A 112,634-nucleotide genomic window follows, 5' to 3' on the forward strand; every position below is an offset into this window, starting at 1 on the left:
CGCCCTCGCCGCCTGGGACTGCGGCCCGCACGGCTACTGGGTCCGTGAGAAGCCCGAAGAGCCCATCGTGCAGGGCCAGGTGACCCCGGAAAGCCCCTGGCCCTGGCGTGGACGACGCCCGGCGACATCTGGGACAGAGTGACGGAGCTGCTCCCGGGCAAGGAAGACATGATCGACGAGGCATAGGAGGAGTAGAGGCGTAGGCGGACAAGAGGCAAGAAGGCCGGACCCCGCGGTGACGGCACCGCGTGCGGTTGGGAAGCGATCTGGTGGGCGAGATGAAGGAAACGCGGCGGCAGTGAGCGTGAACGAAGCGGCGCCCGTGGCACCGCCGCCCAAGCGGTCACTTCGGTGGCTGGGCACCCTGATGACCATGCTGCTCGTCCCGTTCGCCTTGGCCGGTTGCGGATGGCTCGCGCAGACGCAGGGGACCCTGACCCTGTCGGTATCCGTCGTGCTGCTGCTGGTCGTCCTCATTGGGGCGTGGGTCATGTGCGGCCCGGGGCCGGGTGCTTGCGTGGTGGCCCTCGCGTTTTGTGCGGCGCTCTTCATCGGACCTGCTCTGAACGACCACATGCTGGATCAGCGTGGTGTCCGGTACCCGGCGGTGATCGCGGACGTGCAGAGCTTCTACCGCAAGCACGGCGACGGCCGCACCTGCAAGGTGGTTCGCACGGACGTCGTCGAATCGGCGGTGTACTCCGTGGGCGACATGGGGGACGGCTGTGAGGACAACGTGCGGGAGGGGCAGCACGTCACCCTCGTCGTCGACCCACAGGGCCGGCTCTCCCCTCGGCTGAGCGGCTCCGTCAACGGCGCTTCCGGGGCCCTGCTCTGGACCTGCGGTGGGCTGCTCGCCGCGATGGAGGCATTCATTCTCTATGGCCGGCTGCGAAGGCGACGCGCCTGAGGCGAAGGGGCGTCGGCGGTGGCCGGCGCCGCCTGTGAGAGGAAGTGAAGCAATGGCATTCGGCAGGAAAGCAGAAGCGGAACCGCCGTCCTTGGAACCGGTGCACTGGGACAGCATCAGCAAGTTCACGATCGGCACCGCATCGCGTCCGACGGCCCGTGGCAGCGCGGGGCCGGGGCCACTGGCTGTTCGGGTCGAGAAGCGCAGCGGACGCGACGTCCACCTGGTCCCCAGCGTGTTCGTCGTGCTCCCCGGCCCCGAAGCGTCGCCGACCGAGTCAGGCTTCCGCTTGTACGAGGACGATGCCGCCCAGCGTCTCCTGTGCTCCGTCACCCCGGATGCGGGAACCGGGGACGATGGCTCGCGCCGCTATCGGGTACGTGATGGCAAGGGCCAGGAGGTCGGGTCCGTCTTCAGGGGCCCGGCGGCCAAGCGCCTGGTTCAGCACGGCTGGTGGCTGGAGCAACCGGGCCGGCCCGAGGTGGTGGCGCGCTACCACTGGGCGAAGGGCGGCGCCGGTCAAGTGCTGGGCCGTACCGCCGGCAAGGCGCTCGGCAGCGTCGTGGGCTCCGTCATGGGTCTCGGCGCGGACGACAGCAACACCAGCAGGGGGTCTGCCAAGCCGGTGACCTGGAAGGCCGGGGAGCAGGTGGCCATGACCTCGGCCCTGTCCGACGGCGTCAAATGGTATCTGGCGCAGGCGAGTTGGCTCGATCGTCGGCTGGCCTTCGCCCTCGCCGTACTGCGGGAGTCCTGAGGTATGGAGCGGGCCCGCCACGCTGACACGGAGCGGGCCATGTCACCCGGGCCGAGCTGCGGGCCGGTGGTGACAGGCGTCAGAACCAGTGCATGGGGTTGGCCTTCTTGGCCAGGCTCTTCGCCCCGTTCGCGAGCCCCTTCGCTCTGTCTCCCACCCAACCGGCGGCCTTCTTTGCCCCACCCTTGATGTCGTCCCAGTGCTCGACGATCTTCGCGCCGCCGTAGATGATGCCGGTGCCGACGGCGAGGCCAATGGTGACCGGGTTGGGGGCGACCATCGCCGCCGTAAGGGAGGCGTTGAAGCCGACCTCGGCGACGTCGGCTACGTATCCGGCGCCGTTCTTTTTGAAGGCCTCGACAGGGTTGCCTTGGGAGATGACGTTGGCCGCGCTCACGCCGGTCGAGAAGACGCCGCCCACGATGCCGGCGCCCCGGATGAAGCCGGCCGTCTTCGTCGCGGCTCCCAGGCCCGCGCCGAATGCCGAGGCTCCCTTCACAGCGTTCGGCACGCTGTTCGCGAACCGCTGCATGTTGCCGGCCTTGGTGAAGACCTTCACCAAGCTGGCGTTTCCGGCACGTGCCACGGCCTGCCCGGAGTGGGTGAAGCCGCCGTACGTCTTGGCGATCTCGTCCGAGCCGACGATGAAGTCGACGAGACCGTTCGCGTTGACGTGCTGCATCAAGGCGCTGGACCGGAAGGCGTTCCACGCAGTGCCGAAGAGATCGCCACGGACGCCCGCCGTGCCCGGAGCCGCGGCGATTCGCTGGTACAGAGAGCTGCGCGAGAGCAGGTTGCCGAGCTGGCCGGGCAACCAGCTGCCGGGGGCGGAGAGGGAGCGGATCTTCGGTGACCACTTGATGAGCGCCGTGCCGCCCTTGTGCAGCCACCGGTTGTTCGAGGCACGCATCGCGGCGCCGACCTGTGTCTTCCAACCGCGGAAGACGCCTTGCTTGAGGGAGTTGCCGACAAGGACCTTGGTCAGCGACGTGCCCTGCAGGGTGACCACAGCGGTGGCGCCCGTGACCGAGGTCCAGTCACCGAACAGGCCGAGCAGCGTGTCGACGGTCTGCTCATGCGGCTGGAGGCCGGGGAGCCGGGTGACGGCATGCGCCTCCATCCGCTGGATCCAGTCGTTCAGCGATTCGTCGGGCTGCCGTTTGAACTCGTGCGCCCTCGGATCATCGCTGGCTGCAAGGGAGTTGGCCAACAGGATCGTGTCGGGGGTGATCCCCTCGCCCTCGTACTTCTTCAGTTCGTCGGGGCTGAACCCGGCCCAGCGCAGACCGGCCTCGGGGTCTCCGTCCTCCAGCCGCGCAAAGACGGCCCGCTTCCGCAGGTCGGGGGCGGTGTCCTTGACCCAGGAACGCAGCGGGTTGAGGGAGGACAGCTTGCTGGTGACACCGAGTCGCGAGGCCCGGGTGAACGCCTCGTCCAGCTTGTCCTGCACCCCGCCGCGGCCATCAAGGAGCTTGGCGAGCTGCTCCAGATGCTCAGGATCAGCCGTCCTGACGTCCCCCATGTCCATCCCCTCTGTCCCCTGCCGATCCGGCCCCCGCACGGAGTGTCGCCTCGCCCGGCGCCTGTGACGCGAGGGGATCATGATATGGCGGGGCGCGTATACGTAACTGGACGCCAGGGGTGTGTGCGATGGTGCCGAACCGGAAGACGGCCCAGGACTTGTCCGGCCGATCACGTGACTGCTTCGTGTCCGGAACGTGGATGTGGGCATGGGGCGGGGTGATCCGAGTGATGCCGAGTGGGAACGGCTGGCCCGTGCCGGTCAGGAAGGGGAAGAAGGGCGACCGTCACCGCGAGTGCGGCGGCGACCAGTAGGGTGCGGCGGTTCGCTGGAGCTCCTGGTGGGGCAGGTGTGTTCTGAGGGGCCGATGCCAGCGAGGCGGCGCTAGGTTCACCAGAGCGAACTCCAGCATGAAACTGGGCAACTTGGACGCATCGGTATGGAACTGTGAGGCGATCCCCCCTCTTGGGAGATCTGAGGGATCAGCCTCCTGGGCGGGGTCCCGTCACGAATGAGCACAGGTACTCAAGGTTGCGAAAAGGCGCACGCTGCCGCCCCGTTGGGAAGACCTCGGGCGAGCTTTGAAGCGGGCGGCTGCTCAACCGCGTCTCCCTATTCGCGCGCGGAGTCAAGTCTGGCTGCAGGGCGGGCTCTGCGCCTGATGGTCGGCCTGCGGAGTCCAGCGAAGGGTAGGGCAGCGAGATGGCCGGGCCGGACAGTCGTACCAACTCCTTTGGAAGCGCATCAGGTTGGGCCTTCCCTAGCAGCCTTCCGCTGCTCCGAGCACACTGACAGCAACGGCCATCGCACCCTCCCCTGGGTCTTCATTTACCTGGAGAGTCACGCGATGGCCGTTCCATGTCCCGCGCCTTGCCCAACCAACCGTCTACCGGCAGAGCGCAACGACAAGAGCGAGGCTCACATTCCCCCGTGCATCTTCCTGTTCATCTTCGCCTGATCCTGGCGGGCCTTCTCCACGAGCTGGTTCTCCTCGGTCGGGAACGAGTCGAACAGGGTCTTCAGCCGCTTCATGCGGCCGTCGTGATCGGTGCGCCAGTTGTCGGCGTTCTTGCCTATCCAGGTCTTCGGCATCATGGACTCGACGTTCTTGATGGCCGTGCGGATATCGCTCGCGGCGCTTTCTATCGCGTTCATGTCCTGGCGGCAGAGGTAATCCAGGCGGTCTTCCTGTGGTATCCCCATTCGCTATCTCCTTTACTAGACGTCGGCATGAGTCGTGACGGCCTGAACGGGGAGCGTGATTCGGTTCTCCGATGTCCTGGACGTGGCAGGCGGCCGTTCCCTCACTTGTAGGTGGCGCGCATCGCGAGGGCGGGCGGCGGCGTGTGTACCCGACCGACTACGGACCCCAGAGCAAGAAGCTGGTCGCCGCTTCGCGCGAGGAACCAGGGCAGTTCGCACGGGTTGTCCAGCGCGGGGTACTGCTGTCCGGCTGGGCAGGGCTTGGCCTCTTCGAATCCCCGCGCCATGGCTGTGAGGGCGCCGGAGGGATCGATGTGCACGAGATACACATAGGTGCTGGGCCCCTTCTGAGGGTCCTTCAGGACCCTCGCGTACAGCCCTCCGTCGCCGGCCGGGGTCATACCCTCGAACGCCATGTCGGACAGCGGCATGCCGGCTCCCGGCAGGCTGCCCCGCACCGTCAGGGTCTTCGGCGGGCGGCCGGGAGCGAGCACCTGAAGGTTCGAGAGGCGGCCGTTAGTCGCGTAGACCGTTCCGTCCGCCGCGACGGTTCCGTGGGAAGCTCCCTGGTTCGCCGGAAAGCTGAAGATCTCGTCCGCTTTGCCATCCTTCAGGGACCACACGCTGTAGTTTTCAGTGACGATGATCGTGCCATCCGGCCGTACTCCGATCGGCTCAGGAAGGTCGAATGTGTGCGTGGACGGCAGGGAGGTGACGGCACCCTCGGAGCTCACCCGTGACAGACCGTCGTGTCCGCCCGTCACCAACGAACCGTCCGGAGCGGCGGCGAGACCGGAGTCGGCGCTGCGAGTCTTGACCTTCGCGAATTGACTGACCTTGCCATCCGGTGTCACACGCAGAATGGGCATGACGGGGCTGTCGGAATCGTCGGCTAGAAACACATTCCCCGTCCGGTCCGAGGCGACATGGCCGCTTTCGATGGACGCGGTTTGGTCGAGGTCGTACTCCGTGCTCACCTTGCTCAGCGCGAAAGCTGCCACCTTTTCGGGCTCGGCTACAGGAATTCTGGGGCCGCTCTCTGTCTTTCCATCCGAACAGGAACCCAGGGCCAGCACGAGCGCACCGGCCGTGGCGGCCATGATGGTCCCCCGAGTTCGATTCCTACTTGCCATCGGGCGACACCTCGGCGTTGTCGAAGCCTTCGTAGAAGGCGCTCTGGTAGTGGCTGGCTGCAGGCGGCGTCAATTTGTTCCACCAGCCTTGAAAGTCGACGTCGTTGTCTGCGTTCAAGGCAACGGTCCCCGTCTGAGGGTCGTACCAGGACGCGTCCGTGGGCGGAGGGACTGCGCCCGACCTGATCAGTCCTTGGGCAATCGAATGAGTGAAGGAAACCTTCTGCTTCTTCGCGTCGGCCACATTCTGGGTTTCCTGTTTCGAGGAATTGTCCGTCGAGAAGGGGTCCGTTTGCGGAGCGACGATCGTCCTGCCGATGGCTGCCAGGTTCTGAGGGTACTTGAGGCTCTTCTCGGCGATCTTCTTGCTGAGTTCCGAAGCACCTTCGCCCAGTTTGGGAACAGGCACGAAGCCGAACAGGGTGCCGGCGGTGTCGAGGATGATCTTGTTGGTCTTGTGCTCTTCGTCGATCTGCTGCGCCGCGGTGTACGTGATACCCACTTTGGCTTTCGTGAACATCCCCGCAGTATTGCCCATACCGGTCAGAGCCTTATTCGGGTCCGTACTTCCGGCTGCCGTGGAGACCTTCTCGTGCAGCGCTACGTCGAACATCGCCGCGGCACCCGGGTTGTCCTTGGCGAACAACTGCATGACCTTGACCGTATCCGCGTTGTTGCCGATCAGGCTGTGGTACCTGGAGGAGTAGCCCGCCGTTCCGCTGGACGTCGACATCCCGGTACCACCCAGGTCGTCGGCCCAGGTCGCCGTGATTCCGGCCAGCGCGACCGCGGTGCCGTTGGGGTAGTTCTTGTACTCGTCCTTCTCGTGACCGTTACGGCCGTCGAAGAGGTCCTTCTGCTTCGCGGCTGCGGCAAGGATGTTGGCGGCAGCCATGCCGGACTCGTCGATGTGCCCCGGGGTCTGGTCGGTGGCCGCCAGCGTGAGTACCTGGCGCGGGCCGTCCGAATCGTCAGCCGTCGTCGGCCCGGGCGTCTGCCACCGGAAGTCGACCAGGTCCGCGGCGTAACGCTTCCCGGAGTCGTTGTTTCCCAGCAGATGCCGCGAGGCGTCCGCGTTCTCCCCGAGGCGATTGATGACTGCAAGAGCTGGGTCGTTGTCGCGGATGCCGTCGACGATGCTCTGATTCTTGTCCCATCCCTTGGAGAGGTAATCGGGGTCGAGACCGAGGGAGTGGTACCAGCCGCCGTCGCCCTTGCCCACATAGCCGCCGGCCGAGTACGGAAGTATCGGCCCGGAGTAACTGGGCCGCATCGTCTTCTGCTTGCTGCGCCAGTCCAGCATCGCGCCGCTGACCTTGGTCAGCACGTCCGTGTCCCACTCGTTGCCCTTGGGCCCGTACTTGAAGAGCATGCCGACGGACCACATGTCACCGCCCGGCGGGTCGGTGAGGGCCTTGGCGTAGTCCGGGTTCGGCGGGATCTTGCCCGCCGACTGGAGGGTGAAGATGCGGTTGACGCTCGTGGCGTACTGGCTGACCAACTGCTGCGAGTCCTTGCTGAGAACGTCTCCGCCGTGCGTGCCGTCCTCCTCGTGCAGGGCGCGGGGGACGCGGGCCGCGTCGACGATGCCGCCCGCGGCGGCGAAGGCGGTCTGGTAGGCGGGGTCGTCCTGGTGGTCGGCGAGGGAGCGGGCGATGGCCTCGATGTCCTCGCGGGAGCCTGCGGCCTTGGGGTCGTCGAGTGCCTTCTTGAGGGTGGCGGCCTCCTGCGTGGCCTCCTTGGCGCTCTCCTTGTTGACGTCCGTCATGTCCCACGGGATGTTGATGATGTTCCCGTCCGGGGTGCACATACCGGACGCGCCGCCGGCCTTTTCCAGGTTGCGGGCCAGATCGGCGCGCTTGGACATGCTGCGGGCATCGTCGCCCACCGCCTGCGTCTGCTGGGACAGCAGTGACAGGTCGAGTCCGCTTCCCCAGGACGTGAAGTTCTTGCGGATCAAGGCCCCGTGCTTCGCCAGAGCATCTTCCAAGTCCTTGAGTCGGTCCGCGAGTTTGCGCACCCGCACTGGGTCGACGCCGACGTAATCCCCCATGGAGACGATGCCTCTCACTTCGCTCTTGTCACGACAGCGCGGCGGTCCGGAGACTGGCAGTCAGGACGGTTCCCGAGTCTCGCTGAGCTCCCGGGGAGTGCCGCGCGCGATCTGTCGCCGCCCAGTGGTCCTTCAACCGGTGCCACAACACGCGCTGCGACTCGGCGTCCCCACGGACAGGCAACAGCCTTCCATCGTACGGCGCGAGCAGATTCATTCCGCTTCCTTTGACAAACATGGACTCACCTTTGACCATGCCGGAGCTGGGTCGCCCGTAAGGTCCAGAAACGCTCTGCTGCGGCTTGTTCGCGGCGTCTGTGCCCTTTGCTGGGGATGGACCCGTTCGATTGATTGCCGCTCAGATCGCGACGGCAGCCAAGACGATGAAGGCTTTGCGACGTGGCCCTGTCGACCTGGCCGGTGCCGTTCTTGCTGAACGCCTTGCCCTCGCTCCGGGAGTTCGGTGCCGCTGAGTTCCGTGTACGCAGAGTCCTTGGTCCGGCCAGGCGATAGGTGAGCGATACCGCTCCGTACGGGCCTGGCGTGCCCTGACGCTCCCCGCGGGCACCCGACCACCCGGCGGAGGTCGGGGTGCCACCGGGCGACAGCGCCGCACTGAATGAGTACGGGTACTCAAGACGGGTTGGGGGACGCTGGTGAGGATGGTGGCGTTCGGCTGGGGCGTTGTGGAGGGAGTTGGCCGGTGAGTCATGCGAACCATGCGAGTCCTGCGAACCATGCGAGCCATGTGAGTCACGGGGTTTCGGGTCCGGTGTACGGGCCGACTCCGGGCACCCCGCCCATGTGGGCCCCGCGCCCGCCCCTGCCTCGGCTTCGGCCGCACGGGGCCTGGTACGCGCTCCCGGGTGGGCTGCTCGCCTCGGCGCTGGTGGTGTCGGCGTTCGGTGTCGTCGCCGGGCTCCTTCTCAAAGGTGGGAAGCACGTCGTCTGTGACGTGAGCCCGGACTGTGCCAAGACGCCTTACCAGGACGGCTACCGCAGTCCCGGCTGGCCCTGGGACTACTTCGTTGCCGGCGGGGTGCTCGCCGCCCTCGCGGTGGCCGGATTCGTCCTGTTGCCCGTGCTGCGCGGGCGCAGCCGACGGACGCTGGCGAGCTGACCCGGTGACTGCTCGCACAACTGGGGTACGGAGCTGCTCGCTTGTTCGCGCGGGCTGGGGTGGGGCCCGGTTCGCGAGGATTGCACAGCGATAACAAGGCAGGGTCGCAAGCCCGTCAAACGGGTCGTTCTGTCTGCTTTGCGGTGGTGTTGCTGTGGTGAGTGATGTTCGCGATCTTTAACTCGCCTTGAGGGTGCTGATGGGCTGCTGCTACGGTGCGATCACGTGATCTGACAGTGTGCCGATGGCCTTGTGGAAGGCCTTTGGTGGGCCCGAAGTGACCGGTCGAGTTCAAGTCATTGCGGGTTGAAGCGACTTGAATCAGGTTTGCGCAGGCTTTGGTCCGCCTTTGTTCAACTCGACGCTGTCGCAAAAGAATTACCTCGGGGAGAAGCGACGTGAAGGTCCAGGAGCGCGGCGGGGCGGGGACCCGTGGGGTGTCGGCGTCCGGGCAGCCGGTCGGCGAACGGCTTCCGGCGCCGCCTCGTGAGCGCAAGCCGGCCCTTGCCGCCCTCGCCGTACTGCTCATCCTGATCGGTGCCCTCGGGGCGACCGTTCTGGTGCTGCGGGCGGGTGACCGGGTCGAGGTCTACCAGCTCAAGGGTGACGTGCCCGCCGGTCACGCCGTGCAGGACGGGGACCTCACCACGGTGATGGTGGCCGGCGACAGCAAGGTCCACTACATCACCCCCGAGCAGCGGGCCGCCCTGGCCAAGCTGCGCGCCAAGTCCAACCTCTACAAGGGCTCCCTCCTCGTCGGCGAGATGTTCGCGGAGGACGGCGGCGTCCCGGCCGGCAAGGCCGCGGTCGGCGTCTCGCTCAAGGAGGGCCAGTACCCGACCAACCTCAAGGACGGCGAGACGGTCACCGTCTACCGGGTCGGCAATTCCGCGGGCAAGGGCGGCAGCGGCTCGGGAAGCTCCAGTGGTTCCGGCAACTCCGGTTCCGGCGGCGGCAGTTCGGTGATCGTTCAGCGTGCCGTCGTCAGCGACACGGGTACTCAGGACAAGTCGTTCGGCAGCGGCAACCTCGCCGCCACTCTCACCGTCAACACCGCCGACGCCGCCGCCCTCGCCCAGGCCGCCTCCGCCGGCGAAGCCGCCGTGGTGCGCGTCGCGCCGGGCACCGACTGAGTCGCGCGGCGACACAGCGACGTAAGAAGAGACAGAAGACCCAGAAGACATGGCGCTCATCGCACTCGCCTCCGACAAGGGTTCCCCCGGCGTCACCACGGCGGCCCTGGCCCTGGCCGCCGTATGGCCCCGTCGGGTGCTGCTCGCCGAGACGGACCCGGCCGGCGGGGACCTGGTGTACCGCTGTACGGCCACCAACGGCGGGCCCCTCAACCCCAACACCGGAATGCTCTCGCTGGCCGCGGCCGCCCGCCGCGGACTCGCCGCCGACCAGCTCTGGGACCACGCCCAGCCGATGGCCGGCGGTCTGGAACTGCTCGTCGGGCTCGGCGCGGCCGAGCAGGCCGCCGGTCTCGCCGGCGCCTGGCCGACGCTCGGCCGGGCCTTCGCCTCGCTCGGCGAGTCGCCGTACGCGCCCGCCGACGTGATCGCCGACCTCGGCCGGATCAGCGGCGGCTCGCCCGCGATCGACCTGCTGCCGCACGCCGCGCTCGCCCTGCTCGTATCGCGTACGGAACCCGAGCACATCGCCCGCGTACGGGACCGGGCCGCGGCGCTCTCCGCGCAGTTGCACGGCGGCCCGCGCGGAAATGCCCTCGCCACCCCGCTCATCGGCGTGGTCCTGGTTGCCGAGGCCGGCGTCTCCGCCAAACTCGCGCACCAGGTCAACGACATGCTGGTGGCCGGGCAGACCGGCGCCCGGATCGTCGGCACCCTCGCCCACGACCCTTCGGGCGCGGCCCTGCTCGCCGGGCGCGGCCGCGGGCGGCTCGACAAGTCGCTGCTCATCCGCAGCGCGCGGAAGGTCTCCGGGGACCTCTACCAGCAGTTCGGCGCGGCCTGGGCCGGGGCGGGCCGGTGAGCGCGGTCGACCACTCGCTGGTCAAGCGGTTCCGCCAGGAGGCCGGTGACCGCATCGCCGAACAGCGGCGCCTCGACCAGGTGCGCGGCGTACCGGCGATGTCGAGCGAGGACGAGCGGCAATACGCGCGCGCCGTCATAGCCCAGATACTGGAGGAGTACGCCCGTACGGAGATCAACTCCGGGCGTACGCCGCTCGATGCGGAGACCGAGGAGCAGTACGCGGCCGCCGTGCACGCGGCGCTCTTCGGCGTCGGCCGGCTGCAGCCGCTGCTCGACGACCCCGAGGTCGAGAACATCGACATCAATGGCTGCGATCAGGTTTTCGTCGGGTACGCCGACGGGCGCGAGGTCCGCCGGGACCCGGTGGCCGAGACCGACGAGGAGCTCATCGAGCTCATCCAGGTGCTCGGCGCCTACTCCGGTCTTTCGTCGAGGCCCTTCGACTCCGCCAATCCGCAGCTCGACCTGCGGCTGCCGGACGGTTCGCGACTGTCGGCCGTCATGGAGGTCGCCCGGCGGCCCGCGCTGTCCATCCGCCGGGCCCGCATGGGCAAGGTCTTCATGGCGGACCTGGTGGGAAACGGCACGCTCACACCGGAGTTGGCGCACTTCCTGGCCTGTGCGGTACGGGCCCGTAAGAACATCATGATCGCGGGGGCGACCAACGCCGGAAAGACCACGCTGCTGCGGGCGCTCGCCAATGAGATCCCGATGCAGGAGCGGCTGATCACGGTCGAGCGCGCCCTTGAGCTCGGGCTCGACCAGTTCCCCGAACTCCACCCGAACGTCGTCGCGTTCGAGGAGCGGCTGCCCAACTCCGAGGGCCTGGGCATGATCCCGATGGCGGAACTGGTGCGCCGTTCGCTGCGTATGAACCCTTCGCGGGTCATCGTCGGCGAGGTCCTCGGCGACGAGATCGTGACCATGCTGAACGCCATGTCGCAGGGCAACGACGGCTCGCTCTCGACCATCCACGCCAACAGCTCCGCCGAGGTCTTCAACCGCATTTCGACCTACGCCCTCCAGGCGGCCGAGCGGCTGCCGATCGAGGCCAGTCAGATGCTGGTCGCGGGCGCCGTCAACTTCGTCGTCTTCGTGGAGCGGCGCAACAACTACGAGAGCGGCGGCCGACTGCAGCGCATGGTCACCTCGGTCCGCGAGGTGAACGGCTGCGACGGGCGCGTCCTGTCCAGCGAGGTCTTCGCCGAGACCCCGGACGGGCGGATCGTGCCGCACGCCCCGGTCTCGTGCATCGAGGACCTCGCCGTGCACGGCTATCGGCCTTCAGGGGCCTGGGGGTGAGCGGGGCCGTATGAACAGCATTCCCTCCATGGGAGGTCTTTTCGAGGCCCAGACGTTGTACGCGCTCGCCGCCGGCCTCGCCGTCGGCGGCGGCCTCGCCCTGCTGATCCTCGCGATCCGCGGCTTCGAGACGAAGCCAGGCGGCAGGGGCGGCCGGAGCGAACGGGCCGGTGAACTGCTGCAGTTCGTGGGGAAGCGCGGGTCGATCGCGGCCGGCGTCGGCCTGCTCGTGCTGCTGCTCACCCGGTGGACGGTGGCCGGCGTCGCCACCGGGCTGCTCGTCTTCTTCTGGGACCGGCTCTTCGGCGGCGCCGCACAGGAGAAGGCCGCGATGAAGCGCGTCGAGGCGCTCGCCGCCTGGACGGAGTCGCTGCGGGACACCATCGCCGGCGCGGTCGGACTCGAACAGGCCATCCCCGCATCCGCGCGGGCCGCCGCTCCGGCGCTGCGGCCTCATCTTGACGCGCTGGTCGACCGGTTGCGGGCCCGTACGCCGCTGCCCGACGCGTTGCAGCTGCTCGCCGACGAGATCGACGACGCCTCCGCCGACATCATCGTCGCGGCGCTGATCCTCAACGCGCGGCTGCGCGGCCCGGGTCTGCGCCAGGTGCTCGGCGCGCTCGCCAAGTCGGCCCGCGAGGAGATCGACATGCGCCACCGGGTGATGGCGCAGCGCTCGTCCACCAGGCGCAGCGTGCAGATCGTGGTCGGGGTGTCGATCGCGTTCGTGCTCGGGCTCGCGGTGTTCAACCGCGACTTCGTGGAGCCGTACAACTCGCCGGTCGGCCAGCTCGTGCTTGCGTGTGTGTGCGGTCTGTTCGCGCTCGGTTTCTGGTGGCTGCGCAAGCTGTCGGTGATCGAGACGCCGGACCGCTTCCTGGTCCGTGACGAGCCCGAGACCCGCTTCGTCCGCCCGGACGTGCCCCCGCAAGGGCCGCTCGGGAACCGGGACGCAGCCCAGCAGCGTCCTGTTTCCGCTGGGGAGGGAGTGCAGTGACGGACATCATCACCACGCCGGTACTCATCGGCGCGGTCCTCGGCCTCGGCGTCTACGTCCTGATCAGGGCGCTGTCGCGGACGAAGCGCTCCGCGGTCTCGCAGGTCGCGCGGATCGACGCGATGCGCTCGTCGGGCTCGGTGTACGCCCCGCAGGCCGATGCGCGGGACTCCGGCCGGCTCTCGGGCGTACGGTCCGGCATCGGTGCCAGGGTCGCCGAGTTGTACCTCAAGCAGGGCTGGGAGCAGCGCTCGATCCGCGCCGACCTCGCGGTGCTCGAACGCGGTTGGGAACGGTTCCTGGCGACGAAGGTGCTGCTGGGCGTCGCGGGCCTGGTCTTCGGACCGATGCTCTTCGTGATCGTCTGGACGCTCGGCTTCGGCAGCGGCCCGATCATCCCGGTCTGGCTGGCGCTGATGTGCGGGGCGGTCTTCTTCTTCCTGCCCGACCTCGAAGTGCGCAGGGACGCCGCGGACAAGCGCCGGGACCTGCGCCGCGTCATCGGGGCGTACCTCGACCTGGTGGCGATGAACCTGGCCGGCGGCCGCGGGCTGCCCGAGGCGCTGATGGCCGCGGCCGAGGTCAGCGAGGGCTGGGCCCTGCGCCGGCTGCGCAACACCCTCGCCGACGCCAGGATCACCGGCACCAGCCAGTGGCTGGCGCTGGGCCGGCTCGGCGAGGAGCTGGGCGTGGAGGAGCTGAAGGACCTCTCCTCGTCACTCGCCCTGGTGGCGGACGACGGAGCGAAGGTACGAGAGTCGCTGGCGTCCCGGGCCGAAACGATGCGGCATCGGGAGATGGCCGAGATCGAAGGTGCGGCGGGTGAGAAGTCCCAGTCGATGCTCGTCGCCCAGCTGCTGCTCTGCGCCGGCTTCCTGGTCTTCCTGATCTTCCCGGCCGCGATGCGCGTCTTTCAGGTCTGACGTCAGACCCGAACGCGCCCTCCCCCCAATCCTGTTGAGAGGAAACACACCATGAACCGCCCGCAGTTCCCGAAGATCAGCCACCCGGCCGTCGACTTCCTGGTCACCTTCCTGCAGGGACGCATCCAGCGCGCCCGCTCCGGCGAGCTCGACCGCGGTGCGTCCGCGGTCGAGTGGGTCATCATCTCCGCGGTCGTCGTGGCGATCGTCGGCGTGGTGGCCGCGGTCATCAACCAGGCCCTCAAGGGCGGCGCCACCAAGGTCGGCAAGTGCATCGAGGGCGCGAGCGCCGACAAGACCTGCTGAGGCGCCGGTACCTTGCGCGACAGACTCCGGGCTCTCGTACGCCGCCGGGTGGAGGCAGCCTCCGCCCGCGGCGACTCCGGCATGACCGCGATCGAGTTCGTGCTGCTGACCCCGGTGCTCTTCTTCATGATCTTCGCGACCGTGCAGTTCGGCCTGTACTTCTTCGCGGACCATGTGGCGCAGGCCGCGGCCCAGGCGGGGGCCCGCAAGGCGCGGGCCATGGCCGACGAGCAGCCCGGTGCCTGGCGCGGCGAGGCCCGCGACCAGGCCTCCAGCTACATCCAGCAGCTCGGCCCGCAGCTCGTGCTCGCTCCCGATGTGAAGGCGGTCGAGCCCAAGGCGAACACGGTGGGCGTGGAGATCACGGGCAAGGTGCCGACGGTCTTCCCCGGCCTGCACCTGACGGTGCACGCGCGGTCGCAGGGACCGGTCGAACGATTCGTACGCGAGGGGGCGAACTGATGGGTGCGCAGCCGGTACGCACCGGGCGGCGGCGAGCGTCCGGCCGCGGCGCGGTGACCCGGTTCGCCGACGCGGTACGCCGCCGCGCCGCGGCCGCACCGGTCCGGGGCTCCCTCCGCCACCACGGCGACCGCGGCCTGTCCACCATCGAGGTGGTCATCCTCGCCCCGGTGATCATCCTGTTCATCCTGGTCCTGGTGGCGTTCGGCCAACTCGTTGACGGGCGGGGCGCGGTGGACAGCGCGGCCCGGGACGCGGCACGGGCCGGCTCCATCCAGAAGGACCACGGCACGGCGCTGTCCGAGGCGAAGGCGGCGGCGGAGGCCGATCTGGCGGACGTCTGCTCCGGCCCGGTGAGCGTCCGGCAGACCAGTGCGGGCTGGGCCGACGCCGAGTTCTTCACCGTCGAGGTCAGCTGCCGGATCCGCGGTCTGGCGATGCTCGGACTGGACGTCCCGAAGACCCTGACCGGCACGTCGACCTCGCCGCTCGACCCGTTCAAGAGGAAGACGGCATGAGGGTGCTGCGGAACACGGACGGGCCCGGGGCGGCCCTGCGCTCCTGGATCGCGGCGCGGCGCACGCGGCTCGACGACCGGGGCTCGGGCGCGGCCGCCGTCATCATCTTCGCGATCGTCTTCCTCGGCCTCGCCGCCTTCGTCATCGACGGCGGCCTGTCCATCTCCAAGCGGGAGCGCGCGGCGGACATCGCCGAACAGGCCGCGCGCTATGCGGCCCAGGACATCGACAAGGAAGCCCTGTACGACGGCTCCGGGGCCGGGGCGCCGATCCGGTACGAGAACTGCGGCGCCCGCGTGAAGTCCTTCGCACGGGCCTCCGGGCTCTCCGGGTCGGACATCGCGGCCTCCCGCTGCCTGGCGGGCAACGCCCAACAGGTCGAGGTGGAGATCCAGTTGACGTACAAGCCCGTGTTCACCGGGTTCTTCTACGGCGGCGAGGTCGTCGTGCACGGCCGGTCCGTGGCGAAGAACGAGGTGGGCTGAGGTGACCCCTTTTTCCCTTACGGAGGTAGGACCCCCTGATGCGTAACCACAAGGCCACGACGGCCGCAGCCGCCCTGGCGGCCGCGGGCGCGCTTCTGCTCACCGGGTGCGGTGGGGGCTCGGAGGGGGCCAAGGACCCGAAGAAGATCGCGGGCTCGGACAACGGGTCGGCCTCTGCCACGCCGTCGGCCTCGGCGTCCCCCGCGGGTGCGGACGCCGCGAACCGGCCGAAGGTGACGCTGCCCGCGGGCAACGTGCTGCTCTTCGACCCGGAGCAGACCGGCGATCCGGTGAAGGACGCGATCCTCCGTGACAACGCTGAGTACCTGAAGGCCATCGATGAGGCGATCGACAAGCAGGACCCGAAGAGCAAGAACGTGGCGTACTACTCCGTGGACGCGGCTCTGATTGGCGACGCGCAGTGGATCGGCGGATTCATCCAGGACGGCACCACAGTCACCGGTACGGTCCGCTACTTCAACCGCCAGGTCACCCTCGACAAGGACGGGTCAGCCGGACTCACCTACTGCGGTGACGAGACCAAAGGATTCACGAAAGACCGGAAGACCGGCAAGGTCAACGTCACCCCGCCGGACAAGGATTCGTACATCTCGTACGTGACGCGGTTGCGCAAGAACGACAAGGGCGTCTGGCAGACCACCAGGGAGCGTTCCCAGCGAGGAGACCAGAAGTGCCAGCCGTGACGCGTGTAGCGAAGGCCGTCGCTCTTCCGATGCTCACTGCGGCGCTGATCGTGCTGCAGGCCTCTTCCGCCTGGGCGGGACAGGGTAATTCGAAGACGTCCGGCCGCAACGACGCGACCGCCCAGAACGACAACGGCCAGATCAAGGCCGGTGTGTCCAAGGCGACGACGTCCGGGGACACCAAGCAGTCGGGTACGAAGCCGAGCGGTGACCTGACGTCGAGCGACAGCAACTGGACGCCGCCCGCCTGCTGGTACGAGCCCACGTACTCGCCGAAGGAAATGGAGGGCATGGTCGCGAAGTGGCGTGACATCAAGATCTTCGGCATCGGCGACTTCATCGGTGACATCTACGACTCGCAGTACAAGACCGGCGACCCCGCGAAGGGCGGCTACAAGAACTACAACCTCGACCAAGAGGGCAAGGGGATGTTCTGGGCCGCGGTGGTGAACCCCAACCGCAAGGACGACCCCGAGGCCTCGAAGTGCGACAGGTTCCCGTTCTGGGTGGAGAACGGGAAGACGCCGGACGTCCCCCTCGCCGTCAACGCCAAGATCCTCGGTGAATACGCGTCCGACTCCATAGCGCTGCCCTCGACCGTGGTGTCGATGGCGCCGAGCGGTACCTCCACAGTCAACCTGCCGACCTGGATCTGGGCCTCGGGGAACAAGTTCACCGAGAAGAAGGTGACCGCCTCCCTGGCCGGCATCTCCTCCACCGCCACGGCCAAGCCGGTCGCCCTGCACATCGAACCGGGCACGTCCGACGCCACCGTTTTCCCGGCGTCCGGCGACTGCCCGATCAACGGCGACGGCAGCATCGGTGAGCCGTTCGCGGCAGGCAAGGCCGGGCAGACCCCGGCGTGCGGCGTGACGTACCAGCGCCCCGGGGCGTACTCGTTCAAGGCGAGCATCACCTGGAAGGTCAGCTGGTCCGCCACGAACGGCGAGGGCGGTGCACTGCCCGACAGCATCTTCACCACGCCGCCCCAGGACGTGAAGGTCCAGGAAATCCAGTCCATCAACCGCTAGTGAACGAAGGGGAGCTGTGGGTTTCGCCCCCAGTTCTCCGCACTGCGCCAGCAGGCCCGCTCATTCCCTTACGGAGGTAGGACCCCCTGATGCGTAACCACAAGGCCACGACGGCCGCAGCCGCCCTGGCGGCCGCGGGCGCGCTTCTGCTCACCGGGTGCGGTGGGGATTCGAAGGGGGCCGACTCCAAGAAGATCGCCGGGTCGGACAGCGGCTCCTCCTCCGCGAGCCCTTCGGCGCCGGCTCCGGCCGCCGTGGCGGATCGGCCGAAGATCGCGATGCCCTCGGACGTGAAGCACGTGTACGAGGGCGGCAAGACCGGTGACCCGGTCAAGGACGCGGTCCTCGCGGACAACGCGCAGAACCTGGAGGCGATCGATGCGGCGATCACCGGCGACCAGACGTCCGCCGAGCCGGCCCTGAAGTTCTACAACAAGGACAAGGCGCTGATCGCCGTGTCCGCGTACATCAAGCCCTTCTACGACGAGGGCCGCAGCTTCGTCGGCACCACGCGCTACTACCAGCGTCAGGTCACGGTCAAGGACACGACGGCGACCCTGAGCTACTGCGCCGACGCGACCCAGACGTATCCGAAGGACCGCAAGACCGGAAAGGTGGACCGATCCGTCGCCGGGTCGGCCTCCGACTACACCTTCTTCACCGAGCAACTGCAGAAGAACGACAAGGGTGTCTGGCAGTCCGTCGGCATCACCTCGGGACCTGGAGCGAAGAAGTGCATGTGATGGGGCGGACCGGGTTTCGCAGGTCGTCAGCTGTCGCTCTGGCCCTGGTGGCGGCGGCCGTTCCGTCCACGGCGTACGCAGGTGGCGGCAAGGGCGGCAGCGGCAACCAGGTGGGCGGCGTCAACGCCGGATCCGGCGAGGGCAAAATCTCGATCGAGACCAAGGTCGTCCCGAAGCCCACTGGTGGAGCCAACAAGGCCGATTCCGGTGACAACGGTTCGCTGACCCCGGCAAACAGCAACTGGACGCCGCCGGCCTGCTGGTACGAGCCCGCTTTCACGCCCAAAGAACTGCAGGCCAACGTCGGCAAATGGCGCGACTTCAAATTCCTCGGGATCGGCGACATGATCGGCGACCTGCTCGACCGGAAGTACAAGACGGGCGACCCTGCGGAGAAGGGCTACAAGAACTACAACCTCGACCAAGAGGGCAAGGGGATGTTCTGGGCGGCGGTCGTGAACCCGAACCGCAAGGACGACCCGGCAGCCAACTCCTGCAACGAGATGCCGTTCTGGGTGCCCAATGGCACCACGCCGCCGGACCCCAAGGCGTTGACTCCCAAGACGCTGGCCGAGTACGCCTATGACGAGCTTGAGCTGCCGTCCCCGAACGTCACCACGGCGCCCAACGGCACGTCGACGGTGAATCTCCCCACCTGGGTCTGGTCGACAGACGCCAATTTCACGAAGAAGTCGGTGACCGCCAGCCTCCCCGGCTCCGGTCTGTCCGCCACCACCACCGCCGAACCGGTCTCGGTGCACATCGACCCGGGCACGAGTGACGCACAGGTCTTCCCGGGCTCAGGCAACTGCACGATCAGCCAGGGCCGAGTCGGTGAGCCGTTCGCGGCCGGCAAGGCGGACCAGGATCCGCCGTGCGGCGTGAAGTACCTGCGGCCGGGGGCGTACTCCCTCAAGGCCACGGTTACTTGGAGGATCAGCTGGTCGAGCAACGACGGCCAGGGCGGTGCGCTCCCGGACGGGATCTACGCCGGTAAGCCGCAGCCCGTGACCGTCCAAGAAATTCAGTCCATCAACCGTTAGCAAACGAGCGGGAGTTGGGGCGACCAGCTCCTGACCGCCCGCCAAGCCCACCCCCACAACCCCAGGACACCCGCCATGGCACGCACCCCCTCCCGCGCTACGGGTCCGGCGAATCGGACTCCGCGGCCGTTGCCGCGTCGTCGTACGCCCGGCGACTTCGCCAAGGCGTTCCTCGCGTTCGTCGCGCTGCTCGTGCTGCTGGCGGGGGTGCCGGGGGTGCTCGTGTGGTTCGTCGGGTGGCCGCTGCCGCATCGGATGCCGGCGCTGGACATGGTGCAGCAGCAGATCTCCGTGACCGTGTTCGTCAAGATCCTCACGCTGGTGGTGTGGCTGGCGTGGGCGCAGTTCACGGCCTGCGTGCTGGTGGAGGTCAAGGCGGCCGTGTCCGGGGTCGGGCTGCCTTCGCGGGTTCCCGGCGCAGGCCCCAGCCAGCTGCTCGCGCGCCAGCTCATCGCGGCGGTGCTGCTCATCACCGCCACCGCCGCCGGCTTCGCGCCGAGCTTCGGGCAGCAGGCGGAGGTCACGCACAAGCCGGCCGTCGCCGCGGCCCAGCAACTGCCGGGCCAGCAGCAGGCCGCGACCGTCGCCGAGGCGATGCAGCGGCAGGCGGCGGCGCAGGCGCATGCCGCGGTGGAGGCGCAGGGGCAGGACGGGGCCGAGGCGGGCGCCACCAAGTTCTACCGGATCCACCCGCCCGAGGGCCGTCACCACGACTCGCTGTGGGAGGTCGCCGAGCGGCACCTGGGAGACGGGCGGCGGTACCACGAGATCTACCAGCTCAACAAGGACCGGGTGCAGCCGGACGGCTCCAAGCTGTCCGAGGCCAGCCTGATCCGGCCGGGCTGGATCATGGAGATGCCGGCGGATGCCCACGGCGGCGATCTGGTCGAGGCACCCACCCAGGCACCAGCCCAGACACCCGCCCAGACGCCCAAGGTCTCGTCCGAACTCCAGCAGCAGATCGCCGAGTACAGCAAGTCCGGCGACCACGCCCGGCCGGCCCAGCAGGGCGGCGGGCCGCGGGCCGAGACGCCGGCCGCCCCCAGCTCCGTACCGGAGCGGAAGGCTCCGGCCCCGGCGGGGGAGCAGACCCCCGAGGCCGCCGCCCCCGCCTCCTCCGAGAGCGGGTTCGGGCTCTCCGACGCGCTCATCGGGGCGCCGCTGCTCGCCGCCGGTGTGCTCGGCGCGCTCGGCCGCCGGCGCCGGATGGCGCTGTGGCAGTCCGCGATGACGGCCGTCGCCGGGCGCCGTGGCATGGAGCCGCCGGTGCCCACCGGCGCCGACGCCGACGTCCACGACGCCCTGCTGGTCGGCGCCGACCCGGCGGCCGTACGGTTCCTCGACCGGGCGCTGCGGGGGCTCTCCGCGTCGCTCGAAGACGCGAACCGGTCACTGCCCGTCGTGTACGCCGCCTGGTTCACGGCCACCGAGCTGCACCTCCAGCTGGCCCAGCCGTCCGGCGAGCCGCCCGCTCCGTGGCGGCAGGGCCAGGACGGTGCCCTGTGGAGCCTGGACCGCACGGCCGTGTCCGACGACCACCCGGCGGCGGCGCTCGACGCGGTGGCGGCGCCGTACCCCGGTCTGGTCAGCCTCGGCACGCTCGACGGCGCCCGGCTGCTCCTCAACCTCGAAGCCGCCCCCGGCCCGGTCTCGCTCAGCGGCCACGGCGGCGCGCGCGCCGCCGTGCTCTCCTCGGTCGCCGCCGAGCTCGCCACCAACGGCTGGTCGGACCGGATGACCGTCACCGTCGTCGGTTTCGGCCGCGAACTCGGCGCCCTCGCGCCGACCCGGCTGCGCCACCTCGACTCCGTCGCGGTGCTCCTCGAAGACCTCGGCGCCGAGGTCCAGCAGCGCCGGGCCGCACTCGGAGCGGCCGGTCACGACTCGGTCCTCACCGGGCGTACCGGCCCCGCCCAGCACACCCGTTGGGCCCCGCACCTCGTGCTGATCGCCGACACCCCGAACGAGGCCGAGGCCGCCGCCCTCGCCGAACTGACCGCCGGTGCGAGCCGGTTGGGCATCGGATGCCTGGTCGGAGTCGAGGGCAGTGGCCAACTCCTGGGCGCTTCCTGGGAGTTGGAGGTCACCGAAGAGGGCCGCCTGGCCGCTCCGCTGCTCGGTCTGGAAGTCACCGCCCAGCTGCTCCCGGCCGCCGTGCACGACGCGGTCGTACGCCTCTTCGCCGCCGCCGACGCGACGTCTGGACCGGACGGCGACGACCCGGCGCCCGCGCCCCATGCCTTCCTGGTGGACATCACCGAGCAGGGCCGCCCCGCGGTCTACGCCCGGCTGGTCGGAACGTACGAGATCATCGGCCTCGAAGCGCCGGACGACGAGCGCAGCGCCCTGCTCCACGAGGCGCTCGCCCTGCTGCTCCTGCACCGCGAGGGCGTTCACCCGCTGGTCCTCGCCTCCGCGATGTGGCCGCGCGGGGTGACCGACGAGGTGCGGGACGCGCTCCTGGACCGGCTGCGGGAGTGGCTCGGCACCGACGAGGACGGCTCGCCCCGGCTGCGTACGGATGCCGGAGGCCGGCTCACCCTCGCCCGGTCCGTCGTCTCCGACCTCGATGTGCTGCGCTCGCTGCACTACGAGGCGACCGAGGGCTCCGGCGCCCGGCGCGCCTCGGTGCGCGAACGGCTGCTCACCGACGCCCTCGGCCTGGTGCGCGGCCCGCTGCTCGCCGACCGCGACGAGCGCCGCTACGGCTGGCTCGGCCACGAGATCATCGACACCCAACTGCCGCTCCTGGTGGCGGACGTGGCGCTCGCGCTCTGCTCCCACCACATGGAACGGGGCAGGGCGGAGGAGGCGATCGCGGCGCTGCGCACCGCGCTGGCGAGCTCGCCCTCGGACGAGCGGCTCTGGAACGAGATCCTGCGGACCACCCATGCGACCGGGGACACGGACCGGTTGCTCGCGCTGGTCGCCGAGCTCGCCGCCCGGAGCGGCCCGCGCGGTCTCCCGCCGCGCACCGAGGCCCTCCTCGACGAGCTGCTCCCGTCCTGGCGCGGTGGCACCGCCCCCGCAACCGCCGGCTGACCGGCACCCTGGTCCCGTGAACCTACTGCTGACTCTCGCCGCGGCCGGGTGGGGTGCCGCTGCCGGGCTGCTGATGGGGCGGCCCGTGCACCGCCTCTCCGTCGGACCGGACGAACCCTGGCGCACCGCCTGCCCGGCGGGGCATCCGTTCGGCGGGTGGCTGGGACTCGGCCGGTGCCGGGACTGCGACGGGGAGGCCGCCTTCGGCCGGCCGGTCGTCGGGGTGCTCCTCACCGCGCTCGCCTGCGCCGCGCCGGCCGCCGCCACCGGGCCCCGCCCCGAGGCGGCGGTCTGGCCGGTGCTCGCTCCGGTCGCCGTACTGCTGGCCCTCGTCGATCTCCGCGTGCACCGGCTCCCCGACGTCCTCACCCTCCCGCTCGCCGGTGCCGCCGCCGCGCTGCTCGGCCTCGCCGCCCTGCTGCCCGGACACGCCGGATCCTGGCCCACCGCGCTGCTCGGCGGGCTCGCGCTCGGCGGGGGGTACTTCGTGCTGTTCCTGATCAACCCGGCGGGCATGGGCTTCGGCGATGTGAAGCTCGCGGTCGGGCTCGGTGTCGCACTGGGGTGGTACGGCTGGGCGGTCCTGATGGCCGGGGCCCTGCTGGGGCTTGTCCTCGGCGCGGTGTACGGGATGGGGCTCGTCGCGCTCCGCCGGGCGAGCCGGAAAACCGCCATCCCGCTCGGGCCGTTCATGATCGCGGGAGCGTTCGGGGGGCTGCTGCTCGGGGGGCTGACCTCCTGACTCCCGGGTCCGGCACAGGAGGCCGAAGGCCCTGGCGTACGCTGGATCGGTCTGCCCAACCCCTATGAAAGGGACACCCCCGGTGACTGAGAAGGCCGATCTTCAGTCCGTTCTCGACCGCGCCGCTGAGGGTGGGCGGATCACCCCCGAGGAAGCGCTCGACCTGTACCGGTCCGCTCCGCTGCACGCGCTCGGCGCGGCCGCCGACGCCGTGCGCCGCCGCCGCTACGCCGGCACCGAGCACATCGCGACGTACATCATCGAGCGGAACATCAACTACACGAACGTCTGCGTGACGGCGTGCAAGTTCTGCGCCTTCTACGCCGCGCCCAAGGACACCGCCAAGGGCTGGACGCGGGATCTGGACGACATCCTGCGGCGCTGCGCCGAGACCGTCGAGCTGGGCGGCACCCAGATCATGTTCCAGGGCGGCCACCACCCCGACTTCGGCGTCGAGTACTACGAAGAGCACTTCGCGGCGATCAAGAAGGCGTACCCCCAGCTGGTCATCCACTCCCTCGGCGCCTCCGAGGTCGAGCACATGGCCCGCATCTCCAAGGTGTCGGTGGAAGAGGCCGTCTCGCGGATCCACGCCGCCGGGCTCGACTCCTTCGCCGGGGCCGGTGCCGAGCTGCTGCCCGAGCGGCCGCGCAAGGCGATCGCGCCGCTGAAGGAGTCCGGCGAGCGCTGGCTGGAGATCATGGAGACCGCCCACGGCCTGGGCGTCGAGTCCACCTCCACCATGCTCATGGGTACGGGTGAGACGAATGCCGAGCGCATCGAGCACCTGCGCATGATCCGCGACGTACAGGACCGCACGGGCGGCTTCCGCGCGTTCATCCCGTACACGTACCAGCCCGAGAACAACCACCTCAAGGGCCGCACCCAGGCGACCCTCTTCGAGTACCTGCGCATGATCGCCATCGCGCGGCTGTTCCTCGACAACGTCGCCCACATCCAGGGCTCCTGGCTGACCACCGGCAAGGAGGCCGGCCAGCTGTCGCTGCACTACGGTGCCGACGACCTCGGCTCGGTGATGCTGGAGGAGAACGTCGTCTCGTCGGCCGGGGCCAAGCACCGCTCCAACCTCATCGAGATGATCGACATGATCCGCAAGGCGGACCGGGTGCCGGCCCAGCGGGCCACCACCTACGAGCACCTCGTCGTGCACGACGACCCGGCGAACGACCCGGTCGACACCCGTGTCCAGTCGCACATCTCCTCGACCGCGATCGAGGGCGGCACCGCCCACCCGGAGCTGAAGCTCCTCGCCTCCAACTGAGGCTGTGTTTCTGACGTGTCGACGATTCACGCCGCCGATCTGGTGCTGCCCGGGGACTTCACGGAGATCCCGGGCGGCGCGGTACTGATCGACGGCGACCGGATCGCGATGATCGGGCCGTACGAGGACATGGCCGCCGAGCACCCCGCCGCCCGGGTCCGCCGCTGGCCCGGCGTGCTCACGCCCGGCCTGGTCAACCGGCACGGTACGGCCCTGCTTGAGCACACGTACTTCCCGGACGACCCCTTCGAGGCCGACGAACTGGGCACTGAACCGATCACCGGCGACGCGCTCGCCGCTCTCGCCCCGACCGCATCGCGCCGGGGCAACAGCGCCCGCCGCTGCACCCAGAAGCTCCTCGCCCGCGGAGTGGTCGCGGTCACCGGGCCGCTCACCACGCCGGCGGTGCGAACTGCCGTGCAGCGGGCGGGACTTGAGGTGCTGCCGGGCGGCGCGGGGGCCGGTCCGGCGACGCTCGACCCGTTCGCGGAGGGGGCCCCTTCGGATACCTTCCGGGCGCCGCTCGCCGTGGGCGGCCCGGCCCGGCTGGCCGTCTTCGACGTACCGGACGAGGCGGGTCTGGCCGCGCACGGCGCCTTGACCTGCGTCGCCACGGTGATCGGCGGGCGGCTCCTGCACCGGCGCCGCTGAAACCCGCGCGCTCAGTGTCCTGACAGGGCCGCCGCGAAAGCGCCCGGAGTCTGCGCTACCCCGCTGCAACTGTCCTGCGCCGCAGTCGAGTTCTTGCCGTGCGGGCACTTCTGGTCGCGCGAGGTCGTCCACATCGACAGCCAGCCGATGCCCTTCTGCGCGGCGAACTCCCGTACCCGGGCCGCGTCGTCGAGCGTGAACGTCTCGTTCTTGACGTCGTTGACGCCGATCATCGAGGTGAGTGCGAGGCTCTTCCAGGCGGCCTCGGGGGAGAGGCCCAAGGCCTTCTGCACCTGGTCGTGCGTGGCGGTCGCGGCCTGCACGGCGTAGTCGGCCATGTCACCGCCGAACGACGAACCGTAGCTCATGGTCATGATGTTGACGGTCGACACGTTCACGCCGTGCTTCTTGGCCGACTTGAGCAGCGCCGTACCGTCGCCGTCGAGCCCGGTCGGCATCACCGGCAGCGTGAACGTCACCTTCAGACCGCGCTCCTTCTGGAGCAGGGCGATGGCCTCGGCGCGTCGTACGACGGAGGCCGCGTCGGTGAGCGCGGGGCCCTCGATGTCGAAGTCGGCCTCGGTGGATTTGGCGGCGTCCAGCACCGAGCCGTAGGCGGCGGCCAGTTGGGCGGGCGTGTGGCAGGTGGCCGCGAGCTCCTTGCCGGCCTGGCCGCCGAAGGACACCCGCACCGCGGTGCCCTTCGACTTCAGCGCGGCTATGCGCGCCGCGACATCCCGGTCGCCGACGGGCGTCGTCCCGTCCCAGGCCGCCCGGCACGCGCCGCCCGCCGCGATGGCGAAGGCGAGGTTGTACGCGACCGGGGACCCGGCGCCGTCGGTGGCCGCGGCCGTCGTGGCGCTGACGTAGGGGGCGTACGGCATGGTCGAGGAGCCGCCCGAGCTCGCTCGGGGGGCGGGGCTCTGCGCCGTGTCGCCCGGTGCGGTGTCCGGTGCGGCGTCCGGGGTCGTGGAGCACCCCGCGCACGCCAGCGCGACCAGCGCGCCGAGCCCGGCGACGGGCCCTCTCAGGAAAATCCGCATTTCTTGTGCACCCGCTCTCGTGAAGTGTGCCGCGGCACGGGAGGCAAAATGTACGTGCCCTCCCTGTCAGGGCCGGACGGCCGGGCGTCCGGACCGTACTGCTTGAATGGGTGGGTGACCCGCGCATCCCTGGACAAGCAGCCGCACGAAGTCGCCTCGATGTTCGACGACGTCGCGGCGCACTACGACCTCACCAACGACGTGCTCTCCCTCGGGCAGGCCCGGCTGTGGCGCAAGGAGGTCGCGAAGGCGGTCGACGCGCGGCCCGCGCAGAAGGTGCTCGACCTCGCGGCCGGTACGGCCACCTCCTCGCAGCCCTTCGCCGCGGCCGGGGCGTACACCGTGCCCTGCGACTTCTCGCTCGGGATGCTCCGGGTCGGCAAGCAGCGCCACCCCCACATGCCGTTCACGGCGGGCGACGCGACGAAGCTGCCCTTCCGCGACGACACGTTCGACGCGGTGACGATCTCCTTCGGGCTGCGCAACGTCCAGGACACCGAGGGTGCGCTGCGGGAGATGTACCGGGTGACCAAGCCGGGCGGCCGGGTCGTGATCTGCGAGTTCTCGCAGCCGACGTGGAAGCCGTTCCGGACGGTGTACACGGAGTACTTGATGCGGGCGCTGCCGCCGGTGGCGACGGCGGTGTCGTCCAACCCGGAGGCGTACGTGTACCTCGCGGAGTCGATCCGGGCGTGGCCCGCGCAGGCTCCCCTCGCGGGGAAGCTGCGTCAGGCCGGGTGGTCGAGGGTGGCCTGGCGGAACCTCACCGGTGGGGTTGTCGCGCTGCACCGGGGCTTCAAGGCCTGAACCGGGGTAGGTGGGGGCGCCGCCCCCACACCCCCGCTCCTCGATCTCCGGAGGCTGATTTCTGCCGGCCGGGGCTGGATCAGTCGCCCAGATCCAGCCGGAAGCACACCGCCTCCACCCCCGAGACGGGGGACAGATACTTTCTTGACTGGGTCATGCCCAGGCGCTGTGTCACCGCCACCGACCTCGCGTTCAGCGGGTTCACCATCGCGACCACATGGTCGAGGTCGGTCGCGCGGATGCGGGCCAGGGCGGTTCTCGCCGCCGCCGTCGCATAGCCGCGGCCCCAGTGCGCGCGGCCCAGGCGCCAGCCGATCTCGATCTCGCCCGTCGGGCCCCAGTCGCGGGGCCAGGGCTGGGCGCCGGTGAAGCCGATGACCTCGTCGTCCTCGTCCAGCAACGTCCACAGGCAGAAGCCGTGTTCGGCGTCGTGCTTGCGCTGGCGGGCGGTCAGTTCCTCGTAGGCGGACACCTCCGCCGAGCTGCCGCCGAGGAACTCCATCACCTCCGGATCGTCGAACACCCGGTGCCAGGCGTACGCGTCCTCCTCGGTGGGCACGCGCAGTCGTACGGCGGGCAGGGACTTCTCTGACTCGGAGCTCATGGCGTGGGCAACCCTTCGCGATGTCGATCAACGGCCACCCATAGACTGCACATGTCCTGTGCTTCTCGGCACGCAAATTCGAGTCTTCGGGAGATCCCGCTGTGACCGAGCCGCTCTCCGAACACACCGCGGACGTGATCGTCGTCGGGGCCGGCCCGGCCGGTTCCACGACCGCGTACTACCTGGCCAAGGCCGGACTCGACGTGCTGCTCCTGGAGAAGACCGCGTTCCCGCGCGAGAAGGTGTGCGGCGACGGGCTCACCCCGCGCGCCACCAAGCAGCTCGTCTCGATGGGGATCGACATCTCCGAAGAGGCCGGCTGGCTGCGGAACAAGGGACTGCGGATCATCGGCGGCGGCGTGCGGCTCCAGCTCGACTGGCCGGACCTCGCCTCGTACCCGGACTACGGACTCGTGCGCAAGCGCGACGACTTCGACGAGCAGCTCGCCCGGCAGGCGCAGAAGGCCGGGGCGCGGCTCTACGAGCGCTGCAACGTCGGCGCGCCGATCCTCGACGAGCGGACCGGGCGGATCACCGGTGTCAACGCCAGGCTCGGCGAGGAGAAGACGCCGGTCACCTTCCACGCCCCGCTCGTCGTCGCCGCCGACGGCAACTCCACCCGGCTCTCCCTCGCGATGGGTCTGCACCGGCGCGAGGACCGTCCGATGGGCGTCGCGGTACGGACGTACTTCACCTCGCCGCGCCACGACGACGACTACCTGGAGTCCTGGCTGGAGCTGTGGGACCGGCGCGGGCCGCAGGAGCGGCTGCTGCCGGGCTACGGCTGGATCTTCGGCATGGGCGACGGCACGTCCAACGTCGGGCTCGGCATCCTCAACTCCTCGTCCGCGTTCCGGGAGCTGGACTGGCGCGAGATCCTCAAGGCGTGGTGCGCGTCCATGCCGCAGGACTGGGGCTACACCCCCGAGAACATGACCGGCCCGATCCGCGGCGCCGCCCTCCCCATGGCCTTCAACCGCCAGCCGCACTACACCAAGGGCCTGCTCCTGGTGGGGGACGCGGGCGGACTGGTCAACCCGTTCAACGGCGAAGGCATCGCGTACGCCATGGAGTCGGGGCAGATCGCCGCGGACGTCATCGTGCAGGCGCACGCCCGCGCGACCCCCGCCCAGCGTGAACTCGCCCTGCACGCCTACCCGAAGATCCTCAAGGACACCTACGGCGGCTACTACACGCTGGGCCGCGCCTTCGTGAAGCTCATCGGCAACCCGAAGGTCATGAAGATCGCCACGCAGCGCGGGCTCACCCACCCGATGCTGATGAAGTTCACGCTGAAGATGCTGGCCAACCTGACCGACCCGACGGGCGGCGACGCGATGGACCGCATCATCAATGGTCTGACGAAGGTGGCCCCTCGTTCGTGATCATTCGACGGCGACGGCCGCGTAACGGCTGACGTCGCATCCCGTGTGCCTACGGTGCAAGTGTCATTGCACCGTAGGCACACGGCTTTGTACTGCGGTGTTGCCTCAGTCGGTCTGGTCCGTCCCCGCTGCTTCGCGGGGCTCACCGGATCGGGCGCGTCGCGTGATGTCGGCGGTGGTACGAGAAGGTGACGGCACCGAGCAGCGGTCCCCAGGCGACCAGGGGGAGGTAGAGGAATCCGGCGATGGTGCTGCCGAGGGTGGTCATGCCGGGGTGGGGGATGACCCACCACAGCGCGAACGGAGTCCATATGACGGTGAGTGCGACGGCGCCGAGGCCGGCCGGGACGACGGCTGCCAACGGGTGGACGCGTCGGTCGCGTCCCGCCCTGCACAACACGCCGCTGACAGTGATCGAGGAACCGCGAACGAACGGGGTGGCCGTGCTCGGCGCCGATGCCCGTGTCTTCGGCCGACTGGAGCGAGGGGGCGAGGTCCACGCCACCTTCTACCGCCTGCCGTCCCGCGGCCTGACCGTCACCCCCCTCACCCCCGAGCATGCCGACACCCTCGCCGCCCACCTGGCCGCCCTCGGGCTACGTCAGCGCGGACCACGGCACCGCCGCTGCCTTCGCCGAGGCATGGCAGCGGCACACCGGCGCAGCGCCGACACTCGGCAAGCGGATCCGTCTGTACCGCCTCGGCACACTCAGCGCGCTGGTGCGGTGCGTTCTGCGCCGCTGTCGGAGAGGTGCCCTCTGCGGACGCCGGTTCCTGGGCCGGCTCGCGCTTCGCCGACAGACGGCGGCCTCGCGCTGTTGTGCGCGGGCCTGTCGATGGACGCTGGGCACGCCTGTGTCGGCGGTGTGGGCGGACCTGAGCCCGCTGACGCAGCTCACGGACCAGGCCGCCCCGGTGTTCAACTTCGTGCCCGCGGTGGAATGACGTACGCCCGGGGACGGGGCGAGACACGGGCGCGCGCCCGGAACGGAGGGTTCCGGGCGCGCGCCCGTGCCGTTCGGACTGGGGCCTCGGTCAGAGGATGTCCAGCAGGATGTGCTCGCCCCCGTAATGCTGGTGCCAGAAGCCGTCGTCGTCGTCGGCCGTTACGCGAGGAACGGCCTGCGGAGCCGCCTGCGCGGACGCGGCGGCGGGAACTATGACTGCGGCGGAAAGCGCGACCACGACGGCGGCGCGTCGGAAGATGCTCACAGTTGAACTCCACATTCGCTGGACAAACCTGACCATTCAGACGCTAGCTCGAACGTGGCACGCTGTCGCGCCGAGTGGCCTAACGGCTACTCCATGCGTGGGACCCATTGGCGCCGAGGCAGGTCAGTGCGCAATGTCCGTGATGTCCGCGTACCCCTCGATCTCGCGCGGAGCCCGCGAATCCGGCCGCGCAGGTCACCCCGCGCGGCCCCTGTCGCTCGCCCCCAAGCAGCCGGCGCCATTGACTTCGGCAGCCGGGGCTCGACGACCACATGGTCCTCGGCCGACACCACGGCCCCGCGAGGAACCTTCTTCAAGCGGACGTCGAGCAGCGCCTCGGCGATCAATCGGCGCTGCGGAAGCTCCAACAGCGCCCAGGCCGCGGCTACCTCTTCAATCGTGATGCCGACGATGTCACGCACGATCGAAGGGGCCTTCAACGCACGGGCCTTCTTCTCTGCGCCCTTGATCTTCGGCCCGGGACCAAGCCTCCTCCGCAGTCACCTTGACGTGGTGCGTGCGAGCCCCCAAGTACCGCAGTGCCGCGGGTCGCTGGCGTGATCCGTGACCGTCGGCGCGTGCCGATGCGCAAGCAGCAGAGGCTCTCGGCGCGCGTTGAAGTCGCGCGCGATGTCGAGCTGCTCCTCGACAGAACGGCCCCTGTTGGCCTCACCTCTGTATGCGCTCTTCCGCGCGTACCGGCCACCTCTAAGGCCGGACACCCCTAGCCGCGGCGCTCCACCGTGTCCGTCCAGCGGACGGGGACCTCTCCGGCGAACCGGGACAGACCGGTGCGCAGTTCGGCCGCGGAGAGGTTCTCGCCCTGGCGGCGCGCAATGTACTCGTGCCGCTTGCCGCTGTGCAGCGTCACCCACACCGCGCGGTGGTGCTCGTAGCCGCCCGCGGCGCTCTCGTCGCCGTGCTCCCAGATGGCCACGGTGCCGACCTCGATCTCCCGGACTTCCGACCAGGGCGCGTCGAAGCGCGTGGCCAGGTGTATCCCGGCCGCGTCCGCGCGGATGACCGGGCGCACCGCCCCGTACGCGCACGCCAGGAGCAGGAACGCGCCGGCGCCCAGGACGAACAGCGCGATGCCCCAGCCGAAGGCGAGTTGGGCCCAGTCGGCCGGGCCCCGCCAGGGGCGGATCCCGGTGAGCATCCACAGGCCGAGCACGACGAAGACGATCCCGATGGCGGCGAACATGCCGAGCCCGTCGGCGTAGACCTCGTACGACTGCGGCTCCGGGACCCGCACCTGTTCGTCCATGCGCCCACCCCCTGTCAGGTGGATGGTGCCCCGGAACAGGCAGAGTTCAACACATTCCGGGCATGCCGAAGGGCCGTCGCTCCCGATCGGGGGAGCAACGGCCCTTGCAGGCGCGGCCGGTACGGCTCAGAAGGCCGCTGTACGGCTCAGAGAACGCGGACGGCGCCCGTCGGGCTGTCCCAGTCCAGGCTGCGCTCGACGACACCGGAGGAGGGGTTCTGCGCGCCGACGAAGTTGCCGCCGCCCACGTAGATCGCCACGTGGTACGCGGAGCCGGAGCTGCCCCAGTACAGGATGTCGCCCGGCTGCAGGTTGGACAGCGAGACCTGGGTGCCGGTGGCCGACTGGTCCTGCGAGACGCGCGGCAGGTCGACGCCGACCTGGCGGTAGGCCGCCTGGACGAGACCGGAGCAGTCGTACGCGCTGGAGCCGGTGGCACCCGAGACGTACGCCTTGCCGACCTGGGCCAGCGCGAAGTTCACGATGGAGGCGGCGGAGCCGGTGGCCGAGGAGGACTTGAACGTGGTGGTGCTCGACGTGCCGCCGCCCGAGGAGGAGCTGAGCTTGGTGCGCCCGGCGGAACGGGAGGCGCGAGCGGCGGCGGCGTCAGCGGCGTCGGCCTTCGCCTTGGCCTCCGCTTCGGCCTTCGCCTTGGCCTCGGCGGCCTTCTGGTCGGCGTCGTCCTTGGCCTTCTTGGCGTCCTTGGCGGCGCTGGACGCGGCGGCGTCCTGAGCGGCCTGGAGCTGGAGGTCGGCGGCAACCGTCTTGGTGGCCTGGACCGTGGCGGCGGCGGTGGTCGCGAGGTCGCCGGTCAGCGTCGGCATCTCGATGGTCTCGGTCACGGGCTGCGCGGCGTTCGCTGGGGCGGCCGCACCTGCCAGCGCGATGGTGCTGAGTACGCCACCGGCAACTCCGGCCCGGAGCGAGACCTTCGAGGCGCTGCGGCGGGGCTTCCGGTGGCTGGGTATGTGAGCGGTGTGGGACATGGGTACAACCGCTATCAGGGGTTCAGGGTTCCCTTCAAGAAACGTGTGCTGCGCCACAGTTGGTGACGGAAGCCGCGAATCCGCTTCCCGCCAGCGCTTATTGACGCCGTAACGGACAAAGCTGGCAGGTGCGATCAGGGCTGTGATCATGTGTTTTCCATGAATCGTCCGAATTGCCCGGCGCCTACCATCCCCTCACGTCGATGGCCAAGCCCCGTTGATTTCACGACCGTTGCTGTGTGACGCAGGTCACATCCGGAGTGATCCGCTCGGCAGGGGGAAGGAGGCGCGGCTTCGTGAACGCGGGCACGCGTCCACTTTCGGCGCCGAAGTCCCTCTGGTGGGTGACGGGCGCCCATTTATCACCGGACACGTATCCATCGCCAATTTGCCTGTAGCGCATATCTCTTGATAAAGCCAGATGGTCGCCGACCAGGGGTAACACCCCCGGATGTCACGTCTCGTGATCACTCAGGCGCTTCGCGTATGAAGATCACCGCTCATCCGACTTCATGATCCTTCGTCAGGTGGTGGAGATCACAAAGTCGTTGGCGCACCCCGTGTCGCAGATCACAGACCGGCGGGCATAAGATGCGGGGCAGTCGGGCTTGTGAACTGCCTCACATGTACGCGATCTTCGCGCGGCGAAGGGGTGAGGAGGCGTTCGCGGTGCCCGTGTGCGGTCCAACGGTCAAGGACGACTGGAAGGAGCGAGGAGCGTGAATGCCTACGCGCCCATCCTCGTGCTCGGCGCCCTCGGGGCAGGGTTTGCGATCTTTTCCGTGGTCATGGCCACGCTTATTGGCCCAAAAAGGTATAACCGGGCGAAGCTTGAGGCGTACGAGTGCGGTATCGAACCCACTCCCACGCCGGCCGGCGGCGGCCGCTTCCCCATCAAGTACTACCTGACGGCGATGCTCTTCATCGTCTTCGACATCGAGATCGTCTTCCTCTACCCCTGGGCCGTCACCTTCGACGCCCTGGGGCTTTTCGGGCTCGTGGAGATGCTGCTCTTCGTGCTCACCGTCTTCGTCGCCTACGCGTATGTGTGGCGGCGCGGCGGCCTGGAATGGGACTGAGGGGCTGAGGTTCACACTCATGGGACTCGAAGAGAAACTGCCTAGCGGCTTCGTGCTGAGCACTGTTGAGCAGGCCGCGGGCTGGGTGCGCAAGGCGTCCGTATTCCCCGCCACCTTCGGCCTCGCCTGCTGCGCCATCGAGATGATGACGACGGGCGCGGGCCGTTACGACCTGGCCCGGTTCGGCATGGAGGTCTTCCGCGGCTCCCCGCGCCAGGCCGACCTGATGATCGTGGCCGGCCGGGTCAGCCAGAAGATGGCGCCGGTGCTGCGGCAGGTCTACGACCAGATGCCCAACCCCAAGTGGGTCATTTCCATGGGGGTTTGCGCCTCATCGGGCGGAATGTTCAATAATTACGCAATTGTTCAGGGTGTTGACCATATTGTCCCGGTTGATATCTACCTGCCCGGTTGCCCACCCCGGCCCGAGATGCTGATGGACGCGATCCTCAAGCTCCACCAGAAGATCCAGAGTTCCAAGCTCGGGGTCAACCAGGAGGAGGCGGCCCGCGAGGCGGAGGAGGCGGCCCTCAAGGCGCTCCCCACCATTGAGATGAAGGGGCTGCTGCGGTGAGCTCTCCCGATACTCCCGAGAACAACGGTGTGCCTGCACCGCGTGCGGACACCGACGAGGTCATCGGCGTACGCAAGGGCATGTTCGGGGCCGGCGACGGCGGCGACACCACCGGCTACGGCGGTCTCGTACGGACCGTGACGATGCCCGGCGCCACCTCGCGGCCGTACGGCGGCTGGTTCGACGAGGTGGCCGACGAACTCGAAGGCGCCCTGGAGGAGCAGGACCTGCTGCCCGAGAACGCCATCGAGAAGACCGTGGTCGACCGCGGCGAGCTCACCTTCCACATCGCGCGCGAACACCTCGTACGCGTCGCCCGCACCCTGCGCGACGACCCCGCCCTGCGCTTCGAGCTCTGCACGGGGGTGAGCGGCGTCCACTTCCTCGGCGACAAGGGGCGTGAGCTGCACGCCGTCTACCACCTGCGCTCGATCACGCACGGCCGGCTGATCCGCCTGGAAGTCTCCGCGCCGGACGCCGACCCGCACATCCCCTCGCTGGTCGCGGTCTATCCGACCAACGACTGGCACGAGCGCGAGACCTACGACTTCTTCGGCATCGTCTTCGGCGGCCACCCCGCCCTCACCCGGATCATGATGCCGGACGACTGGCAGGGCTTCCCGCAGCGCAAGGACTACCCCCTCGGCGGCATCGCGGTCGAGTACAAGGGCGCCCAGATCCCGGCTCCGGACCAGCGGAGGTCGTACACCTGATGTCCACTTCTCACGCGTCTGCTCGGGAAACGACCGAGGGGACTGTATATACAGTCACCGGCGGCGACTGGGACGAGGTCGTCCAGTCCGCCGCCAAGGGCGACGACGAGCGCATCGTCGTCAACATGGGCCCCCAGCACCCCTCCACGCACGGCGTGCTGCGGCTGATCCTGGAGATCGACGGCGAGACCGTCACCGAGGCCCGCTGCGGAATCGGTTATCTGCACACCGGCATCGAGAAGAACCTCGAATTCCGCACCTGGACGCAGGGCACCACCTTCGTCACGCGCATGGACTACCTGACGCCGTTCTTCAACGAGGCGGCGTACTGCCTCGGCGTCGAGAAGCTCCTCGGCATCACCGACCAGATCCCGGACCGGGCCTCGGTCGTCCGCGTCCTGCTGATGGAGCTCAACCGGCTCTCCTCGCACCTGGTGTGCATCGCCACCGGCGGCATGGAACTCGGCGCGACCACGATCATGATCTACGGCTTCCGTGATCGTGAACTCATTCTCGACATCTACGAGTTGATCACCGGCCTGCGCATGAACCACGCGTTCATCCGGCCCGGCGGACTCGCCCAGGACCTGCCCCCGGGCGCGGTGGACCAGCTCCGCGAGCTCGTGAAGACCCTGAAGAAGAACCTGCCGGAGTACGACAAGCTCGCCACCGGCAACCCCATCTTCAAGGCCCGTATGCAGGACGTCGGCTACCTCGACCTGACCGGCTGCATGGCGCTCGGCGCGACCGGCCCGATCCTGCGCTCGGCGGGCCTGCCGCACGACCTGCGCAAGACCGACCCGTACTGCGGCTACGAGAACTACGAGTTCGACATCCCGACCACCGACACCTGCGACTCCTACGGCCGCTTCCTGGTCCGCCTGGAGGAGATGCGCCAGTCGCTCAGGATCGTCGAGCAGTGCCTGGACCGGCTCGCGCCGGGACCGGTCATGGTCGAGGACAAGAAGATCGCCTGGCCCGCGCAGCTCGCGCTCGGCCCGGACGGACTCGGCAACTCCCTCGACCACATCAAGAAGATCATGGGCACCTCGATGGAGTCCCTGATCCACCACTTCAAGCTGGTGACCGAGGGCTTCCGGGTCCCCGCCGGACAGACCTATGTGGCCGTCGAGTCGCCCAAGGGCGAACTCGGCGTGCACGTCGTCTCCGACGGCGGCACCCGCCCCTACCGGGTCCACTTCCGCGACCCGTCCTTCACCAATCTGCAGGCCATGGCGGCCATGTGCGAGGGCGGCCAGGTCGCCGACGTCATCGTCGCCGTCGCGTCCATCGACCCCGTGATGGGAGGCGTCGACCGGTGACAGACATCCAATTGGGCATGCCCCAGCTGCCCGCGCCCGACTATCCGGCCGATGTGCGCGCCCGGCTCGCGGCGGACGGCAAGGAGATCGTCGCCCGCTACCCGGACAGCCGCTCCGCCCTGCTGCCGCTGCTCCACCTCGTACAGGCGGAGGAGGGATACGTCTCGCGCACCGGCATGGCCTTCTGCGCGGACCTCCTGAAGCTGACGACGGCCGAGGTCACCGCCGTCGCCACCTTCTACTCCATGTACCGGCGCAAGCCGTCCGGCGACTACCAGGTCGGCGTCTGCACCAACACCCTGTGCGCGGTGATGGGCGGCGACGCCATCTTCGAGGAACTGAAGCGGCACCTGGGCGTCGGCAACAACGAGACCACCGAAGACGGCAAGGTCACGCTCGAACACATCGAGTGCAACGCGGCCTGCGACTTCGCGCCCGTGGTGATGGTCAACTGGGAGTTCTTCGACAACCAGACCCCCGAGACCGCCAAGCGCCTCGTGGACGACCTGCGCGCGGGCCGCCAGGTGGCGCCGACCCGGGGCGCGCCGCTGTGCACCTACCAGGAGACCGCGAGGATCCTGGCCGGCTTCCCCGACGAGCGCCCCGGCGCCGTCGAGGCGACCGGCGGCGCGGGACCGGCCTCGCTGGTCGGCCTGAAGCTGGCCAAGGGCGAGACGCCGGGGGTGCGTGTGGTGCACCCGCGTGACGAGGTGCCCCGCGACGCGGCCACCGAGGAGGGGGAGTGATGACCTTGGCAACCGAGATCGAACGAAACGGGAACGGGAGCAGCCCGGAGAAGCTCCTGGTACCGGTCCTCTCCGCCTTCTGGGACCAGCCGGACTCCTGGACCCTGGAGACCTACCGGCGGCACGAAGGCTACGAAGGCCTGCGCAAGGCGCTCGCGATGACGCCCGACGACCTCATCGCATACGTCAAGGACTCCGGTCTGCGCGGCCGCGGCGGCGCGGGCTTCCCGACCGGAATGAAGTGGCAGTTCATTCCGCAGGGTGACGGCAAACCGCACTATCTAGTTGTCAACGCCGACGAATCGGAGCCCGGGACCTGCAAGGACATCCCGCTCCTGTTCGCCAACCCGCATTCCCTCATCGAGGGGATCGTGATCGCCTGTTACGCGATCCGCTCTTCGCATGCCTTCATCTATCTGCGGGGCGAAGTCGTCCCCGTACTGCGGCGGCTGCACGAGGCCGTGCGGGAGGCCTACGCGGCGGGCTACCTCGGCAAGGACGTCCTCGGCAGCGGTCTCGACCTCGAACTCACCGTGCACGCGGGCGCGGGCGCGTACATCTGTGGCGAGGAGACCGCACTCCTGGACTCCCTCGAAGGCCGTCGCGGTCAGCCCCGGCTGCGTCCCCCCTTCCCTGCGGTGGCCGGTCTCTACGCGTGCCCCACTGTCGTCAATAACGTGGAATCCATCGCGTCGGTTCCCGCGATCCTGAACCGGGGCAAGGACTGGTTCAAATCCATGGGAAGCGAGAAGTCGCCCGGCTTCACGCTGTATTCGCTGAGCGGGCACGTCGCGAGCCCCGGACAGTACGAGGCGCCGCTCGGCATCACGCTGCGCCAGCTGCTCGACATGAGCGGCGGGATGCGGCCCGGCCACCGGCTCAAGTTCTGGACGCCGGGCGGCTCTTCGACCCCGATGTTCACCGACGAGCACCTCGATGTGCCGCTGGACTACGAGGGCGTGGGCGCGGCCGGGTCGATGCTCGGCACCAAGGCGCTCCAGTGCTTCGACGAGACCACCTGCGTGGTGCGGGCGGTCACCCGCTGGACCGAGTTCTACGCCCACGAGTCCTGCGGCAAGTGCACCCCGTGCCGCGAAGGGACGTACTGGCTGGTCCAGTTGCTCCGCGACATCGAGGCCGGCAAGGGCTCGATGGGCGACCTCGACAAGCTGAACGACATCGCCGACAACATCAACGGCAAGTCGTTCTGCGCGCTCGGCGACGGCGCCGCCTCGCCGATCTTCTCCTCGCTGAAGTACTTCCGCGCGGAGTACGAGCAGCACATCACGGGCAGGGGCTGCCCCTTCGACCCCGCCAGGTCCACGGTCTGGGCGGACAACAGCACGGAGGTGAACGCATGACTGTGACGACGAGTAGCGCTCCCTCCGGGGGCGGCGAGGCCGTGCCGCCGGAAGACCTCGTCTCGCTGACCATCGACGGCATCGACATCAGCGTCCCCAAGGGCACGCTGGTGATCCGCGCCGCCGAGCAGCTCGGCATCGAGATCCCGCGGTTCTGCGACCACCCGCTGCTCGACCCGGCCGGCGCCTGCCGCCAGTGCATCGTCGAGGTCGAGGGCCAGCGCAAGCCGATGGCGTCCTGCACCATCACCTGCACCGACGGCATGGTGGTCAAGTCCCAGCTCTCCTCGCCGGTCGCCGAGAAGGCCCAGCGCGGAGTGATGGAACTCCTCCTGATCAACCACCCGTTGGACTGCCCGGTCTGCGACAAGGGCGGCGAGTGCCCGCTGCAGAACCAGGCGATGCAGGTCGGTGACACGGATTCGCGTTTCGAAGGCAAGAAGCGCACCTATGAGAAGCCGGTCCCGATCTCCACCCAGGTGCTCCTGGACCGCGAGCGCTGTGTGCTGTGCGCCCGCTGCACCCGGTTCTCCAACCAGATCGCCGGCGACCCGATGATCGAGATGATCGAGCGGGGCGCGCTCCAGCAGGTCGGCACGGGCGAGGGCGACCCGTTCGAGTCGTACTTCTCCGGAAACACCATCCAGATCTGCCCGGTCGGCGCGCTGACCTCGGCGGCGTACCGCTTCCGCTCCCGCCCCTTCGACCTGGTGTCGTCGCCGTCGGTGTGCGAGCACTGCGCGGGCGGCTGCGCGACCCGCACCGACCACCGGCGCGGAAAGGTCATGCGGCGCCTCGCGGGCGAGGACCCCGAGGTCAACGAGGAATGGCTGTGCGACAAGGGCAGGTTTGGATTCAGGTACGCGCAGAAGCCGGACCGTCTGACCACTCCTCTCGTACGCGATTCCGCATCGGGTGAGCTGGAGCCCGCCAGTTGGCCCGAGGCGCTGGAGGCGGCCGCCGCCGGGCTCGCCGCCGCGCGCGGCCGGGCCGGAGTGCTCGCCGGCGGCCGGCTGACCGCCGAAGACGCCTACGCCTACGCCAAGTTCGCCCGGATCGCCCTCGACACCAACGACGTCGACTTCCGGGCCCGGGTGCACTCGGCCGAGGAGGCGGACTTCCTGGCGGCGCGCGTTGCCGGGCGGGGCCGCGACCTCGACGGCCGGGGCGTCACCTACACCTCCCTGGAGAAGGCGCCGGCCGTCCTCCTGGTCGGCTTCGAGTCCGAGGAGGAGGCGCCCGGCGTCTTCCTGCGGCTGCGCAAGGCCTGGCGCAAGCACGGCCAGCGCACCTTCTCGCTCGCCACCCACATGACGCGCGGCTTGGAGAAGGCGGGCGGCACGCTGCTGCCCGCCGCGCCCGGCACCGAGACCGAGTGGCTGGACGCGCTCGCGGGCGGCGTCGGCCTGGACGCGGACGGCGCGAAGGCCGCCGAGGCGCTGCGCTCCCCGGGCGCCGTCCTCGTGGTCGGCGAACGGCTCGCGGGGGTGCCCGGCGGGCTGACCGCCGCGGTGCGCGCGGCCTCGGCGACCGGCGCCGAACTGGTGTGGATCCCGCGCCGGGCCGGTGAGCGCGGCGCGGTGGAGGCGGGCGCGATCCCGTCGCTGCTGCCCGGCGGCCGCCCGGCCACCGACCCCCGCGCCCGCGAAGAGGTCGCGGCGGCCTGGGGAGTACGCGAACTGCCGCACCGCTACGGGCGCGACACCGGCCAGATCGTCGAGGCCGCGGCCACCGGCGAACTGCGCGCGCTGCTCGTCGCGGGCGTGGACCCGGCGGACCTGCCGGACCCGGCCCGCGCGCGGGAGGCGCTCGGCGAGGCCTTCGTGGTCTGTCTCGAACTGCGGCCGGGCGCGGTCACCGCGCAGGCGGACGTGGTCCTGCCGGTCGCGGCCGTCGCCGAGAAGTCCGGCACCTTCCTCAACTGGGAAGGCAGGGCACGGCCGTTCGAGGCCGCCCTGAAGCCCGAGCAGCTGACCCGCACCCCGGCGCCCACGGACGCACGGGTGCTGCACATGCTGGCCGATGCTTTGGACGTGCATTTCGCGCTCCCGGACGTGAAGTCCGTACGGAACGAAATGAGGCGGCTCGGCATGTGGGACGGGCCGCGCGCGAGTGAGCCCCTGGAGTCGGCGCAGCCGCTGCCCCGGCCTTCCGAGGGCGAGGCCGTTCTCGCCGGTCACCGGATGCTGCTCGACCAGGGCCTGCTCCAGGAGGGCGACGAGGCGCTGGCGGGCACGCGGCACGCGGCCGTCGCCCGGCTCTCCCCGGCCACCGCCACCGAGTGCGGAGTGAAGGACGGCGACCTCCTGGAGGTCACCGGCAGCTGCGGCAGCGTCCAACTCCCGCTCCAGGTCAGCGAGATGCCCGACCGGGTGGTGTGGCTGCCGCTGAACTCCGTCGGCGGCGGGGTCACCGCGGACACCGGCGCGGTCCCCGGACAGGTCGTCCGGATCGGCCCGGCCGTAACGGAAGCCCCCTCGGAGGTGGTGGAGGCATGATCATGTTCGCCGCGGAGGACCTCTCCATGTTCGGCCGCGACCCCTGGTGGCTCGTGGTCGTCAAGGCCGTCTTCTGCTTCGCGTTCCTGATGGTGACCGTGCTGTTCTCCATCGTGTGGGAGCGCAAGGTCGTCGCCTGGATGCAGCTGCGCATCGGCCCCAACCGGCACGGCCCCTGGGGCATGCTCCAGTCGCTCGCCGACGGCATCAAACTGATGCTGAAGGAAGACGTCATCGTCAAGCGGGCCGACAAGGTCGTCTACGTCCTGGCTCCGATCATCGCCGCGATCCCCGCGTTCATGGCGATCGCCGTGATCCCGTTCGGGCCCGCGGGCAACGAGGTGTCGATCTTCGGTCAACGCACCACGATGCAGCTCACCGACCTGCCGATCGCGATGCTCTACGTCCTCGCGGTCGCCTCGGTCGGCATCTACGGCATCGTCCTGGCGGGCTGGTCGTCCGGGTCGACGTATCCACTGCTCGGCGGTCTGCGCTCCTGCGCGCAGATGATCTCGTACGAGATCGCCATGGGCGCGGCGTTCGCCTCGGTGTTCCTCTACTCGGGGTCGATGTCGACGTCGAAGATCGTGGAGGCGCAGGGCGACCGCTGGTACATCGTGCTGCTGCCGGTCTCGTTCATCATCTACATCATCACGATGGTCGGCGAGACCAACCGGGCCCCGTTCGACATGCCGGAGTCCGAGGGCGACCTGGTGGGCGGCTTCAACACCGAGTACTCGTCCATCAAGTTCGCGATGTTCATGCTCGCCGAGTACGTCAACATGGTCACCGTCTCGGCCGTCTCGGTCACCCTCTTCCTCGGCGGCTGGCGCGCGCCCTGGCCCATCAGCACCTTCTGGGTGGGCGCGAACCACGGCTGGTGGCCGATGCTCTGGTTCGTCATCAAGGTCCAGCTGCTGCTCTTCTTCTTCATCTGGCTGCGCGGCACGCTGCCCCGGGTCCGCTACGACCAGCTGATGAAGCTGGGGTGGAAGGTCCTCATCCCGGTCTCGGTGGTCTGGCTGATGCTGGTCGCGACCGTACGGGCGCTGCGCAACGACGGCTACGACTTCTCGAGGATCGTGCTGTACGTGGGCGGCGCGGTCGTCGCGGTGCTGCTCCTCTCCTTCGTCGCGGACGTGTTCCGCGGCAAGAAGGAGGCCGAGGAGGCGAAGGCGCCGCCCGCCGCGTTCGACCCGATGGCCGGTGGATTCCCGGTGCCGCCGCTGCCCGGGCAGACCCTCCCGCCGGTGCCCCGCCGACGGCCGCGCCAGGAGCGCGAGTTGATTGTCAGTGGCGGGACCGATACTGACAGTGACCGAGAAGGAAGGGAGGGCGACGGTGTCTGAATCGATCGAACCGACAGGGTCCGCGGGGTCTGCGGATGCTACGAACGTGTCCGGGGACAAGTTCCTGAACCCGGTGGCCGGCTTCGGCGTGACCTTCAAGGCCATGTTCAAGAAGCGGCTGACCGAGCAGTACCCGGAGCAGCACAAGACCACGGCGCCGCGCTTCCACGGCCGGCACCAGCTCAACCGGCACCCGGACGGCCTGGAGAAGTGCGTGGGCTGCGAGCTGTGCGCCTGGGCCTGTCCGGCCGACGCCATCTATGTGGAGGGCGCGGACAACACGGACGAGGAGCGCTACTCGCCGGGCGAGCGCTACGGCCGGGTCTACCAGATCAACTACGCCCGCTGCATCCTGTGCGGCCTGTGCATCGAGGCCTGCCCGACCCGGGCGCTGACGATGACCAACGAGTTCGAACTGGCCGACTCCTCCCGCGAGAGCCTGATCTACACCAAGGAGCAGCTGCTCGCCGGGCTCGACGACGCCATGGTCGACACCCCGCACGCGATCTACCCGGGCATGAACGAGCAGGACTACTACCGCGGCCTGGTCACCGAGGCCGCGCCCGGCACCGAGCGCCAGGTCGCCCGCTCCCAGGGCGAGCGTCCCGAGGGGGTGGAGGCATGATGTCGTTCGCCGCGGCCGCCTCGCACACCTCCACCGGGGAGGCCTTCCAGTTCTGGGTGCTCGGCACGGTCGCCGTGATCGGCGCCCTGTGCACCATCCTCATGAAGAAGGCCGTGCACAGCGCGCTCTGCCTCGCCGGGACCATGATCATCCTCGCGGTCTTCTACCTCGCCAACGGGGCGTACTTCCTGGGCGTCGTCCAGATCGTCGTCTACACCGGCGCGATCATGATGCTGTTCCTCTTCGTCGTCATGCTGGTCGGCGTCACCGCCGCCGACTCGCTGAAGGAGACCATCAAGGGGCAGCGCTGGTGGGCCGCGGCCTGCGGGCTCGGCTTCGGGGTGCTCCTCATCGCCGGCATCGCCAACGCCTCGCTGAAGACGTTCAACGGCCTCGGCCAGGCCAACGCCAATGGAAACGTGGAGGGGTTGGCGACCCTCATCTTCACCAAGTACGTCTTCGCCTTCGAAATCACCGGCGCCCTGCTCATCACCTCGGCGGTCGGCGCGATGGTGCTCACCCACCGGGAGCGCACCGAGCGCGCCAAGACCCAGCGCGAGATGTCCGAGGAGCGCGTACGCGGCAAGCACCTGCCCCCGCTGCCCGCCCCCGGCGTCTACGCCCGGCACAACGCGGTGGACGTCGCGGGCCTGCTGCCCGACGGCACGCCCTCGGAGCTCACCGTCAACCAGACGCTGCGCGGCCGCGGCCAGATCCGCGACGTGTCGAACGAGGCGCTCGCCGACCTCAAGGCCCTGGAGCAGCGCTCCGAGGAGCGGCTCGGCCGGGACGAGGAGGCGGTCAAGTGAATCCGGTCAACTACCTCTATCTCGCGGCCCTGTTGTTCACCATCGGCGCCGCCGGAGTGCTCATCAGGCGGAACGCGATCGTGGTCTTCATGTGCGTCGAGCTGATGCTCAACGCCTGCAACCTCGCATTCGTCTGCTTCTCCCGGCTGCACGGCAATCTGGACGGCCAGATCATCGCGTTCTTCACGATGGTCGTCGCCGCCGCGGAGGTCGTGGTCGGGCTCGCGATCATCGTGTCGCTCTTCCGTTCCCGCCACTCGGCCTCGGTCGACGACGCCAGCCTGATGAAGCTGTAAGGGGTCGCTGAATCGTGGAGAACCTCATCGCGCTGCTCATCGCGGCGCCTCTGCTCGGAGCGGCCGTACTGCTGTGCGGCGGACGGAGACTGGACCGGGTCGGCCACTGGCTGGGCACGCTGCTCGCGGGTGTGTCCTTCGTCATCGGCGCGGTGCTCTTCGTCGACATGCTGGGCCGCCCGTCCGACAACCGGACGCTGACCAAGCACCTGTTCAGCTGGGTGCCGGTCGAGGGCTTCCAGGCCAACGTCGGCTTCCACCTCGACCAGTTGTCGATGACCTTCGTGCTGCTGATCACCGGTGTGGGCACCCTGATCCACATCTATTCGATCGGCTACATGGAGCACGACGAGAACCGCCGCCGCTTCTTCGGCTACCTCAACCTGTTCCTCGCGGCGATGCTGCTGCTGGTCCTCGCCGACAACTACCTGCTCCTGTACGTCGGTTGGGAAGGCGTGGGCCTCGCGTCCTACCTGCTCATCGGGTTCTGGCAGCACAAGCCCAGCGCGGCGACCGCCGCGAAGAAGGCCTTCCTGGTCAACCGGGTCGGCGACATGGGCCTGTCGATCGCCATCATGGTGATGTTCACGACCTTCGGCTCGTTCGCCTTCTCGACCGTCTTCAACGAGACCGGTGAGACCGGCTGGGGCCGCAACACCACCATCGGCCTGATGCTGCTGCTCGCCGCCTGCGGCAAGTCGGCGCAGGTGCCGCTGCAGTCCTGGCTCGGCGACGCGATGGAGGGCCCGACCCCGGTCTCGGCCCTGATCCACGCGGCGACCATGGTGACCGCCGGCGTCTACCTGATCACCCGCTCCGGCGCGATCTTCAACGCGGTGCCCGACGTCCAGACGGCGGTCGTGGTCGTCGGCGCGGTCACGCTTCTGTTCGGTGCGATCGTCGGTTGCGCGAAGGACGACATCAAGAAGGCCCTCGCGGGCTCGACCATGTCGCAGATCGGCTACATGATCCTGGCCACCGGCCTCGGTCCGATCGGCTACGCCTTCGCGATCATGCACCTGGTGACGCACGGCTTCTTCAAGGCCGGGCTCTTCCTCGGCGCGGGCTCGGTCATGCACGGCATGAACGACGAGGTGGACATGCGCAAGTACGGGGGCCTGCGCGCGTACATGCCGATCACCTTCGCCACCTTCGGCCTCGGCTACCTCGCCATCATCGGCTTCCCCGGCCTGTCCGGCTTCTTCTCCAAGGACAAGATCATCGAGGCGGCGTTCGCCAAGGGCGGCACCGAGGGCTGGATCCTCGGCGCGGTCACCCTGCTCGGCGCCGCGATCACCGCGTACTACATGACACGCGTGATGATCCTGACCTTCTTCGGCGAGAAGCGGTGGAACGCGGAGGAGGTCCACCCCCACGAGTCCCCGAGGTCCATGACGATCCCCATGATCGTCCTCGCCTTCGGCTCGGTCTTCGCGGGCGGCATCTTCGGTATCGGCGACCGGTTCGTGAAGTGGCTGGAGCCGGTCACCTCCTTCGACCACGGCAACTCGCCGGTCGGCCAGTGGACCGTCACCGGCGCCACGGTCCTCTGCCTGCTGCTCGGCGTCGGCCTGGCCGTCGCCCAGTACGGTCGCAGGCCGGTCCCGGCCGTCGCCCCGCGCGGCTCGCTGCTCACCCGGGCCGCCCGCCGCGACCTGCTCCAGGACGACTTCAACCACGTGGTCCTGGTCCGCGGCGGCGAGCACCTCACCCGCTCGCTCGTCTACCTCGACCACAGCCTGGTCGACGGAGTCGTCAATGGAACCGCCGCCTCGGTCGGCGGGCTCTCCGGCCGGCTGCGCAAGCTGCAGAACGGCTTCGCCCGCAGCTACGCGGTCTCGATGTTCGGAGGTGCTGTGGTGATCATCGCCGCGACTCTGCTGATGAGGGCGGTGTAACGCAATGTCCTTCCCCCTCCTTACCGCGACGGCGGCACTCCCGGCGCTCGGCGCGGTCGCCACCGCGGCCGTCCCGGCGGCCCGGCGGACCGCCGCCAAGTGGCTGGCCCTGCTGGTCTCGGTGGGCACCCTGGCGCTCTCCGCGATCCAGCTCGTACGGTTCGAACCGGGCGGCGCCCGCTACCAGTTGACCGAATCGCACGCCTGGATCAAGGACTTCGGCGTCCGCTACGAATTGGGCGTGGACGGCATCGGGGTCTCCCTCATCGGGCTCACCGCGCTGCTGATCCCGTTCATCATCGCGGCCGGCTGGCACGACGCCGACCCCCTGGAGACCAACAGCAGCCGCTGGCGGCCGACCCAGGGCTTCTTCGCCCTGATCCTCGCCGTCGAGGCGATGGTGGTCCTCTCCTTCGAGGCCACCGACGTCTTCCTCTTCTACATCCTGTTCGAAGCCATGCTCATCCCGATGTACTTCCTCATCGGCGGCTTCGGCGACCGGGCCCATGCGCAGGGCGACGCGGCGGCGGCGACCCAACGCTCGTACGCGGCCGTCAAGTTCCTGCTCTACAACCTGGTCGGCGGCCTCATCATGCTGGCCGCGGTCATCGGCCTGTACGTCGTGGCGGGCTCGTTCTCGCTGAACGAGATCGTGACGGCCCGCGCCAACGGCTCGCTCCACATGGCGACCAACACCGAACGGCTGCTGTTCCTCGGCTTCTTCTTCGCCTTCGCGGTGAAGGCCCCGCTGTGGCCGCTGCACACCTGGCTGCCCAACGCGATGGGTGAGGCGACCGCCCCGGTCGCCGTGCTGATCACCGCGGTGGTCGACAAGGTCGGCACCTTCGCGATGCTCCGCTTCTGCCTCCAGCTCTTCCCGGAGGCCAGCAAGTGGGCGACGCCGGTGATCGTGGTCCTCGCCGTGATCAGCATCATCTACGGGGCGCTGCTCGCGGTCGGCCAGCGGGACATCAAGCGCCTGGTGGCGTACGCCTCGATCTCGCACTTCGGCTTCATCGTCATGGGCATCTTCGCGATGACCAGCCAGGGCCAGTCCGGCGCCACGCTCTACATGATCAACCACGGGATCTCGACGGCCGCGCTGATGCTGGTGGCCGGCTTCCTCATCTCGCGCCGCGGCTCCCGGCTCATCTCGGACTACGGCGGGGTGCAGAAGGTCGCCCCGGTCCTGGCCGGCACCTTCCTGATCGGTGGCCTCGCCACGCTGTCACTGCCCGGCCTCGCGCCGTTCGTGAGTGAATTCCTGGTCCTGGTGGGCACGTTCAGCCGTTATCCGGCGGCCGGTGTGGTCGCGACCCTCGGCATCGTGCTGGCTGCGCTGTACGTCCTCGTCCTCTACCAGCGGACGATGACCGGCCCGGTCAAGGCGGAGGTCCAGGGCATGCCGGACCTCAAGGTCCGCGAACTGCTCGTGGTCGCCCCGCTGATCGCGCTGCTGATCTTCCTCGGCGTCTATCCCAAGCCGCTGACGGACATCGTCAACCCGGCGGTGCGGCAGACCATGTCGGACGTACAGCAGAAGGACCCCAACCCGGTGGTGGAGGCGGCCAAGTGAGCACATCAGCTGTCCACAGCCTGTGGACCACGGCGGCCGGCGGAAAGCTGGACAAGATCCCGGCGCCGCACATCGAGTACGCCCAGCTCGCACCCACGCTGATCGTGGTGGGCGCGGCCCTCCTCGGCATCCTCGTGGAGGCCTTCTTCCCGCGCCGCAGCCGCTACTACGTGCAGGTGTTCCTGTCGGTGGCCGCGCTCGCCGCCGCCTTCGCGGCGGTGGTCGGCCTGGCGGCCGGCGGCTACGGCACGACCAAGGCGCACATCGCGGCCATGGGCGCGATCGCGGTCGACGGCCCGGCGCTCTTCCTCCAGGGCACGATCCTGCTGGCCTCCATCGTCGCGGTCTTCACCTTCGCCGAGCGGCGCCTGGACCCGGTGGCGCACGGCAACAAGGTGGACTCGTTCGCAGCGCAGGCGGCCTCGGTGCCGGGCAGCGACAGCGAGAAGGCCGCCGTGAAGGCCGGGTTCACCACGACCGAGGTCTTCCCGCTGGCCCTGTTCGCGATCTCCGGGATGCTGGTCTTCCCCGCCGCGAACGACCTGCTGACGCTGTTCGTCGCCCTGGAAGTCTTCTCGCTCCCGCTCTACCTCCTGTGCGCACTGGCCCGCCGCAAGCGACTCATGTCGCAGGAGGCCGCGGTCAAGTACTTCCTGCTCGGCGCGTTCTCCTCCGCTTTCCTGCTCTTCGGCATCGCGCTCCTGTACGGCTACGCGGGCTCCGTCTCGTACGCCGCGATCGCGGACGTGGTGAGCGGCTCGGTCCAGACGGTGGACCCGGCGCTCGCCGGCACCATGGGCAACGACGCGCTGCTGCTGATCGGCGGCGCGATGGTCCTGATGGGCCTGCTGTTCAAGGTCGGCGCGGTGCCGTTCCACATGTGGACCCCGGACGTCTACCAGGGCGCCCCCACCCCGGTCACCGGCTTCATGGCGGCGGCCACCAAGGTCGCGGCCTTCGGCGCGCTGCTCCGCCTCCTGTACGTCGTACTCCCCGGCATGAGCTGGGACTGGCGGCCGGTCATGTGGGGCGTCGCGATCATCACGATGCTGGGCGGCGCGGTCGTCGCCATCACCCAGACCGACATCAAGCGGCTGCTCGCGTACTCCTCGATCGCGCACGCCGGGTTCATCCTGGCCGGTGTCATCGCGACCAACGCGGACGGCATCTCGTCCGTGCTGTTCTACCTGGCGGCGTACTCCTTCGTCACGATCGGGGCGTTCGCCGTCGTCACGCTGGTCCGGGACGCGGGCGGCGAGGCGACGCACCTGTCCAAGTGGGCGGGCCTGGGCCGCCGTTCGCCGCTGGTCGCGGCGGTCTTCGCGGTCTTTCTGCTCGCCTTCGCGGGCATCCCGCTGACGTCCGGGTTCGCCGGGAAGTTCGCCGTGTTCAAGGCGGCGGCGGAGGGCGGGGCCGGGGCGTTGGTCGTGGTCGGTGTGGTGTCCTCGGCGGTCGCCGCGTTCTTCTACATCCGGGTGATCGTGCTGATGTTCTTCAGCGAGCCGAAGGCGGACGGGCCGACGGTGGCGGTTCCGTCGCCGCTGACGATGACGGCGATCGGGGTGGGGGTGGCGGTGACGCTGGTGCTGGGTGTGGCGCCGCAGTACTTCCTGGATCTGGCGCACAGCGCGGGGGTGTTTGTGCGGTAGCCGCCGTGCGGTAGGCGGGGCCCCGGTGCGGAGGTTTGGCGCCGGGGCTTTCGCTTTTCCCCGCCCCGCCCCGCCCCGCCCCACCGCTTCCCGGTCCGGGGCGGAGCCCCGAAGGGGGTGCAGGGGGCGGAGCCCCCGCCGGGGTCTGGGGGCGGAGCCCCCGGGGAAGCGCACCCTTCTCGCCCGCCCCCGGAGGGTTTCGGGAAGGGGTGGGGTGGGGGACTCGGCGCCGCGGGCACCCCCGGCCTGTGGATAACTTCGCGGGGTGTCGGCTCGGGCCCCTATCGTTGCTGGGGTGAACGGTGAGGCAGTCGACGGACCAGTGCGGGGGACAGAGCGATGAGTGTGACGGGCGGGACGCAGACGGTGGCCGCGGAGAGCGAGGCCCAGCAGACGCTGCACCGCGTCTTCGGGTACGAGGCATTCCGCGGCGCACAGGGCGAGGTCATCGAGCACGTCGTGGCCGGCGGCGACGCCGTCGTGCTCATGCCGACCGGCGGCGGAAAGTCCCTCTGCTACCAGATCCCGGCGCTCGTCAGACCCGGCACCGGCGTGGTCGTCTCACCGCTCATCGCGCTGATGCAGGACCAGGTGGACGCGCTGCGCGCGCTCGGCGTGCGCGCCGGGTTCATCAACTCCACGCAGGACTTCGACGAGCGTCGCACCGTCGAGGCCGAGCTGCTCGCGGGCGAGCTCGACCTGCTGTACCTGGCGCCCGAGCGGCTGCGCGTGGAGGCCACCCTCGACCTGCTCGCGCGGGCCAAGATCTCCGTCTTCGCGATCGACGAGGCGCACTGCGTGGCGCAGTGGGGCCACGACTTCCGCCCCGACTACCTCACCCTGTCCCTGCTCGGCGAGCGCTGGCCGGACGTGCCGCGCATCGCACTGACCGCGACCGCCACGGACGCCACCCACCGCGAGATCACCCAGCGCCTCGGGATGCCCGACGCCCGGCACTTCGTGGCGAGCTTCGACCGGCCGAACATCCAGTACCGGATCGTGCCGAAGAGCGACCCGAAGAAGCAGCTGCTCACCTTCCTCAAGGAGGAGCACGACGGGGACGCCGGAATCGTCTACTGCCTCTCGCGCGCTTCGGTGGAGAAGACCGCCCAGTACCTGAGCGACAACGGAGTGCGGGCCGTTCCGTACCACGCGGGGCTCGACTCCGGGACGCGCGCCGTCAACCAGTCGCGCTTCCTCAGGGAGGACGGCCTGGTGGTGGTGGCGACCATCGCCTTCGGCATGGGCATCGACAAGCCGGACGTGCGGTTCGTGGCCCACCTCGACCTGCCCAAGTCGGTCGAGGGCTACTACCAGGAGACCGGCCGCGCGGGCCGCGACGGGCTGCCGTCGACGGCCTGGATGGCGTACGGGCTCCAGGATGTCGTCCAGCAGCGGAAGCTGATCCAGGGCGGCGAGGGCGACGAGGCGTTCCGGCGCCGGGCGGCCGCGCATCTGGACGCGATGCTGGCGCTCTGCGAAACGGCCTCGTGCCGGCGGGCCCAGCTGCTCGGCTACTTCGGCCAGGAGGCTTCGGCCGAGAACTGCGGCAACTGCGACACCTGTCTGACTCCGCCGCAGACGTGGGACGGCACGGTGGCGGCGCAGAAGGTGCTCTCCACCGTCGTACGCCTTCAGCGCGAGCGGGGCCAGAAGTTCGGCGCGGGCCAGATCATCGACATTCTGCTCGGCCGCAAGACCGCGAAGATCATCCAGTTCGACCATGACGCGCTGTCCGTCTTCGGCATCGGGGAAGGCCTGTCCGAGGCCCAATGGCGGGGCGTGGTACGGCAGTTGCTCGCCCTGGGGCTGCTGGCGGTGGAGGGGGAGTACGGGACGCTGGTCCTGACGGAGCCGAGTGGGGAGGTGCTCGGCGGCCGGCGGGAGGTCTGGATGCGGACGGAGCCGGAGAAGCCGGTGCGGGCGGCGCGGAGCTCCTCGGGGAAGAAGGCCGCGGTGGTCGATCTGCCCGAGGAGGCGGTGCCGGTGTTCGAGGCGCTGCGGGCGTGGCGGGCGGCGCAGGCGAAGGAGGCGGGGGTTCCGGCGTACGTCATCTTCCACGATGCGACGTTGCGGGAGATCGCGACGGTGCGGCCCGGCTCGGTTCAGGAGCTGGGCACGATCAGTGGCGTGGGCGAGAACAAGCGGGCGAAGTACGGGGAGGGCGTGCTGGGCGTCCTGGCAACCCTGGATTAGCCCGCCACTACCCCGCCTCTTCCCGCTGTGACATTGTGCGGCTCCGCCGCGTGGGGGCAGAGCTCAGCCCGCCGCCACGATCCGCCCCGTCACCTCGCCCAGCCCCACCCGGGTGCCGTCCGGGCCCGGTGCCCAGGCCGTCAGCGTCACCACATCCCCGTCCTCCAGGAACGTCCGCTTCCCGGAGGGCAGTTCCAGCGGCTCCGTGCCGTTCCACGTGAGCTCCAGCAAGGAGCCCCGCTGCGAGCGCTCGGGTCCGCTCACGGTGCCCGAGCCGTACACGTCCCCGGTACGGAGCGACGCGCCGTTCACCGTCATGTGGGCCAGCTGCTGCGCGGCCGTCCAGTACATGGAGGAGAACGGCGGCTCGGCGACGACCGTGCCGTTGATCGTCACCGAGATGCGGAGGTCGAAGCCCCCGGGGACCTCCTCGGCGGAGTCGTCCAGGTAGGGCAGCAGGGGGAAGTCACGGGCCGGCGGGGCGGTGCGGGCCGCGGTGAGGGCCTCCAGCGGGGTGACCCACGCCGACACCGAGGTCGCGAAGGACTTGCCGAGGAAGGGGCCGAGCGGCACGTACTCCCAGGCCTGGATGTCCCGCGCCGACCAGTCGTTGAGGAGGAACAGGCCGAAGACGTGGTCGTCGAAGGACCCGAGCTCCACCCGCTGCCCCAGCTTCGACGGCGTTCCCACCACGAAGCCGACCTCCGCCTCGATGTCCAGCTTGGTGGAAGGGCCGAAGACGGGCGCCGGGTCCGCCGGGGCCTTGCGCTGGCCCTGCGGACGCGCCACCTCCGTCCCCGAGACGACCACCGTGCCCGACCGGCCGTGGTAACCGATCGGCAGGTGCTTCCAGTTGGGGGTCAGCGCGGCGCCGTCCGGGCGGAAGATCTGCCCCACGTTCGTGGCGTGGTGCTCGCTCGCGTAGAAGTCGACGTAGTCGGCGACCTCGTACGGCAGATGCAGTTCGACGGTGGACAGCGGGTGCAGGAGGGGCTCTATGACCGGCCGGTGCGCGGGCACCGTCACCCAGGCGGTGAGCGCCCGGCGCACATCGCGCCAGGCCGTGCGCCCCGCCGCGAGCAGCGGGTTGAGGCTCGGCTTGGCGAGGAGCGCCGCGTACGGGGAGCCCAGCGCGTGCGCCGCCGCCCCCGCGTCCAGGACGTGGTCGCCGATGCGGACGCCGACCCTCCGGTCGGCCGGACGGTCCGGCGCGGAGAAGACGCCGTAGGGGAGATTGTGCGGGCCGAAGGGGTCGCCCTCGGCCAGTTCGAGCGGGCTCTGCTCGGACATCGGTGCCTGCCTCGCTTTCCACGGGTGTGGGTCACACGTTACGTCGGCGCTGCGCGGGACGGCAGTGCCTAAAGAGTTCGCAATGTCCGGAAATTCCGTCTCCGCATGCGGTCGTTCCCCCGTAGCGTCTCTGTCCGGGGCATGGTCGGCGAGGGGGTCGGCGTGCCCTGCGGGGCGTGGGGGCTCTCTGTCCCGAGGGGGGACTGGTGGCGAGCAGGAGCGTGCTGTTCAGGGCGGACCGGGATGTACCGGGACTGATCGTGAAGTTCGGGAACTATCCGTTGCACCACGGAGGCGTCGGCGCCATCCGCAGTCTCGGCAGACTGGGTGTGCCGATGTACGCGATCACCGAGGACCGCTGGACGCCGGCGGCCCACTCGCGTTACCTGGAGCGCGCGTTCGCCTGGCCGACGACCGGCACCGAGCAGCCGGGCGCGCTGGTGGACGGGCTGCTCGGGATCGGCCGGCGGATCGGCCGGCCGGCCGTGCTGATCCCCACCGACGAAGAGGCCGCGGTATTGATCGCCGAGCACCAGAAGGAGCTCGCCGATCATTTCCTCTTCCCGCCCGTGGCCCCGGAGTTGCCCCGGCGCCTGGCCAGCAAGCAAGGCCTGCACGAGCTGTGCGTGGAGCACGGGGTGCCGTCCCCGGCGGCCGCCTTTCCCGGTACGTACGCCGATGTCGAGGACTTCGCGCGGCACGCCCGCTTCCCGGTGGTCGCCAAGAACCGGGAGGCCTTCGTGCGGCGGCGCACGCCCGCCGTGCCCGGCACCACGCGGATCGAGGACCGCGCGCACCTGCTGGCGCTGGCCCGCGGCTGGGGTGAGCATCCCGGGGTGATCCTCCAGGAGTACCTGCCGCGCGAGCAGGCCGAGGACTGGATCGTGCACGCCTACTTCGACGAGAACTCCGCCCCGCTCGCCCTGTTCACCGGGGTGAAGGTGCGCTCCTGGCCGCCGCATGCCGGGATGACGGCCAACGCGTACGTCGTGGACAATCCCGAACTCGCCGCGCTGGCCGAGCAGTTCGTCAAGCGGATCGGCTTCACCGGGATCGTCGACCTCGATCTGCGCTTCGACCGGCGGGACGGCCGGTACAAGCTCCTGGACTTCAATCCCCGGATGGGCGCGCAGTTCCGTCTCTTCGAGAACGAGGCGGGCGTCGACGTAATCCGCGCCCAGCACCTCCACCTCACCGGCCGCCGGGTCCCGGAGGGCGAACAGCGGGCCGGGCACCGCTACGTGGTCGAGAACATCGACCTGCCCGCGCTGCTCGCCTACCGGCGCAGCGGCTACACCACCCCCCACGCGCCCGAGCGCCCGGCCGGCACCGAGCTCGCATGGGTCGCGCGGGACGATCCCAGACCCTTCTTCACGATGATGGCCCGCTCCGTTCGCCCCGGTGCGCAGCATCTGTACCGGCTCTGGCGGAGTTCCCGTCGCGCAGTGACGAAGTAATCCAACGCTGAATTGCCGTGCGCGGCACCGCAGTCGATGCCGCCACGCAGTGAGCCACACTCCGAGAAGGGGACTGCAAGTGAGCACTGCGACACGTCCGGTGGCGGTCATCGGCGCGGGGCCGTTCGGCCTGTCCACCGCCGCCCATCTGCGCGCCCGTGGCATACCGGTCCGGGTCTTCGGCTCGCCGATGGTGAGCTGGCGCGAGCACATGCCGGCGGGCATGGTCCTCAAGTCGACGCCGGTCGCCTCCAACATCGACGCGCCGCAGCAGGGCACCGGGCTGCTCGACTTCTGCGCGGACACCGGGGCCCGGCGGCTGGAATCGGACTGGGACCTGATCCCGGTGGAGGACTTCACGGCGTACGGGCAGTGGTTCGCCGCGAAGCTGTTCCCCGATCTGGAGCAGGTCAGGGTGGTCTCGGTGGACCGGGTGCCCGGCGGCGCCTTCGCGCTGAAGCTGGACTCCGGCGAGAGCTTCGAGGCGCGGGCGGTCGTGGTGGCGACCGGGCTCGCGGGCCTGGCCCGGCTGCCGCGCGAACTGGCCGCGGCCGTCCCGGACGGCCCGTCGGCGACGGGGCCCGTCTCGCACGCCGCCCAGCACCGCGATCTCTCCGTGTTCGCGGGCCGGGAGGTGCTGGTGATCGGGGCCGGCCAGTCCGCCCTGGAGAACGCGGTGCTGATGGCCGAGGCGGGCGCGAGCGTACGGATCGTCGCGCGGGCGCCGGGCGCGGTGCGGTTCGGCGCGGCGCCCGACCAGCAGCCCCGCTTCAGCCCCGACTCGCCCTTCGGGCGGGCCTGGTCGCTGTACGCCTTCTCCCGCCACGCCACCCACTTCCGGCATCTGCCCGCGCCGGCCCGGCACTACCTCGTACGCAATGTGCTGGGCCCGCTGGGTGCCTGGTGGCTGCGCGGGCGCTTCACGGGCCGGGTGGCGGTGACCGACGGCCGCCGCATCGTGCGGGCCCGCGTCGAGGACGGGCGCCCGGTGCTCACTCTGAGCGGGGGCACCGGCGCCCAGCGCGAACTGGCCGCCGACCACGTCATGGCCGCGACCGGCTACCGGATGGACGTCGCGGCCCTCGACTTCCTCGGCCACGGTCTGCGCACCCAGCTGTCGACCTCGCGCGGCGCGCCGGTCCTGGACGCGGGCTACCAGTCCACCGTCCCCGGCCTCTACTTCACGGGCCTTCCGGCGGCTTCGTCCTTCGGCCCGGTGATGCGGTTCGTGTGCGGCACGGAGTACGCGTCGCCGCGGCTGGCGGCGTCGGTGGCGGCGGCGGGGTGATCACCCCGCCGCGCGCGGGATGCGGCGCTCCCACGTGCGGTGGAAGACCACCTCCCCGCCCTCCCGGCACTGCACCTCGTCCACCGTGAGGAAATCCGCCGCGTCGCAGGTGATCTCCGAGCGCGTGTCGATCGTCACGTCCCAGGCCAGTTCCGGGCGGTGCAGGCGCAGGTGCCAGTCGGAGCGGGTGCGGGCGGAGAGGGGGTCCGCCTCGTCGATCGTGTACGTCTCCAGCGCGTCCTCGGTGAATTCGAGGCCGTCGGGGTAGACCCGCGTACCGCCGTAGCCCGGGTCCACTTCGAGGCGCCACTCGCCCTTCGCCACATCGCGTACGACGAGCCGTTCGGGGCGCGGCTCGTCCAGCGGGGCCGGGAAGGACACGCCGAGCGGCTCCGACTGCTCGGGGTCCGCGAAGGCGATCGTGTCGTCCAAGGTGCGCTCGCGCAGCGGGAGTTGGAGCGAGGACCCGGCCGGGTCGAGGGTGAAGCCCACCGAGTCGGCCTGCGGCCAGATCCACGGCCAGTACGCGGAGGACACGGCGAGCCGGATGCGGTGGCCGGGCGGGAAGGCGTGGCCGATGCCGTTCAGCTCGAACGTCACCGACTCCGTCGCGCCGAGCGGCCAGGCGTCCGCCCGGTCGCGGCCGTGGCGCGCGGACAGGTTGAGCACACCCCGGGTGACCAGCGTGGAGGAGCCGTCCGGGGCCACGTCGCAGACCCGCGCGATCGCCTGCCCGAACGGCACGTCCATGCGCAGCCGGAGCGTCACCTGCGGCCGCCCCAGGATCTCCAGCGGTCCTACGCCCTCGGGCACCGGGAAGTCGAAGCAGGCCGAGTGGGCGTCCTCGGCGCGCTGGTCCGGCGGCAGGTCGCCGTCGTTGCCGAACGGGAAGAACCGGCCCGCGTCCAGGCCCGTGTGCTGCGGCGAGCGCACCTGCACGGGCGCACCCCCGAGCGCGTACGAGACCGGCGTGACGTGCGGCGACGGCCAGGCGCGATCGCCGACCCAGCGGCCGGGCAGCTCGGCGTAGACGGTGGCCGGCGGGTGCGACTCGCTGATCCAGGACCGCAGCAGCGGCTCCCGCATCACGCCCGTCTCCTCGCCCTTGAGGTGGTGGTCCCACCAGCGCAGGGTCTCCTGGAGGAAGCCGATCGCGGGGCCCGGCGGCAGGCCGCGGTCGGGGTACTGGTGCGACCAGGGGCCGATCAGGCCGCGTACCCGGTCGGGCGGAAGGTGCTCGACCAGCCGCAGCACCGTGTCCCGGTAGGGGTCGTGCCAGCCGCCCACCGCGAGCACCGCCGCGTCGATCGCCGTGTAGTCCTCGCAGACGCTGCCGTGCTTCCAGTAGTCGTCCCGGGTCTGGTGCGCGAGCCAGGTGTGGATGAACGGGGCCACCGCTTCGAGCCGTTCAAGCCACATTTCACGCCATTTTTCGCCGACGAACGCCGGGTCCGGCGGCCGTGACACGAAGGCGAGCATCGTCGCCGCCCAGGCGTGCATGTCCACGGCGAGCACCGAGCCGCCCATGTAGTGCACGTCGTTGTCGTAGCGGTCGTCCGTCGAGCAGACCGTCACGATCGCCTTCAGCGGCTCGGGCGCGAGCGCGGCGATCTGGAGGCTGTTGAAGCCGCCCCAGGAGATGCCGAACATGCCGACCCTCCCGGTGCACCAGGGCTGCTGGGCAAGCCAGTTGACGACCGCGACGCCGTCGGCGAGCTCCGTCGCGTCGTACTCGTCGCCCGGCATTCCCTCCGAGCAGCCGTGCCCGCGCACGTCGACGCGTACCGAGGCGTAGCCGTGCCCGGCGTACCACGGGTGGCGCTGCCAGTCGCGCGGCGCCGTCCAGTCGGTGAGCCGGTAGGGGAGGTATTCGAGCAGCGCCGGGACCGCCTCCCCGGTGACCGGGCGCCAGATCCGGGCGTACAGCAGGGTGCCGTCCGGGAGCGGGATCCGGACATCCTCGCGACGCGTCTCGTACGGGAATTCGGTGCGGATGTGCATGGCGGCGACCTCAGTGGACGGGGTGCATGGTGCGCTTGAGCCAGGGGGCGGCGAGGATCACGGCGACGCCGACGGCCACCGCGATGGCGCCGTTGACGCCGAAGTACGCCGGGTCGGAGATCTTTCCGTACACCTTCACGGTCTGCGCCTGGATGCCGTTGGCGAGCGCGAGGGAGAGGAACCAGAGCGACATCGTCTGGCTGGCGAAGGCCTTCGGGGCGAGCTTGGTGGTGGCCGACATGCCGGAGGTTTCGAGCAGGATGTCGCCGAGACCGAGCAGCAGATACGAGCCGACGATCCACCAGGCCGCCATCTTGTACGTGTCGCCGTCGTGCCCGGTCGTCGGCAGCACCATCAGCAGGAACGAGAGACCGCCCAGGATCACCCCGAAGGCGATCTTGTTGGAGGCGTGCGGCTGGCGCCGTCCCATGCGGGCCCACACGGCGGCCACCACCGGCGCGAGCGCCACCTCGAACGCGCCGAGCGCGGAGGCGTACCAGCTCGCCGGGAAGTGGAAGCCGAGGATGGTCGTCTCGGCGTTGGTCGACGCGAGCAGCATCATGGTCGAGTACGCCTGGAAGAGGATGAAGTTGAAGGCGACGGAGGCCAGGAAGAGCACGACGTACGGCCTGAGGCGGCCGCGCTCCTCGGCGGACACCCGCGGGCTGCGGAACATCACCACGAAGTAGACGACCGGCGCGACCACCGAGATCAGCGTGAGGAGGTCGACGAAACGGCTCATCGTCAGCCAGCCGGCCAGCGAGAGCGCCGCGGCGAGCACCGCGACCACCACGGCGCCGAGCACCATGAGGCGCACGGCACGGCGCATGCCCTCGGCGGGCAGCGCGAATTCGGCGGCGTGCTTGCGCCCGGCCAGATGGCGTCTGCCCAGGACGTACTGGACCAGGCCGAACGTCATGCCGATCGCGGCCGCCGAGAAGCCCCAGTGCCAGCCCTTGTGGTCGCCGAGCCAGCCGGTGATCAGCGGGCCGAGGAACGCGCCGATGTTGATGCCCATGTAGTACAGCGCGAATCCGGCGTCGCGGCGCTCGTCGTCGGTGCGGTAGAGCTTGCCGACCATGGAGGCGACGTTCGGCTTGAGCAGACCGGTGCCCGCGCTGATCAGGCCGAGCCCGACCCAGGTCATCGCCTGGGCGGGGACCGCCATCGCGTAGTGGCCGCAGGCGATGAGGACGCCGCCGTACAGCACCGCGCGGTAGGAGCCGAGGATGCGGTCGGCGAGCCAGCCGCCGGCCACCGAGACCAGATAGACGAGCGTGCCGTACGCGGCCGAGACCGAGGCGGCGGTGGCCGGGCTCATGCCCATGCCGTCGTTGGTGACGGAATCGGCGAAGTACAGGACGAGAATCGCCTGCATGCCGAGGAAGGAGAAGCGCTCCCAGACCTCCAGCCCGGAGAGGGTGAGCAGGCCGCGGGGCTGACCGAAGAAGGCGTGATCGTCCTGCGGGGGCGGCTGCTCCGCGGCCGGTTCGTCGGTGGTGTCGGTCATCGTTCCGGACAAAACGCTTACTCCTGATCGTATGAGCTGATCCAGAACATACCGGGGTCTAAGGGACTGTGCGCGAGGGGTGACGGGAAGGCGCCCATGGTGATCGAACAGCGACCCGATACGCTGAGTTGAGTGAAGGCAGCGACACATCGACAAACCGTGTGATCGTCAGCAGACAGGAGTACCCCTCGTGACCGTCGTCGGGCCGTTCGGGCTGAGCGTGCGGGACCAGGCACTTGAAGCCGATGTCCAGACCGGATTGGCGGCTGTCGAGGCGGGACTGCTCGATGCCACCAAGAGCGAGGTCCCGTTCATCACGGAGGCCGCGCAGCACCTCATCCGCGCAGGCGGCAAGCGATTCCGCCCGCTGATCGTGATGCTGGCCGCACAGTTCGGCGATCCTTACGCGCCGGGTGTGGTGCCCTCGGCCGTGGTCGTGGAGCTCACGCATCTGGCGACGCTGTACCACGACGACGTGATGGACGAGGCCGATGTGCGGCGCGGCGTGGACAGCGCCAACGCCCGCTGGGGCAACTCCGTCGCCGTCCTTACGGGCGATTTCCTCTTCGCACGCGCTTCGCACATCCTGGCGGATCTGGGCCCGGAGGCCGTACGCATTCAGGCCGAGGCGTTCGAACGGCTCGTCACCGGCCAGATCCTGGAGACCGCGGGCCCCCGCGACGGGCGCGACCCGGTCGAGCACTACCTCGACGTGCTGTCCGGCAAGACGGGCTCGCTGGTCGCCGTCTCCGGCCGGTTCGGCGCGATGATGTCCGGCGCCGACGAGTCCGTCGTGGACATCCTCACGCAGTACGGCGAGCGCCTGGGCACCGCCTTCCAGCTCGCCGACGACGTCCTGGACATCGCCAGCGACTCGCACGAGTCCGGCAAGACCCCGGGCACCGACCTGCGCGAGGGCATTCCCACGCTGCCCGTGCTGCACCTGCGGGCGCAGGCCGCGCAGTACGGCCGCCAGGACGACCTGGACCTGGTCGCGCTGCTCGACGGCGACCTCAGTGACGACGCGCGGCACGCGGAGGCACTGCGCCGCCTGCGGGTCCACCCGGCTCTTGAGCAGGCCCGCAGGGACACCGTGCGGTACGCGGAGGAGGCCAGGGCCACCCTCGCGCCGCTTCCCTCCTGCTACGCGAAGTCCGCGCTCCAGGAGCTCTGCGACGCGGTCGTGCACCGCGCGGGCTGATCAGTAGCCCGAGCCGCCTCCCGAGCCGCCGCCGGTGCTGCTCGCGGCCTTCGCGCCGGTCGGCGTGGCCGCGAACCAGGTGCCGGCCACACCCTGGCCATAGGCCTCGTGCGGCTGGTCGTCCTTGGAGTACCGGTAGAGCGGCCAGCCCGCGAGGGTCAGCTGCTTGCTGCCGTCGGCCCGGGTGACCGTGCCGACCAGGGACTTGTCGATGCCCTTCACATTGACGCTGCCGGTCGCGAGGGCGGGCGGCCACAGCGTGGCGCAGGTGCCGTAGCAGTTCGACTTGGACGTCGGCTTCGCGGTGTCCTGGTCGAAGCGGTAGAGCACGAACCCCTTGTTGTCGACGACCACCGTGCCGACCTTGTCTGCCTTCGCGGTGGAGAGGGTGTCGGCGCCCGGCTGGGCCGAGCTGCCGCCGGCGCTGCTCCCGGAGGAACTGGAGGTGGCGCTGGGGGTGGGGGTGGAGCTGGGGGTGGAACTGGTTCCGCTGCCGCCGCAGCCGCTGACGGCGAGCGCGAGAACGAACGCCCCCACGGCCGCGCCCACGGCGTAGCGCTGGGTCCTGAGCATGGCGATCCCCCTTCGTAGTGCCGCTTGCTCTCACCCAGGGGTACGGATCCGGGCCGCCCGGCACTCACGACAAACCCGGCCGATTCGTGACACGGATCATCTTCGGGCGGCGGCTCCCCCTACTGGTCGGGCTAGGCACCGCCGGGTTTTGTCATCCCAGAGAGGTACGTGGGATTGCTCCCGGGGGCTGACGCGCGGGGGCGGCCGTTTTGGTCGAATGGATACCACCACTCCTGACCAATTCGGGTGAGAATGGCGGCGCGGGGTGGGCAACTGAGCACGACGGACGGACGCCGCCGACCACGGAGGTAGGGCACACATGGCACCGAACGACAGCGCACAGGCCACCGACGAGACCAGGGACCCCGGCGCGGGTCGCCGGAAGGCGGCGCGCTATCTCGTCCCGGTCGGAGTGGCGGGGGTGGCGGCCGCGACCATCGGACTGGTCCCGGCGCTCGCAGCATCCGGTGACCCCAGTCTGCCGAAGATCAGCGCGCAGCAGCTCATCGAGAAGATGGCCGCATCGGACACGCAGCAGCTCTCCGGCACGGTCAAGATAAGCACCGACCTGGGCCTTCCCGGGCTCAGCAGCCTCGGCTCCTTCGCGCCCAAGGGCGGCGGCTCCGGCAAGTCCGCGGCGCCGCAGGCGAAGCTCACCGAGCTCGCTTCGGGCACGCACACCCTGCGCATCGCGGCCGACGGCCCCGACCGCCAGAAGGTGTCGATCCTGGAGGACGCGGCCGAGTACAGCCTGATCCGCAACGGCAATGACGTCTGGGCGTACGACAGCGGCTCGAATCAGGCGTACCACTCCACGAAGTCCGCGGCCGAGGCCGCCGCGAAGGACCACGGCAAGCGGGCCCCGGAGCAGCCGGGCGTTCCGACCACGCCGAAGGCGCTGGCCGACCAGTTCCTGAAGAACGTCGATCCCACCACCTCGGTGTCGGTCGACGGCACGGCACAGGTGGCCGGGCACGACGCGTACCAGCTCCTGATCAAGCCCAAGCAGTCCGGCTCGACGATCGGCTCGGTCCGCATAGCCGTGGACGCCAAGACGGGTGTGCCGCTGAAGTTCACGCTCTCGCCGAGCGGCGGCGGCAAGGCCGTGGTCGACGCGGGCTTCACCAAGGTCGACTTCTCGAAGCCGGGCGCGGACACCTTCAAGTTCAGCCCGCCCAAGGGCGCGAAGGTCACCGAGGACGACGGCAAGCACAAGCAGCAGCAGAGGCCCGAGCAGAGCCTGCCGGGCGGCCTGGGCAACTTCGGCGACGCCAAGAACGCCAAGGTGATCGGCAAGGGCTGGACCGCCATCGCCGAGCTCCAGACCGGCGGCAAGGGCATGCCGAAGGCGGACAAGAACAGCAAGGCGGGAGGCGACGCCCAGAAGTTCCTGGACTCCCTCGGCGAGAAGGTCTCCGGCAAGTTCGGCACCGGCACGGTCTTCAAGACCCGCCTGGTCAACGCCCTGATCACGGACAACGGCAAGGTGTACGTGGGCGCGGTGACGAAGGACGCGCTGGTCGACGCGGCCAACGCGGCGAAGTAGTAGGGGAGTTGGGAGGGGGCCGGGGCCCCCTCCCAACCCCTGGGGCAGAGCCCCCACGCGGCGGAGCCGCGAAGTGTCACAGCGGGAAGGGGCGGGGTGGGGAACAATCAATCGGCCATCGAGACGCACGGCCTGAGCAAGCGATACCGCGGCGGCCAGCTGGCCGTGAACGCGCTGGACCTCAGCGTCCCCCGCGGCAGCGTCTTCGGCTTCCTGGGCCCCAACGGCTCCGGCAAGACCACCACCATCCGCATGCTGATGGGCCTCATCGAGCCGACCGCCGGCACCGCGAGGGTCCTCGGCAGCCCCATGCCGAAAGCCGCCCGCACAGTGCTGCCCCAGGTGGGCGCCCTCATCGAGGGCCCCGCCCTGTACGGCTTCCTGTCCGGCCGCGACAACCTGCTGCGGTACGACGCGGCCGACCCCACCGCCGACCCGCGCACCCGCACCGCCCGGGTGGCGGCCGCCCTGGACCGGGTGGGCCTGACCGCCGCGTCGGGCAAGAAGGCGCGGGCGTACTCCCTGGGCATGAAGCAGCGCCTGGGTCTGGCGGCGGCGCTGCTCCAGCGCCGGGAACTGCTCGTCCTGGACGAGCCGACGAACGGCCTCGACCCGCAGGGCATGCGTGAAATCCGTTCCCTGATCAGGGAGTTGGCCGAGGACGGGACGACGGTCTTCCTCTCCTCGCACCTCCTGGACGAGATCGAGCAGGTCTGCTCGCACGCCGCCGTGATGAATCAGGGCAGGCTGGTGGTCCAGGGCGAGGTCGCCGAGCTCGCCGCGAACGCGCGCGGCAGGCTCGCGGTGACCACACCGGACACCTCGGAGGCGGCCCGGGTCCTCAAGGAGCGCGGGATCGCCGATGTGACGGTGGCCGGCGACGACCGCGTAACGGGTGAACTGCCGCCCGTGGACGTGGAGTTGGCGGATCTCAATGCCGAGCTCGTGCGGGCCGGGGTGCGGGTGCGCGGCTTCGCGGCCGAGCGGGCCTCGCTGGAGGACGCCTTCGTGGCACTGACCGGGGAGGGATTCGATGTCGCGGGCTGAGGTCAGGGGCGGACGCGAAGCCGAGGCGAGGGGCGTAGCCGGAGCTGAGGTCATGGACGTGGCGGCAGGGGAAAGGGACCCGTCGCCCCCGCCCGCGCGGAAGCCGGGTCTCCTGTGGTCGCTGGGCCTCTTCCGCTCCGAGCTGGTCACCGTGCTGCGCCGCTGGCGCACGCTCGCGCTGCTCGGGGTGCTCGCGGCCGTGCCGGTCCTCATCGGCATCGCGGTGCGGATCCAGACGCACGGCGACGGGGGAGGAGGCCGTGGCGGCGGCGACGGCGGGCCCGCGTTCATCGAGCAGATCACCAACAACGGCCTGTTCCTCGTCTTCGCGGCGCTCGCCGCCACCCTGCCGGTCTTCCTGCCGATGGCGGTCGGGGTCGTCGCGGGGGACGCGGTGGCCGGGGAGGCCAATGCCGGCACCCTGCGCTATCTGCTGGTCGCCCCGGCGGGCCGCACCCGGCTGCTGCTCGCCAAGTACGTCTCGGTGCTCGCCTTCTGCCTGATAGCCACCCTCGCGGTGGCGGTCTCGGCCCTCGCCGTCGGCGCCCTGCTCTTCCCACTGGGCGAGGTCACGACGATCTCCGGTACGCAGATCTCCTTCGCCGACGGGCTGCTGCGGGCCATCGCGATCGCGGCCGTGGTGGCGGCCTCGCTGACGGGCCTGGCCGCGCTCGGCCTGTTCATCTCGACGCTGACCAACAGCGGGATAGCGGCGATGGCCTCGACCGTCGGGCTGCTGGTCACGGTCCAGATCCTGGGCCAGATACCGCAGTTGCACGCGATACAGCCGTACCTCTTCACGCACTTCTGGCTGTCCTTCGCGGACGTACTGCGCGAGCCCGTCTACTGGGACCAGCTGGTGAAGAACTTCGAGCTACAGGCCCTGTACGTGGCGGTCTTCGGCTCGGCGGCCTGGGCGCGCTTCACGACGAAGGACATCACAGCCTGAGGCAACGGACGGCGTCACGAACCGTGGGAAGGGACGGCATCACCGCCTGCGGGAACGGAGCGGTCGTGCGAGCCGACCCCCGTGACGGCTCGACACGACACGTGCCGTTTCCTGCGCCATTGTTGGATCCCGGGCCGCCGCTGTCAATCCGGATCCCGGCGTACTCGTAGAGTGAGAGTGTGATCACCTCGTCCGAATCCGCCCCCAACCCCAGGCGCCGCAGCGAGAAATCGCGTCGCGCGACCCTGGAGGCCGCCCTTGAGGTCTGCGCGGAGAGCGGGTACGGAAAGGTCACCATCGAGGCCATCGCGGCCCGTGCGGGGGTGAGCAAGAAGACGATCTACCGCTGGTGGCCGACGAAGGGCGCGATCCTGCTCGACGCGGTGACCGAGATGGTGGTCAGCGACTCGCCGTTCCCCGACACCGGTGACATCGCCGCCGATCTGCGCACCCATATCGCCAGTCTGGTGCGCCTGTTCACCTCGCCGGTGTTCGGTCCGGCCTACGGCGGGATCCTCGCCGCGCTGCTGCACGACGAGCGGCTGGCCAAGGCGGTCAACGACGAACTCGTCATCCCGCGCGCGGCCCTGGTCGTCCAGCGCATGCGCGGCGCCCAGGAGCAGGGCGAACTGCCCCCGGACGCCGATCTGCCGCTGGCCGTGGAGATGCTCTACGGCCCGCTCTACTACCGCAACGCGCTGGGCCGGCCGCTCCTGGAACCGGAGCGGATCGACACGCTGGTGGCCCATGTCATGCGTGCGTTGCGGGCACCGGGGTGGAGTTGAAGAAGGTCTTGGCGCGGGCGGCCGCCGCACTGTCGTCGGCCATCTCGCCGGGCCGGGTGGCGGAGCCGAGCAGCACCCCGCCCCAGTTCATCTTCAGATACGCGGCCGAGTGCCGCAGGGTCCCCACCAGCGGCTCGGCCACCGAGTGGTCGCGCCCGGAGAGCGCGGTCACGCCCCACAAGGTGCGGCCCGCCATGCGCTGCTTGAAGTCGAGCTCGGGGTTGTAGAGCCAGGTCACCCAGTGGTCGAGGTAGTGCTTGACCGGGGTGGTGACGCTGTACCAGTACAGCGGCGAGGCGATCACCAGGTCGGTGGCGCCCAGCGTCGCGTCGAGCAGGACGGCCGCGTCCCCGGTGGGTGCGGGCTGGACGCGCTCCTCGCTGTGCCGCCGGTCGCGGAACGGGGGGAGTTCGAGGTCGGCGAGGCTCAGCCAGCGGGCGGTGTCGCCGGCGGGCAGCTGCTCGGCGGCCTGCCGCGCGAGCGCCTCGGTGTTGCCACCAGTGCGGGTGCTGCCGAGCAGGAAAAGGAAGTCGCGGGCCATGGTCCCCTCCGTACGTGTCCCCAAAAGAAGCATGCGTGTGCAGTATATGCATACGCATGCTTCTCGGAGGGGCTTGTCCTGCCGCACGCCCGGGACTACGGCGTTTCGGCAGATGGCGTAGGGGCGGTTCGCCACCGTTCGCTGCGGTCCATACGCGGTCGTAGCGTCACAAAGGAGCCGCCCTTCACGTGAAACGAGGAACCGAGATGGCTGTTTTGGTGCACAACCAGAGTGCGGAGTGGAACCAGGAGCTCTACCAGGCGACATTCGACCGGGTGATCCCGGACCCCAAGAAGCCGCCCGCCGGGCTCATCGCCCACTTCGCGGCGCCTCTGGTGACGGGGGGCTGGCAGGTCATCGACGTATGGGAGTCGGAAGACGCGATCCAGCGGTTCATGGAGGAGTCGGTCGTCCCCGCGGCGGAGGAACTCGGCGCACCGCCGTTCGACACGACGGTGGTCCAGCTGCACAACTCTCTGATCCCGTAGCCGGGCGCCCACCTGCCTCCGCCGCTCATCACCGCCCGTGCGGTGATGAGCGGGCCTCGGCCTACTGCACGCAGAACTCATTGCCCTCGGGATCGGTCATGACCGTGAACTCGCCTCCGGGCTCCTTCACTTGGCGCAGGACGCTCGCGCCGAGGGCGGTGAGACGGCCGACCTCGGACTCTCGCTGTCCGGCGGCCGCGTGGACGTCGATGTGCAGCCGGTTCTTCACCGTCTTCGCCTCCGTCGCCCGCTGGAACAGGATGCGCCGGCCGAGCCCGGTGCCGCTCTCGGGGTCGTAGACGTCGTCCGGGTGGCGCACGGCGATCAGATCGCGAAAGGCGGTCCGGCCGCCGTGCTCCACCGTGGCCTCCGGCCCGATCGCTCCGGTCGAGAGGAGCCGGGTGATCAGTAGGTGGTTGTCCTCGACCTCGTAGCCGAGTGCGGCGGCCCAGAAATCGGCCTGGGCGTGCGGATCGGCGGCGTCGATGACGAGTTTCCAGTGCAGTGTCATGGGTTCGTTTATAGCGAGGGCGGGGTGGGGGCCGAACACGGGCTCCGTCCGTTCGGGGCGGAGCCCGTCGTTGTCAGCGCACCGGGGTCCCCGAGCGGAGCTCCAGGCGGTCGCCCGCGAAGGAGGACTGGAAGCGGTGGTCGTGGGAGACCGCCACCACCGCTCCCGGATAGTCGGCCAGCGCCTCCTCCACCTCCTCCACCAGCGCGAGCGATACGTGGTTCGTCGGCTCGTCCAGGATCAGCAGGTCCGCGGGGCGGGTCACCAGGCGGGCCAGTTCGAGCCGTCGGCGCTGGCCGACGGAGAGCGCCGCGACCGGCACCGCCAGGTCCTCCTCGCGGAACAGGCCGAGCGCCAGGAGTTCATCGGCGTACTCGTCGGGAAGGCCGGGCCGTCCCGACGCGTACGCGTCGAGGAGGGGGCGGCGGGACGGGTTGTGGCTCAACTCCTGTGGCAGATAGCCGATATGACGGCTCGTCCGGTGGACGGAGCCCTCGTCCGGGGTGAGGTCGGCGGCGAGGACTCGGAGCAGGGTCGTCTTGCCCGCGCCGTTGGGGCCGGACACCAGGAGGCGGCGGCCCGGTTTGACGGTCAGGGCGGGCACGTCGAGGCGGTCGCCGACCTTGACCCCGGTCAGCTCGACGAGCGGGCCCTCGGAGGTGGCCGCCGCCGTGGTGAGACGGGCGTGGAAGCGCAGGGGCGGCGGCGGGGCCGCGACCGGCTCGCGCTCCAGTTGGCCGAGGCGGGTCCGAGCCGCCCTGACCTGCCCGGACAGCTTGGCCTCCGAGGAGCGGCGGTGCTTGCCGAAGCCCTGGCGCGGGTCCTTGCCGGTGGCGGCGAGCCGCTGCCCGGCGGCCGCGACGAGTTCCCGGGTGCGGGCCAGCTCCTCGCGCCACTCCTGGTGCGCCAGCTCCCGGCGGCGGCGCGCGGCGGCCCGCGCCGTGCGGTATCCGGCCCAGCCGTCCCCGTACCGGACGACCGTGCGCAGTTCCCGGTCCACCTCCAGGATCGTCGTGGAGACGCGTTCGAGGAAGGCGCGGTCGTGGGTGACCACCACCCATGTGCCCCGGTGGGCGCGCAGTTGCTCCGCGAGCCAGTCGGTGGCCCGGCGGTCCAGGTGGTTCGTGGGCTCGTCGAGCAGGAGCAGTTCGGGGGCGGCGGCCAGGACGCAGGCCAGCGCGAGGCGGGACTGCTCGCCGCCGGAGAGCGAGCCGAGGGCGCGGTCCCGGGTGAGGTGGCCGAGGCCGAGCGCGTGCAGCGCGGCGTCGGTGCGGGTCTCGGCGCGGTAGCCGTCGCGTTCCTCGTAAGCGGTCAACAGCTCGCCGTACGCGAGGAGTTGGGCCTCGTCCGCGTCGGCGAGGGCGGCCTCGGCCGCGCGGATGTCCGCTTCGAGGGCGCGCAGCTCGGCGAGCGCGAGGTCCACGGCGTCCTGGACGGTGCGGTCGGGGGCGAGGCCGAGGGTCTGGGCGAGGTGGCCGGTGCCGCCGGGGAAGACGGCGGTGACCTCGCCGGTGTCGGGGTGCTCGGCCCCGGCGAGCAGTCGCAGCAGCGTCGACTTGCCGGAACCGTTCTCGCCGATGACGGCGGCCTTCTCACCGGGCCGGACGGTGAACGACACCTGGTCGAATACGGCGCGGTCGCCGTAGGCCTTGGAGACGTTGCTGAGGGTCAGCTGGGAGGGGTGATGGGCGCGCGGGCGCATGGGGGTTCCCTGGGAGTACTCGATGTGGGCTTCTTCCTGTGCCGGGGCAGCACGGACGGGGCGGCGGTGCGGATGCGCACGCCGCGGCCGCGCCGGGGGTCAGCGGAAGAAGTAGTACGAGTACACGGGCATGGGGCGAGGGTAGCTGGGGGCGGACCGCGGCGTCTCGCGAGTTTTCCCTGCCTCGACGCGGTGCGGTGCGGGGCGGGGCCGCCCGGGGTACGCGGCTGGTCAGCTTCTGCACGGGCGCGTTCACGCCGGCCGCGGCCGGCGTGCTGGACGGCCGCCGGGGCCGCGACCCTGCACCGCCGGTTCCAGGGTCAGCTCGGTACCACCCCGCCGGCCTGGCTCACCGCGGAGCGGGTCGCCCTCGCCTGCCGGCTGATCGAACGCGGCGAGCCCGGCCTTGAGCGGGTCGCCCGGCTCGGCGGGCTTGGCACCGCGGGGAGGGCCCGGCTGCACCGCGCGACGCGGCTGAGCCCGTCGGCGTACCGCCGGAGGTTCGCGGGCTAGGGGGCCGAATGCCTGCTACGACGGCTGCGCCGTCTCCGGCAGCCCCGTCTTCCGCGTCTCCGGCACCGCCGCGAGCGCCTCGGCCAGTGCCCGGCGGCTGCGCCGGGCCGTGTGCAGGGCGTCCCACGTCAGGATCGACAGGGCCAGCCACACCAGCGAGAAGCCCGCCCAGCGCTCCGGCGGCATCTCCTCGTGGAAGTAGACGATGCCGAGCAGGAACTGGAAGACCGGCGCCAGGTACTGGAGCAGGCCCAGCGTGGAGAGCGGCACCCGGATCGCCGCCGCGCCGAAGCAGACCAGCGGGATCGCGGTCACGATGCCGGTCGCGGCGAGCAGCGCGGAATGCCCGGCGCCCTCGCTCGCGAAGGTGGCCCGGCCCTGGCTGCCCAGCCACAGCAGGTAGCCGAGCGCGGGCAGGAACTGCACGGCGGTCTCGGCGGCCAGGGATTCGAGCCCGCCGAGGTTCACCTTCTTCTTGACCAGGCCGTACGTCGCGAACGAGAACGCCAGCGTCAGCGAGATCCACGGCGGCCGCCCGTAGCCCACCGTCAGGACGACCACGGCCGCCGCGCCCACCGCGACCGCCGCCCACTGGGCGCGGCGCAGCCGCTCCTTCAGGATCAGCACGCCCATCGCGATGGTGACGAGCGGGTTGATGAAGTAGCCGAGCGAGGCCTCCACGACGTGGCCGGAGTTGACCGACCAGATGTAGACGCCCCAGTTGACCGTGATCACCGTGGCGGCGACGGCTATCAGAGCGAGTTTGCGTGGCCGGCGCACCAGCTCGCCGAGCCAGGCCCAGCGGCGCAGCGCGAGCAGGGCGATGCCGACGATGACGAGGGACCACACCATGCGGTGGGCCAGGATCTCGATGGCGTCGGCGGGCTTCAGGAGCGGCCAGAACAGGGGGACCAGGCCCCACATCCCGTAGGCGCCGATCCCGTACAGCAGTCCCGTCCGCTGTTGTCCTGCCGACTCCTTGGCCATTTGGCCCTCCCTGTGCGCGCTGGAACCCAGCAGAAGGTAGCGCCGAAGGGCCCCCGGTGTCATGCCCGTACCGCGATACGGTCCTGACGTCTCGGTGTTACGCGGTGACGGCGGCGCGGATCGAGGCGGCCAGCGGGGTGGTGGGGCGGCCGATCAGACGGGCGAGGTCGCCCGAGGTGCCGGCCAGCAGGCCCCGCTCGATGGCGTGGTCGACGTCGACCAGGATCTCCGCGAAGGCGGCGGGCACGCCCGCGCCGGTCAGGACGGCGGGCCTCGGGGGTGAGGGGGGTGTAGGCGACCGGCTTGCCGGAGGCGGCGGCGGCCTCGGCCGCGTACTCCGCGAAGGACCACGCCACGTCGCCGCTCAGCTCGTACGCCCGGCCCAGATGGCCGTCGCCGGTCAGCACGGCGGCCGCGGCGGCCGCGTAGTCGGCGCGGGCGGCCGAGGCGACGCGGCCCTCGCCCGCGTTGGAGACGACCGCGCCGTGGGCGAGGACCGGGGCGAGGTTGGCCGTGTAGTTCTCGGTGTACCAGCCGTTGCGCAGGAACGTGTACGGCAGCCCCGAGTCGAGGATCAGCTGCTCGGTGGCCTTGTGCTCGGCGGCGAGGGAGAAGTCGGCGCCGGGGCCGCCGAGGATGCCGGTGTAGGCGAGCTGGGCCACGCCCGCGGCCTTCGCGGCCTCGATCACCGCGGTGTGCTGCGGCACGCGCCGCCCGACCTCGCTGCCCGAGATCAGCAGTACCCGGTCGCCGGCCTCGAAGGCCCCGGCCAGCGTGGCGGGCTCGCTGTAGTCGGCGATCCGGAGCTCCACGCCCCGCGCGGCGAGGTGGGCCGCCTTCTCCTTGTCGCGTACGACGGCGGCGACCTCGCTCGCCGGTACCCGGGCGAGCAGCTCGTCGACGACGAGACGGCCGAGGGCTCCGGTGGCTCCGGTGACGACGATGCTCATGGGAAATCTCCTTGGTGGGGGGCGGGCGTTCGCTTCGGTTTCCACCGTACGGAGAGCGCTAACGTTTCGAAAGTACCCACTCTGAAGTAAGGTACTTTCATGGGAGTAAGTGAGAGCTGGATCCGGCGTGAGGAAATGTGTCCGCACCGGCTGGTTCTGGAGCACGTCACCAGCCGCTGGGGCGTCCTGGTCCTGGACGCGCTGCTCGACCGCCCGTTCCGCTTCAGCGAGCTGCGCCGCGAGGTCGGCCGGGTCGCCGCGGTGAGCGAGAAGATGCTCGCCCAGACGCTGCGGACGCTGGAGCGCGACGGCTTCGTGCACCGGGACGCCAAGCCCGTGATCCCGCCCCGCGTCGACTACTCGCTCACCCCGCTCGGCCGCGAGGCCGCCGAGCAGGTGCGGGCGCTGGCCCGCTGGACCGGGGTGCGGATGGACGACGTGCAGCGGGCGCGGGCCGCCTATGACGCGGCGCAGGAGCCAATCGCCAAGTAACCAGGGCGAGTTGACCTCCCGGCTCCGGACGCCCCCGGCGGCCGTCCTACTCCGGCTCGGGGGCGTGGCCCGCCGCCAGGGTGTGCAGGGCCCGCGACACGTCGAAGGGCAGGATCGTCACCGCCACCGGCGACAGGTGCTCCAGGGCCTTCGCCATCTCCTCGGCGGTGCCCCGGTGCAGCAGTTTGCCCAGCGCGTTGCTGTAGGTGCGCCGGGGGACCAGGACCGTCAGGGAGGTCGCGCCGCCCTCGGTGGTGCGCGCGGCCAGCTCCACCATGGCGTGCCGCAGCCGCCGGTCGGGGCACTCCACCAGTTCCAGCGGCACCGAGGTCGCGGCCGTCTCCTCCCAGGCCGCCGCGAGTTGCCGGGCGTGGGCGTCGTCGATCGCGAAGTGGATGGCCCGGATCTCGTCGGGCCGCACCTCGTGCGCGTACCGCAGCGCCTTGATGACCGCGAGGTCGAGGGTTTCGACGAGGACGAAGACCAAGTGGCGCCGGTGGCGCGGCAGATCGGCGCCGGGCGCCTCGATGGTGCCGAGCACCTCGGCCTCGCTGCGGTACTCGCGGTTGATCCGGATCAGCGCCCACACCCCGAGCGGGAAGACGACGACCACCAGCCACGCGCCCTCGGTGAACTTGGTGACGGCGAAGATGAGCACCACCGCCGCCGAGACCAGCGCGGCCGGCGCGTTGACGCCGATCTTCAGCCGCCGGTGCCGTTCGCGCCGCCGCCAGTGGTACGCGGTGAGCCCCGCCCCGGCCATCGTGAACGCCGTGAACACCCCGATCGCGTACAGCGCCACCAGCTTGTCCACGCTCGCGCGCGTCACGAGCAGCAGCGCGAGCGCGACGACGGTGAGCGCGACGATCCCGTTGGAGAAGGCGAGCCGGTGTCCGCGCCGGGTCAACTGCCGTGGCAGGAACCGGTCTTCGGCGACGAAGCTCGCCAGGTACGGGAAGCCGGTGAAGGGCGTGTTGGCCCCGGTGTACAGCACGAGCGCCGTCGCCAGCTGCACGAAGACCAGGCCGGCGGCCCCCAACACACCGCCGCCGAAGGCGAGATGGGCCTCCTGCGCGATCACGGTCGGGGAGCCGTCGGCGTACGGGACGGCATGGGTGAAGTGGGCGAGCGTCGACACCCCGAGGACCAGCACGCCGAGGACACAGCTCATCGTGACGAGGGTGCGGCGGGCGTTGCGGCCCTGCGGTTCGCGGAACGCCGAGATGCCGTTGGAGATCGCCTCCAGACCGGTCAGCGAGGAGCCGCCGTTGGCGAACGCGCGCAGCACGATGAACAGCGAGGCCCCGTACAGCCAGCCGCTGCCCGGGGTGCCGAGCGGGATCGCGCCGGGCGGGTGCGGATCGGCGTGCGGCAGAGAGCCGGTCAGCCCGCGTACGGCGGAGACGGCGAGGACCAGGCCGACGGCCGCCATGAACAGGTACGCGGGCAGCGCGAACAGCCGCCCCGCCTCGCGCACCCCGCGCAGGTTCCCGTACGCCAGGAAGAGGATCACCCCTGCGGAGACGGGGAGTCGGAGGTGGTCCATGGCGGTGGGGCCGCCGGCCATGAGGTGCGCGAGCGAGGCGATCGCGTCGGTGCCGGCCGAGACCTGGACGGCCACGGTGACGATGTAGTCGACCAGCAGGGCCACGGCGGCGATCTGCGCGACGTTCGGACCGAAGTTGTCGCGGGCCACCACATAGGAGCCGCCGGCCCGGGTGTAGATCATGACGACGTCGCTGTAGCAGAGCGTCAGCAGGATCAGGACCAGCAGGATCGCGCCGGTCACCGGCATGAGCAGGCTGAACGCGGCCACACCGGCCACCGGCACCAGGACCCGGAGCATCTCCTCGGACCCGTACGCGGACGAGCTGATGCAGTCGGAGGCCAGCACCCCGAGCGCGGTGCGGTTGTTCAGCTTCTCGTCGCCGATGCGGCTGGTGGTGAGGGGCTTGCCGAGCAGGCGTCGCTTGACGCGGTACGCGAGACGGTCCATCCCCCCATGAGAGCGGGTGCCCGGCCCGGGGTCCTCGCAGACTCCCCGGCCGGGCACCCGTCCGCTCATGCCATTGGGTCAGCCGACGACGGTCCAGGTGTCGCTGCCGGTGAGGAGAGCGGCGAGGTCGCCCTTGCCGTTCTGCTCGACGGCGGTGTCGAGCTGGTCCGCCATGAGCGTGTCGTACACGGGCCGTTCGACGCTGCGGAAGACCCCGATGGGGGTCTGGTGCAGGGTGTCCGGGTCGGCGAGCCGGGACAGCGCGAACGCGGTGGTCGGCGAGGCGCTGTGGGCGTCGTGGATCAGGATCCGCGACTGGTTCTCCTCGGTCACCGCCACGACCTTGAGGTCACCGGTGGCCGGGTCCCGTACGACGCCCTTGTTCCCGTCGGCGCCGAACCGGATCGGCTGCCCGTGTTCGAGGCGGATGACGGCCTCTTCGGCCTGGTCCTTGTCCTTGAGGACCTCGAAGGCGCCGTCATTGAAGATGTTGCAGTTCTGGTAGATCTCCACCAGGGCGGTGCCGGGGTGCTCGGCGGCCTGGCGCAGCACCTCGGTGAGGTGCTTGCGGTCGGAGTCCACGGTGCGCGCCACGAAGGAGGCCTCGGCGCCGATGGCCAGGGAGACCGGGTTGAACGGCGCGTCGAGGGAGCCCATCGGCGTCGACTTGGTGATCTTCCCGATCTCGGAGGTGGGGGAGTACTGGCCCTTGGTCAGTCCGTAGATCCGGTTGTTGAAGAGCAGGATCTTGAGGTTGACGTTGCGGCGCAGGGCGTGGATGAGGTGGTTGCCGCCGATGGACAGCGCGTCGCCGTCACCCGTGACGACCCACACCGACAGGTCGCGCCGGGAGGAGGCGAGCCCGGTGGCGATGGCGGGGGCCCGGCCGTGGATGGAGTGCATCCCGTAGGTGTTCATGTAGTACGGGAAGCGGGAGGAGCAGCCGATGCCGGAGACGAAGACGATGTTCTCCTTGGCCAGGCCGAGCTCGGGCATGAAGCCCTGCACGGCGGCCAGGACCGCATAGTCGCCACAGCCGGGGCACCAGCGCACTTCCTGGTCGGACTTGAAGTCCTTCATGGACTGCTTGGCCTCGGCCTTGGGCACCAGGTGCAGGAGCTCGTTGCTGTGAGCGTCAGGCATGGATGGCCTCCTTGAGAGCGGTGGCGAGCTGCTCGGCCTTGAACGGCATGCCGTTGACCTGGTTGTAGGAGTGCGCGTCGACCAGGTACTTGGCGCGGATCAGGGTGGCCAGCTGGCCGAGGTTCATCTCCGGCACGAAGACCTTGTCGTAGTGCTCCAACACCTCGCCGAGGTTCTTCGGGAAGGGGTTGAGGTGGCGCAGGTGGGCCTGGGCGATCGGCTCGCCCTGGGCGCGCAGGCGGCGTACGGCGGCGGTGATGGGGCCGTAGGTGGAGCCCCAGCCGAGCACCAGGGTGCGGGCCCGGTCCGGGTCGTCGACGGCGAGGTCGGGCACCTCGATGCCGTCGATCTTGGCCTGGCGGGTGCGGACCATGAAGTCGTGGTTGGCCGGGTCGTAGGAGATGTTGCCCGTGCCGTCCTGCTTCTCGATGCCGCCGATACGGTGCTCAAGACCCGGGGTGCCGGGCACCGCCCAGGGGCGGGCCAGGGTCTGCGGGTCGCGCTTGTACGGCCAGAACACCTCGGTGCCGTCGGCCAGGGTGTGGTTGGGTCCGGTCGCGAACTGGACGCGCAGATCCGGGAGTTCGTCCACCTCGGGGATCCGCCACGGCTCGGAGCCGTTGGCCAGATAGCCGTCGGAGAGCAGGAAGACCGGGGTGCGGTAGGTCAGCGCGATGCGTGCCGCGTCCAGGGCCGCCTCGAAGCAGTCGGCGGGCGTCTTCGGCGCGACGACCGGGACCGGGGCCTCGCCGTTGCGGCCGTACATCGCCTGGAGCAGGTCCGCCTGCTCGGTCTTGGTCGGCAGGCCCGTGGAGGGGCCGCCGCGCTGGATGTCCACGACGAGCAGCGGCAGTTCGAGCGACACGGCGAGGCCGATCGCCTCGGACTTGAGCGCCACGCCCGGACCCGAGGTGGTGGTGACCGCGAGCGAACCGCCGAAGGCGGCACCCAGCGCGGCGCCGATCCCGGCGATCTCGTCCTCCGCCTGGAAGGTCCGCACGCCGAAGTTCTTGTGCCGCGACAGCTCGTGCAGGATGTCGCTCGCCGGGGTGATCGGGTACGAGCCGAGGTAGAGCGGCAGGTCCGCCTGGCGGGACGCGGCGATCAGTCCGTAGGACAGCGCCAGGTTCCCCGAGATGTTGCGGTAGGTGCCCGCCGGGAACGCGGAGGTGGCCGGCGCGACCTCGTAGGAGACCGCGAAGTCCTCGGTGGTCTCGCCGAAGTTCCAGCCCGCCCGGAACGCGGCGACGTTGGCCTCCGCGATGGCGGGCTTCTTCGCGAACTTGGTCCGCAGGAACTTCTCCGTGCCCTCGGTCGGGCGGTGGTACATCCACGACAGCAGGCCCAGCGCGAACATGTTCTTGGAGCGCTCGGCCTCCTTGCGGGACAGGCCGAACTCCTTGAGCGCCTCGATCGTCAGCGTCGTGAGCGGCACCGGGTGCACGTTGTAGGCGCTGAGCGAGCCGTCCTCCAGCGGGCTGGTGGCGTAGCCGACCTTGGCCATCGCGCGCTTGGCGAACTCGTCCGTGTTGACGATGATCTCGCCACCGCGCGGCACGTCCGCCAGGTTCGCCTTCAGCGCCGCCGGATTCATCGCCACCAGCACGTTCGGCGCGTCGCCCGGCGTGAGGATGTCGTGGTCGGCGAAGTGCAGCTGGAAGCTCGACACGCCGGGCAGCGTTCCGGCGGGGGCCCGGATCTCGGCCGGGAAGTTCGGCAGCGTCGACAAGTCGTTGCCGAAGGAAGCGGTCTCCGATGTGAAGCGGTCGCCGGTGAGCTGCATGCCGTCGCCCGAGTCACCCGCGAAACGGATGATCACGCGGTCGAGACGCCGGATCTCTTTGTCCCCGGTGGGCCTGCGCTGCTCTCCGACGAGGGCCTCATCGGCTCCGCCGGCCTGCTCGGCTGGGCTACTGACCTGGCTGGTCACTGAACTGGACCTCCCTCGGGCGGGCTGCTCGGGCGCATCCGGCCGACCGGTAGCGCCAAAGCCCACCCTACGTCGGTAAGGGTCGCCTTCCCTGGACCGCTCATATGGTGGACGCTCTTTTGAGACGCCCTTCTGCCCTGATTTGCCACGATCTACTCCGCCCCCGGCGCCTTCGCTGAGACGCCCCGCAGTCAGTCTTTGGTCCTAGGCCGCACCGCACCGGGCCGGGATCCAGCCCCGCAGGCGGTGGCTCGATCCCGACCCGGTGACCGACTTTCGACCCTGTCGGCCGGGTACCGCTCGATCTCCGGCAGGGTGGCAGGCGGTCACGAATTGATGTAGGTGAGCACGGCGAGTACACGCCGGTGATCCCCGTCACTCGGTGAGAGACCCAGCTTCAGAAAGATATTGCTTACGTGCTTCTCGACGGCCCCGTCGCTGACCACGAGTTGCCTGGCAATAGCGGAATTCGTCCGTCCCTCAGCCATGAGGCCCAGGACCTCGCGCTCGCGCGGCGTCAGATTGGCCAGTACGTCCTGTTTGCGGCTGCGCCCCAGGAGCTGCGCCACGACCTCGGGATCCAGCGCGGTGCCGCCCTGCGCGACCCGCACCACGGCGTCGACGAACTCCCGCACCTCGGCGACGCGGTCCTTCAGTAGATAGCCCACGCCCCGGCTCGACCCGGCGAGCAGTTCGGTCGCGTACTGCTCCTCCACGTACTGGCTGAGCACCAGCACCCCGATCCCGGGATACAGCTTGCGCAGCAACACCGACGCGCGCACTCCCTCGTCGGTGTGGGTGGGCGGCATCCGCACATCCGCGACGACGACATCGGGGAGCTCGCCCTGGTCGGCGAGCTCCCCGACGGTCTTGACCAGCGCGTTCCCGTCGCCCACTCCCGCGACGACGTCATGTCCCCGGTCGGTCAGCAGCCGGGTCAGCCCCTCCCGAAGCAGCACCGAATCCTCGGCGATGACCACCCGCACCCTGTCCTCCACGATTCCGCAGCTCCCGGACTCCATTGGTTCCCCCCGGACGCGAGCCCCCCGGGCGCGCGCCGCACGGCTCAGTGCGAGCCATGACGTTGTGCCCACCCAGCATCCCAGCATCCGACCAAGAATCCGCCCCCGCCAGGCAAAAACCCCCGCTCCTTGTGCCTCTGCGGCGGCTGAGGAGCGGGGGTCCAAGAATCGAAGGCGACCGGGGATCAAGGTCGGGCTACGCCCGCCACGGCAGCTCCGCCGTGATCGTCGTCGGCCCGCCGAGAGGCGAATCGACCACCAGGATCCCGTCCACCGCGTCGAGCCGCTCCGCCAGCCCCGCTAGCCCCGACCCCGCCGAGACATCCGCCCCGCCGCGCCCGTTGTCGCTGACCTGGAGCATCAGCCGGTCACCCGCCAGCCACACATCGACGGAGGCCCGCCCGGCCCCGCTGTGCTTGCTGACGTTCTGGAGCAGCTCGGAGACGGTGAAGTACGCGATCCCCTCGATCGCCGGCACCGGCCGGGTCGGCAGATCCACCTCCACCTGCACCGGAACCGTGCAGCGGGAGGCCACCGACGACAGGGCCGCGTCGAGACCGCGGTCGGTGAGGACCGCCGGGTGGATGCCGCGGGCCAGATCCCGCAGCTCCTGGAGCGCGACCTTCACCTCGCCGTGCGCCTCGTCCACCATCGCGGCCGCCGCCTGCGGATCCTCGGCGAGCTTCTCCTTCGCCAGACCGAGGTCCATGGCCAGCGCCACGAGGCGCGCCTGCGCCCCGTCGTGCAGATCCCGCTCGATGCGCCGCAGGTCCGCGGCCGAGGTGTCCACGACGATCCCGCGGTCGGACTCCAGCTCGGACACCCGCTCCTCCAGGCGGGACGGACCGAGCAGCCCGGTGACCATCACCTTGTCCATCGCCGCGAACCCGCGGATCAGCCACGGCACGGCCAGCGTCAGGACCAGCCCGGCCAGCGAGGTCATCGTGATCTCGAACGGCGAGTCCAGATAGACGTGGTGGTGCGCGTCGTCGTAGAGCTGGATGCCGCCCCGACCGGTGTACGTGGGGAACACCCACTGCCACAGCGGGTACGTGAACAGCAGCCAGCCGGTCGTCCACAGCGGCACGACGACGGAGAAGGTGAAGACCGCCCACGGGAACTGGAGGAACGAGTAGAGCAGGTGCCGCCAGGAGACGCCGCTCTTGAGGACGCCGCCGATCCACGACATGAGACCGCCGCGCGCCCGCACCGGCCGCGGCTCGCCGATCTCCACCCCGAGCAGCGCTCGGGCCCTGGCTCGCTCCATCACGCCGAAGGCGCGGCAGCCCATCAGGCCGACGGCCATGAGCGGTATGCCGATGAAGGTGATCAGCAGACCGGCGCTCATCGACACCATGACGACGGACCAGACGAACAGCACGATGCTGATCGGCAGGCTGAGCAGCAGAAAGCCGAACTCCCGGAAGGTCCGCCCCTCGAACGGCGCGCGCAGCACCGGCGGAACGAGGTGCCGCCGCGGCTCGCGGGACCGCGCCCCGGCGTGCCCGTACTCCGTTTCCATGGTCATCGGTCCCGTCCGTTCCTTCTCATGTCCTGCTGATGTCCTTCTGGTGCGCGGCCGCTGTCCAGGGGACGTCTGCCGCCCTTCTGCCCACCAGCTTGGCGGTCGGCGCCGGCCGCGACCATGGAGCCGGTCACCCTCTTCGGCCGGGGGTTTTCCCTACCCCCGGCCGAGCCGCCGCCCGGACCCCTGCCCCGGTCGGCGAGCGGAATCAGTCCTTCGGCCCCCGGTCGCGCCACGGCAGCTCGGCGGTGACGACGGTCGGCCCGCCGACGGGCGATTCGAGGACGAGCAGCCCGTCCACCGCGCCGAGCCGCTCGGCCAGACCGGCCATCCCCGTACCGCCGTCGAACCGCGCGCCGCCCACCCCGTCGTCCTCGACCTGGATCAGCAGCCGCTCGGCGCTGCGCCACACGTTGACCGAGGCGGTGCGCGCCCGGCTGTGCTTGCTGATGTTCTGGAGCAGCTCGGAGACGGTGAAGTAGGCGATGCCCTCGATGGCGGGCGCGGGCCGCGCGGTCAGATCGACGGCGACCTCGACCGGAACCGTGCAGCGGGAGGCGATGGAGGACAGGGCCGCGTCGAGACCGCGGTCGGTGAGGACCGCCGGGTGGATGCCGCGGGCCAGCTCGCGCAGCTCCTGCAGGGCCAGCTTCACCTCGCCGTGCGCCTCGTCCACCATCGCGGCCGCCGCGTCCGGGTCTTCCAGCAACTTCTCCTTGGCGAGGCCGAGCCCCATGGCGAGCGCGACGAGCCGGGCCTGCGCACCGTCGTGCAGATCCCGTTCGATCCGGCGCAGGTCCGCGGCGGCCGTGTCGACCACCACGCCCCGGTCGGACTCCAGCTCGGCTATCCGCCGCTCCAGCTCGTCCGAGGGCGAGAGCAGTCCGCGCACCATCATCCGGTCGGCGTTGGCGAGCCCCCGGGCGATGAACCCGAGCACCGGCCACGCCAGGAACACGCCGACCACCATCACCGTGAAGGTCAGCACCCCCCAGGGCAGCCGGATGAACTCGTACAGCACATGGCGCCAGGCCACCGGGTCCTTCAGGCTCGCCCACAGCCAGGGGAAGAAGCCGCCGTGCTTGCGCACGTTCGCCGGTATCGGCGTCGGCTCCTCGACCCGCACCCCGAGCAGCGCCCGCGCTCGGGCCCGCTCCACCTTGCCGAACTGGCGCGCGCCGATCAGCCCCGACGCGAGCAGCGGCAGTCCGATCACGGTCACCGACAGACCGAGCCCGAGTACGACCATCACGACGACGTAGACGAAGCCGAGCAGCGCCATCGGCAGGTTGGCGAGGAGATGGGCGATCTCCTTCCAGGTGTGCGTGCCGTAGGCGAACCGCACCGCCGGCAGGGCGGCTTCGCCCGTTTCCGTGCCGCGGGCGGTGTCGTCCGGGGTGTCCGGGTGTCCTGCTTCGTACCGCTGCTGGTCGCGGAGGGTCCTGGTCATGGTCCCCAGCGTGCCGGGCGGAGATCGATGGCGCCATGGGGTGCCGCACCCTCTTGTACGGGGGAAAACCCCACCCCGGCGGCCCACCCCTTGAGACGCGCCTGCCAAGGGGCCCCTTAGCAGGGCCTAGACTCCCGTCCGTACACAGCGTCGAACAGGGCGCGACGAGATCATCGAGGCCAGGGAGCGAGGGGCGCGACGTGCCGGAACCGACCGTGCGCCGGATGCCTGTGTTGGCGGCCGACTACTTCCACAGCTATTCGGTCGTCGGCCTGCTCGCCGTGATCGGAGTGCTGTTCGTGGCCGTGGCCTTCGGGGCCGGGCGGCTGCTGCGGCCGATCGTGCCGACGCCGGAGAAGCTGCTGACGTACGAGTGCGGAGTGGACCCGGTGGGCGAGGGCTGGGCCCATACCCAGGTCCGCTACTACGTCTACGCCTTCCTGTACGTGATCTTCGCCGTCGACTCGATCTTCCTCTTCCCGTGGGCGACCGTCTTCGCGGCCCCCGGCTACGGCGCGACCACCCTCGTCGAGATGTTCATCTTCCTCGGCTTCCTGGCCGTGGGACTGCTCTACGCATGGAAGAAGGGCGTCCTGGAATGGACGTGACGCATCCCCAGCCGGTGCCCGAGCCCCAGCCGCTGCCCGAGCCGCAGCGGCTCGGCGTGCTGTCGCGGCTGGCCCCCGAGCCGATGAAGGTGGTCCTCAACTGGGGCCGCCGCTACAGCCTGTGGGTCTTCAACTTCGGCCTCGCCTGCTGCGCCATCGAGTTCATCGCGGCGTCGATGGCCCGCCACGACTTCATCCGGCTCGGCGTGATTCCCTTCGCGCCCGGCCCGCGCCAGGCCGACCTCATGATCGTCTCCGGCACGGTGACGGACAAGATGGCGCCCGCCGTGAAGCGGCTCTACGAGCAGATGCCCGAGCCCAAGTACGTCATCTCCTTCGGCGCCTGCTCCAACTGCGGCGGCCCGTACTGGGACTCGTACTCGGTGACCAAGGGCGTGGACCAGATCATTCCGGTCGACGTGTACGTGCCCGGCTGCCCGCCCCGGCCCGAGGCGCTCCTCCAGGGCATCCTCAAGCTCCAGGAGAAGATCGCCCGCGAATCGCTCGGCGAGCGGTACGCCAACGCGGCCACCCCGGCCCAGCTGACCAGCGGACTCGTCGCCGCCCCGGCCACCGCGGGGGAGGGCGAGGCGTGAGCGCGTACGACAGCCTGCCCGGCGGCGGCGCCGAGATCTTCGGCGCGGAGGCCACGGCGGAGGAGGCGTACGGCCTGCTCACCGTCGACGTGCCCGCCGGCTCGTGGATCGCGTCCCTGGAAATCGCCCGCGACAAGCTGGGCTGCACCTACTTCGACTGGCTGAGCGCGGTCGACGAACCCGGCACCGGATTCCGGGTCTGCGCACATGTGGTGGCCCTGGAGGGACACCGCGTGCGCCGTCTGCTGCTGCGCACCACGGTCCCGCACTCGGCGCCGGTGCTCCCCTCGGCCGTCGACATCTACGCGGGCGCGGCGTGGCACGAGCGCGAGACCCACGAAATGTTCGGCGTCGACTTCGAGAACCACCCGCACCTGGTGCCGCTGCTGCTGCCCGAGGGCTTCGAGGGGCACCCGCTGCGCAAGGACTTCGTCCTCGCGGCGCGGGTCGCCAAGGCGTGGCCGGGGGCGAAGGAACCGGGGGAGCCGGCGGCGGGTGCAGCGCATGGTGGGCCCAAGCGCCGCCAGATGCTTCCGCCCGGCGTCCCTGACCCCAACGAATGGGGGCCGCTGAAGGGCCAGTTGCCCCCCGCTCCGACCCGCCCGGCCCGCACCCCGCGCACGGCGGGAGCCGGTGCCGGCGGCGCCGACCGCCCGGTCCGGCGTGCCCGCACCGCGTCGGAGGGGTCGGCCTCGCAGGCGGAGACCCCGGCCGCCCCCGAGACCGGCGAGGCGACCGCGGCTCCCGAGGCACCTGCGGTACGCCCCCGACGCACCCGCAGCGCGTCGGAGGGTTCGGCCTCGCAGGCGGCGGCCGTCCCGGAAGCGACCCCCGAGCGCCCGGCCGCCCCCACCCGCCCCCCGGCCTCGGACGCCCCCTGGCACAACCCGAAACCGGCCTTCACGGAAGAGGACAGCGAGCCCGGCCCGGAGGCCCCCGAGCCCGGCCCGGCCGCCGAGCCCGAAGCCGGGCCGTCCGGCACCACGGGCAGCACCGGCAGCACCGACAACGGCGGCACCACCGGCAACGCCGCCGAGCCCACCGGTCCCGGTCCTGGCCCCGAGGCCGATTCCGACCCCACCCCTACCCCCACGACCGGCACTCCAGGAGGCGACCCGCGTGAATGACGCACTCGACGTCGCCATCCGACTGGTCGTCGTCTTCGCCGTGTTCATGGTGCTGCCGCTCGTCATCGGGCAGACCGAGCACAAGGTGATGGCGCACATGCAGGGCCGGCTCGGCCCGATGTACGCCGGTGGCTTCCACGGCTGGGCCCAACTCGTCGCGGACGGCGTGAAGTTCGCGCAGAAGGAGGACGTCGTACCGGCCGCGGCCGACCGGCGGATCTTCCAGCTCGCGCCCGCCGTCGCCCTGCTGCCCTACCTCCTCGTCCTCGTGGCGATCCCGATCGGCCCGAGCGAGGGCGCGGTCGGCCAGGTCGTCGACGCGGGCATCTTCTTCGTGCTCGCCGTGATGGGCGTCGGCGTGCTCGGCTCGCTCATGGCGGGCTGGGCCTCGGCCAACAAGTTCTCCCTCCTCGGCGGACTGCGCACCGCGGCCCAGCTCCTCGCGTACGAGCTGCCGATGCTGCTCGCCGCCGCCTCCGTGGCGATGGCGGCCGGCACGGTGTCGCTGCCCGGCATCCTCAACGCCTTCCACTGGTGGTGGCTGCCCTGGCAGATCGTCGGCGCCCTGGTCTTCTTCATCGCCGGCCTCGCCGAACTCCAGCGCCCGCCCTTCGACATGCCCGTCGCCGACTCGGAGATCATCTTCGGCGCGTACACCGAGTACACGGGACTGCGCTTCGCGCTCTTCCTGCTCGCCGAGTACGCCGGCATCGTCGTCCTGTGCGGCCTCACCACCGTCCTCTTCCTGGGCGGCTGGCACGGCCCCTTCGGCGCCGACGGGCTCGGCTGGGTGTGGACCCTGCTCAAGACGGCCGTCCTGGCCTTCGTCGTGATCTGGCTCCGGGTCAGCTACCCCCGGCTCCGCGAGGACCAGTTGCAGAAGCTCGCCTGGACCACGCTCATCCCGCTCGCCCTCGCGCAGATCGCGCTCACCGGCATCGTGAAGGTGGCGATCCAGTAGTGCCTCCCATCCCCGGATCCGGCCTGGCCAAGGGCCTCGCCGTCACTCTCCGCACGATGACGAAGAAGTCCGTCACCGCGCAGTACCCCGACGTCCAGCCCGAACTCCCGCCCCGCACCCGGGGGGTGATCGGCCTGTTCGAGGAGAACTGCACGGTCTGCATGCTCTGCGCCCGCGAGTGCCCCGACTGGTGCATCTACATCGACTCCCACAAGGAGACGGTGCCCGCCGCCGTCCCGGGTGGCCGCGAGCGCAGCCGCAACGTCCTGGACCGCTTCGCCATCGACTTCTCGCTCTGCATGTACTGCGGTATCTGCATCGAGGTGTGTCCTTTCGACGCGCTGTTCTGGTCCCCGGAGTTCGAGTACGCGGAGACGGACATCCATGAACTCACCCACGAGCGGGACAAGCTCCGCGAGTGGATGTGGACGGTCCCGGCCCCGCCCGCGCTCGACCCGGGTGCGGAGGAGCCGAAGGAACTCGCCGCGGCCCGCAAGACCGCCGACAAACTCGCCGCCGCCCAGGCGGAGACGACCGCGCCGACCGGCCAGACCGCGCCGACCGGCCCGCCCGCCCAGACCGATGCGCCCCCGCCGACCGCCCAGGCCGAAGAGGCCCCGCCCAACGGGCCGACCGGTACGACGCCGTCGACCGGCACGACCGGGCCAGCTGGCCCGACGCCGCCAACCGGCACGATCGGGCGGACCGGCACGACCCCGTCGCCCGGCGCGACCCCGCCCGCCGGACCGACCCCGTCGGCCGACCCGACCGGTGATGACACCCCGCCCCCGGCCGGCCCGGCGGGAGGTCCGGCATGATCGCCCTCGCTCAGACGGCCGTCACCGCGCCGCACGGCTTCCTGTCGCCGACCGGTGTCGAGATCGCGTTCCTCCTCGTCGGCATCGCCACCCTCGGCGCGGCGGTCCTGACCGTCACGACCAAGCAGTTGGTGCACGCCGCCCTCTGGCTGGTCGTGGCGCTCGGCGGCCTCGCCGTCGAATACCTCCTGCTCACCGCCGAGTTCATCGCCTGGGTGCAGGTCCTCATCTACGTCGGTTCCGTCGTGGTGCTCCTCCTCTTCGGCCTGATGCTCACCAAGGCCCCCATCGGCCGCTCCCCGGACGCCGATTCGGGCAACCGCTGGGTCGCCCTCGCGGTGGCCGCCGCCGCGGCGGGCACCCTCGTGTGGGTCGTCGCGGACGCCTTCCGCACGAGCTGGATCGGTCTCGAAGGCCCCGCCCAGGGCTCGACCAAGGTGTCCGGAGAGATCCTCTTCAGGCACTGGGTGCTGCCCTTCGAGGCCCTGTCCGTACTCCTCCTGGCCGCCCTGGTCGGCGCGATCGTGCTGTCCCGCAAGAGCGACGCCTCCGGTGACGCCCCCGCCACCACCGCTGCCGCCCCCAGTGAGACGGAGCCGCGCTGATGCACCTCGTCTATCCCGCCGTGCTCGCCGTCCTCCTGTTCTGCACCGGTCTCTACGGTGTGCTCGCGCGGCGCAACGCGATCCTGGTCCTGATGTCCGTCGAGCTGATGCTCAACGCCGTCAACCTCAACCTCGTCGCCTTCGACGTCTGGCTGCGCGACACCCTCCACGCGGGCCAGGCGCTCACCCTGTTCACGATCGCCATCGCCGCCGCCGAGATCGGCCTCGGCCTGGCGATCGTGCTCGCGGTGTACCGCAACCGCGGCACCGCCGACATCGACAAGCTCCGCGACACCGCCGAGGGCACCGGCCCCGACGCGGACCCGGCGGACCCGGAAGACCCCGCCGCCCCGGCGCAGAAGGCTGAGGCCGCCGCGTGACCACCACGACCCTCGCCGTCCTCGTTCCCCTCCTTCCGTTCCTGGGCGCCGCGGCCGGCCTGCTGCTCGGCCGCCGGGCACCCGGCTTCGTCCGGCCGCTCGCGGTCCTTCCGACGTTCGCCGCGTTCGTCCTCGCCGTCGTCGTCGCCGTCGACCAGGGCGGCGGCAAGCCCATCGACGCGGCGACCCGGCTCACCCCGACCGGCTCCGTGCCGATCGAACTCGCCCTCCACCTGGACGGCTTCGCCGTCCTCGTCGCCGTCCTGGTCGGCCTCGTCGCGACCTGCGTCCAGCTCTACTCGACGGGCTATCTGCGCGACGACCCGCGCTACACCTCGTACTCCGCGCTCGTCTCCCTCTTCACCTCCGCGATGCTGCTCGTCGTCTACTCCGGCGACCTGATGGTGCTCCTGGTCGGCTGGGAGATCATGGGCATCTGCTCGTACTTCCTGGTCGGCCACTACTGGGAGACCCCGGAGGCCCGCGCCGCCTCGCTGAAGGCCTTCCTGGTCACCAAGCTCGGCGACGTCCCCTTCCTGATCGGTCTGTTCGCGCTCGCCACCGATGCCGGGACGTTCCGCATCACCGGCGTCGTCCAGGCCGCCCTGACCGGCGGCATCGGTCACCCCACCCTGATCGCCCTGCTGCTGCTCGCCGGTGTGGCCGGCAAGTCCGCCCAGTTCCCGCTGCACACCTGGCTGCCCGACGCCATGGCCGGCCCGACGCCGGTCTCCGCGCTGATCCACGCCGCCACGATGGTCGCCGCCGGCATCTACTTCGTGGCCCGGCTGCTCCCCGTCTTCGCCGCGTCGGCGGCCGCGATGACCGTGCTCGCCGTGATGGCCGCGGTCACCATGGTCGGCTCGGCGCTCGCCGCCCTCGCCCAGGACGACATCAAGCGGGTCCTCGCCTACTCGACCATCGGCCAGCTCGGCTACATGTCGGGCGCCCTGGCCGTCGGCGACCGCGGGGCCGCCGTCTTCCACCTCCTGTCGCACGGCGCCTTCAAGGCGCTCCTCTTCCTCGCGGCCGGCGTGATCATCCACGCCGCCGGCACCAACTCCCTGGCCGCCATGTCCCGCATGGGCGGCCTCGCCCAGCGCATCCCCGACGCGTACTGGACGATGACCGTCGCCCTGCTCGCGCTCGCCGCGATCCCTCCCTTCGCCGGCTTCTTCTCCAAGGAGGCCGTCCTGTCCGCCGCCGAGCACACCGCGCTCGGCGAGAGCCAGGTCGCCCCCTCCGGCGCCGGCTGGACCGTGCTGGTCGCCGGACTGCTCACCGCCCTCCTCACCGCCGCCTACGCCACCCGCCTGTGGCTGCTCGCCTTCCGCGGCAGGGGAGCGGAGGCCCCGCAGCACGGCCGCCAGCCGGTCGTCATGAACGCCGTGCTCTGGGTCCTCGCCATCCCCTCGATCGGCTTCGGACTGGCCACCGGCCACCTTGCCGACTGGTTCGACGGGCACCCCCTCACCCCGGCCGTCACCACCTCCGTCCTGTCCACGGGCGTCGCCCTGGTCGGCGGTCTGGTCACCTACGCCGCGTGGCGTCACACCACGGCCCTCGCCGCCCGCACCCCGATCGGCGCGGTCGCCGCCCACCCGGAGCGCGACGGAGGCCTGGTCGAGGAAGAGGCCATGGCCAGCCACACCGAGATCTACGGGGACATCGCGTCCGCCCCCGATCCGGCCGACCCGGGCCGCCTCCTGCTCGGGCCGCTGCACCGCCACGCGGTCACCGGATTCCACCTGGACGCCGTCTACCACGCCCTGTTCGTCCGCCCCGTCCTGGCCGCGGCATCCCTGGTCCGCTTCCTGGACCGCGAGGTCGTCGAGACGTACGTGCGCGGTGCGAGCGCGCTGCCGCGCTGGCTCGGCACGGCCGTCCGCCGCGCGCAGACCGGCAATGTGCAGAGCTACCTCAGCGCACTGCTGGCCGGCTCACTCGTCCTGGCGGCCGTCGTGGTCGTCCTTGCCAACGTCACCGCGGGGTCCTGAGCCGTGATCGATATCAGTGAGTCCGTGATGCAGATCCTTCTGGCGTTCCTCGTCGTCGGCCCGCTCCTCGGCGCCGTCGCGGCCCTGCTCCCCGCGCCGCCCGGTCTGAAGGGCAAGAGCCCCGACCAGGCCGTGCTCCGCCACGGCGTGACCGTGACCGGCGTGATCCTGCTCGCCGCGATCGTCCTCGCGCTCGGCTTCGACCGCGGCCACCCGTCGAAGATGCAGGCCACCACGGACATCACGTGGATCCCGGCGCTCAACGTCCACATCCACCTGGGCACTGACGGCATCTCACTCCCCCTCCTGGTCCTGACGGCGCTGCTGACCTTCCTCTGCGCGCTGTACAGCTACTTCAAGATGCCCGCGGGCCCGTCCCCGAAGGCGTTCGTCGCGCTCCTCCTCGTCCTGGAGTCCGGCACCCTCGCCACCTTCGCCGTCCTCGATCTCGTGCTGTTCTTCCTCGCGTTCGAGATGGTCCTCATCCCGATGTACTTCCTGATCGCCCGCTGGGGCGGGGACCAACGGCAGCCTGCCGCCTGGAAGTTCATCCTCTACACACTGCTCGGCTCGGTCGTCATGCTGCTCGGCCTGCTCCTCATCGGGCTCAAGTCGGGCACCTTCGACATGGTGGCACTCGCCACTGACAACGGCCGTGGGCTGACCACATCCGTGCAGGTCATCGCCGTTCTGGCGATCGGCATCGGGCTCGCGGTCAAGACCCCGATGTTCCCGCTGCACAGCTGGCTCCCGGACGCCCACACCGCCGCCCCGACCGTCGGCTCGGTGCTGCTCGCGGGCGTCCTGCTGAAGATGGGCACGTACGGCTTCGTACGCATCGTGCTGCCGATCGCGCCGCAGGGCATGCACACCTTCGCGCCCTATCTGGCCGCGTTCGCCGTAGCCGGGATCATCTACGGTTCGCTGGCCTGCCTCTCGCTCGCCAAGCAGGGCAACAAGGGCGACCTCAAACGCCTCATCGCGTACTCCTCCGTCGGCCACATGGGCTTCGTGCTGCTCGGCATCGCGTCGCTGACCCCCACCGGCGTGAACGGCGCGCTCTTCGCCAACATCGCCCACGGCCTCATCACCGGCCTGCTGTTCTTCCTGGTCGGCGCCCTGAAGGACCGCTACGGCACCGCCGACCTCGACACCCTCGCAGGCGCCACCGGAGCCGCCCTGTACGGCAGGGCGCCGCGCCTGGGCGGCCTGCTCGCCTTCGCCGCCGTCGCCTCGCTCGGACTGCCCGGACTCGCCGGATTCTGGGGCGAGATGCTGTCGATGTTCGGCGCCTTCGACCCGGCCGCCGGGCTCAGCCGCCCCGCGTACCTCACCTTCGTGGCGATCGCCGCCTTCGGCACCCTGCTCACCGCCGCGTACCTGCTGGCTGTCGTGCGCCGGGTCTGCATGGGCGGGCACCAGGCCGAGGGCCCCCGGCTCGCCGACATCCAGGGGTACGAGTTCGCCGCCTGGAGCCCGCTCGTCGCGCTCACCGTCCTCGCCGGGCTCTGGCCCGCGGTCCTCCTCGGCCTCACCGACCCGGCCGTCCAGAAGCTCCTCGCAGGAGGCAAGTCGTGACCCCCGACGTCACCACCGCGGCGGCCGGGGCCGCGAGCCTGGTCCAGTCCGTCGACTGGGTCGCCATCGCGCCGCCCCTGATCACCGCGGTCGTCGCACTGATCGTGCTGCTCGCCGACCTGTTCGTGCCGCAGCAGCGCAAGCCGCTGCTCGGCTGGCTCACGATCGCCGGCCTCATCGCCGCGCTCGCCTCGCTCGCGCCGCTGCGCACCGGCAGCCGGTCGACGTTCTGCCTGACCGCCAACCCGGACGCCTGCAGCTACACCGTCGACCAGTTCGCCTTCGTCATCCAGGCGCTGGTGCTCGGCGGCGCCCTGCTCACCGCCCTCCTCTCGGTGACGGCCACCAAGGAGAAACTGCCGGCCGGCGAGTTCTGGTTCCTGCTGCTGTCCTCCGCGGCCGGAGCGGCCCTGCTGCCCGCCGCCCGCGACCTGGCCACGCTCGTCGTCGCCCTGGAAGTCGCCTCGCTGCCCGCCTTCGCGCTGGTCGGCCTCAGGCGCGGCGACCGGCTGTCCTCCGAGGCGGCCCTGAAGTTCTTCCTGTCGTCGGTCACCGCGACCGCCGTCATGCTGCTCGGCGTCAGCTTCGTGTACGCGGCCACCGGCACCCTGCACCTCACGGAGATCGCCACCAAACTGGCCACCGTGCCGGGCCAGTTGGACACCGTCGCCAAGGCGGGCGTCGCCCTGACCCTCGTCGGCTTCGCCTTCAAGACGGCCGCGGTCCCGTTCCACTTCTGGGTGCCCGACACCTATGTGGGCGCGCCGCTGCCGGTCGCCGCCTACCTCTCGGTCGTCGGCAAGGCGGTCGGCTTCTCCGGACTCATCCTGGTGACGGTCGTCGCCTTCCCCGCGTACGCCGACGTGTGGGGCCCCGCGCTCGCCGTCCTCGCCGCGCTGACCATGACCATCGGCAACGCGGCCGCGCTGCGGCAGTCCGCCACGCGCGCCTACAGCGCGGTGCGCCTGCTCGCCTGGTCCTCGGTGGGGCAGGCCGGCTACCTCCTGGTGCCGATCGCGGCCGCCGCCTACTCCGGCAACAGCCAGGTCGGCGCGACCGTGGCGTACGCCCTGATGTACGCCGTCGTGAACCTGGGCGCGTTCGCGGTCGCCGCCCTGGTGGCCCGCAGCCGGCCGCTGAACCGCATCAGCGACTACCGGGGCCTGTACGCCGAGCGTCCCCTGGCGGCGCTGGCACTCGCCTTCTTCCTGCTGTGCCTGGCCGGTCTTCCGCCGGGCATCATCGGCCTGTTCGCGAAGGTCACCGTGTTCTCGGCGGCCGTCGACGCGGGTCTGGGCTGGCTCGCGGTCGTCATGGCGCTCAACGTGGTGGTCGCGCTCTATTACTACCTGCGGTGGACCGCGGTCCTGTTCCGGGCGACCGAGGCGGCGGAGCAGCCCGCGGGGGCCGTGCCCGTCCCGCCGCGCGTTCCGGCGTCGATCGCGGTCGCCATCGCGCTCACCGCGTTCGCCGGCGTCGTCCTGTCCGGCGTCCCCCAGCTGGCCCTGCACTTCGCTTCGGTCACCCTCTTTTAGAGGAGCGTCACCTTCTTTTGGAGGAGCGCTCGTCCAGTAGTTGTGAGCAGCGAGTGCGCGAGCACGGTTTGGCGCCGACGCCCCCGAGAAGGCAGTGTCGTACGCGCACACCCCGGTGTGCGCATGGCTGACGTACGACGAGACACACAAGGAGCAGAGCGGTGCTGAGCGGGTTCAAGGACTTCATCCTGCGCGGGAACATAGTGACGATGGCCGTCGGTCTGGCCGTCGGATCGGCCTTCACCGCGGTGGTCACGGGCTTCAGCACCGCGTTCATCACCCCGCTGATCGGTATGGCCACCCGCTCGACCGGCGACTTCAGCGCGGCGACCTTCAGCGCCGATGGCGTCACCTTCCCCTACGGGAAGTTCATCAGCGCGGCCATCGCCTTCGTGATCACCGCCGCGGTGCTCTACTTCCTCGTCGTCGTCCCGATGATGAAGGTCCAGGCCCGCCTCGACCGGGACAAGCCGGTGGACATCAAGGCCGCCCTGCGCGACTGCCCCCGCTGCTACTCGCAGGTCCCCGCCATCGCGACCCGCTGCGCGCACTGCACCAGCGAGATCGCGCCCGACCCGAAGGCGCTGGAGACGGCGGGGCTGCCCGCCCCGCGCTGATCGGCCCCGTACGGCGTAACGCGCCCTCCAGCGCGCACAAGGGAACTAGCGTCCCCCGCCTGGCGTTGACCAGTACGGGAGGGTCCACTGGAAAAGTGGAAGGACCACCAGTAAAGGGTTCCCCGCCGCACCACTTGGAGGGCGTACCGTGCACCGCCGGCACAACGGGCTGAGGACAGCTGTCCTCCTCGGAGGACTGTCCGCGCTCATCATCGTCATCGGCAGCTTCTTCGGGCGCGCCGGGCTGATCGTGGCGCTCCTGGTAGCGCTGGGCACCAACGCCTATGCGTACTGGAACAGCGACAAGCTCGCGCTGCGGGCCATGCGCGCGCGCCCGGTCAGCGAGTTCGAGGCCCCGGAGCTCTACCGGATGGTCCGCGACCTCTCGACCCAGGCGCGCCAGCCCATGCCCCGGCTGTACATCTCGCCGACGCAGGCGCCCAACGCGTTCGCGACGGGCCGCAATCCGCGCAACGCGGCCGTGTGCTGCACGGAGGGGATCCTGCGGATCCTCGACGAGCGGGAGCTGAGGGGCGTGATCGGCCACGAGCTGAGCCATGTCTACAACCGGGACATCCTGATCTCCTCGGTCGCCGGCGCCCTCGCCTCGGTGATCATGTTCCTGGTCAACTTCGCCTGGCTGATCCCGGTCGGCCGCTCCAACGACGACGAAGGCCCCGGCCTCGTCGGAATGCTGATGATCATGATCCTGGGTCCGCTCGCGGCCTCGGTGATCCAGCTCGCGATCAGCCGTTCCCGTGAGTACGAGGCCGACGCGTCCGGCGCCCAGCTCACCGGCGACCCACTGGCCCTGGCCAGCGCCCTGCGCAAGCTCGAAGCGGGCACCCAGCAGCTGCCGCTGCCGCCCGAGCCGCGCATCGAGACGGCGAGCCACATGATGATTGCGAACCCCTTCCGCCCCGGCCAGGGAGTGTCCAGACTGTTCTCGACCCACCCGCCGATGGCGGAACGCATTGCCCGACTCGAGCAGATGGCAGGACGCCGCCCATGAAGACCATCCTGAACATCATCTGGCTGATCCTGTGCGGCTTCTGGATGTTCCTCGCCTACATGCTGGCGGGCCTGCTGCTCTGCGTGACCATCATTGGCATTCCCTTCGGCATAGCGGCATTCCGTATCGGCTTGTACGCCCTGTGGCCGTTCGGCTACACGGTCGTCGACCGGCCCGGTGCGGGCGCGCCGTCCTGCATCGGCAATGTCCTGTGGCTGGTGCTGGCGGGCTGGTGGCTGGCGCTCGGCCACATCTTCACCGGCATCGCGCTGTGCGTCACGATCATCGGCATCCCGTTGGGCATCGCCAACTTCAAGCTGATCCCGGTGTCGCTGCTGCCGCTGGGCAAGGAAATCGTGCCCACGGACCAGGCGTTCGCCGGCAGGTGACGCGCCCGCCGGGGCCCGCCGGTTCTGTGTGCTGCGCCGCACCCTGACGGCCGGTGCAACCGTGCCGCGTCGCCGGGCGTCTTCCCCGACGAACGGCACAGTTGCGGGGTTACGCAACACGGCAGATACCCCGCGCGGCGCGCGCGTAAGAAAGGCAGGTTCCCGGCATGGGCATCGTCAGCTGGATCATTCTCGGCCTGCTCGCGGGGGCGATAGCCAAGTTCCTGCTCCCGGGCCGCGACCCGGGCGGGCTGATCGGTACGACCCTCATCGGTGTCGCGGGCGCCTTCGTCGGCGGCTGGATCTCGGCCCGCTGGCTGGACCGCCCCGTCACCAACCACTTCTACGACGGCGCCACTTGGGCGGCGGCGATCGGCGGCTCGCTCGTACTGCTGATCATCTACCGCATCCTGTTCGGGAATTCACGCAGCCGCTGACCAACAGGGCCGCGCCGCACGGCAGTTGCACGCGGTTACCCGGGGAGCCCGGTCTCGCGGAGGGTGATGTTGAGCCGTCCGCCGCTCAGCCCGGTCGCCGGATCGCCCGTCCCCGGCAGCACCTTCGGAACGCCGTGATACGCGAAACGTGACGGGCCACCGAAGACGAACAGGTCGCCCGAGACCAGCTCCACATCCCTATACGGGCGCCCGCGGCCCTCGGTGTTGCCGAAGCGGAAGACACAGCTGTCGCCGATGCTGAGGGAGACCACGGGCGCGCCGGACCGCTCGTCCTTGTCCTGGTGCATGCCCATCGTGGCGGCACTGTCGTAGAAGTTGATCAGCGCGGTGTCCGGGGAGTACCGCTCGGCCGCGGCCGGACCGCCGTACGCCGCCGCCACCGCGGAGCGCCCCAACTCGCCCAGCCAGCCGGGGAATTCGGCGACGGCGCGGCCGTTCACATCGTCCGCGGTGCGGGTGTACCGGTACGGCTGCCAGTGCCACCCCACGCACACCGTCCGCACGGACATGACACCGCCGTTGGGCAGCACCGTGTGGCGGATCGGTACGGGTCCGCGCGCCCACTCCCGGCAGGCGGCGACCAGCTCCCGCTGCCGGTCCGCCGAGAGCCAGCCGGGCACATGGACGGCTCCCGGCGCGATCTCGGTGCGGGCCGGCTGGGGCAGCCGGAACAGCCCCTCGTTCACGACGCCGGGGCGGGATTCAGGGCGCCTTCGAGCCCCAGCAGCGCTTCCTTGCGCTCAAGACCACCGGCGTACCCCTTCAGGGAGCCGTCGGAGCCGATCACGCGGTGGCAGGGGCGCACCACGAGCAGCGGGTTCCGCCCGATCGCGGTGCCCACCGCCCGCACCTTCACCGAGGAGGCGCCGATCCGCCGGGCGATCTCGCCGTACGAAGTCGTCGTCCCGTACTCGATCGCGTCGAGCTCGGCCCACACCTGGCGCTGGAAGTCGGTGCCGGCCGCGTCGGCCGCGTACTCGATGTCGAAGCGGGTCAGCTCGCCGGCGAAGTACGCGCCCAGCTGAGCCGCGATCCCGGCGAAGGCCTCGGGCGCCAGCCGCCATCCGTCCTGGACAAAGGCACCGCCCTTCTGGCCGGGCACGGACAACGACATCAGCGCGGTCCCGCCCGGCGCGCTCGCCGACTCCACACCCACGAGCAGCAGCTCGCCCAGGGGGCTGTCGAGGGTCGCATGGACAGTCGTCATCGCACATTCCTTTCTTCGTGTACGACATCGAGTCTGCGGCCCTCGACCGCCGGATGCTGGCGGAAATCGGACACCACACCCGGCGGCGCGGCGCACCGCGTGCGGGGGCTCAGCGGTAGTTCACGAACTGGATGGCGAAGTCGAAGTCCTTGCCCTTGAGCAGCGCCTGAACGGCCTGGAGGTCGTCCCGGCTCTTCGAGGAGACGCGCAGCTCGTCGCCCTGCACCTGCGCCTTGACGCCCTTGGGGCCCTCGTCGCGGATGACCTTGGCGACCTTCTTGGCGTTCTCCTGGGAGATGCCCTCCTCGATGGAGGCGAAGATCTTGTACTCCTTGCCGGAGAGCTGCGGCTCACCCGCGTCCAGCGACTTCAGGGAGATGCCGCGCTTGATCAGCTTGGTCTCGAAGATGTCGAGGATCGCCTTGACCCGCTCCTCGCCGTTCGCCTGCATCAGGATCTTCTCGCCGGACCAGGAGATCGAGGCGTCGGTGCCCTTGAAGTCGTAGCGCTGCGAGATCTCCTTCGCGGCCTGGTTGAGGGCGTTGTCGACCTCCTGCCGCTCGACCTTCGAGACGATGTCGAAACTGGAGTCGGCCATGTCCTGTGGCTCCTTGGATCGGGTGCGTGTCGGGTGCGCGCGGGGCCGGTGCCCAGCGCGCCGGTGCCCGGCCTCACTGCCGAACCACCGCCGTAAAGCCTAGGGTGTGTCCGGCGGATCTGGTCGCCCACAGCGGGCGGTGCCCTGTGCGTGCCGGACCCCCGCTCACCAGACAAGATCCGCCGTATACACCCTAGCCACCCCCACCCCGGCGCAGCGCTGATCAATGGGGTGGCGAACCACCCCTGGGCATCGGGTATCGTTTACGTCGTTGCCACGGAGCACCGCCGAAAAGCGGGAAACCGGCGGCGACATCCCATGGCGGTGTGCCCGAGTGGCCAATGGGAACGGACTGTAAATCCGTCGGCTCTGCCTACCCAGGTTCGAATCCTGGCGCCGCCACACTGGGTGAGACCCCTGGTGATTCACAGAAATGTGAATCACCAGGGGTCTCTTCGTTGTCCTGCGGCCCGAGGGGCACTTTGTTGGGACGGCCGCCGCACGGGTGGCCGTCCCGATGGACTGGTCTGAACCGGCGCGATGCCCCCCGGCCGGCTACTGCTCCTGGTGGACCTTGACGCCGCCGATCAGCGAGTACGAGCGGACCTTGACCACCGGTCCGCCGGGCCGGCCGGTCGTGCCCCTGCTGCGCAGGCCGAGCAGGGAGAACCCGCGGACTTCGACGGTGGTGTCGGCCGGGACGGTCAGGTCCACGCCGCCGAAGACCGAGGGGGCGTCGACCTCGGCGGAGGCCCCTTCGGGGTAGGCCAGTTCCGCGCCGCCGACCAGGGCGGCCTTCACCAGGTGGGTCGGGCCGGCGGGGAGCTTCGCGTCGGTGTGGTCGAGCTTGGCCCCGCCGACCGCGGCGACGTGCACGGTGCGCTCCCGCGCTTCGAAGGCGCCGTGGTGCTTGAGGCCGCCCAGCAGGGACAGGCTCCACTCGGTGCGACGGGCCGGGGTCGAGGTGTTCTTCGTGATCTCCACACCTCGAAGTTACGGCCGCGGCCTGACACCCCATCAGTGCCCGCGAGCACCAGCTCCGCATGACAAACGTCATGGCCCACGCGTGCGCACCTCGCGGCTCTCCCGGACCGGCCGCATCCGGGTCCCGAGGCGCGTCCTCAGCTGCCGGACCTGCCGCTGCGGGGTGCGCCACTTGAGGTGCTTGGCCGGCCCGGTGACTCGCCATGCCCTTCGGCCGGTACGGAACCTCCGAGGGCGGCCGGGTCAGCCCCAGTACGCGCCCCAACCAGGAACAGAATCTGCTCAGTTCCCTGCGACGCCCTTCACCGCGACCTGCACCGGGGCCGAGCCGTTGATCAGTTCCAGGGTCAGGCCCGCTGTCGCCGGGGTGTCGAGGAGTTCGGCCAGGACCGCGGCCACGTCGTCACGGGGGATGGCGCCGCGGCCGGTCGAGGCGGCCAGGGAGACCAGGCCCTTGCCGGCGTCGTTGGTCAGCATTCCCGGGCGCAGGACCGTCCAGTCGAGGGAGCTGCGGGCGCGTACGGCCTCGTCCGCGGCGCCCTTCGCGCGCAGGTAGGCGTCGAAGATCTCGTTGCCGGGGTGGGCCGGGTCGGCGCCCATCGACGACACGATGAGGTAGCGGCGTACGCCCGCCCGTTCCGCGGCGTCGGCGAACAGGACGGCCGCCGCGCGGTCCACCGTCTCCTTGCGGGCGGCGTCGCTGCCCGGTCCCGCGCCCGCAGCGAACACCACCGCGTCCGCGCCCCGGAGCGCTTCCGCGACGGCGTCCACCGTCGCGGACTCCAGATCGAGGACCACCGGCTCCGCACCGGCCTTCCGCAGATCGTCCGCCTGCTCCGGTCTGCGGATGATCCCCGCGACCTCGTCGCCGCGCGCTGCGAGCAGGCGTTCAAGACGCAGCGCGATCTGACCGTGACCTCCAGCGATGACAATGCGCATGCTCACGACGGTACGCGGAGATGCCGCCGCCCGCCGGTGGAGCCGCAGATCTCCACCACGGGTGGGCGTGCCGCTCTCGTGCCGGGAGGCTGCGGGCTCCGCCGCGGGTCGGGTGTGGCGCTCCCTGCCGGGGGGCGAGCTTCTGTCACGGCTGGGTGCGCCGCTCTCCGCCAGAAGAGTGCGAGCTCCGTCACGACGGGTGCGCCGCTCTCCGCCAGAAGGGTGCGAGCTCCGCTGCGGCCGGTCTCGCCCCCCCCCGCGCGAAAGGCGCGAGCTCCGCCACGACGGGGCGCGCTGCCCCCCCCGGCCCGAAAGGTGCGGGCTCCGGCTCAGCCGGGGTCGGTGCGGCCCGGGTCCGGGCGGGTCTGTCTCGGGAGGTCCAGGGCCACCGCCGCCGCCGAGTCGCAGTACTCGCGCACCGCGCTCGTGCGGGCCACCACCCTGCCCCGGTGGATGACGATCCGGCTGTAGGCGAGCGACAGGACACCCGCGATGCGTTCGCCCCGTACGGCAAGGAGTTCGGCCGGGAAGCCCGCCTCCACGCGGACCTCCGGAAGGCCCATCGTCTCGCGGGCCACCGTGCTCACCGACGCGTACGCGTCCTCGGGGCGCATCCCGGCCTGGGAGGCGAGGAGGAACGCGGCCTCCAGGGGGTCGCCCCGGCCCACCGGGTTGGAGACGTCGCGCAACGTGCCGCTCCCCGCGGCCAGTCGGACCCCGGCTGACCTCAACAACCGTACCGGCGCGGCGCCTTGACGATCCGTCATGCCGCAGCCGCCCTGGGGCAGGCAGACCACCGCCACTCCCGCGGAGGCGAGTTGGTCGGCGGCGCGGGCCGCCGTTTCGCGCGGAAGGCGGGACAGCCCGCCGCACGGGCCGATCGCGACGCCGGGGCGCAGGCCGCCGGACATGGCCGCGAGGCGGGCGAGGCGGGCCGGGTCGGCGCCGTCCGTGTGGAGGTCGACCGCGCAGCCGTGTTCGGCGGCGAGCTCCATCACCGCCTCCGCGTACCCGGCCGGATCGGGGTCCAGATCGGGGCAGCCGCCCACCACCGATGCGCCCATCTTCAGCGCGTCCCGCAGCATGGCCAGACCGTCCGCGCCGGCCACCCCGGTCAGCAGCCGGGGCACGGCGACCACCGCGAGTTCGGTGAGGCCGCGCAGCGAGCGGCGGGTCTGGAGCACCGCCTCCAGCGGATCGAGCCCGCTCACCTCGTCGATGCGCACGTGCGAACGCAGTGCCGTGGCGCCGTGCCCGAGCTGGAGCAGGGCCGCCTCGGTGGCCCGGCGCTGGACCTCCTCGACGGCGTACGAGACCGGGCCCTCCGCGCTGAACGCGGTGAGCGCGGTGTCGCTGTGGGCGTGCGGCTCGGCGGGGGCCGGCAGCAGCAGGAAGCCGTTCAGGTCGACGCGGGAGGAGCCGTGCGCGGTGAGGCTGCCCGCGGTGCCGACGGCCTCGATGCGGCCGCCGCCGAGCCGGACGTCCACGGTGCGGCCGTCGGCGAGCCGGGCGCCGCACAGCAGCAGGGAGGAGGCGGCCCCGGCGTCGGGACCTTCGCCGGTACCGGGGGAGTGGGCCGGCTGCTGGTGGCTGTCGGACATCGCGCTCCTGATCGGACCCGGGCGGGTTTGAGACACAGGCTTCGAGGTGAGCCTAGGGGCGCTCAACCCGCGCATCGAGGAGGAGCGCAATAGTCGTACCGGTGTGGCCCTGAGTGGCCTACGGGACCGGTGGGGCGAGGCCCCGGAAGGTGGCCCGGAGGGCGGTGCGAAACGGATTTGGGCGATCGGCGAAGGAGCGTGTAATGTCTTCATCGCTCGCCCCAATAGCTCAGTCGGTAGAGCGTCTCCATGGTAAGGAGAAGGTCTACGGTTCGATTCCGTATTGGGGCTCTGGTGCGGAAGCCCTCACCTTCGGGTGAGGGACTCCGTGTCAAAGCGGTGTAGCTCAGTCGGTAGAGCAAGCGGCTCATAATCGCTGTGTCACCGGTTCAAGTCCGGTCACCGCTACACACGGTAGCCGATTGTGGGGTCGGTCCTTCGATCGGCTACTCTTTTATGCGTTCATCCGTCAACCCGTCCGTCAAGGAGCACTCACGTGGCTGCCACCGACGTCCGCCCGAAGATCACGCTGGCCTGCGTGGAGTGCAAGGAGCGGAACTACATCACCAAGAAGAACCGGCGTAACAACCCGGACCGTCTTGAGATGAAGAAGCACTGCCCGCGCTGCAACTCGCACACCGCGCACCGCGAGACCCGCTAATCACGGCGTCTGGCACTCAGGCTCGTTCGAGAGGCCGTTCCCCACACCGGGGAGCGGCCTCTCGGCGTTGGTACGACTAAATTCGACGCGGGAACCGAACCCACCCCCATTCGCAGGAGGTAGCCAGCCGATGGCGCTCGATCAGTCCTTCGTGGGGCGGACCTATCCGCCCACCGCACCGTACGAGGTCGGCCGCGAGAAGATCCGCGAGTTCGCCGTGGCGGTCGGGGACGAGAACCCCGCCTACACCGACCCCGAGGCGGCCAAGTCGCTGGGGCACACCGATGTGATCGCGCCGCCGACCTTCGTGTTCGCCATCACGTTCGCGGCGGCGGGACAGGTCATCGAGGACCCGCAGCTCGGCCTGGACTACAGCCGGGTGGTGCACGGGGACCAGAAGTTCGCGTACACCCGGCCCGTCCGGGCGGGCGACCGGCTGACGGTGACCTCGACCATCGAGGCGATCAAGTCCCTCGCGGGCAACGACATCCTGGACATCCGGGGCGAGGTCCACGACGAGGCCGGCGAACACGTCGTCACGGCGTGGACCAAGCTGGTTTCCCGAGCGGCAGAGGGGGCGTGAGGCGGATGACCGCGAAGATCCGTTACGAGGACGTCGAGGTCGGCACCGAACTGCCGGCCCAGTCCTTTCCCGTGACCCGTGCCACGCTCGTTCAGTACGCGGGTGCCTCCGGGGACTTCAACCCGATCCACTGGAACGAGAAGTTCGCGAAGGAGGTCGGGCTGCCCGACGTCATCGCGCACGGCATGTTCACGATGGCCGAGGCGGCCCGTGTGGTCACGGACTGGGTCGGCGACCCGGGCGCGGTGGCCGAGTACGGCGTGCGCTTCACCAAGCCGGTCGTCGTCCCCAACGACGAGACCGGGGCGCTGATCGAGGTCAGCGCGAAGGTGGCGGCGAAGCTGGACGACGAGGCGCGCACGGTACGCGTCGACCTCACCGCGACGAGCGCGGGCCAGAAGGTGCTCGGCATGTCCCGAGCCGTGGTCCGACTGGCCTGAGAGCCTCGGGACTCCGGGGGCGGTGGCGCCCGGAGTCCCACGCGCGGGGACTCTCTTGACGTACTTAGTGATTGGCCACTAACTTAATTCCATGGTCAGGATGAGCGCAGAGGAGCGCCGCGAGAGCGTCATCCGTGCGGCGATGGTCGAATTCGCCCGCGGCGGCTACCACGGCACCTCCACGGAGGCGATCGCCAAGCGGGTGGGCGTCTCGCAGCCGTACCTCTTCCGCCTGTTCCCGAACAAGCAGGCCATCTTCCTCGCGGCCTCCGACCGGTGCATCGCGGAGACCGTCGCTGTCTTCCGGGGTGCGGCCGAGGGGCTGGAGGGCGAAACGGCACTGCATGCGATGAGTGCGGCCTACCAGGCGCTCATCGCGGAGGACCGGGACAAGCTGCTCATGCAGATGCAGACCTATGTGGCGGTGGCCTCCGCGGAGGCGGCCGGCGACCACGAGTTCGGCAAGGCGGTCCGGGTCGGCTGGATGGAGCTGTACGACACGATCCACCTGGCCCTCGGTGCGGACGTGGACGACACCACCACGTTCCTGGCGTACGGGATGCTCATCAACACCCTTGTCGCGCTGGGGTTTCCGGCCCAGGACCGGGTCTGGAAGGGCTTCTACGGATCGGCCCTGCCGAAGCCGGGCTGAACGACAGGGGGGAAGATTCCCGCCCCTTCCTCTGCCCGCTGAAGTTAGTCATCAATAACTAATCCCAAGGGGGAGCGATGTCGGAAGCGATGTCAGAAGCGCTGCCGGAACACAGCACACCGGCCCGGCGCGGAGGCGCTGCCTGGGCCCTGGTCATCACCAGCGTCGCCGGATTCATGGCGGCCCTCGACAACCTCGTCGTCACCACCGCGCTCCCCTCCATCCGCGCGGACCTCGGGGGAGCGCTGGACGACCTCGAATGGACGGTGAGCGCGTACACCCTCACCTTCGCGGTGCTGCTGATGTTCGGGGCGGCGCTGGGGGACCGGTTCGGGCGGCGCAGGCTCTTCATCGCCGGGCTCACGATCTTCACCGGGGCCTCGGCGGCCGCGGCGCTCGCACCCGGGATCAACGGGCTGATCGCGGCCCGCGCGATCCAGGGGGTCGGCGCGGCGATCATGATGCCGCTGACGCTCACCCTGCTGACCGCGGCCGTGCCCGCCGCCAAGCGCGGGATGATGTACGGGATCTGGGGCGCGGTGAACGGGCTCGCGGTGGCCTCCGGACCGCTGATCGGCGGCAGTCTGACCGAGCACGCGTCCTGGCAGTGGATCTTCTGGCTGAACGTTCCGCTCGGCCTGGCCGTGCTGCCGCTGGCCCGCCTCCGCCTCGCCGAGTCGTACGGCACCGGCGCACCGCTCGACATCACCGGCACCCTGCTCGCCAGCGGCGGCCTCTTCGGGATCGTGTACGCGTTGATCCGCGGCAACCCCGACGGCTGGACCAGCGCGACCGTACTCACCGGCCTGATCGCGGGTACGGCGCTCCTCGCGGGCTTCGTGGTCCACGGCATCCGCGGCGCGAACCCGATGCTGCCGATGCGGCTGTTCCGCAGCCGGGCGTTCTCCGCGATCAACGCGGCGAGCCTGCTCATGTTCGTCGGGATGTTCGGCTCGATCTTCCTGCTCAGCCAGTTCCTGCAGAACGTCATCGGCTACTCGCCCACCGAGGCGGGGCTGCGGATGCTGCCGTGGACCGGCATGCCGATGATCGCGGCGCCCATCGCGGGCTACCTCTCGGACCGGATCGGCGGCCGGCCGGTCGTCGCGACGGGCCTCGCGCTCCAGGCCATCGGTCTCGGGTGGTTCGCCGCGATCATCTCGCCCGACGTGTCGTACGGGGCCCAGCTTCCGGCGCTGGTCATCAGCGGGATCGGCATGGGGCTGTACTTCGCGCCGGCCGCCAATCTGGTGATGTCCAGCGTGCGGCCCGCCGAGCAGGGCATCGCCTCCGGCGCGAACAACGCGCTGCGGGAGGTCGGGGGTGCGCTCGGCATCGCGGTGCTGGCGTCGGTGTTCTCGGCGCAGGGCGGGTACGGGTCGGCGCGGGCGTTCGTGGACGGGCTCGGGCCTGCGCTGTGGGTGGGCGCGGGGGTTGTGGCGGTCGCGGCGATCGCTGCGCTGCTGCTTCCTGGGCGGGCCGGGGTGACCCGCCCGGAGCGGGTGGCTCCGCCGGTTCGGGAGTTGGTGGGCTGAGGGGGGCGGGTGGGCGGAGGGTGCTTTCCCTCCCGCCCGCCCGTTCCGCACCCTCGGGAGGTGCGGCACTGGTGGGTGGTTGCGGCTTCACCGGCGTCCACCGGCCGGTGAATGGTGCGCCCGCCTGCGGCGGGCAGAGGCTCTCCCTCCCGCCCGCCCGTTCGGCCCGCTGTGAGAGTTGGGCGACCGGTGGGTGGGCGTGGTCTCGTTGGCGTCCGTCGGTCGGTGGGCGGTGTGTCCGCCTGCGGTGGGCCGGGGCTTCCCGCCCGCCCGTTCGGCCCGCTGTGAGGGCTGGGGGATCGGTGGATGGTGTGTCCGCCTGCCGGCGAGCTGCGGTTTCCCTTCCGCCCGTTCGGCCCGCGCTGTAAAGGTCGAGGGACCAGTGGGTGGTGGTTGCGGGCTCGTCGGCAGCTGTCGGTCCAGCGGGGTGCGGTGCTGGGGGCGGGAACCGAACACGACGGTCAGGCGCTCCTCCGGCCGGGCGGGGACGTGTCGGGGTGCCCCCGCAAGGAGGAGCGCGGTGCCGGGGGGCTTTTCGGGGTGCGGGATTGCGCGACGTATGAGGAGGTACCCCGGCGCGTTCACGCCCCACCCCACCGGCGAGGCGCGCACACGCCGGGGAAGCCGCGACCCTGCCGCGCGGCGGCTACCCGCACTGCCGACCGGAGGTCGGCGCGGCCGTGCCCCATCGGCTGGGCGGCGTGGACATGTCGAGGAGGCCGCGACCCTGCCGCGCGGCGGCTACCCGCACTGCCGACCGGAGGTCGGCGCGGCCGTGCCCCATCGGCTGGGCGGCGCGCACACGCAGGGGAAGCCGCGACGCCCCCGCGCGGCGCCTACCCGCACTGCCGACCGGAGGTCGGCGCCGCCGCGCCCCACGGCCGGACCGCGTGGACCCAGCACCAACCCACCCAGCACCCACCCCACCCCGCCGCGCAGCCCACACCCGTACGCTGGACCCCGTGCAGGAACTTCACGACGCCCCCCTCGCCCCCCTGACCACCCTCCGCCTCGGCGGCCCGGCGGATCGGCTGGTTACCGCTGTCACCGATGCCGAGGTGATCGACGCCGTGCGCGAGGCCGACGACAGCGGCACCCCGCTGCTCGTCATCGGCGGCGGCAGCAACCTGCTCATCGGGGACAAGGGCTTCGCCGGTACCGCCCTGCGCATCGCCACCCGCGGCTTCGACCTCGACGGCACCCGCCTCGAACTCGCCGCGGGCGAGGTGTGGAGCGAGGCCGTCGCCAGGAGCGTCGAGGCCGGGCTCGCCGGTATCGAGTGCCTCGCCGGCATCCCCGGCTCCGCCGGAGCCACCCCGATCCAGAACGTCGGGGCGTACGGCCAGGAAGTCTCCAGCACCATCACCCACGTCGTCGCGTACGACCGCCACAGCCGCACCACGGTCACCATCCCCAACGCCGAGTGCGACTTCTCGTACCGCCACAGCCGCTTCAAGCAGCACCCCGACCGCTACGTCGTGCTCCGCGTCGTCTTCGAGCTGGAGGACGCCGGGGGCCTCTCCGCGCCGGTCAAGTACGCCGAGACCGCCCGCGTCCTCGGTGTGGAACCCGGCGACCGGGTCCCCGCCGCCACCGCCCGCGAGACCGTGCTGAAGCTGCGCGCCGGCAAGGGCATGGTGCTCGACCCCGAGGACCACGACACCTGGTCGGCGGGCTCGTTCTTCACCAACCCGATCCTTCCCAACGAGGCGTACGCGGACTTCCTCGCCCGCGCCCAAGAGCGCCTCGGCGCCGAAGTGACGCCCCCCGCCTGGCCCGTCGGCGCCGACCGCACCAAGACCTCCGCCGCCTGGCTGATCGACAAGGCGGGCTTCACGAAGGGGTACGGGACCGGCCCGGCCCGTATCTCCACGAAGCACACCCTCGCGCTCACGAACCGCGGCGGCGCCACCACCGAGGACCTGCTGGCCCTGGCCCGCGAGGTGGTCACAGGCGTCGAGCGGGCCTTCGGAGTGATCCTGGTGAACGAGCCGGTGGCGATCGGCGTGGAGATCTAAGTCTCCGCACCTCTCCGCACCGCCCCTCCCCACCCTCAATACGCCACCCCCACCCCCTGCTTGACCGTCGCCGGGTTGTCCACGAACACCAGCATCGCGTGGGCGACGTCCGCCCGCGAGATCGTCCGCCCGCTGCGCGGATTCGCGCCGATGGCGACCCGGTACGTCCCGGTCAGCGGCTTGTCCAGGAGCCGGGGCGGACGCACCGCGGTCCAGTCGGTGGCGCTGCGCGCCAACTCGTCCTCCATGACGCGCAGGTCGGCGTAGACGTCCTTGAGCAGCGCGCCGATCACGGACAGCATGAGGCGGTCGACGAGCGGCTGCCCTTCGGGGACCGGCCCGAGCGGCGCCGCGCTCACGACGACCAGCCGCCGCGTCCCCTCCGCCTCCATCGCGGTGAGCACCGACCGGGTGAGCCGGGCCGCGACCCCCGCGTCCGAACGCTTGCGGGCGCCGAGCCCGGAGAGGACGGCGTGCCGCCCGGTCACCGCTTCGCGCAGCGACTCGGGGTCGGTCAGGTCGGCCCGGAAGACTTCAAGACCCGCGCCGGTCACGGCGAACCTCGCCGGGTCGCGCACCACCGCCGTGACCTCGTGGCCGGACGCCAGCGCCTGCTTGACGATCTCCTGGCCGATGCCCCCTGTGGCACCGAAAACCGTGAGCCTCATCGCGTCACCTTCCTGGGGTGGGTAAGCCGTCGGATAGAGGTGGGTGAGTATTCACTCACCCGTGCCTCGCCACTAGAGTGAGTAAGTACTCACCCACTCGTCAAGCCTCGTTGGAGCACACATGCAGTCGCCGCCGACCCGGGTCCGCATCGTCGACGCCGCGCATGAGCTCATGCACACCATCGGCCTCGCCCGCACCACGACGAAGGAGATCGCGAAGGCCGCGGGCTGCTCGGAGGCCGCGCTCTACAAGCACTTCCCGAGCAAGGAGGACCTGTTCGTGACGGTCCTCAAGGAGCGGCTGCCCAAGCTGGGCCCGCTGGTGGAGCGGCTCGCCGCCGAGCCGGGGGAGCGGTCGGTGGAGGAGAACCTGACCGAGATCGCCCGCCAGGCCACGCTGTTCTACGCGGAGAGCTTCCCGATCGCGGCCTCGCTCTACGCGGACCCCCAGCTCAAACGCCGCCACGACGACGCCCTGCGCGAACTCGGCTCCGGCCCCCACATGCCGATCCAGGGCGTGGACGCGTACCTCCGCACCGAGCAGCGGGCGGGCCGCATCAGCCGGGACGCCGACACCTATGCGGCCGCGTCCCTGCTCCTGGGCGCCTGCTCCCAGCGCGCCTTCGCCTACGACATGACGGAGGACGGCCGCCCCCCGCAGCCCCTGCCGGAGTTCGCGAGCGCGATGGCCCGCACGCTGCTACGCGGAATCAGCTAGCCGCCATCCGGCATCAGCCACAGACCTGACATCAGACATCAGCCGTACACCCGACACCAGCCACACACCCAGAATCAGCCACCCGGCGCGGGCGCGGACAGCCACCCCTCCACGCCCGCCAGCAGCTTCTCCCGTACGTCCGCGGGCGCGGTCGAGGCGCGGATCGACTGGCGGGCCAGTTCGGCCAGTTCGGCGTCCGTGAAGGCGTGGTGGTGGCGGGCGATCTCGTACTGGGCGGCCAGGCGGGAGCCGAAGAGCAGCGGGTCGTCCGCGCCGAGCGCCATCGGGACCCCCGCGTCGTACAGCACCCGCAGCGGCACGTCCTCGGGCTTCTCGTAGACGCCGAGGGCGACGTTGGACGCGGGGCAGACCTCGCAGGTGATGCCCTTTTCGGCCAGCCGGCGCAGCAGCCGGGGGTCCTCGGCGGCCCGCACCCCGTGGCCGACCCGCCGCGCGTGCAGATCGTCGAGGCAGTCCCGTACGGAGGCCGGGCCCGACAGCTCCCCGCCGTGCGGGGCCGCGAGCAGGCCGCCCTCGCGGGCGATCGCGAAGGCGCGGTCGAAGTCCCTTGCCATGCCGCGGCGTTCGTCGTTGGAGAGCCCGAACCCGACCACGCCGCGATCGGCGTAGCGGACGGCGAGCCGGGCCAGCGTGCGCGCGTCGAGCGGGTGCTTCATCCGGTTCGCCGCGACCACGACGCGCATGCCGAGCCCGGTCTCGCGCGACGCCGAGCCGACCGCGTCCAGGATGATCTCCAGGGCCGGGATGAGCCCGCCGAGCAGCGGGGCGTACGAGGTCGGGTCGACCTGGATCTCCAGCCACCCGGAGCCGTCCCTGACGTCCTCCTCGGCGGCCTCGCGCACCAGGCGCCGAATGTCCTCGGGGGCGCGCAGACAGGACCGGGCCGTGTCGTACAGGCGCTGGAAGCGGAACCAGCCGCGCTCGTCGGTGGCCCGCAGCTTCGGCGGCTCGGCGCCGGTCAGCGCGTCGGGCAGCCGCACGCCGTACTTGTCGGCGAGCTCCAGCAGGGTGGCGGGCCGCATCGACCCGGTGAAGTGCAGATGCAGATGAGCCTTGGGCAGCTGTCGGATATCGCGAACCACACCCATCAACGCTCCGTAATCGCTAGGCTCTGCCCTGTGCCGCAAGGTGCCGGGCAGGGCTTGTCCGTCACGAGGCCGCTGTGGCGGCCAGGTGAGAAGCCCCTCTGGGGAGGAGTCACCCGAGGATCTTGCCGTAGATCCTGGTCCAGGCAGCCGAGTTCACCGAACGAGCGCGTGCCTGAACGCATAAGCGGGCCCCTGGCCTCGCCGGGAGCCCGCTTATGCGCAATACCTCAGCTCGTTGCCTCGCCCAGCAACTTCTGGAGCCGCGAGACGCCCTCGGCCAGGTCCTCGTCGCCCAGCGCGTACGAGAGCCGCAGGTAGCCCGGCGTGCCGAAGGCCTCGCCCGGGACGACCGCGACCTCGGCCTCGTCCAGGATCAGCGCGGCGAGCTCCGCCGAGGTCTGCGGGCGCTTGCCGCGGATCTCCTTGCCGAGCAGGCCCTTCACCGAGGGGTAGGCGTAGAAGGCGCCCTCGGGGGTGGGGCAGACCACGCCGTCGATCTCGCTCAGCATCCGCACCATGGTCTGGCGGCGCCGGTCGAAGGCCTCGCGCATCGTGGCGACCGCGTCCAGGTTCCCGGACACGGCGGCCAGCGCGGCGATCTGCGCGACGTTGGACACGTTGGACGTGGCGTGCGACTGGAGGTTGGTCGCGGCCTTCACCACGTCCTTCGGGCCGATGATCCACCCGACCCGCCAGCCGGTCATCGCGAAGGTCTTGGCCACGCCGTTGACCACGATGCACTTGTCGCGCAGCTCGGGCACGATCGCGGGCAGCGAGGTGAACTTCGCGTCGCCGTACACCAGGTGCTCGTAGATCTCGTCGGTCATCACCCACAGGCCGTGCTCGACGGCCCAGCGCCCGATCGCCTCGGCGTCGGACTCGCTGTAGACGGCGCCGGTCGGGTTGGACGGGGAGACGAAGAGAACGACCTTCGTACGCTCCGTGCGCGCCGCCTCCAACTGCTCCACCGAGACCCGGTATCCGGTCGTCTCGTCGGCCACGACCTCGACCGGGACGCCGCCCGCGAGCCGGATCGACTCGGGGTAGGTGGTCCAGTACGGGGCCGGCACGATGACCTCGTCGCCCGGGTCGAGGATCGCCGCGAACGCCTCGTAGATCGCCTGCTTGCCGCCGTTGGTCACCAGGACCTGCGAGGCGTCGACCTCGTAACCCGAGTCGCGGAGCGTCTTCGCGGCGATCGCGGCCTTCAGCTCGGGCAGTCCGCCGGCCGGCGTGTAGCGGTGGTACTTCGGGTTGCGGCAGGCCTCGACGGCGGCCTCGACGATGTAGTCGGGCGTCGGGAAGTCGGGCTCGCCGGCGCCGAAGCCGATCACCGGGCGCCCGGCGGCCTTGAGGGCCTTGGCCTTGGCGTCGACGGCGAGGGTCGCGGACTCGGAGATGGCGCCGATGCGCGCGGAGACCCGGCGCTCGGTGGGGGAGGAAGGCGGGGGAGTTGCAGCGCTCATACGGGCCATCGTCCCAGACCTCGAACGCCTCAGGCATCCGCGTTCCACGGACCGGTCAGCATGTGGACAGCCGTCCGAGCGGCCGCTGACGGAGGTGGTGCCGAGGGGGTCGGGGAGTGTTCGGGAGCAAGCTGTTCGACGCCGGGCTTCTGACCACGTACACTCACTGGCTGTTGGCCCTCACCGACCACATCGTTTGATGCGGTAGGTTGGGGGAACCACAAAGGGTCGTAGCTCAATTGGTAGAGCACTGGTCTCCAAAACCAGCGGTTGGGGGTTCAAGTCCCTCCGGCCCTGCTACACACACCTTCGCCAGGATGTGTGCGCATGTACGTACTTCAATGCACCGCCGTGCGGCTCCACCGGGCGCGGCACGGCCATGACCCGGAATCAGGTGAGAAGCGTGACGGACGCCGTGGGCTCCATCGACATGCCTGATGCCCAGGACGAGGCAGCGGAGTCCAAGGATTCGAAGAAGAAGGCCCGCAAGGGCGGTAAGCGCGGAAAGAAGGGCCCTCTGGGCCGTCTCGCGCTCTTCTACCGGCAGGTTGTTGCCGAACTCCGTAAAGTTGTCTGGCCGACACGCAGCCAGCTGACGACGTACACCACCGTGGTGATCGTGTTCGTTGTCATCATGATTGGCATCGTGACGTTGATTGACTCCGGCTTCCAGCAGGTAGTCAAGTACGTCTTCGGCTGATCCGCGAAGGGCGCCCACAACGGCGCCCCTTTCGCATGTTCCACCCCATCTGTAGCCAGGAAGAAGCAGCCACCGTGTCTGACCCGAACCTGAACGACGCCATCGAGTCGGTCGAGTCCGTCGAGGACGAGCTCGAGATCATCGAGGCGGCCGACGAGGACGAGGCCGAGGCTGCCGACGCCGCTGCGGGCGAAGCGGCCGAAGAGGCTGCCCTGCACGTCGACTCCGACGACGAGTCCGCCGACGTCGAGTCCGCTGACGAGGACGAGCTCGAAAGCGCCGAGGCCGACGCCGAGGTTTCCGACGAGGACGCCGAGTCGGACGAGTCCGTCGAAGCCGCCGAGTCCGTCGAGGACGAGGCCGAGGAGCCGGCGGAGCCCGCCGCCCCGGTCGACCCGGTCGAGGCCCTGCGCCAGGAGCTCCGCTTCCTGCCCGGCGAGTGGTACGTCATCCACACGTACGCCGGTTACGAGAAGCGAGTGAAGGCCAACCTCGAACAGCGTGCCGTCTCGCTGAACGTCGAGGAGTTCATCTACCAGGCCGAGGTCCCCGAAGAGGAGATCGTCCAGATCAAGAACGGCGAGCGCAAGAACGTCCGGCAGAACAAGCTGCCCGGTTACGTTCTCGTCCGCATGGATCTGACGAACGAGTCCTGGGGCGTCGTCCGCAACACCCCCGGTGTCACCGGCTTCGTGGGCAACGCCTACGACCCGTACCCGCTGACGCTGGACGAGATCGTCAAGATGCTCGCCCCGGAGGCCGAGGAGAAGGCCGCCCGCGAGGCCGCCGAGGCCGAGGGCAAGCCGGCTCCGCAGCGCAAGGTCGAGGTCCAGGTCCTGGACTTCGAGGTGGGCGACTCGGTCACCGTCACCGACGGCCCGTTCGCGACGCTGCAGGCGACCATCAACGAGATCAACGCCGACTCGAAGAAGGTCAAGGGCCTCGTCGAGATCTTCGGCCGCGAGACCCCGGTCGAGCTCAGCTTCGACCAGATCCAGAAGAACTAGCGGCTTCTGGAACCCAGCACTTCCGAGCAGGTCAGAGGGGCTCTCGCAGCCCCTCTGACCTGCTCGGTTTTTAGCCGCGCAGCTATACCCGTTATCGTTGTGCGGTATGCCTGCATCCGGTTGATCGGATGCCAGGCGGTTCACTCTCACTAGGACCCGGAGAGAGCAATGCCTCCCAAGAAGAAGAAGGTCACGGGGCTTATCAAGCTCCAGATCAACGCCGGTGCGGCGAACCCGGCCCCGCCGGTCGGCCCCGCGCTCGGTCAGCACGGCGTCAACATCATGGAGTTCTGCAAGGCCTACAACGCCGCGACCGAGTCGCAGCGTGGCTGGGTGATCCCGGTGGAGATCACGGTCTACGAAGACCGCTCCTTCACCTTCATCACCAAGACTCCGCCGGCCGCGAAGATGATCCTCAAGGCCGCTGGTGTCGAGAAGGGCTCCGGCGAGCCGCACAAGACCAAGGTCGCCAAGATCACCGAGGCCCAGGTCCGCGAGATCGCCACGACGAAGCTCGCCGACCTGAACGCCAACGACCTCGACGCCGCGTCGAAGATCATCGCTGGCACCGCCCGTTCCATGGGCATCACGGTCGAGGGCTGATCTCAGCCCCTCGCAGCACCTCAGTGGTAGGGCCAAGCGCTGGTCCGCACCACGACTCCATCCCTGAACCAACACAGGAGCAGAAGTGAAGCGCAGCAAGACTCTCCGCGCTGCGGACGCGAAGATCGACGCGGACAAGCTGTACGCGCCGCTCGAGGCCGTCCGTCTCGCCAAGGAGACCTCCACGACCAAGTTCGACGGCACCGTCGAGGTCGCCTTCCGCCTGGGTGTCGACCCGCGCAAGGCCGACCAGATGGTCCGTGGCACCGTGAACCTCCCGCACGGCACCGGTAAGACCGCCCGGGTCCTGGTCTTCGCGACCGGCGACCGTGCCGAGGCCGCGCTTGCCGCGGGCGCCGACATCGTCGGCTCCGACGAGCTCATCGACGAGGTGGCGAAGGGCCGTCTGGACTTCGACGCCGTCGTCTCGACCCCGGACCTCATGGGCAAGGTCGGCCGCCTCGGCCGCGTGCTCGGTCCGCGTGGTCTGATGCCGAACCCGAAGACCGGCACCGTGACCCCCGACGTCGCCAAGGCGGTCGAGGAGATCAAGGGCGGCAAGATCGAGTTCCGCGTCGACAAGCACTCGAACCTGCACTTCATCATCGGCAAGGTGTCCTTCGACGACGCCAAGCTGGTGGAGAACTACGGTGCGGCCCTGGACGAGATCCTCCGTCTGAAGCCGTCCGCCGCCAAGGGCCGGTACATCAAGAAGGCGACCATCACCACCACGATGGGCCCCGGTATCGCGCTCGACTCGAACCGCACCCGCAACCTCCTCGTCGAGGAGGACCCGGCCGCCGTCTGATCCCACGGATCACCGGCAGTCGCGGGCTTCGCGCACTGAGACCGGCCCCCGCACCTCGTCAGAGGCGCGGGGGCCGGTTTATTTCTGTGTCCGCTGTCAGCGCTCTGAGTTACGGTTGTGAAGGTTTTGCGTCGAATTGATCAAGGGGTGGGGTAATGAGCAGGTCGGTCAAGCGCGCCGGAGTCTCCCTGGCGGCGGTGGCGGTACTGGTGGCGGGGGCCGCCGGGTGCCAGAGCGGGGGCGACAAGCAGGCCGCGGACGCGCCGAAGAAGGCCGCCGAGCAGTCGAGCCCGAAGGACGCCCGTACGGCGCTCCAGGCGGCCTACAAGAAGACCTCGGCGGCCAAGTCGGCGAAGGTCACCATGAAGATGTCGATCCCGGGGGCGGGGGTCGCGGGCGTCGGCGACCTGGAGATGTCCGGCGTCCAGTCGTGGGACCCGGCCGCGCTGGACATGACCATGAGCGGTGGGGCCTTCAAGGGCACGCCGGGTGCGCCGGACCAGATGCACATGATCCAGTTGAACGGCGTCTCGTACACGGACATGGGCGCCGCCGCTCCCAAGCAGCTGGGCGGCAGGCACTGGATGAAGATGGACCTCGGAGCCCTGGCCAAGGCGGCCGGCGGCGATGCGGCGTCGGCCCAGCAGATGACCGGCGGTGCGGAGAAGCAGGACCCGGCCCAGCAGCTCGCTCTGCTGACGGACTCGCCGAACGTGAAGCACCTCGGCACCGAGCAGATCGACGGCGCCCCGGCGGAGCACTACAAGGGCACGCTGACGCTCGACGAGATGGTCGCGAGCAACCAGAACCTGGCCGGCATGCCCGCCCAGGACCGCCAGAAGCTCATCGACTCCATGAAGCAGGCCGGCATCCAGGGCTACGACACCGAGCTCTGGCTCACCAAGGACGGCTACCCGGTGCAGATGAACGTCGGCATCAACAGCCCCCAGGGCAAGATCTCCATGAGCGCGCACTACTCGGACTACGGCACCAAGGTCGCGGTCAACGCGCCGCCGGCGTCGGAGACCTTCGACTTCGCCGAGCTGATGAAGGCCGCCGGCAAGGCCGGCGACGCCTGACGGTGCGGGGTCGTCACGGCGCGCAGGAGCATCGGTACGAGTCGGTGCGAGCTGGCCACGAGCATCTCGTACGAGCGGATTTGCTTGACACGGACCACGTCACGTACGCTTCCCCAGAAGCCAAAGACCGCTGGTCGTTGCCGTGCCTTCATTCGAGGGGGCGGTGGCCGAAGGATCCGCTGAATGCGGACGACCCGCGCAGGTGATCGTGGAAAGTTCCCGGATGCCGCTCTTCAACGGGCGCAGTCGGTTGAGCTACGCCCCGTGCGCCTGCGCCGGGGCGTTTCGTATTGTTCAGCCCCTTCTGAGCGGTCCTCATCACCCGGAAGGAGGCCGACGCTCTATGGCAAGGCCCGACAAGGCTGCCGCGGTAGCCGAGCTCGCGGACCAGTTCCGCAGCTCGAACGCCGCCGTGCTGACCGAGTACCGGGGTCTCACCGTGGCGCAGCTCAAGACGCTGCGTCGTTCGCTCGGTGAGAACGCCCAGTACGCCGTGGTGAAGAACACGCTGACCAAGATTGCGGCCAACGAGGCCGGGATCACTTCGCTGGACGACCAGTTCACTGGTCCGACGGCGGTTGCCTTCATCACCGGTGACCCGGTGGAGTCGGCGAAGGGTCTTCGTGACTTCGCCAAGGAGAACCCGAACCTGATCATCAAGGGCGGTGTCCTTGATGGCAAGGCGCTGTCCGCCGATGAGATCAAGAAGCTTGCGGACCTCGAGTCCCGCGAGGTTCTGCTCAGCAAGCTGGCCGGCGC

At 70.3% G+C, this 112,634-nt stretch carries 108 protein-coding genes, 4 tRNA genes and 2 pseudogenes (2 of these 114 only partly in view); 80 read left to right on the plus strand and 34 right to left on the minus strand.

The window, feature by feature from the left end; all coding sequences use genetic code 11:
- From ACIQ8J_RS07885 to ACIQ8J_RS07895, 3 genes are all read left to right on the plus strand, one after another.
- On the plus strand, window positions 1–142 hold the final stretch of the coding sequence (locus ACIQ8J_RS07885) for a hypothetical protein (protein WP_403268065.1). Its footprint begins 644 nt before the window's first position; 142 of the gene's 786 nt are visible here — the last part of the coding sequence; the start codon falls outside the window, past its left edge; its stop codon occupies window positions 140–142.
- A gap of 156 nt (window positions 143–298) precedes the next feature.
- On the plus strand, window positions 299–910 hold the full coding sequence (locus ACIQ8J_RS07890) for a hypothetical protein (protein ID WP_403607769.1): 612 nt from the start codon (window positions 299–301) through the stop codon (window positions 908–910).
- A gap of 52 nt (window positions 911–962) precedes the next feature.
- Complete coding sequence (locus ACIQ8J_RS07895; protein WP_403268071.1) at window positions 963–1,667, plus strand: hypothetical protein; 705 nt, start codon at window positions 963–965, stop codon at window positions 1,665–1,667.
- A gap of 79 nt (window positions 1,668–1,746) precedes the next feature.
- On the opposite strand, the gene ACIQ8J_RS07900 is transcribed toward ACIQ8J_RS07895, so the two are convergent.
- The 4 genes from ACIQ8J_RS07900 to ACIQ8J_RS07915 form a co-directional block, all read right to left on the minus strand.
- Complete coding sequence (locus ACIQ8J_RS07900; RefSeq protein ID WP_403268074.1) at window positions 1,747–3,189, minus strand: PE-PGRS family protein; 1,443 nt, start codon at window positions 3,187–3,189, stop codon at window positions 1,747–1,749.
- Between the two features lie 918 nt (window positions 3,190–4,107).
- Complete coding sequence (locus tag ACIQ8J_RS07905; RefSeq protein WP_403268076.1) at window positions 4,108–4,392, minus strand: hypothetical protein; 285 nt, start codon at window positions 4,390–4,392, stop codon at window positions 4,108–4,110.
- Between the two features lie 101 nt (window positions 4,393–4,493).
- Entirely contained in the window at window positions 4,494–5,492 is a 999-nt protein-coding gene (locus ACIQ8J_RS07910) for a hypothetical protein (protein ID WP_403268078.1), read from the minus strand.
- 22 nt (window positions 5,493–5,514) lie between these two features.
- A complete protein-coding gene (locus ACIQ8J_RS07915; protein WP_403607771.1) occupies window positions 5,515–7,596 on the minus strand; it encodes a hypothetical protein in 2,082 nt (693 codons plus the stop codon).
- A gap of 937 nt (window positions 7,597–8,533) precedes the next feature.
- Here ACIQ8J_RS07915 and ACIQ8J_RS07920 point away from each other — a divergent pair.
- From ACIQ8J_RS07920 to ACIQ8J_RS08005, 18 genes are all read left to right on the plus strand, one after another.
- Window positions 8,534–8,698: a hypothetical protein gene (locus ACIQ8J_RS07920; protein WP_403268084.1), complete on the plus strand. Its 165-nt coding sequence runs from the start codon at window positions 8,534–8,536 to the stop codon at window positions 8,696–8,698.
- Between the two features lie 398 nt (window positions 8,699–9,096).
- The gene (locus ACIQ8J_RS07925; RefSeq protein WP_403268087.1) at window positions 9,097–9,831 is read left to right on the plus strand and encodes a hypothetical protein; all 735 of its coding nucleotides are present in this window, start codon (window positions 9,097–9,099) and stop codon (window positions 9,829–9,831) included.
- Window positions 9,832–9,880: 49 nt separating this feature from the next.
- Window positions 9,881–10,693 (plus strand): hypothetical protein, encoded by an 813-nt coding sequence (locus tag ACIQ8J_RS07930; protein ID WP_403268089.1) that lies wholly within the window; start codon window positions 9,881–9,883, stop codon window positions 10,691–10,693.
- Window positions 10,690–11,997 carry a CpaF family protein gene (locus ACIQ8J_RS07935; RefSeq protein ID WP_403268091.1) on the plus strand — a complete coding sequence of 436 codons (1,308 nt, stop codon included), beginning with the start codon at window positions 10,690–10,692 and terminating at the stop codon, window positions 11,995–11,997. Before ACIQ8J_RS07930 ends, ACIQ8J_RS07935 begins: the two co-directional genes overlap by 4 nt.
- A 28-nt stretch (window positions 11,998–12,025) precedes the next feature.
- Entirely contained in the window at window positions 12,026–12,994 is a 969-nt protein-coding gene (locus ACIQ8J_RS07940; RefSeq protein WP_403268093.1) for a type II secretion system F family protein, read from the plus strand.
- Window positions 12,991–13,917 carry a type II secretion system F family protein gene (locus ACIQ8J_RS07945; RefSeq protein ID WP_403268095.1) on the plus strand — a complete coding sequence of 309 codons (927 nt, stop codon included), beginning with the start codon at window positions 12,991–12,993 and terminating at the stop codon, window positions 13,915–13,917. Before ACIQ8J_RS07940 ends, ACIQ8J_RS07945 begins: the two co-directional genes overlap by 4 nt.
- A 51-nt stretch (window positions 13,918–13,968) precedes the next feature.
- Entirely contained in the window at window positions 13,969–14,223 is a 255-nt protein-coding gene (locus ACIQ8J_RS07950) for a hypothetical protein (RefSeq protein WP_403268097.1), read from the plus strand.
- Between the two features lie 81 nt (window positions 14,224–14,304).
- Window positions 14,305–14,685: a TadE family protein gene (locus ACIQ8J_RS07955; RefSeq protein ID WP_403268838.1), complete on the plus strand. Its 381-nt coding sequence runs from the start codon at window positions 14,305–14,307 to the stop codon at window positions 14,683–14,685.
- A complete protein-coding gene (locus tag ACIQ8J_RS07960) occupies window positions 14,685–15,203 on the plus strand; it encodes a TadE/TadG family type IV pilus assembly protein (protein ID WP_403268099.1) in 519 nt (172 codons plus the stop codon). The genes ACIQ8J_RS07955 and ACIQ8J_RS07960 overlap by 1 nt, the downstream gene beginning before the upstream one ends.
- Window positions 15,200–15,688, plus strand: a complete 489-nt coding sequence (locus ACIQ8J_RS07965) for a TadE/TadG family type IV pilus assembly protein (protein ID WP_403268101.1) — start codon at window positions 15,200–15,202, stop codon at window positions 15,686–15,688. Before ACIQ8J_RS07960 ends, ACIQ8J_RS07965 begins: the two co-directional genes overlap by 4 nt.
- Window positions 15,689–15,726: 38 nt before the next feature.
- On the plus strand, window positions 15,727–16,392 hold the full coding sequence (locus ACIQ8J_RS07970) for a hypothetical protein (RefSeq protein WP_403268103.1): 666 nt from the start codon (window positions 15,727–15,729) through the stop codon (window positions 16,390–16,392).
- Window positions 16,389–17,423, plus strand: a complete 1,035-nt coding sequence (locus ACIQ8J_RS07975; protein WP_403268105.1) for a hypothetical protein — start codon at window positions 16,389–16,391, stop codon at window positions 17,421–17,423. The genes ACIQ8J_RS07970 and ACIQ8J_RS07975 overlap by 4 nt, the downstream gene beginning before the upstream one ends.
- 89 nt (window positions 17,424–17,512) lie before the next feature.
- The gene (locus ACIQ8J_RS07980; RefSeq protein ID WP_403268108.1) at window positions 17,513–18,166 is read left to right on the plus strand and encodes a hypothetical protein; all 654 of its coding nucleotides are present in this window, start codon (window positions 17,513–17,515) and stop codon (window positions 18,164–18,166) included.
- Window positions 18,167–18,213: 47 nt separating this feature from the next.
- Entirely contained in the window at window positions 18,214–19,209 is a 996-nt protein-coding gene (locus tag ACIQ8J_RS07985) for a hypothetical protein (RefSeq protein WP_403607773.1), read from the plus strand.
- A 75-nt stretch (window positions 19,210–19,284) separates the two neighbouring features.
- Complete coding sequence (locus ACIQ8J_RS07990; protein ID WP_403268113.1) at window positions 19,285–22,251, plus strand: BTAD domain-containing putative transcriptional regulator; 2,967 nt, start codon at window positions 19,285–19,287, stop codon at window positions 22,249–22,251.
- Window positions 22,252–22,267: 16 nt separating this feature from the next.
- Window positions 22,268–22,993 (plus strand): prepilin peptidase, encoded by a 726-nt coding sequence (locus ACIQ8J_RS07995; RefSeq protein ID WP_403268116.1) that lies wholly within the window; start codon window positions 22,268–22,270, stop codon window positions 22,991–22,993.
- 82 nt (window positions 22,994–23,075) lie between these two features.
- The gene (gene mqnC / locus ACIQ8J_RS08000) at window positions 23,076–24,275 is read left to right on the plus strand and encodes a cyclic dehypoxanthinyl futalosine synthase (protein WP_403268119.1); all 1,200 of its coding nucleotides are present in this window, start codon (window positions 23,076–23,078) and stop codon (window positions 24,273–24,275) included.
- Window positions 24,276–24,290: 15 nt separating this feature from the next.
- Window positions 24,291–24,926: an imidazolonepropionase-like domain-containing protein gene (locus ACIQ8J_RS08005; RefSeq protein WP_403268122.1), complete on the plus strand. Its 636-nt coding sequence runs from the start codon at window positions 24,291–24,293 to the stop codon at window positions 24,924–24,926.
- An 11-nt stretch (window positions 24,927–24,937) separates the two neighbouring features.
- Here ACIQ8J_RS08005 and ACIQ8J_RS08010 read toward each other — a convergent pair whose 3' ends face one another.
- Entirely contained in the window at window positions 24,938–25,969 is a 1,032-nt protein-coding gene (locus ACIQ8J_RS08010; RefSeq protein WP_403268125.1) for a chitinase, read from the minus strand.
- 114 nt (window positions 25,970–26,083) lie between these two features.
- Between ACIQ8J_RS08010 and ACIQ8J_RS08015 the strand changes: the two genes are divergently transcribed.
- Entirely contained in the window at window positions 26,084–26,776 is a 693-nt protein-coding gene (locus ACIQ8J_RS08015) for a demethylmenaquinone methyltransferase (protein ID WP_403268128.1), read from the plus strand.
- A gap of 79 nt (window positions 26,777–26,855) precedes the next feature.
- Here the strand turns inward: ACIQ8J_RS08015 and ACIQ8J_RS08020 are convergent, their stop codons facing one another.
- Window positions 26,856–27,380 carry a GNAT family N-acetyltransferase gene (locus ACIQ8J_RS08020; RefSeq protein WP_403268131.1) on the minus strand — a complete coding sequence of 175 codons (525 nt, stop codon included), beginning with the start codon at window positions 27,378–27,380 and terminating at the stop codon, window positions 26,856–26,858.
- 101 nt (window positions 27,381–27,481) lie between these two features.
- Between ACIQ8J_RS08020 and ACIQ8J_RS08025 the strand changes: the two genes are divergently transcribed.
- The gene (locus ACIQ8J_RS08025) at window positions 27,482–28,765 is read left to right on the plus strand and encodes a geranylgeranyl reductase family protein (RefSeq protein ID WP_403268134.1); all 1,284 of its coding nucleotides are present in this window, start codon (window positions 27,482–27,484) and stop codon (window positions 28,763–28,765) included.
- Window positions 28,766–28,907: 142 nt separating this feature from the next.
- Here ACIQ8J_RS08025 and ACIQ8J_RS08030 read toward each other — a convergent pair whose 3' ends face one another.
- A complete protein-coding gene (locus ACIQ8J_RS08030) occupies window positions 28,908–29,126 on the minus strand; it encodes a hypothetical protein (RefSeq protein ID WP_403268874.1) in 219 nt (72 codons plus the stop codon).
- Here ACIQ8J_RS08030 and ACIQ8J_RS08035 point away from each other — a divergent pair.
- Window positions 29,077–29,570, plus strand: a pseudogene (locus ACIQ8J_RS08035) (GNAT family N-acetyltransferase); the annotation flags it as partial. The gene ACIQ8J_RS08030 and the pseudogene ACIQ8J_RS08035 sit on opposite strands and share 50 nt — an antisense overlap.
- A gap of 230 nt (window positions 29,571–29,800) precedes the next feature.
- Here the strand turns inward: ACIQ8J_RS08035 and ACIQ8J_RS08040 are convergent.
- The 3 genes from ACIQ8J_RS08040 to ACIQ8J_RS08050 form a co-directional block, all read right to left on the minus strand.
- Entirely contained in the window at window positions 29,801–29,977 is a 177-nt protein-coding gene (locus ACIQ8J_RS08040) for a hypothetical protein (RefSeq protein WP_403268136.1), read from the minus strand.
- Between the two features lie 724 nt (window positions 29,978–30,701).
- Window positions 30,702–31,244, minus strand: coding sequence for a hypothetical protein (locus tag ACIQ8J_RS08045; protein ID WP_403268139.1), 543 nt, complete (start codon window positions 31,242–31,244; stop codon window positions 30,702–30,704).
- Between the two features lie 146 nt (window positions 31,245–31,390).
- On the minus strand, window positions 31,391–32,230 hold the full coding sequence (locus ACIQ8J_RS08050; protein ID WP_403268142.1) for a C40 family peptidase: 840 nt from the start codon (window positions 32,228–32,230) through the stop codon (window positions 31,391–31,393).
- A 719-nt stretch (window positions 32,231–32,949) separates the two neighbouring features.
- On the opposite strand from ACIQ8J_RS08050, the gene ACIQ8J_RS08055 reads away from it, so the two are divergent.
- The 15 genes from ACIQ8J_RS08055 to recQ all read left to right on the plus strand — a co-directional run bounded on the left by ACIQ8J_RS08055 (window position 32,950) and on the right by recQ (window position 50,921).
- On the plus strand, window positions 32,950–33,309 hold the full coding sequence (locus ACIQ8J_RS08055) for an NADH-quinone oxidoreductase subunit A (protein WP_030494815.1): 360 nt from the start codon (window positions 32,950–32,952) through the stop codon (window positions 33,307–33,309).
- Window positions 33,310–33,328: 19 nt separating this feature from the next.
- Entirely contained in the window at window positions 33,329–33,883 is a 555-nt protein-coding gene (locus ACIQ8J_RS08060; RefSeq protein ID WP_403268146.1) for a NuoB/complex I 20 kDa subunit family protein, read from the plus strand.
- Window positions 33,880–34,596, plus strand: a complete 717-nt coding sequence (locus tag ACIQ8J_RS08065; RefSeq protein ID WP_403268149.1) for an NADH-quinone oxidoreductase subunit C — start codon at window positions 33,880–33,882, stop codon at window positions 34,594–34,596. The genes ACIQ8J_RS08060 and ACIQ8J_RS08065 overlap by 4 nt, the downstream gene beginning before the upstream one ends.
- A complete protein-coding gene (locus tag ACIQ8J_RS08070; protein ID WP_403268152.1) occupies window positions 34,596–35,918 on the plus strand; it encodes an NADH-quinone oxidoreductase subunit D in 1,323 nt (440 codons plus the stop codon). Before ACIQ8J_RS08065 ends, ACIQ8J_RS08070 begins: the two co-directional genes overlap by 1 nt.
- A gap of 17 nt (window positions 35,919–35,935) precedes the next feature.
- Window positions 35,936–36,664: an NADH-quinone oxidoreductase subunit NuoE gene (gene nuoE / locus ACIQ8J_RS08075; RefSeq protein ID WP_403268155.1), complete on the plus strand. Its 729-nt coding sequence runs from the start codon at window positions 35,936–35,938 to the stop codon at window positions 36,662–36,664.
- The gene (gene nuoF, locus ACIQ8J_RS08080; protein WP_403268157.1) at window positions 36,664–38,025 is read left to right on the plus strand and encodes an NADH-quinone oxidoreductase subunit NuoF; all 1,362 of its coding nucleotides are present in this window, start codon (window positions 36,664–36,666) and stop codon (window positions 38,023–38,025) included. Before nuoE ends, nuoF begins: the two co-directional genes overlap by 1 nt.
- Window positions 38,022–40,523: an NADH-quinone oxidoreductase subunit G gene (locus tag ACIQ8J_RS08085; RefSeq protein WP_403268160.1), complete on the plus strand. Its 2,502-nt coding sequence runs from the start codon at window positions 38,022–38,024 to the stop codon at window positions 40,521–40,523. The genes nuoF and ACIQ8J_RS08085 overlap by 4 nt, the downstream gene beginning before the upstream one ends.
- Window positions 40,520–41,872, plus strand: a complete 1,353-nt coding sequence (nuoH, locus tag ACIQ8J_RS08090; protein ID WP_403268163.1) for an NADH-quinone oxidoreductase subunit NuoH — start codon at window positions 40,520–40,522, stop codon at window positions 41,870–41,872. The genes ACIQ8J_RS08085 and nuoH overlap by 4 nt, the downstream gene beginning before the upstream one ends.
- A gap of 46 nt (window positions 41,873–41,918) precedes the next feature.
- On the plus strand, window positions 41,919–42,497 hold the full coding sequence (nuoI, locus tag ACIQ8J_RS08095; protein ID WP_403268165.1) for an NADH-quinone oxidoreductase subunit NuoI: 579 nt from the start codon (window positions 41,919–41,921) through the stop codon (window positions 42,495–42,497).
- Complete coding sequence (locus tag ACIQ8J_RS08100) at window positions 42,497–43,306, plus strand: NADH-quinone oxidoreductase subunit J (protein ID WP_403268840.1); 810 nt, start codon at window positions 42,497–42,499, stop codon at window positions 43,304–43,306. The genes nuoI and ACIQ8J_RS08100 overlap by 1 nt, the downstream gene beginning before the upstream one ends.
- The gene (nuoK, locus tag ACIQ8J_RS08105; protein ID WP_100578793.1) at window positions 43,303–43,602 is read left to right on the plus strand and encodes an NADH-quinone oxidoreductase subunit NuoK; all 300 of its coding nucleotides are present in this window, start codon (window positions 43,303–43,305) and stop codon (window positions 43,600–43,602) included. Before ACIQ8J_RS08100 ends, nuoK (ACIQ8J_RS08105) begins: the two co-directional genes overlap by 4 nt.
- Window positions 43,603–43,616: 14 nt before the next feature.
- Window positions 43,617–45,500, plus strand: coding sequence for an NADH-quinone oxidoreductase subunit L (gene nuoL / locus ACIQ8J_RS08110; protein ID WP_403268168.1), 1,884 nt, complete (start codon window positions 43,617–43,619; stop codon window positions 45,498–45,500).
- Window positions 45,501–45,504: 4 nt separating this feature from the next.
- Complete coding sequence (locus ACIQ8J_RS08115) at window positions 45,505–47,076, plus strand: NADH-quinone oxidoreductase subunit M (RefSeq protein ID WP_403268171.1); 1,572 nt, start codon at window positions 45,505–45,507, stop codon at window positions 47,074–47,076.
- A complete protein-coding gene (gene nuoN / locus ACIQ8J_RS08120; protein WP_403268174.1) occupies window positions 47,073–48,725 on the plus strand; it encodes an NADH-quinone oxidoreductase subunit NuoN in 1,653 nt (550 codons plus the stop codon). The genes ACIQ8J_RS08115 and nuoN overlap by 4 nt, the downstream gene beginning before the upstream one ends.
- Window positions 48,726–49,064: 339 nt before the next feature.
- Window positions 49,065–50,921 (plus strand): DNA helicase RecQ, encoded by a 1,857-nt coding sequence (recQ, locus tag ACIQ8J_RS08125; protein ID WP_403268177.1) that lies wholly within the window; start codon window positions 49,065–49,067, stop codon window positions 50,919–50,921.
- Between the two features lie 63 nt (window positions 50,922–50,984).
- On the opposite strand, the gene fahA is transcribed toward recQ, so the two are convergent.
- Window positions 50,985–52,211 carry a fumarylacetoacetase gene (fahA, locus tag ACIQ8J_RS08130; protein WP_403268180.1) on the minus strand — a complete coding sequence of 409 codons (1,227 nt, stop codon included), beginning with the start codon at window positions 52,209–52,211 and terminating at the stop codon, window positions 50,985–50,987.
- Between the two features lie 206 nt (window positions 52,212–52,417).
- On the opposite strand from fahA, the gene ACIQ8J_RS08135 reads away from it, so the two are divergent.
- Both ACIQ8J_RS08135 and ACIQ8J_RS08140 read left to right on the plus strand, forming a co-directional pair.
- A complete protein-coding gene (locus tag ACIQ8J_RS08135) occupies window positions 52,418–53,668 on the plus strand; it encodes an ATP-grasp domain-containing protein (protein ID WP_403268183.1) in 1,251 nt (416 codons plus the stop codon).
- 79 nt (window positions 53,669–53,747) lie between these two features.
- Window positions 53,748–54,956 (plus strand): FAD-dependent oxidoreductase, encoded by a 1,209-nt coding sequence (locus ACIQ8J_RS08140; RefSeq protein ID WP_403268186.1) that lies wholly within the window; start codon window positions 53,748–53,750, stop codon window positions 54,954–54,956.
- Here ACIQ8J_RS08140 and ACIQ8J_RS08145 read toward each other — a convergent pair whose 3' ends face one another.
- Window positions 54,957–56,957 carry a CocE/NonD family hydrolase gene (locus ACIQ8J_RS08145; protein ID WP_403268188.1) on the minus strand — a complete coding sequence of 667 codons (2,001 nt, stop codon included), beginning with the start codon at window positions 56,955–56,957 and terminating at the stop codon, window positions 54,957–54,959. It lies immediately after the preceding gene.
- A 10-nt stretch (window positions 56,958–56,967) separates the two neighbouring features.
- Window positions 56,968–58,467, minus strand: a complete 1,500-nt coding sequence (locus tag ACIQ8J_RS08150) for a peptide MFS transporter (RefSeq protein WP_403268191.1) — start codon at window positions 58,465–58,467, stop codon at window positions 56,968–56,970.
- A gap of 190 nt (window positions 58,468–58,657) precedes the next feature.
- Between ACIQ8J_RS08150 and ACIQ8J_RS08155 the strand changes: the two genes are divergently transcribed.
- Window positions 58,658–59,668 (plus strand): polyprenyl synthetase family protein, encoded by a 1,011-nt coding sequence (locus tag ACIQ8J_RS08155; RefSeq protein WP_403268194.1) that lies wholly within the window; start codon window positions 58,658–58,660, stop codon window positions 59,666–59,668.
- On the opposite strand, the gene ACIQ8J_RS08160 is transcribed toward ACIQ8J_RS08155, so the two are convergent.
- Complete coding sequence (locus ACIQ8J_RS08160; RefSeq protein ID WP_403268197.1) at window positions 59,669–60,241, minus strand: hypothetical protein; 573 nt, start codon at window positions 60,239–60,241, stop codon at window positions 59,669–59,671. It abuts the gene before it with no gap.
- Window positions 60,242–60,560: 319 nt separating this feature from the next.
- Here ACIQ8J_RS08160 and ACIQ8J_RS08165 point away from each other — a divergent pair, with 319 nt between their 5' ends.
- From ACIQ8J_RS08165 to ACIQ8J_RS08180, 4 genes are all read left to right on the plus strand, one after another.
- Entirely contained in the window at window positions 60,561–61,787 is a 1,227-nt protein-coding gene (locus ACIQ8J_RS08165; RefSeq protein WP_403268200.1) for an outer membrane lipoprotein carrier protein LolA, read from the plus strand.
- Window positions 61,788–61,883: 96 nt separating this feature from the next.
- A complete protein-coding gene (locus ACIQ8J_RS08170) occupies window positions 61,884–62,834 on the plus strand; it encodes an ABC transporter ATP-binding protein (protein ID WP_403268203.1) in 951 nt (316 codons plus the stop codon).
- Window positions 62,821–63,783, plus strand: a complete 963-nt coding sequence (locus ACIQ8J_RS08175) for an ABC transporter permease (RefSeq protein ID WP_403268205.1) — start codon at window positions 62,821–62,823, stop codon at window positions 63,781–63,783. The genes ACIQ8J_RS08170 and ACIQ8J_RS08175 overlap by 14 nt, the downstream gene beginning before the upstream one ends.
- Before the next feature lie 179 nt (window positions 63,784–63,962).
- Window positions 63,963–64,568 carry a TetR/AcrR family transcriptional regulator gene (locus ACIQ8J_RS08180; RefSeq protein WP_403268208.1) on the plus strand — a complete coding sequence of 202 codons (606 nt, stop codon included), beginning with the start codon at window positions 63,963–63,965 and terminating at the stop codon, window positions 64,566–64,568.
- On the opposite strand, the gene ACIQ8J_RS08185 is transcribed toward ACIQ8J_RS08180, so the two are convergent.
- Window positions 64,534–65,109, minus strand: a complete 576-nt coding sequence (locus tag ACIQ8J_RS08185) for a flavodoxin family protein (protein WP_403268210.1) — start codon at window positions 65,107–65,109, stop codon at window positions 64,534–64,536. The genes ACIQ8J_RS08180 and ACIQ8J_RS08185 overlap by 35 nt on opposite strands.
- A gap of 188 nt (window positions 65,110–65,297) precedes the next feature.
- Between ACIQ8J_RS08185 and ACIQ8J_RS08190 the strand changes: the two genes are divergently transcribed.
- Window positions 65,298–65,597, plus strand: a complete 300-nt coding sequence (locus tag ACIQ8J_RS08190) for a hypothetical protein (protein ID WP_403268213.1) — start codon at window positions 65,298–65,300, stop codon at window positions 65,595–65,597.
- A gap of 61 nt (window positions 65,598–65,658) precedes the next feature.
- Here ACIQ8J_RS08190 and ACIQ8J_RS08195 read toward each other — a convergent pair whose 3' ends face one another.
- Window positions 65,659–66,108, minus strand: coding sequence for a VOC family protein (locus ACIQ8J_RS08195; RefSeq protein WP_403268216.1), 450 nt, complete (start codon window positions 66,106–66,108; stop codon window positions 65,659–65,661).
- 73 nt (window positions 66,109–66,181) lie between these two features.
- Complete coding sequence (gene abc-f / locus ACIQ8J_RS08200; protein WP_403268218.1) at window positions 66,182–67,810, minus strand: ribosomal protection-like ABC-F family protein; 1,629 nt, start codon at window positions 67,808–67,810, stop codon at window positions 66,182–66,184.
- 294 nt (window positions 67,811–68,104) lie between these two features.
- Here abc-f and ACIQ8J_RS08205 point away from each other — a divergent pair.
- Window positions 68,105–68,323, plus strand: a pseudogene (locus tag ACIQ8J_RS08205) (helix-turn-helix domain-containing protein); the annotation flags it as partial.
- Window positions 68,324–68,338: 15 nt separating this feature from the next.
- Here ACIQ8J_RS08205 and rarD read toward each other — a convergent pair.
- A complete protein-coding gene (rarD, locus tag ACIQ8J_RS08210; protein WP_403268221.1) occupies window positions 68,339–69,310 on the minus strand; it encodes an EamA family transporter RarD in 972 nt (323 codons plus the stop codon).
- A gap of 59 nt (window positions 69,311–69,369) precedes the next feature.
- Complete coding sequence (locus ACIQ8J_RS08215; RefSeq protein WP_403268224.1) at window positions 69,370–70,260, minus strand: NAD(P)H-binding protein; 891 nt, start codon at window positions 70,258–70,260, stop codon at window positions 69,370–69,372.
- Window positions 70,261–70,359: 99 nt separating this feature from the next.
- On the opposite strand from ACIQ8J_RS08215, the gene ACIQ8J_RS08220 reads away from it, so the two are divergent.
- Window positions 70,360–70,752: a winged helix-turn-helix transcriptional regulator gene (locus ACIQ8J_RS08220; protein WP_403268227.1), complete on the plus strand. Its 393-nt coding sequence runs from the start codon at window positions 70,360–70,362 to the stop codon at window positions 70,750–70,752.
- Between the two features lie 46 nt (window positions 70,753–70,798).
- On the opposite strand, the gene ACIQ8J_RS08225 is transcribed toward ACIQ8J_RS08220, so the two are convergent.
- The 6 genes from ACIQ8J_RS08225 to ACIQ8J_RS08250 form a co-directional block, all read right to left on the minus strand.
- Window positions 70,799–72,748 carry an APC family permease gene (locus ACIQ8J_RS08225; RefSeq protein WP_403268229.1) on the minus strand — a complete coding sequence of 650 codons (1,950 nt, stop codon included), beginning with the start codon at window positions 72,746–72,748 and terminating at the stop codon, window positions 70,799–70,801.
- A 78-nt stretch (window positions 72,749–72,826) separates the two neighbouring features.
- A complete protein-coding gene (locus tag ACIQ8J_RS08230; RefSeq protein WP_403268231.1) occupies window positions 72,827–73,891 on the minus strand; it encodes a 2-oxoacid:ferredoxin oxidoreductase subunit beta in 1,065 nt (354 codons plus the stop codon).
- Window positions 73,884–75,821, minus strand: coding sequence for a 2-oxoacid:acceptor oxidoreductase subunit alpha (locus ACIQ8J_RS08235; protein WP_403268234.1), 1,938 nt, complete (start codon window positions 75,819–75,821; stop codon window positions 73,884–73,886). Before ACIQ8J_RS08235 ends, ACIQ8J_RS08230 begins: the two co-directional genes overlap by 8 nt.
- A 326-nt stretch (window positions 75,822–76,147) precedes the next feature.
- On the minus strand, window positions 76,148–76,843 hold the full coding sequence (locus tag ACIQ8J_RS08240; RefSeq protein ID WP_403268235.1) for a LuxR C-terminal-related transcriptional regulator: 696 nt from the start codon (window positions 76,841–76,843) through the stop codon (window positions 76,148–76,150).
- Between the two features lie 196 nt (window positions 76,844–77,039).
- On the minus strand, window positions 77,040–78,365 hold the full coding sequence (locus ACIQ8J_RS08245) for a sensor histidine kinase (protein ID WP_403268842.1): 1,326 nt from the start codon (window positions 78,363–78,365) through the stop codon (window positions 77,040–77,042).
- A gap of 211 nt (window positions 78,366–78,576) precedes the next feature.
- The gene (locus ACIQ8J_RS08250; RefSeq protein WP_403268238.1) at window positions 78,577–79,818 is read right to left on the minus strand and encodes a sensor histidine kinase; all 1,242 of its coding nucleotides are present in this window, start codon (window positions 79,816–79,818) and stop codon (window positions 78,577–78,579) included.
- A 224-nt stretch (window positions 79,819–80,042) separates the two neighbouring features.
- Here ACIQ8J_RS08250 and ACIQ8J_RS08255 point away from each other — a divergent pair, with 224 nt between their 5' ends.
- From ACIQ8J_RS08255 to ACIQ8J_RS08320, 14 genes are all read left to right on the plus strand, one after another.
- Entirely contained in the window at window positions 80,043–80,426 is a 384-nt protein-coding gene (locus tag ACIQ8J_RS08255; RefSeq protein WP_403268241.1) for an NADH-quinone oxidoreductase subunit A, read from the plus strand.
- Window positions 80,417–81,022 (plus strand): NADH-quinone oxidoreductase subunit B, encoded by a 606-nt coding sequence (locus ACIQ8J_RS08260; RefSeq protein ID WP_403268244.1) that lies wholly within the window; start codon window positions 80,417–80,419, stop codon window positions 81,020–81,022. The genes ACIQ8J_RS08255 and ACIQ8J_RS08260 overlap by 10 nt, the downstream gene beginning before the upstream one ends.
- Complete coding sequence (locus ACIQ8J_RS08265) at window positions 81,019–82,149, plus strand: NADH-quinone oxidoreductase subunit C (protein ID WP_403268247.1); 1,131 nt, start codon at window positions 81,019–81,021, stop codon at window positions 82,147–82,149. Before ACIQ8J_RS08260 ends, ACIQ8J_RS08265 begins: the two co-directional genes overlap by 4 nt.
- Window positions 82,142–83,110 (plus strand): NADH-quinone oxidoreductase subunit H, encoded by a 969-nt coding sequence (locus tag ACIQ8J_RS08270; protein WP_403268249.1) that lies wholly within the window; start codon window positions 82,142–82,144, stop codon window positions 83,108–83,110. The genes ACIQ8J_RS08265 and ACIQ8J_RS08270 overlap by 8 nt, the downstream gene beginning before the upstream one ends.
- Window positions 83,110–83,928, plus strand: a complete 819-nt coding sequence (locus ACIQ8J_RS08275; RefSeq protein WP_403268252.1) for a 4Fe-4S binding protein — start codon at window positions 83,110–83,112, stop codon at window positions 83,926–83,928. Before ACIQ8J_RS08270 ends, ACIQ8J_RS08275 begins: the two co-directional genes overlap by 1 nt.
- Entirely contained in the window at window positions 83,925–84,533 is a 609-nt protein-coding gene (locus ACIQ8J_RS08280) for an NADH-quinone oxidoreductase subunit J (protein WP_403268253.1), read from the plus strand. The genes ACIQ8J_RS08275 and ACIQ8J_RS08280 overlap by 4 nt, the downstream gene beginning before the upstream one ends.
- Entirely contained in the window at window positions 84,533–84,913 is a 381-nt protein-coding gene (gene nuoK, locus ACIQ8J_RS08285; RefSeq protein WP_403268255.1) for an NADH-quinone oxidoreductase subunit NuoK, read from the plus strand. Before ACIQ8J_RS08280 ends, nuoK (ACIQ8J_RS08285) begins: the two co-directional genes overlap by 1 nt.
- The gene (locus tag ACIQ8J_RS08290; protein WP_403268258.1) at window positions 84,910–86,910 is read left to right on the plus strand and encodes an NADH-quinone oxidoreductase subunit L; all 2,001 of its coding nucleotides are present in this window, start codon (window positions 84,910–84,912) and stop codon (window positions 86,908–86,910) included. Before nuoK (ACIQ8J_RS08285) ends, ACIQ8J_RS08290 begins: the two co-directional genes overlap by 4 nt.
- Before the next feature lie 3 nt (window positions 86,911–86,913).
- Window positions 86,914–88,488, plus strand: a complete 1,575-nt coding sequence (locus ACIQ8J_RS08295) for a NuoM family protein (RefSeq protein ID WP_403268261.1) — start codon at window positions 86,914–86,916, stop codon at window positions 88,486–88,488.
- Window positions 88,485–90,023: an NADH-quinone oxidoreductase subunit N gene (locus ACIQ8J_RS08300; RefSeq protein WP_403268264.1), complete on the plus strand. Its 1,539-nt coding sequence runs from the start codon at window positions 88,485–88,487 to the stop codon at window positions 90,021–90,023. Before ACIQ8J_RS08295 ends, ACIQ8J_RS08300 begins: the two co-directional genes overlap by 4 nt.
- A gap of 161 nt (window positions 90,024–90,184) precedes the next feature.
- Window positions 90,185–90,640: an MscL family protein gene (locus tag ACIQ8J_RS08305; RefSeq protein ID WP_403268267.1), complete on the plus strand. Its 456-nt coding sequence runs from the start codon at window positions 90,185–90,187 to the stop codon at window positions 90,638–90,640.
- 148 nt (window positions 90,641–90,788) lie between these two features.
- A complete protein-coding gene (gene htpX / locus ACIQ8J_RS08310; protein ID WP_403268270.1) occupies window positions 90,789–91,652 on the plus strand; it encodes a zinc metalloprotease HtpX in 864 nt (287 codons plus the stop codon).
- Complete coding sequence (locus ACIQ8J_RS08315) at window positions 91,649–92,041, plus strand: YccF domain-containing protein (RefSeq protein WP_403268273.1); 393 nt, start codon at window positions 91,649–91,651, stop codon at window positions 92,039–92,041. The genes htpX and ACIQ8J_RS08315 overlap by 4 nt, the downstream gene beginning before the upstream one ends.
- A 167-nt stretch (window positions 92,042–92,208) precedes the next feature.
- Window positions 92,209–92,478 carry a GlsB/YeaQ/YmgE family stress response membrane protein gene (locus tag ACIQ8J_RS08320; protein ID WP_403268276.1) on the plus strand — a complete coding sequence of 90 codons (270 nt, stop codon included), beginning with the start codon at window positions 92,209–92,211 and terminating at the stop codon, window positions 92,476–92,478.
- Between the two features lie 35 nt (window positions 92,479–92,513).
- On the opposite strand, the gene ACIQ8J_RS08325 is transcribed toward ACIQ8J_RS08320, so the two are convergent.
- From ACIQ8J_RS08325 to ACIQ8J_RS08335, 3 genes are all read right to left on the minus strand, one after another.
- Window positions 92,514–93,185: an alpha-ketoglutarate-dependent dioxygenase AlkB family protein gene (locus tag ACIQ8J_RS08325; RefSeq protein WP_403268278.1), complete on the minus strand. Its 672-nt coding sequence runs from the start codon at window positions 93,183–93,185 to the stop codon at window positions 92,514–92,516.
- A complete protein-coding gene (locus ACIQ8J_RS08330; protein WP_403268280.1) occupies window positions 93,182–93,706 on the minus strand; it encodes a methylated-DNA--[protein]-cysteine S-methyltransferase in 525 nt (174 codons plus the stop codon). Before ACIQ8J_RS08330 ends, ACIQ8J_RS08325 begins: the two co-directional genes overlap by 4 nt.
- Window positions 93,707–93,815: 109 nt before the next feature.
- On the minus strand, window positions 93,816–94,304 hold the full coding sequence (locus tag ACIQ8J_RS08335) for a YajQ family cyclic di-GMP-binding protein (RefSeq protein ID WP_100578076.1): 489 nt from the start codon (window positions 94,302–94,304) through the stop codon (window positions 93,816–93,818).
- Between the two features lie 320 nt (window positions 94,305–94,624).
- On the opposite strand from ACIQ8J_RS08335, the gene ACIQ8J_RS08340 reads away from it, so the two are divergent.
- Window positions 94,625–94,706: transfer RNA gene (locus ACIQ8J_RS08340), tRNA-Tyr, on the plus strand.
- A gap of 153 nt (window positions 94,707–94,859) precedes the next feature.
- Here ACIQ8J_RS08340 and ACIQ8J_RS08345 read toward each other — a convergent pair.
- The 3 genes from ACIQ8J_RS08345 to ACIQ8J_RS08355 form a co-directional block, all read right to left on the minus strand.
- Complete coding sequence (locus tag ACIQ8J_RS08345; protein ID WP_403607775.1) at window positions 94,860–95,288, minus strand: hypothetical protein; 429 nt, start codon at window positions 95,286–95,288, stop codon at window positions 94,860–94,862.
- A 282-nt stretch (window positions 95,289–95,570) separates the two neighbouring features.
- Window positions 95,571–96,227, minus strand: a complete 657-nt coding sequence (locus ACIQ8J_RS08350) for an SDR family oxidoreductase (RefSeq protein WP_403268283.1) — start codon at window positions 96,225–96,227, stop codon at window positions 95,571–95,573.
- 329 nt (window positions 96,228–96,556) lie between these two features.
- A complete protein-coding gene (locus ACIQ8J_RS08355; protein ID WP_403268286.1) occupies window positions 96,557–97,828 on the minus strand; it encodes an amidohydrolase family protein in 1,272 nt (423 codons plus the stop codon).
- A gap of 218 nt (window positions 97,829–98,046) precedes the next feature.
- Here ACIQ8J_RS08355 and ACIQ8J_RS08360 point away from each other — a divergent pair.
- The 8 genes from ACIQ8J_RS08360 (at window position 98,047) to ACIQ8J_RS08395 (ending at window position 103,717) form a co-directional block, all read left to right on the plus strand.
- Window positions 98,047–98,119, plus strand: a tRNA-Thr gene (locus tag ACIQ8J_RS08360).
- A 44-nt stretch (window positions 98,120–98,163) separates the two neighbouring features.
- Window positions 98,164–98,236: transfer RNA gene (locus tag ACIQ8J_RS08365), tRNA-Met, on the plus strand.
- 88 nt (window positions 98,237–98,324) lie between these two features.
- Window positions 98,325–98,489 (plus strand): 50S ribosomal protein L33, encoded by a 165-nt coding sequence (rpmG, locus tag ACIQ8J_RS08370; RefSeq protein ID WP_003956487.1) that lies wholly within the window; start codon window positions 98,325–98,327, stop codon window positions 98,487–98,489.
- Window positions 98,490–98,619: 130 nt separating this feature from the next.
- A complete protein-coding gene (locus tag ACIQ8J_RS08375; RefSeq protein ID WP_403268289.1) occupies window positions 98,620–99,072 on the plus strand; it encodes a MaoC family dehydratase N-terminal domain-containing protein in 453 nt (150 codons plus the stop codon).
- Between the two features lie 5 nt (window positions 99,073–99,077).
- Window positions 99,078–99,512 carry a MaoC family dehydratase gene (locus tag ACIQ8J_RS08380; protein ID WP_403268292.1) on the plus strand — a complete coding sequence of 145 codons (435 nt, stop codon included), beginning with the start codon at window positions 99,078–99,080 and terminating at the stop codon, window positions 99,510–99,512.
- 91 nt (window positions 99,513–99,603) lie between these two features.
- Window positions 99,604–100,164 (plus strand): TetR/AcrR family transcriptional regulator, encoded by a 561-nt coding sequence (locus ACIQ8J_RS08385; RefSeq protein WP_403268295.1) that lies wholly within the window; start codon window positions 99,604–99,606, stop codon window positions 100,162–100,164.
- A gap of 77 nt (window positions 100,165–100,241) precedes the next feature.
- The gene (locus ACIQ8J_RS08390; RefSeq protein WP_403268298.1) at window positions 100,242–101,699 is read left to right on the plus strand and encodes a DHA2 family efflux MFS transporter permease subunit; all 1,458 of its coding nucleotides are present in this window, start codon (window positions 100,242–100,244) and stop codon (window positions 101,697–101,699) included.
- Window positions 101,700–102,589: 890 nt separating this feature from the next.
- Complete coding sequence (locus tag ACIQ8J_RS08395; protein WP_403268300.1) at window positions 102,590–103,717, plus strand: UDP-N-acetylmuramate dehydrogenase; 1,128 nt, start codon at window positions 102,590–102,592, stop codon at window positions 103,715–103,717.
- 35 nt (window positions 103,718–103,752) lie between these two features.
- Here the strand turns inward: ACIQ8J_RS08395 and ACIQ8J_RS08400 are convergent, their stop codons facing one another.
- Window positions 103,753–104,385 carry an NAD(P)-dependent oxidoreductase gene (locus ACIQ8J_RS08400; RefSeq protein WP_403268302.1) on the minus strand — a complete coding sequence of 211 codons (633 nt, stop codon included), beginning with the start codon at window positions 104,383–104,385 and terminating at the stop codon, window positions 103,753–103,755.
- Between the two features lie 121 nt (window positions 104,386–104,506).
- On the opposite strand from ACIQ8J_RS08400, the gene ACIQ8J_RS08405 reads away from it, so the two are divergent.
- Window positions 104,507–105,103, plus strand: coding sequence for a TetR/AcrR family transcriptional regulator (locus ACIQ8J_RS08405; protein ID WP_403268304.1), 597 nt, complete (start codon window positions 104,507–104,509; stop codon window positions 105,101–105,103).
- A 74-nt stretch (window positions 105,104–105,177) separates the two neighbouring features.
- On the opposite strand, the gene ACIQ8J_RS08410 is transcribed toward ACIQ8J_RS08405, so the two are convergent.
- Both ACIQ8J_RS08410 and ACIQ8J_RS08415 read right to left on the minus strand, forming a co-directional pair.
- Window positions 105,178–106,212: an adenosine deaminase gene (locus ACIQ8J_RS08410; protein ID WP_403268307.1), complete on the minus strand. Its 1,035-nt coding sequence runs from the start codon at window positions 106,210–106,212 to the stop codon at window positions 105,178–105,180.
- A 227-nt stretch (window positions 106,213–106,439) separates the two neighbouring features.
- The gene (locus ACIQ8J_RS08415) at window positions 106,440–107,678 is read right to left on the minus strand and encodes a pyridoxal phosphate-dependent aminotransferase (protein WP_403268310.1); all 1,239 of its coding nucleotides are present in this window, start codon (window positions 107,676–107,678) and stop codon (window positions 106,440–106,442) included.
- A gap of 224 nt (window positions 107,679–107,902) precedes the next feature.
- Between ACIQ8J_RS08415 and ACIQ8J_RS08420 the strand changes: the two genes are divergently transcribed.
- From ACIQ8J_RS08420 to rplJ, 7 genes are all read left to right on the plus strand, one after another.
- A tRNA-Trp gene (locus ACIQ8J_RS08420) sits at window positions 107,903–107,975 on the plus strand.
- A gap of 106 nt (window positions 107,976–108,081) precedes the next feature.
- A complete protein-coding gene (gene secE, locus ACIQ8J_RS08425; protein WP_399057734.1) occupies window positions 108,082–108,378 on the plus strand; it encodes a preprotein translocase subunit SecE in 297 nt (98 codons plus the stop codon).
- Between the two features lie 74 nt (window positions 108,379–108,452).
- On the plus strand, window positions 108,453–109,385 hold the full coding sequence (gene nusG / locus ACIQ8J_RS08430; protein WP_403268313.1) for a transcription termination/antitermination protein NusG: 933 nt from the start codon (window positions 108,453–108,455) through the stop codon (window positions 109,383–109,385).
- A gap of 168 nt (window positions 109,386–109,553) precedes the next feature.
- Window positions 109,554–109,988, plus strand: coding sequence for a 50S ribosomal protein L11 (gene rplK, locus ACIQ8J_RS08435; protein ID WP_053731185.1), 435 nt, complete (start codon window positions 109,554–109,556; stop codon window positions 109,986–109,988).
- A gap of 85 nt (window positions 109,989–110,073) precedes the next feature.
- Complete coding sequence (gene rplA / locus ACIQ8J_RS08440; RefSeq protein WP_403268317.1) at window positions 110,074–110,796, plus strand: 50S ribosomal protein L1; 723 nt, start codon at window positions 110,074–110,076, stop codon at window positions 110,794–110,796.
- Window positions 110,797–110,951: 155 nt separating this feature from the next.
- Window positions 110,952–111,875, plus strand: a complete 924-nt coding sequence (locus ACIQ8J_RS08445) for a hypothetical protein (protein WP_403268319.1) — start codon at window positions 110,952–110,954, stop codon at window positions 111,873–111,875.
- Between the two features lie 343 nt (window positions 111,876–112,218).
- On the plus strand, window positions 112,219–112,634 hold the 5' portion of the coding sequence (rplJ, locus tag ACIQ8J_RS08450) for a 50S ribosomal protein L10 (RefSeq protein WP_328310989.1). 115 nt of this gene lie beyond the right edge of the window; the window shows 416 of its 531 coding nt (coding positions 1–416); the start codon lies at window positions 112,219–112,221; its stop codon lies off the right edge, out of view.

Source organism: Streptomyces sp. NPDC094147 (assembly GCF_044764265.1).
GTDB lineage: Bacteria > Actinomycetota > Actinomycetes > Streptomycetales > Streptomycetaceae > Streptomyces.

Coding starts and splice junctions, on each gene's coding strand:
- ACIQ8J_RS08260 (WP_403268244.1), top strand. CDS start 80,417: ATGGACGTGACGCATCCCCAGCCGGTGCCCGAGCCCCAGCCGCTGCCC.
- ACIQ8J_RS08375 (WP_403268289.1), top strand. CDS start 98,620: ATGGCGCTCGATCAGTCCTTCGTGGGGCGGACCTATCCGCCCACCGCA.
- ACIQ8J_RS08390 (WP_403268298.1), top strand. CDS start 100,242: ATGTCGGAAGCGATGTCAGAAGCGCTGCCGGAACACAGCACACCGGCC.
- ACIQ8J_RS08070 (WP_403268152.1), top strand. CDS start 34,596: ATGTCCACTTCTCACGCGTCTGCTCGGGAAACGACCGAGGGGACTGTA.
- ACIQ8J_RS08215 (WP_403268224.1), bottom strand. CDS start 70,260: ATGAGCATCGTCGTCACCGGAGCCACCGGAGCCCTCGGCCGTCTCGTC.
- rarD (WP_403268221.1), bottom strand. CDS start 69,310: ATGGCCAAGGAGTCGGCAGGACAACAGCGGACGGGACTGCTGTACGGG.
- recQ (WP_403268177.1), top strand. CDS start 49,065: ATGAGTGTGACGGGCGGGACGCAGACGGTGGCCGCGGAGAGCGAGGCC.
- ACIQ8J_RS08415 (WP_403268310.1), bottom strand. CDS start 107,678: ATGAGCGCTGCAACTCCCCCGCCTTCCTCCCCCACCGAGCGCCGGGTC.
- ACIQ8J_RS08175 (WP_403268205.1), top strand. CDS start 62,821: ATGTCGCGGGCTGAGGTCAGGGGCGGACGCGAAGCCGAGGCGAGGGGC.
- ACIQ8J_RS07960 (WP_403268099.1), top strand. CDS start 14,685: ATGGGTGCGCAGCCGGTACGCACCGGGCGGCGGCGAGCGTCCGGCCGC.
- ACIQ8J_RS08160 (WP_403268197.1), bottom strand. CDS start 60,241: ATGCTCAGGACCCAGCGCTACGCCGTGGGCGCGGCCGTGGGGGCGTTC.
- ACIQ8J_RS07930 (WP_403268089.1), top strand. CDS start 9,881: ATGGCGCTCATCGCACTCGCCTCCGACAAGGGTTCCCCCGGCGTCACC.
- ACIQ8J_RS08165 (WP_403268200.1), top strand. CDS start 60,561: ATGGCACCGAACGACAGCGCACAGGCCACCGACGAGACCAGGGACCCC.
- ACIQ8J_RS08085 (WP_403268160.1), top strand. CDS start 38,022: ATGACTGTGACGACGAGTAGCGCTCCCTCCGGGGGCGGCGAGGCCGTG.
- ACIQ8J_RS08255 (WP_403268241.1), top strand. CDS start 80,043: ATGCCTGTGTTGGCGGCCGACTACTTCCACAGCTATTCGGTCGTCGGC.
- ACIQ8J_RS08060 (WP_403268146.1), top strand. CDS start 33,329: ATGGGACTCGAAGAGAAACTGCCTAGCGGCTTCGTGCTGAGCACTGTT.
- ACIQ8J_RS07900 (WP_403268074.1), bottom strand. CDS start 3,189: ATGGGGGACGTCAGGACGGCTGATCCTGAGCATCTGGAGCAGCTCGCC.
- ACIQ8J_RS08330 (WP_403268280.1), bottom strand. CDS start 93,706: ATGACGACTGTCCATGCGACCCTCGACAGCCCCCTGGGCGAGCTGCTG.
- ACIQ8J_RS08315 (WP_403268273.1), top strand. CDS start 91,649: ATGAAGACCATCCTGAACATCATCTGGCTGATCCTGTGCGGCTTCTGG.
- nuoK (WP_403268255.1), top strand. CDS start 84,533: ATGCACCTCGTCTATCCCGCCGTGCTCGCCGTCCTCCTGTTCTGCACC.
- ACIQ8J_RS08115 (WP_403268171.1), top strand. CDS start 45,505: ATGTCCTTCCCCCTCCTTACCGCGACGGCGGCACTCCCGGCGCTCGGC.
- ACIQ8J_RS08225 (WP_403268229.1), bottom strand. CDS start 72,748: ATGGACCGTCTCGCGTACCGCGTCAAGCGACGCCTGCTCGGCAAGCCC.
- ACIQ8J_RS08405 (WP_403268304.1), top strand. CDS start 104,507: ATGCAGTCGCCGCCGACCCGGGTCCGCATCGTCGACGCCGCGCATGAG.
- ACIQ8J_RS08355 (WP_403268286.1), bottom strand. CDS start 97,828: ATGTCCGACAGCCACCAGCAGCCGGCCCACTCCCCCGGTACCGGCGAA.
- ACIQ8J_RS08385 (WP_403268295.1), top strand. CDS start 99,604: ATGGTCAGGATGAGCGCAGAGGAGCGCCGCGAGAGCGTCATCCGTGCG.
- ACIQ8J_RS08250 (WP_403268238.1), bottom strand. CDS start 79,818: ATGACCAGGACCCTCCGCGACCAGCAGCGGTACGAAGCAGGACACCCG.
- ACIQ8J_RS08240 (WP_403268235.1), bottom strand. CDS start 76,843: ATGGAGTCCGGGAGCTGCGGAATCGTGGAGGACAGGGTGCGGGTGGTC.
- ACIQ8J_RS08245 (WP_403268842.1), bottom strand. CDS start 78,365: ATGGAAACGGAGTACGGGCACGCCGGGGCGCGGTCCCGCGAGCCGCGG.
- ACIQ8J_RS07980 (WP_403268108.1), top strand. CDS start 17,513: ATGCGTAACCACAAGGCCACGACGGCCGCAGCCGCCCTGGCGGCCGCG.
- ACIQ8J_RS07895 (WP_403268071.1), top strand. CDS start 963: ATGGCATTCGGCAGGAAAGCAGAAGCGGAACCGCCGTCCTTGGAACCG.
- ACIQ8J_RS07905 (WP_403268076.1), bottom strand. CDS start 4,392: ATGGGGATACCACAGGAAGACCGCCTGGATTACCTCTGCCGCCAGGAC.
- ACIQ8J_RS08145 (WP_403268188.1), bottom strand. CDS start 56,957: ATGCACATCCGCACCGAATTCCCGTACGAGACGCGTCGCGAGGATGTC.
- ACIQ8J_RS08100 (WP_403268840.1), top strand. CDS start 42,497: ATGTCGTTCGCCGCGGCCGCCTCGCACACCTCCACCGGGGAGGCCTTC.
- fahA (WP_403268180.1), bottom strand. CDS start 52,211: ATGTCCGAGCAGAGCCCGCTCGAACTGGCCGAGGGCGACCCCTTCGGC.
- ACIQ8J_RS07970 (WP_403268103.1), top strand. CDS start 15,727: ATGCGTAACCACAAGGCCACGACGGCCGCAGCCGCCCTGGCGGCCGCG.
- ACIQ8J_RS07955 (WP_403268838.1), top strand. CDS start 14,305: ATGACCGCGATCGAGTTCGTGCTGCTGACCCCGGTGCTCTTCTTCATG.
- ACIQ8J_RS08335 (WP_100578076.1), bottom strand. CDS start 94,304: ATGGCCGACTCCAGTTTCGACATCGTCTCGAAGGTCGAGCGGCAGGAG.
- ACIQ8J_RS08280 (WP_403268253.1), top strand. CDS start 83,925: ATGATCGCCCTCGCTCAGACGGCCGTCACCGCGCCGCACGGCTTCCTG.
- rplK (WP_053731185.1), top strand. CDS start 109,554: ATGCCTCCCAAGAAGAAGAAGGTCACGGGGCTTATCAAGCTCCAGATC.
- ACIQ8J_RS07965 (WP_403268101.1), top strand. CDS start 15,200: ATGAGGGTGCTGCGGAACACGGACGGGCCCGGGGCGGCCCTGCGCTCC.
- ACIQ8J_RS08185 (WP_403268210.1), bottom strand. CDS start 65,109: ATGGCCCGCGACTTCCTTTTCCTGCTCGGCAGCACCCGCACTGGTGGC.
- ACIQ8J_RS08445 (WP_403268319.1), top strand. CDS start 110,952: ATGAGCAGGTCGGTCAAGCGCGCCGGAGTCTCCCTGGCGGCGGTGGCG.
- ACIQ8J_RS07950 (WP_403268097.1), top strand. CDS start 13,969: ATGAACCGCCCGCAGTTCCCGAAGATCAGCCACCCGGCCGTCGACTTC.
- ACIQ8J_RS07990 (WP_403268113.1), top strand. CDS start 19,285: ATGGCACGCACCCCCTCCCGCGCTACGGGTCCGGCGAATCGGACTCCG.
- nuoE (WP_403268155.1), top strand. CDS start 35,936: ATGCCCCAGCTGCCCGCGCCCGACTATCCGGCCGATGTGCGCGCCCGG.
- ACIQ8J_RS08410 (WP_403268307.1), bottom strand. CDS start 106,212: ATGGGTGTGGTTCGCGATATCCGACAGCTGCCCAAGGCTCATCTGCAT.
- ACIQ8J_RS08150 (WP_403268191.1), bottom strand. CDS start 58,467: ATGACCGACACCACCGACGAACCGGCCGCGGAGCAGCCGCCCCCGCAG.
- ACIQ8J_RS07910 (WP_403268078.1), bottom strand. CDS start 5,492: ATGGCCGCCACGGCCGGTGCGCTCGTGCTGGCCCTGGGTTCCTGTTCG.
- ACIQ8J_RS08020 (WP_403268131.1), bottom strand. CDS start 27,380: ATGAGCTCCGAGTCAGAGAAGTCCCTGCCCGCCGTACGACTGCGCGTG.
- ACIQ8J_RS08230 (WP_403268231.1), bottom strand. CDS start 73,891: ATGCCTGACGCTCACAGCAACGAGCTCCTGCACCTGGTGCCCAAGGCC.
- ACIQ8J_RS08400 (WP_403268302.1), bottom strand. CDS start 104,385: ATGAGGCTCACGGTTTTCGGTGCCACAGGGGGCATCGGCCAGGAGATC.
- ACIQ8J_RS08195 (WP_403268216.1), bottom strand. CDS start 66,108: ATGACACTGCACTGGAAACTCGTCATCGACGCCGCCGATCCGCACGCC.
- ACIQ8J_RS08010 (WP_403268125.1), bottom strand. CDS start 25,969: ATGCGGATTTTCCTGAGAGGGCCCGTCGCCGGGCTCGGCGCGCTGGTC.
- ACIQ8J_RS08350 (WP_403268283.1), bottom strand. CDS start 96,227: ATGCGCATTGTCATCGCTGGAGGTCACGGTCAGATCGCGCTGCGTCTT.
- ACIQ8J_RS08220 (WP_403268227.1), top strand. CDS start 70,360: ATGGGAGTAAGTGAGAGCTGGATCCGGCGTGAGGAAATGTGTCCGCAC.
- ACIQ8J_RS08050 (WP_403268142.1), bottom strand. CDS start 32,230: ATGTCCCACACCGCTCACATACCCAGCCACCGGAAGCCCCGCCGCAGC.
- nuoF (WP_403268157.1), top strand. CDS start 36,664: ATGACCTTGGCAACCGAGATCGAACGAAACGGGAACGGGAGCAGCCCG.
- ACIQ8J_RS08045 (WP_403268139.1), bottom strand. CDS start 31,244: ATGGACGAACAGGTGCGGGTCCCGGAGCCGCAGTCGTACGAGGTCTAC.
- ACIQ8J_RS07940 (WP_403268093.1), top strand. CDS start 12,026: ATGGGAGGTCTTTTCGAGGCCCAGACGTTGTACGCGCTCGCCGCCGGC.
- ACIQ8J_RS08380 (WP_403268292.1), top strand. CDS start 99,078: ATGACCGCGAAGATCCGTTACGAGGACGTCGAGGTCGGCACCGAACTG.
- abc-f (WP_403268218.1), bottom strand. CDS start 67,810: ATGCGCCCGCGCGCCCATCACCCCTCCCAGCTGACCCTCAGCAACGTC.
- nuoH (WP_403268163.1), top strand. CDS start 40,520: ATGATCATGTTCGCCGCGGAGGACCTCTCCATGTTCGGCCGCGACCCC.
- ACIQ8J_RS08320 (WP_403268276.1), top strand. CDS start 92,209: ATGGGCATCGTCAGCTGGATCATTCTCGGCCTGCTCGCGGGGGCGATA.